76 protein-coding genes are annotated in these 84,210 nt (G+C 64.8%); 25 read left to right on the top strand and 51 right to left on the bottom strand.

Annotated features, from left to right (window positions below):
* The 3 genes from HCU76_RS30765 to HCU76_RS37340 all read right to left on the bottom strand — a co-directional run.
* Positions 1 to 924, bottom strand: a 924-nt coding sequence (locus HCU76_RS30765; protein ID WP_218511377.1) for a molybdopterin-dependent oxidoreductase, incomplete at its 3' end; no start/stop codon positions are given.
* Positions 925 to 1,094: 170 nt separating this feature from the next.
* Positions 1,095 to 1,322, bottom strand: a complete 228-nt coding sequence (locus HCU76_RS30760; protein WP_218511376.1) for a hypothetical protein — start codon at positions 1,320 to 1,322, stop codon at positions 1,095 to 1,097.
* Positions 1,323 to 1,586, bottom strand: coding sequence for a hypothetical protein (locus tag HCU76_RS37340; RefSeq protein WP_371319932.1), 264 nt, complete (start codon positions 1,584 to 1,586; stop codon positions 1,323 to 1,325).
* 271 nt (positions 1,587 to 1,857) lie between these two features.
* Here HCU76_RS37340 and HCU76_RS30750 point away from each other — a divergent pair, with 271 nt between their 5' ends.
* The 8 genes from HCU76_RS30750 to HCU76_RS30715 all read left to right on the top strand — a co-directional run bounded on the left by HCU76_RS30750 (position 1,858) and on the right by HCU76_RS30715 (position 8,637).
* Positions 1,858 to 3,480, top strand: coding sequence for an AAA family ATPase (locus HCU76_RS30750; RefSeq protein WP_218511374.1), 1,623 nt, complete (start codon positions 1,858 to 1,860; stop codon positions 3,478 to 3,480).
* 107 nt (positions 3,481 to 3,587) lie between these two features.
* Positions 3,588 to 4,472 (top strand): formate dehydrogenase accessory sulfurtransferase FdhD, encoded by an 885-nt coding sequence (gene fdhD / locus HCU76_RS30745; protein WP_218511373.1) that lies wholly within the window; start codon positions 3,588 to 3,590, stop codon positions 4,470 to 4,472.
* A 104-nt stretch (positions 4,473 to 4,576) separates the two neighbouring features.
* The gene (locus HCU76_RS30740) at positions 4,577 to 4,912 is read left to right on the top strand and encodes a DUF2282 domain-containing protein (protein ID WP_218511372.1); all 336 of its coding nucleotides are present in this window, start codon (positions 4,577 to 4,579) and stop codon (positions 4,910 to 4,912) included.
* Between the two features lie 77 nt (positions 4,913 to 4,989).
* Entirely contained in the window at positions 4,990 to 5,949 is a 960-nt protein-coding gene (locus HCU76_RS30735) for a DUF692 domain-containing protein (protein ID WP_218511371.1), read from the top strand.
* A 52-nt stretch (positions 5,950 to 6,001) separates the two neighbouring features.
* The gene (locus tag HCU76_RS30730) at positions 6,002 to 6,838 is read left to right on the top strand and encodes a DNA-binding domain-containing protein (RefSeq protein ID WP_218511370.1); all 837 of its coding nucleotides are present in this window, start codon (positions 6,002 to 6,004) and stop codon (positions 6,836 to 6,838) included.
* On the top strand, positions 6,835 to 7,356 hold the full coding sequence (locus HCU76_RS30725) for a DoxX family protein (RefSeq protein ID WP_218511369.1): 522 nt from the start codon (positions 6,835 to 6,837) through the stop codon (positions 7,354 to 7,356). Before HCU76_RS30730 ends, HCU76_RS30725 begins: the two co-directional genes overlap by 4 nt.
* A gap of 1 nt (position 7,357) precedes the next feature.
* Positions 7,358 to 7,966 carry a sigma-70 family RNA polymerase sigma factor gene (locus tag HCU76_RS30720; protein ID WP_256354591.1) on the top strand — a complete coding sequence of 203 codons (609 nt, stop codon included), beginning with the start codon at positions 7,358 to 7,360 and terminating at the stop codon, positions 7,964 to 7,966.
* Entirely contained in the window at positions 7,963 to 8,637 is a 675-nt protein-coding gene (locus HCU76_RS30715) for an NrsF family protein (RefSeq protein ID WP_218511368.1), read from the top strand. The genes HCU76_RS30720 and HCU76_RS30715 overlap by 4 nt, the downstream gene beginning before the upstream one ends.
* 167 nt (positions 8,638 to 8,804) lie before the next feature.
* On the opposite strand, the gene HCU76_RS30710 is transcribed toward HCU76_RS30715, so the two are convergent.
* A complete protein-coding gene (locus HCU76_RS30710; RefSeq protein WP_218511367.1) occupies positions 8,805 to 9,725 on the bottom strand; it encodes a Kiwa anti-phage protein KwaB-like domain-containing protein in 921 nt (306 codons plus the stop codon).
* A gap of 1 nt (position 9,726) precedes the next feature.
* Positions 9,727 to 10,248, bottom strand: coding sequence for a hypothetical protein (locus HCU76_RS30705; protein ID WP_218511366.1), 522 nt, complete (start codon positions 10,246 to 10,248; stop codon positions 9,727 to 9,729).
* A gap of 262 nt (positions 10,249 to 10,510) precedes the next feature.
* On the opposite strand from HCU76_RS30705, the gene HCU76_RS30700 reads away from it, so the two are divergent.
* Positions 10,511 to 11,347, top strand: a complete 837-nt coding sequence (locus HCU76_RS30700) for a hypothetical protein (RefSeq protein ID WP_218511365.1) — start codon at positions 10,511 to 10,513, stop codon at positions 11,345 to 11,347.
* Here the strand turns inward: HCU76_RS30700 and HCU76_RS30695 are convergent.
* Positions 11,304 to 11,789, bottom strand: a complete 486-nt coding sequence (locus HCU76_RS30695; protein ID WP_218511364.1) for a DUF488 family protein — start codon at positions 11,787 to 11,789, stop codon at positions 11,304 to 11,306. The two genes, HCU76_RS30700 and HCU76_RS30695, sit on opposite strands and share 44 nt — an antisense overlap.
* Between HCU76_RS30695 and HCU76_RS30690 the strand changes: the two genes are divergently transcribed.
* Positions 11,788 to 12,153 (top strand): hypothetical protein, encoded by a 366-nt coding sequence (locus HCU76_RS30690; protein ID WP_218511363.1) that lies wholly within the window; start codon positions 11,788 to 11,790, stop codon positions 12,151 to 12,153. The two genes, HCU76_RS30695 and HCU76_RS30690, sit on opposite strands and share 2 nt — an antisense overlap.
* Here HCU76_RS30690 and HCU76_RS30685 read toward each other — a convergent pair.
* On the bottom strand, positions 12,150 to 14,228 hold the full coding sequence (locus tag HCU76_RS30685; RefSeq protein WP_256354590.1) for a sodium:proton antiporter: 2,079 nt from the start codon (positions 14,226 to 14,228) through the stop codon (positions 12,150 to 12,152). The two genes, HCU76_RS30690 and HCU76_RS30685, sit on opposite strands and share 4 nt — an antisense overlap.
* Positions 14,229 to 14,280: 52 nt before the next feature.
* The gene (locus tag HCU76_RS30680; RefSeq protein ID WP_218511362.1) at positions 14,281 to 15,351 is read right to left on the bottom strand and encodes a TRAP transporter substrate-binding protein; all 1,071 of its coding nucleotides are present in this window, start codon (positions 15,349 to 15,351) and stop codon (positions 14,281 to 14,283) included.
* Between HCU76_RS30680 and HCU76_RS30675 the strand changes: the two genes are divergently transcribed.
* On the top strand, positions 15,350 to 16,534 hold the full coding sequence (locus HCU76_RS30675) for a LysR substrate-binding domain-containing protein (protein ID WP_218511361.1): 1,185 nt from the start codon (positions 15,350 to 15,352) through the stop codon (positions 16,532 to 16,534). The two genes, HCU76_RS30680 and HCU76_RS30675, sit on opposite strands and share 2 nt — an antisense overlap.
* 2 nt (positions 16,535 to 16,536) lie before the next feature.
* On the opposite strand, the gene HCU76_RS30670 is transcribed toward HCU76_RS30675, so the two are convergent.
* From HCU76_RS30670 to HCU76_RS30660, 3 genes are all read right to left on the bottom strand, one after another.
* The gene (locus HCU76_RS30670) at positions 16,537 to 17,856 is read right to left on the bottom strand and encodes a LuxR C-terminal-related transcriptional regulator (RefSeq protein WP_218511360.1); all 1,320 of its coding nucleotides are present in this window, start codon (positions 17,854 to 17,856) and stop codon (positions 16,537 to 16,539) included.
* Positions 17,857 to 18,019: 163 nt separating this feature from the next.
* Positions 18,020 to 18,733 (bottom strand): MgtC/SapB family protein, encoded by a 714-nt coding sequence (locus tag HCU76_RS30665; protein ID WP_218511359.1) that lies wholly within the window; start codon positions 18,731 to 18,733, stop codon positions 18,020 to 18,022.
* 153 nt (positions 18,734 to 18,886) lie between these two features.
* On the bottom strand, positions 18,887 to 21,391 hold the full coding sequence (locus HCU76_RS30660) for an alpha/beta hydrolase fold domain-containing protein (RefSeq protein WP_218511358.1): 2,505 nt from the start codon (positions 21,389 to 21,391) through the stop codon (positions 18,887 to 18,889).
* A gap of 161 nt (positions 21,392 to 21,552) precedes the next feature.
* On the opposite strand from HCU76_RS30660, the gene HCU76_RS30655 reads away from it, so the two are divergent.
* Positions 21,553 to 22,581 (top strand): AraC family transcriptional regulator, encoded by a 1,029-nt coding sequence (locus tag HCU76_RS30655; protein WP_218511357.1) that lies wholly within the window; start codon positions 21,553 to 21,555, stop codon positions 22,579 to 22,581.
* A gap of 68 nt (positions 22,582 to 22,649) precedes the next feature.
* Here HCU76_RS30655 and HCU76_RS30650 read toward each other — a convergent pair whose 3' ends face one another.
* Both HCU76_RS30650 and HCU76_RS30645 read right to left on the bottom strand, forming a co-directional pair.
* Positions 22,650 to 23,480: a hypothetical protein gene (locus tag HCU76_RS30650; protein WP_218511356.1), complete on the bottom strand. Its 831-nt coding sequence runs from the start codon at positions 23,478 to 23,480 to the stop codon at positions 22,650 to 22,652.
* A gap of 314 nt (positions 23,481 to 23,794) precedes the next feature.
* Positions 23,795 to 24,406, bottom strand: a complete 612-nt coding sequence (locus HCU76_RS30645; protein ID WP_213959131.1) for a LysE family translocator — start codon at positions 24,404 to 24,406, stop codon at positions 23,795 to 23,797.
* A gap of 173 nt (positions 24,407 to 24,579) precedes the next feature.
* On the opposite strand from HCU76_RS30645, the gene HCU76_RS30640 reads away from it, so the two are divergent.
* The 3 genes from HCU76_RS30640 (at position 24,580) to HCU76_RS30630 (ending at position 26,691) form a co-directional block, all read left to right on the top strand.
* Positions 24,580 to 25,254 (top strand): glutathione S-transferase family protein, encoded by a 675-nt coding sequence (locus HCU76_RS30640; RefSeq protein WP_218511355.1) that lies wholly within the window; start codon positions 24,580 to 24,582, stop codon positions 25,252 to 25,254.
* A 28-nt stretch (positions 25,255 to 25,282) separates the two neighbouring features.
* Complete coding sequence (locus HCU76_RS30635; RefSeq protein ID WP_218511354.1) at positions 25,283 to 25,774, top strand: VOC family protein; 492 nt, start codon at positions 25,283 to 25,285, stop codon at positions 25,772 to 25,774.
* 125 nt (positions 25,775 to 25,899) lie between these two features.
* Positions 25,900 to 26,691: a hydroxyacylglutathione hydrolase gene (locus tag HCU76_RS30630; RefSeq protein ID WP_213959134.1), complete on the top strand. Its 792-nt coding sequence runs from the start codon at positions 25,900 to 25,902 to the stop codon at positions 26,689 to 26,691.
* 148 nt (positions 26,692 to 26,839) lie between these two features.
* Here HCU76_RS30630 and HCU76_RS30625 read toward each other — a convergent pair whose 3' ends face one another.
* From HCU76_RS30625 to HCU76_RS30555, 15 genes are all read right to left on the bottom strand, one after another.
* Positions 26,840 to 27,052 (bottom strand): hypothetical protein, encoded by a 213-nt coding sequence (locus HCU76_RS30625; RefSeq protein WP_256354589.1) that lies wholly within the window; start codon positions 27,050 to 27,052, stop codon positions 26,840 to 26,842.
* A 76-nt stretch (positions 27,053 to 27,128) separates the two neighbouring features.
* The gene (locus HCU76_RS30620) at positions 27,129 to 27,371 is read right to left on the bottom strand and encodes a phage tail protein (RefSeq protein ID WP_218511353.1); all 243 of its coding nucleotides are present in this window, start codon (positions 27,369 to 27,371) and stop codon (positions 27,129 to 27,131) included.
* A gap of 141 nt (positions 27,372 to 27,512) precedes the next feature.
* Entirely contained in the window at positions 27,513 to 27,971 is a 459-nt protein-coding gene (locus tag HCU76_RS30615; protein ID WP_218511352.1) for a hypothetical protein, read from the bottom strand.
* Positions 27,972 to 28,684: 713 nt separating this feature from the next.
* Positions 28,685 to 31,162: a response regulator gene (locus HCU76_RS30610; RefSeq protein ID WP_218511351.1), complete on the bottom strand. Its 2,478-nt coding sequence runs from the start codon at positions 31,160 to 31,162 to the stop codon at positions 28,685 to 28,687.
* Positions 31,159 to 32,874, bottom strand: a complete 1,716-nt coding sequence (locus HCU76_RS30605) for a SpoIIE family protein phosphatase (protein WP_218511350.1) — start codon at positions 32,872 to 32,874, stop codon at positions 31,159 to 31,161. Before HCU76_RS30605 ends, HCU76_RS30610 begins: the two co-directional genes overlap by 4 nt.
* A gap of 596 nt (positions 32,875 to 33,470) precedes the next feature.
* Complete coding sequence (locus HCU76_RS30600) at positions 33,471 to 33,962, bottom strand: GNAT family N-acetyltransferase (RefSeq protein WP_213959139.1); 492 nt, start codon at positions 33,960 to 33,962, stop codon at positions 33,471 to 33,473.
* Positions 33,963 to 34,197: 235 nt separating this feature from the next.
* Entirely contained in the window at positions 34,198 to 34,827 is a 630-nt protein-coding gene (locus HCU76_RS30595) for a 3'-5' exonuclease (RefSeq protein ID WP_213959140.1), read from the bottom strand.
* On the bottom strand, positions 34,824 to 36,641 hold the full coding sequence (locus HCU76_RS30590; protein ID WP_218511349.1) for a DUF294 nucleotidyltransferase-like domain-containing protein: 1,818 nt from the start codon (positions 36,639 to 36,641) through the stop codon (positions 34,824 to 34,826). Before HCU76_RS30590 ends, HCU76_RS30595 begins: the two co-directional genes overlap by 4 nt.
* 209 nt (positions 36,642 to 36,850) lie before the next feature.
* Positions 36,851 to 37,831, bottom strand: a complete 981-nt coding sequence (locus HCU76_RS30585; RefSeq protein ID WP_218511348.1) for an amidohydrolase family protein — start codon at positions 37,829 to 37,831, stop codon at positions 36,851 to 36,853.
* Between the two features lie 48 nt (positions 37,832 to 37,879).
* Positions 37,880 to 38,653, bottom strand: coding sequence for an amino acid ABC transporter ATP-binding protein (locus tag HCU76_RS30580; protein ID WP_305729960.1), 774 nt, complete (start codon positions 38,651 to 38,653; stop codon positions 37,880 to 37,882).
* Between the two features lie 16 nt (positions 38,654 to 38,669).
* Positions 38,670 to 39,824, bottom strand: coding sequence for an amino acid ABC transporter permease (locus HCU76_RS30575; RefSeq protein WP_218511347.1), 1,155 nt, complete (start codon positions 39,822 to 39,824; stop codon positions 38,670 to 38,672).
* Position 39,825: 1 nt separating this feature from the next.
* Complete coding sequence (locus HCU76_RS30570) at positions 39,826 to 40,992, bottom strand: ABC transporter permease subunit (RefSeq protein ID WP_218511346.1); 1,167 nt, start codon at positions 40,990 to 40,992, stop codon at positions 39,826 to 39,828.
* A 27-nt stretch (positions 40,993 to 41,019) separates the two neighbouring features.
* Positions 41,020 to 42,054, bottom strand: a complete 1,035-nt coding sequence (locus tag HCU76_RS30565) for an amino acid ABC transporter substrate-binding protein (RefSeq protein ID WP_213959145.1) — start codon at positions 42,052 to 42,054, stop codon at positions 41,020 to 41,022.
* A 142-nt stretch (positions 42,055 to 42,196) separates the two neighbouring features.
* Complete coding sequence (locus HCU76_RS30560) at positions 42,197 to 43,162, bottom strand: tripartite tricarboxylate transporter substrate binding protein (protein ID WP_218511345.1); 966 nt, start codon at positions 43,160 to 43,162, stop codon at positions 42,197 to 42,199.
* Positions 43,163 to 43,181: 19 nt separating this feature from the next.
* Complete coding sequence (locus tag HCU76_RS30555) at positions 43,182 to 44,441, bottom strand: flavin-dependent oxidoreductase (RefSeq protein ID WP_218511344.1); 1,260 nt, start codon at positions 44,439 to 44,441, stop codon at positions 43,182 to 43,184.
* Positions 44,442 to 44,545: 104 nt separating this feature from the next.
* Between HCU76_RS30555 and HCU76_RS30550 the strand changes: the two genes are divergently transcribed.
* Positions 44,546 to 45,451, top strand: a complete 906-nt coding sequence (locus HCU76_RS30550; protein ID WP_213959148.1) for a LysR family transcriptional regulator — start codon at positions 44,546 to 44,548, stop codon at positions 45,449 to 45,451.
* 220 nt (positions 45,452 to 45,671) lie between these two features.
* Here HCU76_RS30550 and HCU76_RS30545 read toward each other — a convergent pair whose 3' ends face one another.
* The 8 genes from HCU76_RS30545 to HCU76_RS30510 form a co-directional block, all read right to left on the bottom strand.
* Positions 45,672 to 47,291: a SulP family inorganic anion transporter gene (locus HCU76_RS30545; RefSeq protein ID WP_218511343.1), complete on the bottom strand. Its 1,620-nt coding sequence runs from the start codon at positions 47,289 to 47,291 to the stop codon at positions 45,672 to 45,674.
* The gene (locus HCU76_RS30540) at positions 47,288 to 47,950 is read right to left on the bottom strand and encodes a ParB-like protein (protein WP_218511342.1); all 663 of its coding nucleotides are present in this window, start codon (positions 47,948 to 47,950) and stop codon (positions 47,288 to 47,290) included. The genes HCU76_RS30545 and HCU76_RS30540 overlap by 4 nt, the downstream gene beginning before the upstream one ends.
* Positions 47,950 to 48,144 carry a hypothetical protein gene (locus HCU76_RS30535; protein ID WP_218511341.1) on the bottom strand — a complete coding sequence of 65 codons (195 nt, stop codon included), beginning with the start codon at positions 48,142 to 48,144 and terminating at the stop codon, positions 47,950 to 47,952. The genes HCU76_RS30540 and HCU76_RS30535 overlap by 1 nt, the downstream gene beginning before the upstream one ends.
* Before the next feature lie 356 nt (positions 48,145 to 48,500).
* A complete protein-coding gene (locus tag HCU76_RS30530) occupies positions 48,501 to 49,565 on the bottom strand; it encodes a hypothetical protein (RefSeq protein ID WP_218511340.1) in 1,065 nt (354 codons plus the stop codon).
* A gap of 264 nt (positions 49,566 to 49,829) precedes the next feature.
* Positions 49,830 to 50,831 carry an ABC transporter substrate-binding protein gene (locus tag HCU76_RS30525; protein ID WP_218511339.1) on the bottom strand — a complete coding sequence of 334 codons (1,002 nt, stop codon included), beginning with the start codon at positions 50,829 to 50,831 and terminating at the stop codon, positions 49,830 to 49,832.
* An 855-nt stretch (positions 50,832 to 51,686) separates the two neighbouring features.
* Positions 51,687 to 52,718: an IS110 family transposase gene (locus HCU76_RS30520; RefSeq protein WP_371319931.1), complete on the bottom strand. Its 1,032-nt coding sequence runs from the start codon at positions 52,716 to 52,718 to the stop codon at positions 51,687 to 51,689.
* A 476-nt stretch (positions 52,719 to 53,194) separates the two neighbouring features.
* The gene (locus HCU76_RS30515; RefSeq protein WP_218511338.1) at positions 53,195 to 53,377 is read right to left on the bottom strand and encodes a hypothetical protein; all 183 of its coding nucleotides are present in this window, start codon (positions 53,375 to 53,377) and stop codon (positions 53,195 to 53,197) included.
* Positions 53,374 to 54,279 (bottom strand): LysR family transcriptional regulator, encoded by a 906-nt coding sequence (locus HCU76_RS30510; protein WP_218511337.1) that lies wholly within the window; start codon positions 54,277 to 54,279, stop codon positions 53,374 to 53,376. The genes HCU76_RS30515 and HCU76_RS30510 overlap by 4 nt, the downstream gene beginning before the upstream one ends.
* Positions 54,280 to 54,395: 116 nt before the next feature.
* Here HCU76_RS30510 and HCU76_RS30505 point away from each other — a divergent pair, with 116 nt between their 5' ends.
* Positions 54,396 to 55,142: an SDR family NAD(P)-dependent oxidoreductase gene (locus tag HCU76_RS30505; protein WP_213959152.1), complete on the top strand. Its 747-nt coding sequence runs from the start codon at positions 54,396 to 54,398 to the stop codon at positions 55,140 to 55,142.
* 360 nt (positions 55,143 to 55,502) lie between these two features.
* Positions 55,503 to 56,324 carry an amino acid ABC transporter substrate-binding protein gene (locus HCU76_RS30500; RefSeq protein ID WP_218511336.1) on the top strand — a complete coding sequence of 274 codons (822 nt, stop codon included), beginning with the start codon at positions 55,503 to 55,505 and terminating at the stop codon, positions 56,322 to 56,324.
* Positions 56,325 to 56,550: 226 nt separating this feature from the next.
* Here HCU76_RS30500 and HCU76_RS30495 read toward each other — a convergent pair whose 3' ends face one another.
* Positions 56,551 to 58,797 carry an AsmA family protein gene (locus HCU76_RS30495; RefSeq protein WP_218511335.1) on the bottom strand — a complete coding sequence of 749 codons (2,247 nt, stop codon included), beginning with the start codon at positions 58,795 to 58,797 and terminating at the stop codon, positions 56,551 to 56,553.
* Between the two features lie 118 nt (positions 58,798 to 58,915).
* On the opposite strand from HCU76_RS30495, the gene HCU76_RS30490 reads away from it, so the two are divergent.
* From HCU76_RS30490 to HCU76_RS30480, 3 genes are all read left to right on the top strand, one after another.
* A complete protein-coding gene (locus HCU76_RS30490; RefSeq protein WP_218511334.1) occupies positions 58,916 to 59,506 on the top strand; it encodes an SCO family protein in 591 nt (196 codons plus the stop codon).
* Positions 59,493 to 61,055, top strand: a complete 1,563-nt coding sequence (locus tag HCU76_RS30485; RefSeq protein ID WP_218511333.1) for a hypothetical protein — start codon at positions 59,493 to 59,495, stop codon at positions 61,053 to 61,055. The genes HCU76_RS30490 and HCU76_RS30485 overlap by 14 nt, the downstream gene beginning before the upstream one ends.
* A 117-nt stretch (positions 61,056 to 61,172) precedes the next feature.
* Positions 61,173 to 62,153 carry a LysR family transcriptional regulator gene (locus HCU76_RS30480; protein WP_218511332.1) on the top strand — a complete coding sequence of 327 codons (981 nt, stop codon included), beginning with the start codon at positions 61,173 to 61,175 and terminating at the stop codon, positions 62,151 to 62,153.
* Here HCU76_RS30480 and HCU76_RS30475 read toward each other — a convergent pair.
* The 6 genes from HCU76_RS30475 to HCU76_RS30450 are packed head-to-tail and all read right to left on the bottom strand — an operon-like array spanning position 62,141 to position 68,096.
* On the bottom strand, positions 62,141 to 63,022 hold the full coding sequence (locus HCU76_RS30475) for an intradiol ring-cleavage dioxygenase (protein WP_218511331.1): 882 nt from the start codon (positions 63,020 to 63,022) through the stop codon (positions 62,141 to 62,143). The genes HCU76_RS30480 and HCU76_RS30475 overlap by 13 nt on opposite strands.
* A 29-nt stretch (positions 63,023 to 63,051) precedes the next feature.
* A complete protein-coding gene (locus tag HCU76_RS30470; RefSeq protein ID WP_218511330.1) occupies positions 63,052 to 63,993 on the bottom strand; it encodes a transporter in 942 nt (313 codons plus the stop codon).
* Positions 63,990 to 65,057, bottom strand: coding sequence for a maleylacetate reductase (locus tag HCU76_RS30465; protein WP_218511329.1), 1,068 nt, complete (start codon positions 65,055 to 65,057; stop codon positions 63,990 to 63,992). Before HCU76_RS30465 ends, HCU76_RS30470 begins: the two co-directional genes overlap by 4 nt.
* The gene (locus HCU76_RS30460; protein ID WP_218511328.1) at positions 65,054 to 65,938 is read right to left on the bottom strand and encodes an FAD synthetase family protein; all 885 of its coding nucleotides are present in this window, start codon (positions 65,936 to 65,938) and stop codon (positions 65,054 to 65,056) included. Before HCU76_RS30460 ends, HCU76_RS30465 begins: the two co-directional genes overlap by 4 nt.
* Before the next feature lie 9 nt (positions 65,939 to 65,947).
* Positions 65,948 to 67,501, bottom strand: coding sequence for a 4-hydroxyphenylacetate 3-hydroxylase N-terminal domain-containing protein (locus HCU76_RS30455; RefSeq protein WP_213959478.1), 1,554 nt, complete (start codon positions 67,499 to 67,501; stop codon positions 65,948 to 65,950).
* Positions 67,502 to 67,544: 43 nt separating this feature from the next.
* Positions 67,545 to 68,096 (bottom strand): flavin reductase, encoded by a 552-nt coding sequence (locus HCU76_RS30450; protein WP_218511327.1) that lies wholly within the window; start codon positions 68,094 to 68,096, stop codon positions 67,545 to 67,547.
* Between the two features lie 387 nt (positions 68,097 to 68,483).
* On the opposite strand from HCU76_RS30450, the gene HCU76_RS30445 reads away from it, so the two are divergent.
* Positions 68,484 to 69,098 carry a carbonic anhydrase gene (locus HCU76_RS30445; protein WP_218511326.1) on the top strand — a complete coding sequence of 205 codons (615 nt, stop codon included), beginning with the start codon at positions 68,484 to 68,486 and terminating at the stop codon, positions 69,096 to 69,098.
* A gap of 19 nt (positions 69,099 to 69,117) precedes the next feature.
* Here HCU76_RS30445 and HCU76_RS30440 read toward each other — a convergent pair whose 3' ends face one another.
* Entirely contained in the window at positions 69,118 to 70,914 is a 1,797-nt protein-coding gene (locus HCU76_RS30440) for a PQQ-binding-like beta-propeller repeat protein (protein ID WP_218511378.1), read from the bottom strand.
* Between the two features lie 178 nt (positions 70,915 to 71,092).
* A complete protein-coding gene (locus HCU76_RS30435; RefSeq protein WP_218511325.1) occupies positions 71,093 to 71,539 on the bottom strand; it encodes a cytochrome c in 447 nt (148 codons plus the stop codon).
* Between the two features lie 538 nt (positions 71,540 to 72,077).
* Here HCU76_RS30435 and HCU76_RS30430 point away from each other — a divergent pair.
* Positions 72,078 to 73,103 carry a TIGR03118 family protein gene (locus HCU76_RS30430; protein ID WP_218511324.1) on the top strand — a complete coding sequence of 342 codons (1,026 nt, stop codon included), beginning with the start codon at positions 72,078 to 72,080 and terminating at the stop codon, positions 73,101 to 73,103.
* 40 nt (positions 73,104 to 73,143) lie between these two features.
* Here the strand turns inward: HCU76_RS30430 and HCU76_RS30425 are convergent, their stop codons facing one another.
* From HCU76_RS30425 to HCU76_RS30415, 3 genes are read right to left on the bottom strand one after another with little or no spacing between them, the layout of a single operon-like run.
* Positions 73,144 to 74,538, bottom strand: a complete 1,395-nt coding sequence (locus tag HCU76_RS30425) for a dipeptidase (protein WP_218511323.1) — start codon at positions 74,536 to 74,538, stop codon at positions 73,144 to 73,146.
* A gap of 17 nt (positions 74,539 to 74,555) precedes the next feature.
* Positions 74,556 to 76,250 (bottom strand): carboxylesterase/lipase family protein, encoded by a 1,695-nt coding sequence (locus HCU76_RS30420; protein ID WP_218511322.1) that lies wholly within the window; start codon positions 76,248 to 76,250, stop codon positions 74,556 to 74,558.
* Between the two features lie 27 nt (positions 76,251 to 76,277).
* On the bottom strand, positions 76,278 to 77,267 hold the full coding sequence (locus HCU76_RS30415; protein WP_218511321.1) for a tripartite tricarboxylate transporter substrate binding protein: 990 nt from the start codon (positions 77,265 to 77,267) through the stop codon (positions 76,278 to 76,280).
* Between the two features lie 111 nt (positions 77,268 to 77,378).
* Here HCU76_RS30415 and HCU76_RS30410 point away from each other — a divergent pair, with 111 nt between their 5' ends.
* Positions 77,379 to 78,296, top strand: coding sequence for a LysR family transcriptional regulator (locus HCU76_RS30410; RefSeq protein WP_218511320.1), 918 nt, complete (start codon positions 77,379 to 77,381; stop codon positions 78,294 to 78,296).
* A 141-nt stretch (positions 78,297 to 78,437) separates the two neighbouring features.
* Here HCU76_RS30410 and HCU76_RS30405 read toward each other — a convergent pair whose 3' ends face one another.
* Entirely contained in the window at positions 78,438 to 78,899 is a 462-nt protein-coding gene (locus HCU76_RS30405; protein ID WP_213959487.1) for a hypothetical protein, read from the bottom strand.
* A 42-nt stretch (positions 78,900 to 78,941) separates the two neighbouring features.
* Entirely contained in the window at positions 78,942 to 79,490 is a 549-nt protein-coding gene (locus tag HCU76_RS30400) for a hypothetical protein (protein ID WP_213959488.1), read from the bottom strand.
* On the opposite strand from HCU76_RS30400, the gene HCU76_RS30395 reads away from it, so the two are divergent.
* Positions 79,489 to 80,346 carry a TetR/AcrR family transcriptional regulator gene (locus tag HCU76_RS30395; protein WP_218511319.1) on the top strand — a complete coding sequence of 286 codons (858 nt, stop codon included), beginning with the start codon at positions 79,489 to 79,491 and terminating at the stop codon, positions 80,344 to 80,346. The genes HCU76_RS30400 and HCU76_RS30395 overlap by 2 nt on opposite strands.
* A 201-nt stretch (positions 80,347 to 80,547) precedes the next feature.
* Here HCU76_RS30395 and HCU76_RS30390 read toward each other — a convergent pair.
* On the bottom strand, positions 80,548 to 84,210 hold a 3,663-nt coding region (locus HCU76_RS30390), incomplete at its 5' end, for an autotransporter outer membrane beta-barrel domain-containing protein (protein WP_218511318.1).

Genomic DNA, 84,210 nt, shown 5'->3' with positions numbered 1-84,210 from the left:
TCCTGCCGACCTTGCTTGCGCGTCCAGCTCGAGCAATGCCTTGCAGACGCCTTTCAGCGCGGCTACGTCACCGCCGATGCGCACCTGGAGGTACTGCGTCGCGATATTCGTCGACGTGAGCGTGACCATCTCGATGGGCGACTGCGGTGCTTCGAAGCGCTCGAGCGCGCGCTCCTTGATCGGATTGAAGACGATGATGGCTGCCCCACGGCGCGAAGCCTCTCGCAAGGAGGTCAGCATTCGCGGGTGGTTGGTTCCCGGGTTGTGGCCCAGCGAGAGGATGAGATCCGCGTGATCGAAGTCTTCTAGCGTGACCGTTCCCTTGCCCACGCCGATCGAACGCGGCAGCCCGACCGAGGTCGGCTCGTGGCACATGTTCGAGCAGTCGGGGAAGTTGTTCGTCCCAAAGCTCCTCGCGAAGAGCTGGAAGAGAAACGCTGCTTCATTCGAGGCCCGGCCCGAGGTGTAGAACTCGACGCTGTCCGGTTCGAGCGTGTTCAGGACGCCGGCAATGTCGTCGAAGGCCTCTTGCCAATCGACAGGCTCGAAGTGGTCTGTGTTGCGGTTGTAACGAAGGGGATGCGTGATGCGCCCCTGGCCTTCGAGCCAGTGATCGGACTTCGTCCAAAGCGACGCGACGCTGTGAGCGGCAAAGAACTCTGGGCCGACCCGCTTGGCGGTCGACTCCCAGGTCACGGCCTTGGCGCCGTTCTCGCAGAACTCGAAGGATGACGTGTGCCGGGGATCCGGCCACGCGCAGCCCGGGCAGTCGAAGCCATCGGGTTGGTTGGCGCGCAGGAGCGTCCTCACGCCCTGCACGACAACGCGCTGTCGGGCCAGCGTTTGCGCAAGCGCCTTCGTGGCGCCCCAGCCGGCCGCGGGCCCGTCGTACTTCTCGATGCCTTCGGGGCGCTCTGTGTCCATGGGGGCCTCGCTGAAAGTGGTGTTCAGTGGTGGACGCTAGTTGAATTGCGCGTCACGAGCCATGGCGCCGCAGGGGTACCCCGTCGATCTGCCATGGGTGCGATTCGAGGCACGGAACGTCGCTCGGAGATATCGTGAACGACGATACGAATAGATGGAAACAGTATTGTTCATGCGATAGCCTGATTTGTATGATTGCAGCGAACAGGAAGGGCCTTGACGTTGACGGCAAGTTCTTTCGGGAAGCGCGACAGGCGCTTCTCCATCTGAGGGCTTGCTGGTGCGCGCACCGACGACAGCTCTCTGGAACTGTTCGCCGGGCGCGCTGAAAAGGTTACGCCCTGCCAAAGAAATAAAGGACTGGCCTGCACCCGTGAACGGCCGGTAATCTTTGCCAATCATCGATCTGTTGAAACGCACAAGGTGTCTGCGATTTGTCTTCTCCAACTGAATCCAGGAATCCCGACTCCGAGAGCTGGAATGGAAGAGATCCCGGCGGCGAAGGGCCGCGCCGCAGCCGCGAATGGGCAGCGTTGATGAGCCGTGCGCAGGCCGGTGACGGTGCGGCATATCGAGACTTGCTCGAAGAGATTGCGCCCTACCTTCGAGGCCTTGCAGCCGAAGAACGCAGCAGCGCCGATCAGCTCGAGGAGTTCGTCCACGATGTCCTGCGCACCGTTCACGCCATCCGGAAAACGTATGACCCGATGCGACCGTTCGAGCCTTGGTTGGTCACGATCGCGCGTCGGCGACTCGTGGCATTGGATGCGGGTGACTCGCGGCTCGGCGCGCCAATCAGGGCGACCGGGAAGACATGGAAGGTGAGCGCTGACCCATGGCTCGCCATGAACAGTCGACTCGACGGACCGCGCAAGCTTCTTGAATCGTTGAAGCCAAGGTGGCTCCTGCGCAGGTCCGACTCGTCGTCCTGACATGAGACATTTCCCGCCCTTCAAGCTGGACTTCGTCAACCACTGCCTGTGGAAGGTGGACGCCGGCGGCCAGTCGCATCCTGTCGGCCTGACGCCCCGGGCTTTCGACGTCCTGCGGCATCTCGTCGAGAACGCCGGGCGGCTGGTGACGCATGAGGAGTTGCTCAACGCGATCTGGCCCGACACGGATGTTCAGCCCGAAGTCCTCAAGGGATACGTCCTCGCCATCCGGACTGCGCTCGGGGACGATGCGCAGAAGCCGAGATTCATAGACACGCACCGGGGAAGAGGGTATCGCTTCGTCGCGCGGCCCGGGAGCGATTCGGGTGGCACGGCCATGCGCCCGCCACGCGGCTCCGCGGGTCTGTTCCTTGGGCGAGGGGCGGAACTTGAGGCACTGGAAGATGCCCTGCGACTGGCGCGACTCGGCATGCCGCAACTTGTCTTCGTCACGGGCGCAGAAGGGATGGGCAAGTCCGCGCTGGTCAGCTTCTTCCTGGACAGGCATGCCTCGGACGAGGGCTTGCTGCGGTCGTGGGGCGCATGCGAGGAAGGTTGTTCGGACACGCGACCATGTCAAGCGGTGCTGGACGCGATGGCGCGGCTTTCCATCGGCATGGACGCAGAGTCGATGCGGGATGCGCTGTCTGCATGGGAGGCGTCGCTCTTTGGTTCCGGGGTTGGACGTGCAGCGGGCGACGCCGGCACGCGGACGGCCTCCGCGAAATTGATCGAGGGCGCGTCGGCGATGGCGCTGTGTCAGCTGCTGGATACCTTGTCGGCCAGCCAGTGTCTTGTGCTGGTCCTGGAGGACGTGCATCGGGCCGACAGGGCGACGGTTGATTTCCTGAGTTCGATTGCCAGGCGCACTTCTGCCGCCAAGCTCCTGATCCTTGCCACCTATCGACCCGAGGAAGCGTCAGGCAGTGTCCCGTTGCTGGTCCGTGTCCACCAGCAGTTGCGTGTGCGCAGGCTGTGTTCCGACGTCTCCTTGGGCGCACTGCGTGTAGAAGCCGTGGGGGAGTTCGTTTCATCGGAAGATCAGGTGGACTTCGAACGCTTTGCCAAGCAAGCCATCGAGTGGTCCGGCGGCAATCCGTTGCTGTTGCTGTCGCTCCTGGATCACCTCGTCGACCAAGGCGTTGCGCAACGGACGCCGCTTGGCTGGTCGATCGCCCAGGGCGCATTTGAACTCCTGAAGGAACCGCCGCCCACACTTGCCCATCACCTGGAGAGCCGGCTGCGGTGCCTGAGCGCCGAGCAGCAACACGTGCTGGAGGCCGGGAGCGTGATCGGGCTCGAATTCGATGCCGTTCTTGCAGCGCGTGTTGCAGGGATCGATGCCATGTCGTGCGAAGACATCTGCGAAGAACTGGCCCGGTATGGCATGTTCATTCGCCGCGCGGAGCGCGAAGCGACAGGCGACGAGAAGGTCGTTCGGCCGTATGCATTCCTCGCGAGCGTGTATCGCGAGGTGCTGCTGTCCCGACAAGGCCCGCTCAGGCTGTCGGAGCGCAGGCGTGTGGCGGCAGGAGACGTTCCGCGCGAGAGCACGTTGCCGACGATCGCCGGCGCGAAGTGGAGTCGCGTGTCGGCGAGCCCCCCGGGCCTCCGTCGGGCATGACCTGTGTGCGCCAGCAGGTCGGTAACCTTTTGCTGCCGCGAACGAACCTCAAGACGTGGGCTTGTCCGGCTGTCCTTTGATGCCGCTGCACTTCGGAGAAAGTCATCATGTATCTCGACCTCGCAGCGACGTGCATTGATCAGGCCAGAGGCTCGGCCCAGGTCACCGTCTGGCCGCATGGGCGGCGCGAGGTCCAGGGGTGCACGGATTCCGTCGTCGAGGAAGTGCCCGTCGCACTGGTATTCAATGGGATTTCGCATGCAGTGATGCTTGCGACCCCTGCGGACCTGGATGACTTTGCCCTTGGCTTCGGCATCTCCGAGGGGCTGCTCCTGGACGCAGGCGAGTTGTACGGCGTCGAGGCAGTGGCCAGCCACGGCGGCATCGAACTCCGTCTGGAAGTATCCAGTGCCTGTGAGTTCAGGTTGCGGGGACGGCGCCGAACGATGATGGGGCGCACAGGATGCGGGCTCTGCGGCAGCGAGAGCCTTCAACATCTGTATCGCCAGACTCCGAAGCCCTTGGGCCTGTTGCGTCTCGCGCCCGAGGCAGTTGGTCGCTCCCTCGAATCGCTTCGCAGCCAGCAGGACATCCAGCAGTTGACTGGCGCGTCGCATGCCGCGGCGTGGTGCGACGCCACAGGCATGGCGCATCTGGTCCGCGAAGACGTGGGCCGGCACAACGCATTGGACAAGCTGATCGGCGCGCTGCTGTCCGCCGGCACGCCAGTGGCCGATGGCTTCATCGCGATCACAAGCCGTGCGAGTTTCGAGATGGTGCAGAAGGCACTCGTCGCCGGCGTCGACGCACTCGTCGCGGTTTCGGCGCCAACGTCCCTGGCTGTCTCACACGCGCTGGAGGGCGGATTGGGGTTGGCGGGATTCGCGCGTTCCGACCGCTTCGTCTGCTATTCCTTTCCCGAGCGATTCGGCGTGAATCAGTCGGTCGCACCTTCGGAGCAGTTTTGTGAGGAGAGGGCGGTCGGGGCGTAACCTTTTTTCGGATTCACGGAACTTCTCAGTAGGCGTGCCGTGCCGGCCTGCCAGCCTTGTGACCTGTTCCGGTCTCAAGTCCATTCATTTTCGGAGAACCCGTTATGTCTGACCGTCAGCTTTCCACCGTGGTCGCGAGTGCGTTTGTTGCAGCACTGGGTGTGCTTTCCGCGGGTCACGCAAGTGCCCAGGAGTTCACGGCTGCGCAGAAGAAGATCCAGGCGGAACACACCACCCTGGTGAAGTCCGGCAAGGTCGAGCCCTGCTTCGGGACGGCCCTCAAGGGCAAGAACGACTGCTATGCGGGCGCCGGTACCACCTGCGCCGGCACGAGTTCCACCGACTACCAGGGCAACGCCTTCAGGCTGGTTCCAAAGGGCACCTGCACGTCGGTGTCCACGCCGAACGGCCCCGGCAGCCTGTCGCCGAAGACGACGTAACGCGCAGAGGCCGGGCTGCTTGCGGCCCGGCGCTTCTCAGCCTGGAGACTCGAATGCCAGATCTCAGCATTGCCTCCATGCGGCCCGGTGCCGAGGCGCGGGCGGGCGCCGGTCTGAAGCCGGCGCATTACAGGTCGATTCTTGAAGAATGGCCTGACGTAGGCTTCTTCGAAGTCCACGCGGAGAACTACATGGGCGCGGGCGGTCCGCCGCACCGCTACCTGTCCGCCATCAGGGAGCGCTACCCACTCTCCGTGCATGGCGTGGGCCTGTCCATCGGTGGCGGACGTGCACTCGACAAGGCGCACCTCGCGCGACTGAGGCTTCTCATCGATCGATACGCGCCGGCCCTGTTCTCGGAGCACCTCGCCTGGTCGACGCATGAAGCGGGGTTCCTGAATGACCTGCTGCCGTTGCCTTACACCGCGGCGAGTCTCGCCTGTGTCGTGGACCATCTCGACCAGGTGCAGGAAGCCTTGAGACGCAGCATCCTGCTCGAGAATCCTTCGACTTACCTGTCGTTCGCAGAGAGCACGTACTCCGAGCCGCAGTTCCTCTGCGAGGTCGTGCGACGCGCCGGCTGCGGCCTGCTTCTGGATGTCAACAACGTGTACGTGTCCTCCGTGAACCAGGGATGGAACCCGTATGCGTACATCGAGGAATGCCCGCTGGATCGCGTCGGGCAGGTTCACCTGGCGGGTCACTCGAGCAACTTGGAAGAGGAGTCTGGACGACGACTTCTCATCGACTCGCACGATCGCTTCGTTGCCGACGACGTATGGCAGCTGTATGTCCACGTTCTGCGGCAGATCGGCCGCGTGCCGACGTTGATCGAATGGGACGCCAAGCTCCCCGACTGGCAAACCCTGCGCTCGCAGGCAGCGCTGGCGGAAAGCCTGATGAAGTTGTACGCCTCGCCGCGCGACGCTGGCGTGGTCGCCAGCGCCATGACCGGCGCCGCGGTCTTCCCCAGCCGCACGAACGCGTCCATCGAAGCGATGGCGCAACCGGCGGGTCGGAGGCAAGCGTATGGATAGCGCGCACGCGCCGAACCCTGTTGAAGTGAACTGGGCACGTCCCCGCGGCCCTTTGACGAGCATCGGCAACTGGCATGACCTGGAGCAGCGCCAACGCAATTTCGGCAAGGCGCTCCTGCACACCAGCGAGCCGATGCCCCGCGGCCTGATGGCACATGGACAGCCGGCGGCGACCGCCAGGTTCAATGTCTACCGGAACAACGTGTTCGTCGGACTGGTGGAAGCGCTCAAGGATGCCTACCCGGTCGTTGCCCGGTTGGTTGGCGGCGATTTCTTCGCGGCCATGGCAAGGGTCCATGCGGTGCTCGAGCCGCCGAAGACACCCGTGATGTCCGAATACGGCGCAGGCTTTCCCGATTTCATCGGCGGGTTCGAATCGGTTGCGACGCTGCCTTACCTGCGCGATGTGGCGAGCATCGAGCGCGCCTGGGTCGAGGCCTACCATGCCGTCGAAGCAGCGCCGATGGACTTGCAGCGCCTGGCGGGCATCGGTCCGGAGCAGTTGTCTCAGTTGCGCTTCACCTTGCACCCTTCGCTGCGCGTCGTCAGGTCGCGGTTTCCAGCCTTCTCGATCTGGCGCATGAACACGGAGGGCGACACGCCTTCCGCGGTAGACATCGAATCCGGCGCAGAAGACACCTTGATCCTGAGGCCGCAAGCCGAAGTCGAAGCCCGGCTGCTGCCGCGAGGTGCCGCGATCTTCATCGAAGGACTCGCCTCGGGCGGGACGGTCGCGGAGGCTGTGGAACTGGCCATCGGCGTCGAGGGGCGATTCGATTTGACGACCGCTTTGGTGGGGCTGATGGAGACGCAGGCATTGGTGGACTTCTCCATCGCCCGCGACGATCCGCTTCCCGATGATGCAGATCGATTGGAGACGACGCGATGAGTGAAGCCACTGGCAATTTCGGTCTTGCGGGAGCGCCTTCCCTGGCGCAAAGGGTTGTTGATTTCCTGAGGATGCTCGGATGCGCCGTGGCGCCGCCGGTCGTGCGAGTCGCGCTGGCGCTCCCGTTCCTCAGATCGGGGCTGACGCGTTGGGATGCGCCGTTCTCGCTGTCGGCCGGCACGACCTTCCTGTTCGAAGAGCAGTTCCGGCTGCATGTGCTGGGCAATGCCTGGCCCTTTCCTTTTCCCGATCAGGTTGCCTATCTGGTGGCTTCGGCGGAGATCGTTTTTCCGTGCCTGCTGTTGCTGGGCCTGGCAACGCGTCTTTCAGGCTTCGCACTCCTATGCATGACGGCGGTGATCCAGTTGGTGTTCCCGGATGGATGGGTGAAATTCCACCTCTACTGGGCAGCGCTGGCGCTCTCCGTCATGGCCCTGGGTCCAGGCAGGCTTTCGGTCGATGCTCTCCTGTGGGATGGTCTGATGCGCGCCCGAAGCACGGCGCACAAGGGCGTCTAGTTTGCTCAACCTGAAGGTTGAATTTCCGGATGATGACCCGAGGCTTGGTGCCAAGGGCGTCCTGGAAGACGTCGCCTGGACGGAACTCATGGCGCGGTCGCAGAACGGCGACGCCGCCGCGTATCTCCGGCTGCTCCAGGAGATCACACCGTACCTTCGCCGGCGCGTGGCCGCCTATCACCAGGATGCGAGGGACATCGAGGACACGGTTCAGGACGTCTTGCTGACCGTGCATTCGGTACGCAACACCTACGACCCTTCACGTCCATTCGGTCCGTGGCTGCTGGCCATTGCGAAGCGGCGCGTGTTCGACAGCTTGCGCAGGAAGATCCAACGGCAAGGCCACGAGGTAGAGTTATCGGATGAACACGACGCTGTACCGGATGCGGACGACCCCCTGGATGCGATCCCGGCCAGAGTTCGACTGCGCGGTGCCATCGAAGGCTTGCCGCCCGGCCAGCGGCAGGCGATCAGGCTGCTCAAGATCGAGGAGAAGTCGCTGAAGGAAGCGTCGGAGGAAACGGGGATGTCCATCGCATCACTGAAGGTCGCCACCCATCGAGCGATCAAGAGCCTTCGGCGCATGCTGAGCGATCGGGGTGACCTGTGATCCATACGTCCGATCTCATCCAGTCGCTCGCAGCGGATATCCGGCCGGTGCGGCGACTCAGGCCACCGGCCATCCGTGCAAGCGGGTGGCTGCTGATTGCGGGCGCGATCATGGTCGGGTTGTATTTCGGCAAGGGCCTGCGTCCTGCCTTTGCCGAGCGGATGAGCGACACCACCTTCCTCATCGGAATGCTGGCGTCGCTCGCGACCGGGGTGCTCGCGGCGTTTGCAGCTTTCCTTGTCAGTCTTCCCGACAGGTCGCAACGTTGGCTTCTTTTGCCTCTGCCGCCGCTCGTCGTCTGGCTGTCGAGCATCGGCTACCAGTGCCTGGCCGGCTGGGTGGGCTTGCCACCGGGTGCGGTCACGCCTGAGGCCGCCGCCGGTTGCGCATCCACGCTGCTCGTCACGAGTCTTCCGCTGGCGGTCGCCATGCTGTTCATGCTGCGATACGCAGCCGCATTTCGACCCGTGCCGGTGATCATCATGGGCAGCCTGGCCGTGTCGGCCTTGACGTGCACGGCCTTGGCGATGTTCCATCCGCTCGACGCAACGGTGATGGTCCTTGGATGGAATCTCGCGACGGCGGCGATCGTCACCGGGGTGGCCCTGCTCATCAATCGGCGCGCGTCGCGGCAGCGGCGGCGGCATCTCCGAACGACTGACAGATCGTGACGGAACAGTTGGGAATTGCTCGCGAAATGGGCCGGGCAATCTGGCTAGATCGCCTGAGTTCGTCAAGATGATGGCCGCTCGCACCAGATAGGATCGAATAACGCCAGCGGCAGACCGCCTTGTTCTCTGAATGGCAGCAGTCGTTCAGTTGGTCAACCGAACTTGCATTACGCTACTTGTGCGGCCGATGGAACATCAAACGTGCCGAGCGAAAGTTCCGAGTAGAGCCGATGATTGAGCAGTACTTGCATGATCGTTTTTAAGCTCGCATCTGTCGCGATTATCCGACCTTGAGCGTCGAATTCGATTCCCCAATTTTTTTGAGCGTTGACCGCGCGAAGACGGCCTATGTATGCGGCGTCAGCGTAATGTCTTCGCTGTTCAATGACCGCCATACGCCGCAGATGCATCGCATTGGTCCCCACGTGTGCGACTAGCGGTGCAACATCTACGAATAGGCCGGAGAATTGTGCATTTTTCTGCAAAGCATCGAACGAATTCTGATATGTATGCTTGAAACTAAGCAGGGTTTCAAAAGAGGCTTTGTTTGCGATCAAAATACCGCCTCCGGTCACGAAGAAATCGAAGTTCTTCGCAATTGTTAGTGCTCGATCATCAACAAGATCAAGCTCATTCGCACCCGTAACGACCACATTGAAGAAACTGCTAGCTTTTTTTGCTCTCCATACATCAGAGACCTTTTTCACACAGTAGATGACCTGTCCATCCATCCGCAAGCGAACGATGTAACCGATGCTGTTGTCAATGTGGCGAATATTTCTAATCAAATTCTCTTCTGGAGGCAGGTCGACTAACGCCTGAAGATCGCCGAACACTGTTTCGTCTTCTTGTAGATGCAGACAGCTTATTTCATTGACTTGCGCCAACAATTCGTACTCATCAACCTCTTCGAATCTCGCGACGGAAGCCGTGACGATTTGCCTTAACTGCGCTGTCAGTTGAGGCGTGGTGTTGACTGATCGGGCGCTGAAGCCACCTATCGTCCTACGCTTGAACACCCAAAGTGATAAAGACGCTTGGGCGACAGGGAAATTTTTGACAAGCGCAAGGGTATCTTCTTTTGACATTTTATTTTGGCTTCGATAGAACGTAAATACCCTGAATGAAACAGGATCTAAGGCGTTGCTTGGGATGAACTGGCTCTCTAGACAAAGCCCGCAATTGACGTTTATGCCCTTCCATATCCGCCTTTATCTCATAAAGTTGCCATCCAGCAACAAGCAAAAGGGGGTTCATCAAAATTTGCCCAGATCGATAGCTGATCAGGAACATCCAAGCCAAGAACAGCGCAAATCCTAGTGTTTTTCCGGTGCTTCCAAGGTCTAATCCCATGAACGACACGACATATGGAAAAACGTAGTTAATCAGGTCATTCGGGATGGTCTTGCTCTCTTCGATTTCCATCTCGTGCTGACCGCCAAAGTGTCGTAGGGTATAGAGAAAGAACACCAAACTGAGCGCTGTAGCGATCAAGAAAGACCAGGCCAACCCAGGGTTATCAAGCGCAGGTAAAGAACAGTCTTTCCAAAAGGACAAAGATTTACAGAAGGGCTGGGTCCAGGAATTGGCCTTTACATCTTGGACGGCCAAGATCAACGACAAGGGAAAATAGGAGCCAAGAAAAAGTAGAATTGCTGCAAAAAAATTTATTTGCATATTGCCTCACAATAAGGGGCAGAGGCACTTACACATGGTAACTTGCTATGGTGCGTAGTGGTAGTGGAGAAATCGCTCTCTCAAGCGGGGCCAATGATGGGGCATCCTCGACGCTCGTCCGAGAGCATTTAGGTGGACTAACAACGTCGGAAGCCGGTCGGCGGCCGGACCTCCCAACGAACAGCGAGTGCATTCGATGCCGGTCATCCTCCAACGCATTCTTATCCTGTGCAAGACCTACCCGTCGCCCAGTTCGAAGTACGCAGAGACATCGTGTGTTGCAGGGATGACGGAGGACGGCAAGTTCGTCCGGCTTTATCCGGTGCCGTTCCGACTGGTTTCGGACAATCAGCAGTTCCGCAAGTGGCAGTGGATTGAAGCGCGCGTTGAGAAGGCGAACAATGACCATCGCCCCGAGAGCCATCGTTTGTTCGTCGACACGATCCGGTGCGACGCCGAGCCTCTCAAAGCGGGGAAGGAAGGCTGGCCGCGACGCATGCAACTGCTGTCCCAACTTCCTGTATTCGACGACTTCGCCGCCATCCAGGGTGCCAGAGTGGCTGACGGCACGTCACTCGCCTTGCTTCGGCCATCACGCATCATCGGCCTCGACATCACGCCGACGAAGAATGCCGACTGGACCGATGCCGAGAAGCAGAAGCTTCTTCAACTGCAGCAGCAAGGCGGCCTCTTCGACGATGACGATGAGAGCAAGCAAATTCGGCTGTTGGAGAAACTGCCCTTCGACTTCCACTACCGATACGAATGCATGGTCGATGGGCAGGCCGTCCCTTATCGACACAAGATCGTCGACTGGGAAGCCGGCGCGCTCTTCCGGAACCTGCGACGTACGTTCGGCGCCGCCGGTTGGGAGGCGCCTTTTCGCGAAAAATATGAACGCGAACTACCGACGCGGGACCTACTGCTGCTGCTCGGCACGATTCACCGATTCCCCGATCAGTGGCTCGCCGTCAGTGTGATCTGTCCACCTAAGCCGCAACCTGACGGCCAACATCAGGAAAAGCTGTTCTAGAGGTCAGGTGCATGACAGATGGGCCACCGTGCTCGCGAGCGGCCCGCGCCACGTACGTGCGGTGACACGTGGTGAAGTCCGCTTCGAAGCAGACCAAGCAAGCCGTGGTCGCATTGGCGATCTTCACCAGTTCGCCTATCGTGGTCTGTTGTGTCGCCATGTAGGCAAGAAAACCCCGCGTGTACGCGGCCCAAGAGCCGTCCGCCTTGTACCGTGCGCGGACCGCCTTGGGGCAACCCAGTGCCGGGATATGAGCGTACGCAATGCCTGCCTCTGCAAGCGCCTCACGAAAGCTCGACTTTGAGAAGCCCTTTTTCCGAGACAGGGGCAACTCTCGTACGTCGACAACCGTTTTAATGCCCGCGGCCTGAGCCCGCGCAATGAAAGCGGAAATGTCTAAACCTTCGTATCCGAAGGTGAAAAGATGATGCGCCGAACCCATGCACACGAGTTTACCGGGCCGGCTCGCAACGCAGAAGCCGCCACACCGGGCGAGCTGCGCAAAGCATGCCCTCACCCGCCAGATCGAAGATGTGGGAATCTCAGATGCGCAAGCACGCGCGGACGGGCACATTGCGGCGGAAAGCCAGGCGACCTACGAAGAGGTGCGTGACTTCTTTGAGCGCGACGAGTACACGCTCAAAGTCGCCAACGCCAGGCCGGCCAAGCCGTCCCAAATCGATCGATCGCCCCATCGGTACCACTTTGGCATCGGCAGTCCTCGGTTGAAATTGGCGTCAGGTACCAATGTCCACGCGCTCCGGGACGAGGCTGCCGACCCTCTACTGATGAAATTTCCGGGCTAGAGCCGCGGTCTTTGCAGCCCGGCATCCCAGGCATGGTCGAGATGCAGGCACACCCAGCCGTACAGCTCCTTCGAGATCATCCGTTCCGCGACCATCGTTTCCATCGACGCCCGGCCCTGTCGAAACGCAAACAGGATGAGTAGCCGTCGCTCCAGCTTCGATGCGAATTCCGGGAATTCCAGCCGAAGCGACTGGATCGCCTCTTCCACGGATTTGCTGCGTGCCGCCAGGGTCGAGCCAAGGACTTGTGCGACCGGCTCTCCCAGGAGCGGCAGCAACCTGCGTTGGCTGTAGTGCTTGAGCCGCTCCAACACCGCGCGTCGACAGATCAGGAGCTCGAATCGATCGGCCAGCGCCGCTGCCAAGGGCCGCCGGACATGCAGGTGACGGGCCAGCCAGGAGGCCACACGGAGGCTGCGCTGCGGCTCGAGGATGCGCCGGGCCTCGCGGCTGTAGCCCACGCGCCCCTCGATGCGCGCGGCATCGATCATGTGGCCGGTATTGCGCATCATGGCGTCCAGGTTGCTCACGCTGATGACGCCATCGCCGTACTCGGGAATGAGGTCGCGCTCCCTGGTGGCCAGCGTGACGAAACCGGCGGCGATCCGCTGGTCTTCCGAAGGCTCGGCGCCGGGTTGCAAGTCCACATCGGAGATCGCGTGGCGATACTCCGCCGTCACGTCGTCCACGTTGCCGCTTGCCAGGCCGAAGCCTGCCGCAAAGTGCTTCACGGCGTCCGCCACCTCTGCCGACGAAAGCATGGTCGCTTGCCGCTGCAGGGCCTGGTCTTGCGGAGACAGGCGGTCGAGCCCGAGGCGGCGCACCAGCCAGCGCAATGAACTGCCATTCACCAGAAGGCTCCAGAGCACGAAGCCGGTCGCCATCATCGAAATGAACTGGCGTTCTTCGGCTCCCAGCGCCGGATTCTCGGAAACGCCCAGTGCCAGCACCAGCGTCACGGCACCGCGCAAGCCACCCCAGGCGATCGCAAGCCGATAGCTTCGCGAGATGGGCTCGCCAAGCCGGAAGCGACCCAGTGCAGGCAGCAGCACGAACAGGACCGCAAGCCGTGCAAGAAGCGCGGCGACGACGGCCACCAGCAGGTAGACGAAGAACATGTAGTTGATCGCGCCCAGAAGTCGAGGGACCCTGGCCGCGGACAGCAGGAAGACCGATGCGCCGGCGACGGCCGCGATCTGCTCCCACACGATCGTCACATGGCTCCAGCTCCTGGGCGAAATTCGCGTGCGGCCCAGCGCGTTGACGACCAGCGCGGCGCAGACGACAGCCACGACGCCCGAGACATCGAGGATGCGGTCGGCGAACAGGTACAGGGCGTGCGGCAGCGCCATGGTCAGGGCGGTTTCCGCGGGTGCGATGTTGTTCATCAGGAACAACGCCGCAGCCAGGACGCGACCTGCGAGGAGGCCGACGATGGCACCGCCCAGGAACGAATGGGCGAACGTGCCGAGGCCGCCGAGCCAATCGACGGGCGCGCCGGCCGCACTCGTCAGCGCGGCGGTCAGTACGCCCGCCAGCGCGATGGCCGCGGCGTCGTTCAGCAAGCTCTCACCCTCGACGAGGCCTATCAGCCGGCCGGGTGCGCCGATGTCGCGAAATATCCCGACGACTGCGGATGGATCGGTCGTCGCCACGATCGCGCCGAGCAGCAGGCACACCACGAGTCCTTGTGGCGCAACGGCGGCGACCGCCAATCCGATGGCGCCCGTTGCAACGACGACCGCCACCACCGCCAGCAGCAGGATGGGCGTGATGTCGCGCAGGAGGCCCCGGACATCGACCGAGAGCGCCACCTGGAACAACAGGGGCGGCAGGAAGAACCAGAGATAGGCATCCGCAGGGACGTTCGGGTCGATGAGCGGCGCGAAGAAACGGCCCCCCGAGGACGGAGCCACCGCGTCCATCACGACGTAGCTGGCGCCGACCGAGATGCCGACGATGCAAAGCAAGGTCGCCTCGGGGACGCCCGTGCGCGATGAGAGCATCTGGATGAACGCCACGCATGCCAGGACGCAGCACGCAAGCGGAAGACCTTCGCTCAACATCATCATCATTGGCGATCACCTCCAGGCGTCAGGGGGGCGAGGGCAATGAATCCCTTCATGGCTAGCGCGTTGCGAGGACGGCCCCGATCGTGTCGACGCTGTACCTGGCGACGCGGGCCTTGTAGGCCAGCAGGCTGGCTGCGACGCGTCGGGCGTCAGGGTCGGAGACCGAGGCGATCTCGTCGGCTGTGGCCTGGTGCAACGCGGCGAGAACACTGGGAGGCCATGGCCTCGCGATGGCACCGCGGGCCTCCATGGCGCGCAGGGCCGGCGCATTCTGGTGCAGCCCGCGTGCGATGCTGCGAAGTGCGGCTGCCTGGGCGACCTGTCTCACAAGTTGTTGCAGGTCCGCAGGCAACGCCGCGAACTTCGCGCTGTCGACGAACAGGTGCAGGGCGGCGTCCGGCTCATGCCACGGGCCGTACTGCAACGGTGCGTGTTTCTCGAAGGGGATGAGCGCGTCAAGGGCAGGAACCACAGCCTCCGCCGCGTCGATCTGCTTGTCTTCGAACGCCTGCGCGATCTTGCCGATCGGCAGTTCCACGGGCACGGCGCCCAGGCGGCCAATGACCTGGCCTGGAAAGCCCGAGATTCGCATTCGCACGCCTTTCAGGTCCGCCGGGGAACGAATCTCCTTCTGGAACCAACCTCCGAACTGGACGGAGGTGTTGCCCGCCGTGAGCGGCAAGATCCCGTGCGGCGCAAGGACGGACTCGAAGAGTTGCTGCCCGCCGCCAAAGTTGAGCCAGGCGTGGTTCTCATCCGCCGTGAGGCCGAAGGGAATCGTCGTGAAGAAGTCGATCGCGGGCACTTCCTTGGCGTAGTAGTGCGCCGTCGTGTGGGCGAGATCGAACTTGCCTTCCTTGACTGCCTGGAGCAGTCCGCCGGGGATTCCGTGCTGCGATGGATCGACAACCTGGATCTGCAATCGGCCGCCGGACGCTTTGCCGACGGAGTCTGCAAAGTCGCTTGCCGCTTCGCTCAGGATCGGCAGGTTGGTGGGCCAGGACGACCCCATGCGCCAAGTGACGTCGCGAGGCTGCGCCGAGACACGTGGCGCGCCGAGTACGGCTGCCAGCCCTGTGATGGAGGCAAGGGCACGTCGACGGGAAGCGGGCAAAGAAATACGCATGCGTGTGGCTCCTTGGCTGCCGTTGTGCATTGTGGCCTTTCGTTGGCTCGGCGATCAACGGCATTCGAGGTTGCTCCTGCTTGGGAATCCCGAACTCGGCGGCGGCGTGGACGCCAGAGTCGGGCGCAACTGCGCGCCGTTGTTTCGCCGAACGCTACGAAGCAGACTATCTCTGGAACAATCGCATATTCCGTTCGCGCTATCGATATGGGCGATAGCCGTCAAAGAAGGTGACGAGATGGATATTCGACGCATCCGAAACTTCATCGCCGTGGTCGAGGCTGGAAGCATCGCGCGCGCAGCGTCCGCGCTGCACATCGCCCAGCCGGCGTTGAGCGCGCAGATGAAGCAGCTTGAGGAGTCCATGGACAGCGAATTGCTCAGCCGTAGCTCCAAAGGGGTTGCGCCTACAGCCGTGGGAATCGAACTGGTGCGAAAGGGACGCCTGCTGCTGCAGATGTTCCAGTCGGTCCAGTCGATCGGGCACGACATGGCCGCCGCCCCGGAGGGGCTGGTGACGGTTGGACTGCCAGCCAGCGCGGGCGCCATCCTGTCGGTTCCGCTGATGCGCGCGTTGATGGAGCGTTACCCGAAGATCGAGCTGGGCCTGCTGGAAATCACGAGCGCCGATCTCGGAACGCAGTTGAAGTCGGGGCGGCTCGACATCGCGGTCCTGTTCGACGATGTGCTCACGACCGGCATGCGCCACGAAGCCGTGATGGACGAAGACCTCTTTGTCGTCAGCACGGACAAGGACACGGACGAAACGCCGATCGCGAAACTGCGGGACCTCTCCCTGGTCCTGCCCGCGCGGCCGAACAGCATGCGCCTCCTGCTCGACAAGGCCTGCGGACAGCGCGGCTTCGTTCCAAAGGTCGTCGCGGAGATTTCGTCACCCTACAGCATGCTTCAACTCGCGCAGGCGGGCCTGAGCGCAACGATTCTTCCCGGAACGATCGTCGGGCGAGGCTTGCCTTCGAACCTGCATGCGTCGCGCATCGTCGCGCCGCGCCTGACCCGCACGGTGTGCCTGGCGACCAACACGGAGGTACCGATTTCGGCGCGCGCCGCGGTCGTGCTGGATCTCGTGCGCGAGACGCTGAAGGACTTCGTCGAGAACGCCCGGTTCGACGCTGTCCGGTGGAAGCCATCGAGGGCGGCACGGTCCAAGGCGAGACGCTGACCTCACAACAGGCGCAGGCTGATCGCCCGCGACACCGCCTCCGCGCGGGTCTGGGCCGCCAGTTTCTGCATGAAGTGCTTGGCATGCGTCTTGACCGTCTCGGGGGCGATTCCGAGTTCCCGTGCGACATGCTTGTTCGAAAGACCGCGACTCATCAGGCGCAGTACGCGGATCTCTTGAGGAGACAGCGTTTCCGTGCGCGGCAACGAGCGAACCGCACACCCCGTGCTGTTGTCGGCCCCGGATATCCCCAGGCTGCGCAGGAATGGCCGAAGACGATGCAGGCGGTTGGCGTCGGCGCAGTGTTCGGTGGCAGGCAGCTCATGGACGAAATTCCTGACGCTCTGCTCGGCGTCGAGGAAGACCCTGACCAGTCCTGCGTTCGCTCCAAGTTCCAGCGATGTGAGGAGGGTGTCCGTGGCACGCCCCACGTCGCCGATGCGCAGAAGCCCGCCGACATAGACCAGGCTGAGCTCGACATGAGCGAAGGGGGCGTCGTCCACGCTCGTGATCGCCAGCAAGGCCTCGAGCCGATGGATGGCATCCGGGACGCGCTCAGTCGCCAGGTCGATGCGGCTGCGAGCGACCTGCCGGAGCCTGTCCATGGCGTGGTCGACGTTGGCTGGCGTGGCTGGGTCCGGAGCAAGTCGCTCCAGCCGGCAGGCCCACTCGACCGCTTCATCCAGATGGTTGGTGCTCAACAGGACACGGACCATTTCGCCCAGGCACGTTGCGACCAGGCGATGCCAATCGCGTTGCGCGCCGGCTTCGATGGCTTCGCGCAGGAGGAGCGTGCAGAGCGAGATCTGGTGCCTGGCGACTGCGATCCTCGATGCAGTCAGGTAGGTGGCAATGGCGGTGTCTGTGGTGCCGTGACCGACGAGGTGATCGATCCGGTTGCGTAGCAGGCTGTCTGCCTGGCTGACGTCTCCGAGTTCGTAGTACATCCGGGCTGTGAGTGCGGTGGCGCAGGCGGACGGCGCGGCATCCGTGCCAAAGCGCTCATCGGAGATTCGAATGGCCTCCAGAAGCAGGCGTTCTGCAACCCTGAACCGAAGGTGCTCGATTTCCGATGCCGCGTCGAGCGTCAGGGCGTCGATGGCGACGACTGTGTCTCTGTCACTGGTGGTCTCATCGGCGCGATGCACCGGGCCGCGTCTGCGCCCCCCGAGGACGAGCCGCGTCCCGGATTCGCGCCATCCCGGTTGCGGCCCCGTGCGCCGCGAATCGGCCAGCAGAGCGACGCCGTCGGCCGGGGCCTCGGGCGAGACCGGTGCTTCGCGGGTCACGGCGGACATGATTGCAGAGCCGGCTTCAAGCACGGAGAAGTCCTCGATGGATGGTGGGCGCGCAGATCGTTGCGCTCGCGTTGATTGCGCTTCGACTCGCCCAGCGTATGCACCTCCCCGGCGTCCGTCGTGAGGATTCGGTGTGGGTTGCGTGGAGATTGGGTGAACTGGCGTTCGTCGGCGTCTGTTGCCCGGTTCAGGCGCGCCTTGACTGCGACAGCGTGAACGCTTCGAGACCCGTCAGTGTCGAGAGTTCTTCCACGATCGTGTTCATCGCGCCACTCTGCACCACCGCGTTGGCGAAGATGATGCACTGGAGTTCGTAGCGCTTGCCGTCGAAGTCGATGGAGAGGCTGTCGGCTGGAATACGCAGGCCGCGCGCTTCCAGGAATTGATGGATCTCGTCTGCCCGTGGCCGGTAGCCTTCGTGAAAGCGAAGACTGCCCGCGAGTGCGCCATGTGCGGGCAGCAATCGCTCGAACCTTGGCAGGATCGAGACACAGAACACGAAGAGCGCCGTCAATCCCGCGGCAGGCACGTAGAAGCCGACGCCGACCAGGATGCCGATCGCCGATGAACCCCAGATGGACGCCGCGGTGGTCAATCCGCGGACGTTGAGCCCGCTCTTCACGATCAGGCCGGCGCCCAGGAAGCCGATGCCGGTCAGGATGGCGCCGATCACGCGGGTGGGATCCCCTTCGGTGACATGCACGGTGCCCCAATACCAGAGTGATGGGAAGCCCGCCAGCAAGGTCACCGCACAGGACGTCGTGCACACCAGGCAATAGACCTGGCTGCCGGCGGCACGCCCGCTGAAGTAGCGTTCGTACCCGACGATCCAGCCGAACACCATTGCCAGGGCCATGTTCGCCACCATCCAGAGGCCGGCGCCGTGCCAAGCGGTGCTCAAGTTGAATGGAGGCATACGAAGCCCTCGATTGAATCTTCGTGCGGGTGGCGCGCAACGAGGCGCATCCGGGGCGAGGCCGCGCAGGGGCGAAGCCGAATGTCATTCTAGGCACCATCGGCACGATCCGCCCCCTCTGCATACGCGCTTCGACACTCAGGACGTGGCGCCGACAGGCACCGCGACACCGCCGGCCGCCACGCGTTCTCGCGCGAACCCTGCGAGGGTGCGCAAGGCCATCACGGCCGAGCGGAGGTAGAAGGCCTGGAGGTGGAACACGTGCCATCTCGCCGTGTGGACTTCGAGCCGGCATGGCACGCCGTGGCTTGCCGCGCGGTCCGCCAGCCGGGTGGCATCGGACAGCAGCAACTCCTGGTCGCCGACCTGCATCAGCATGGGCGGCAGGCCGCGCAGGTCCGCCTCCAGCGGGCCGCCGCTGGCACCGGCCCGACCGTGGTACCAGTCGATGCCTTGCTGCAGCCAGCCCTCGCGGATCATCGGGTCGTCGTTGCGGCGGGACTTCAGCGTGGCGCCTTGCAGCCTGGCATCGGCAACGGGCGAGATCAGCAGCAAGCCGGCCGGGACGGGGTCGCCACGATCGCGCAGCGCGAGGGCCAGCGCCAACGCGAGCGCACCACCGGCGGAGTCGCCCGCGACGACGATCCGGTCCGCCGGGAAGCCCTGGGCGCGCAGGGCGGCATGGCATGCCAGCGCATCGTCGAGCGCCGCGGGATACGGATGCTCTGGGGCCAGCCGATAGTCCGGCACCCAGACAGCCATTCCCGATTCATTCGCCAGCCGCGTCGTGATGCTGCGGTGCGTGCCCGGACTGCCCAGGCAGAACGCGCCGCCGTGCAGGTACAGGATGGCGGCGTCTGCTTCGGCCCCCTTCGGCGTGACGACTTCCAGCGGCACGCCGTGGGCCTCGCCGCGCTTGCGGTCCACGCCGCCAACGCCGGGCATCAGCGGCGAGAGCAGGCTCACGACAAGCCTTTGCGTGCGGGCGCCGAAGGGCGGTCCGATCAGCGAGCGAAAACTCGTGCGAAGGAATGCGCGCAGGAAGGCCGCGTTGAGCGTTTCAAGAAGGCCCGTGGGCGCGGCAACCCGGATCCCCGCGGCGGCGCCCGCCGGACGGTCCAGGGCCTGCGTGAACCGGTAGGCGTGCAAGCTCGAGAAGCGCGTGAGCATGCGATAGGACACGGTGAAGCCCGGCCAGTTGGTGCTGTTGTGGCCGGTCGCATCCACGTACCAGCTCTTGCACCCGTTCCAGACCGTGTCGCGCAGGCGCTGCTGGATATGCACGTTGAAGCGCCGATGACGCTGCTCGTCCACCTCGATCGTTCCCGCATTCGCTGCCTGCATCGCCTTGCGGCATCGCATGACGTGGGCGATCTGGCTCTCCAGCATGTAGACGATGGAGTTGTGGCCCAGGTTGGTGTTGGGCCCGTAGAGCATGAAGAAGTTCGGGAAGCCGGGCACGGTGAGCCCGAGGTAGGCGTGCGCGCCGCGCTTCCAGGCCTCGTTGAGCTCCAGCCCTGCGCGACCGGTGATGCGCATCGGCGACAGGAACTCGGTGGCAGCGAAGCCCGTGCCGTACACGATGGCGTCGGCCGGGTGATGCACGCCGTCGGTGGTCTCGATGCCGTCCGCGGTCACGCGCCGGATGCCTTCGCTCACCAGTTCGACGTTGGGTTTGCTCATCGCCGCCAGGTACTCGCCGGACAGCAGGACGCGCTTGCATCCGATGGGATAGTCCGGCGTCAACCGGGCGCGCAATGCGGCATCCGGCACCTGCTTCGAGAGCAGCCGGCGGAACGGAAGGCCGACGGCCACTTTCATCAGGCTCTTGAAGCGCGTGAACGCGATGGCCCGCGATTCGTAGCGCAGGTAGATGCTCGCGCGGTGGAGTTTCATGGCGCCCGGAATCCACTGGAACAAGGCCTTCTCCCAGCCCGCATAGGCGCGGTCCGGCCGCGGCATGATGTAGGCGGCCGAGCGCTGGAAGACCGTCAGCTGGCGCACCGTGTCCGCGATCGCAGGCACGAACTGAATGGCGGAAGCGCCAGTGCCGACCACGGCCACCCGCTTGCCGGACAGCGCATAGCCGTGGTCCCAGTGCGCCGAGTGGAAGGTGCGCCCCTTGAAGTCCTCCATGCCGGGAATCTTCGGGATCGCGGGGCGGCTCAGTTGGCCGGTGGCGCTGATGAGCATTGACGCGCTGAGCATTGTGCCGTCGACCAGCGTGACGTGCCAGAGTGCTTGCGCTTCGTCATAGCGCGCCTGTGCGACCTCGGCGCCGAAACGGATGTGGTCGGCCAGGTCGTACTTGCGGGTGCAGTGCCGGAGGTAGGCGTGGATCTCCTGCTGGCGCGCGAACACCCGGGTCCAGTTCGGGTTGGGCTCGAAGGAAAAGGAATAGAGGTGCGAGGGCACGTCGCAGGCCGCGCCCGGATAGCTGTTGTCGCGCCAGACGCCGCCGACATCGTGCGACTTCTCGACGATGAGGAAGTCGCGCACGCCCGCTTTCCGCAACGCGATGGCCATGCCGATGCCGCCGAAGCCGGTGCCGACGATGAGGGCCGCCAGCGGCGTTGCTTCGCGATGGGGGTTCGCGTCTGGGGTGCCACGGCTGTCCAGGTTGTCCTCGAAACTCTTGCGCATGATCTCGTCTCCGGAAGGGGGTTGGTGATGTGCTTGAGCCGTTTGCGTGGATGGATCAAGTGATGCCGATGGTGCGGCCCGCGGGGGAATGCACCAATGGCGGAAGAGGACATCGACTTTATTATTTGGGCCAAACTCGACGCCCCCTGGGGTAAGCCCGCATGAGCTTCTGGGACTTCAACCGCAGCCCCGCCAGCGCACGCTTGCTGGTGGACTTCGGGCGCGCGCGCGGCGTCGAGGCGGGCAAGTTGCTCGCGCGCACCGGCCTGTCGATGGCGCAACTGGCCGACCCCAAGGTGTCACTCTCGGCCACGCAGGAACTGTGTGTGGCGCGCAACCTGCTGCGCCAGCTCAAAGGACCGGCGGGACTGGGCATCGAGGTCGGAGCGCGCTATCACTTCTCCACCTACGGGATGTGGGGCTACGGGCTGATCAGCAGCGCCACGATGGGCGAGGCCATCGCGCTGGCCCTGCGCTTCATCTCGCTCACGTTTTCATTCACGTTCATCACCTTCCATCTGGAAGACGACGACCTTTGCATGCTCAACTTCGGCGAGCCTGATCTCGAGGACAGCGTCAGGACCTTCCTCGTGGAAAGGGACATGGCCGCGGCCGCCGTGCTGATGCAGGAGCTTGCGGGGCAGGACTTCCGCATGTCGAGGTTCACGCTGCGGCACAGCGGCAAGCAACCGGCGAGCGCTGCGGCGGATGCGCAGCGCATCCTTGGCATCGCCCCTGACTACGGCGCCAGGTTGAACAGCCTGGTTTTCAGGCGCTGCTTCCTGGAGCGGCGCTTGCCCCAGGCGAATCCCATCACGGTCTCGATGTGCGAACAGATGTGCGCCCAACTCATCGAGCAAAGGCGATCGCGTCTGGGAACCGCGGGAATGATCAAGCAGTATCTCGACGCGACGACCGGCGGTGCCCTTCCTCAACTGGCAGCATTGGCGAGCCACACGAACACCAGTCAACGGACCTTGAAGCGCCGCCTGAAGGACGAAGGAACTTCCTTCAGGGAACTGCTGGCGGCATCCCGCGGTGCGATGGCGAAAGAGCTGCTGGCGGATGAGGCGCTGCCACTCAACGAGATTGCCGAGCGGCTTGGGTTTGCGGATCTTTCGAGCTTCTCGCAGGCGTTCAAGCGCTGGTTCGGTGTTGCGCCCGGTGCGTTTCGTCGGGGTACGAAGTGACGAGCGGCCCTTGATCTGTCAAGCGAAGTCGCGGCGCAGAAATCAGCCAGCCCGCCTTGTCATCGGCTTCAGTTGATCCGGGTGGCGACGAGCGGCGAATAGCGGTTCGAGGTCGCGTTCATCCTGGTCGCGCGGGCATATGCGTTGTAGAAGGTTTCGCGCGTCGAGCCGCCGTCCATGGGGTTCCAGTCGATGACCAGCGTGGCGGGCGCCGCATAGGTGCAAGTGCCGGTGTTCAGCGGATGCGCCGGCGGCGGCGAACCCGAAGTGGGCTGCGTCCTGGTGTATTGCACGCTGCCGTTCGGGAAGAAGTAGTAGTAATAGTCGCTGCCGTCCCAGACCTTCCACCAGCCGTACAGCCATGACATCGCGGCGTCGCCGGCGGAGGGCGATGTAGCGGCATCGAAGTAGGTGTCGATATCGATCCAGCCCACCAGCTTCTTGAAGTCATAGGGGCCGGTGCCGCGCACGCGCTTGATCACGTCGCAGCCCATGCTCTTGCCACCCTGGCCGCCGGCCGCGCGCAGCAGCACATCCCCATCGAAACCGAGGCACACGTCCACGTGGAAGGAGGCATGGCGCAGGATGTCGCCGTACGCGGGCCGGTTGTTCTGCCTCGACAGCACCCATGAACCCGGCTTGCCGGCCTTCTTCACGATCCCTTCCAGGTCGAAGCCGCCGAGGTAGGTCTTGGAGCCCATCTTTGCGCCGTACCAGCCGGTGAAGCCGTTGCAGCCGGTCATGATGCCGCCCTTGGCCCAGTTGTCGGACATGACCTTCTGCGAGAGCCCGGTCATCTCCGTGTACTTGGAAGCCGTCGCGCCGTTCGATGTGATGACCGTGTTGCCGGGCAGGACGGAATCGAGCAGCTTGCGTGCGTTGTCGCGAACAGTGGACATGGTGTTTCACCTCCTTGAAATGGCGACTTGATCGGTGCCTGGAGAGCGTTCCCTCAAGGCAGCAATTCAGTCTAGGCAAGGCGGGTGAACTGTGAAAGAGCGGCGGGGCCGGTGGCTCACCCATCCGTGGGAGGAAAGTGGCGCATCGCGCCACTCAACTTGCATCGCTCTGCTTTTTGTTCGAAGAGTTCCAGTTTTGGCGGAAGCAAACGTAATAGTTGTGCGGTCGCGTTGATTGCGCGCAGGTCAGATCACTTCCAACGCTGCGCCTGCGACCGGTTGCCGAATGGACCCCGCGCGACGCACCAAGCCGACTACCGGGTCATCGGCAACGCCACGCCCATTGCCGCGAACATGCCGCCGCAGACGCGGTTGAAGTTGCGCCCCGCGCGCTCCAACCAAGGCCGGATGCGGTGCGCCAGCAGCGCGAGAAGGTATTCCACGATCACCTCGATCGTCACGAACACCACCGCCATGATCACGAGCTGCGGGGCCAGTTCGCGGGCCGGATCGATGAACTGCGGCAGGAAGGCGCCGTAGAAGAGCAGGGCCTTCGGGTTGGAGACGGCCGTCAGCAGGCCCTGGCGAAACATCGTGGCGCCGCGGGTGTCGGCGGTCGAGGCATCGGCGCGCAGCTGGATGGCCGGTGCGCGCCAGAGCTGGATACCGAGCCAGATCAGGTAGGCGCCGCCAATGAACTTGAGCACGATCAGTGCATGCGCCGATGCCTGGAGCAGCGCGCCGATGCCGAGCATCGACAACGCAATCAGGACCACGAATCCGATGGCGCCGCCCGCTACGGTGAAGAGTGTCTTGCGATGGCCGTGCAGCGCACCGTGGGTGAGCACGAGCAGGCTGTTGGGGCCGGGCGTGAGCGACAGGCCGGTGGCGGCGACGAGGTAGAGCAACCAGGTGTGAAGGGTCATGGCTGGATTGTCGGTAATTTGTCGTGCGGCGCGTTCGTTCGCGGCATGGGGCGGTTCTTCGTTTTTCGCGCGGCTCGACGATTTGCGGCAGTGCGCATGGACAGCCGCTGCGGCAGCGCCTATTGTCTGGCCGGGCGCGGACGACACAGGCAACTATTGCGAGGCAAACACCCATGAAGCTCCACTACCACCCGATCTCCACCACCAGCCGCCCGGTCATGCTGTTCGCCGCGGAGAGCGGCATTCCGCTGGAAATGCAGGTGGTCGACATCTTCACCGGCGAGCACGTGAAGCCGCCATACACCGGCCTCAACCCGAACAAGCTGATCCCTACGCTGGAGGACGGCGACTTCGTGCTGACCGAGAACTCGGCCATCCTCAAGTACCTGGCCGACAAGATCGATTCGCCGGCCTACCCGAAGGACCTGCAGAAGCGCGCTCGCGTCAACGAGCGCATGGACTGGGTCAACACGCAGCTGTGCATCGACCTGGTCTACGGCCTGGTCTACCCGCAGATTTTCGACACCCACAAGCGCCGCAGCGACGAGGCCCAGGCCGCGACGCTGGAGCGCGGTCGCGAACGCGCGCAAGGCTGGCTGAAGGTGCTGGACGAAAACGTGCTGGGCAAAGGCAACAAGTATTTGTGCGGCGACGACATCACCATCGCCGACTACCACGCCGTGTCTTACGTGGCGCTGGCCGAGGTGATCGGCAGCGACCTCGCCGCGTTCCCGAACGTGAAGGCCTGGCTCGGCCGCATGAAAGCGCTCAAGAGCTGGGCCAAGGTCTATGAAGTGATCGACGGCTATGCGGCTTCGCTCAAGAGCAAGCCGATGCTGGCCGTCTGAGCGCGCCGTTCAATCCAAGGAGTGCCCCATGATCCGCAAGCTGCATCACAACGCCTACCGCTGCCGCGACTCGGAAGAGACGCGCGCCTTCTATGAAGACTTCCTGGGCCTTCCGCTGGTGACCACCCTGGAACTGGGCCAGACCAAGACCGGCCGCGAGACGCACGCGCTGCACACCTTCTACCGGCTGGACGACGGCTCACACCTGGCCTTTTTCGAGGTCGACGACATGCCCTTCGAGTTCAAGGCGCAGCACGACTTCGACCTGCACATCGCGCTGGAGGTCGGCACCGAGGTGCTGCAGCCGATGATGGCCAAGGCGCGCGAAAAGGGCATGGAATGCCGCGGCCCGTCGGACCACGGCATCATCGACTCGATCTACTTCCGCGACCCCAATGGCTACGTGATCGAGCTGTGCGCCAAGCGGGCCAACCACGACGAGATGATGGACCCGGCGAAGAATGGCGCGCGCGAGAAGCTGGAGCATTGGACGGCCGCGAAGACTGGCACGCCTGCCTGAGTGGCGAGGGGCGCGTCTGACTCCCTCTCCCCTCCGGGGAGAGGGTTGGGGTGAGGGTCGGGCCCCACACGTGCACCGCACCCCACCCGATGGCATGATCGCCGTCAAATTCGGAGCACAACCCCATGATCGTCGAGCGCATCTGGACCGGCAACGCCTACCGCAACTACAACTACCTGATCGCCTGCCCCGAGACCGGCGAGGCGCTGGCCATCGACCCGCTGGACCACCAGAAGTGCCTGGCCGCAGCCAGGGACAAGGGCTGGGACATCACGCAGATCCTCAACACCCACGAGCACCACGACCATACCGGCGGCAACGAGGCCGTGGTCGCGGCAACGGGCGCCAAGGTCATCGCGCATCACCAGTCGGGCTCGCGCATCGCAGGCGTGGACCGCGGCGTGAAGGCGGGCGACATCATCAAGGTCGGCAAGACGGTCGAGCTGGAGTGCATGGACACGCCCGGCCACACGATGTGCCACATCTGCCTGCGCTCCCACACCGAGCAGCCGGCGCTGTTCTCCGGTGACACGCTGTTCAACGCTGGCGCCGGCAACGTCCACAACGGCGGCAGCGCGGACAGCCTGTACAGCACCTTCGTCGACCAGCTCGCGAAGCTGCCGGCCAACACCCGCGTGTATCCGGGCCACGACTACATCGAGAACAACCTGCGCTTCACGCTGGCGCGCGAGCCCGACAACGCGGCTGCGAAGGCGCTGTTGCCCGAGGTGGCGGCACAGGACCCGGCCAAGGCCCGCGTGACGACGATGCAGGAGGAGAAGCAGTTCAACACCTTCCTGCGCCTGGCCAGCCCGAGCGTGATCGCGGTGCTGCGGGCGGAGTTTCCGGATCTGCCGGAGCATCCGGATGCGAAGACGGTGTTCGTCAAGCTGCGCGAGCTGCGCAACAAGTGGTGAGAAGGTATGAATCTTCCTACTGCGGACGCCGATCTCGGGTCTGCGGTGCTCACCGTACGTGAGTACGGTTCCGCTCCTCAACCCGACCTCGGCGCCCTCGCTACGGAATCTTCACACCTTCTGCGCTGCATCGGATCTGAGCCTGTTATCACTCGCAACGGAAATCGACGCCGGTGTCCCCCGGCGCCTTGCCCAGCATGCGAGCATTCAACTGCTTTTGCTCGCAATAGGTGGAGGCCCCGTTGTAGGTCGACGCGCGCAGGTTGCCGTCGCGCAGGTGGATAACGTCGTTCGGCACCACGCCGCAGCCGGCGAGGGCGATTCCGAACACGAGGGCAGGGTACTTGAGGAGGCAGTTCATGAGGCCGGTGAGGGTCAGGCGGATACGGAGGGAGGGCTGCCCGCATCGTACCGGAGCAGGCCGGCGTTGCGGGCAACTACGGGCGCTGCGGGAAGATGCCCTGCATGCAGATGCAAAAGACGGAACCGGGAACGGGCTCCTTGCCCTTCAGGTTGGGCAAGCCGAAGTTCGTCATGCCATCGCCGCCATACGTCGTGCCCACCAGCGAGAAGACAGCCGCGTGCTGGCTGATCGGAACCAGGGACCCGTCGCACACCATCCAGTTCAGTGGGGCGAAATTGAAGGCGAACAACTGAATCGACGCGAGGATCGGGTCCATGGTGAGTCCTTTGTGGAGTGGCGGGGGATGCTACTGCTGCGAGGTGATCAGCAAGGGAATTTTGCGAGGGCATACCTCGTTCGCACAGGCCCGGGCAAGAGGCAGAATTGCCGCCACCCGAAGGCGGCATGAGGCGTGCGGTCAGGGGTCTTTCACACGCAAACTGGAAAGCAGCGCGTTCACGAATGTCCGCGGCAAGGCGCCAGCCAGCACGTAGAGCGAGTCATCCCCGCGGATCGCAAAATACAGCCGCCGGTCCCCAGGTTCCGCGGCATCCACGAAATAGACGGCCAAGCCGCCTTTCGTTGTCTTGGTGAAGCTCTTTGCACGATGGATGCGCTCCGCCTTGCGTGCAAGTTGCAGGGGCGCGTCATCCGAGGCGGGTGAAGTGCCCAGCGCGTCCAGATAGCCTTCGGGGCTCGTGATGGGGTGCTTCTCCAGCAGGCCCAGCTTCGCGTGCCTGTCGCGCAAGCGGGCATGGTCCAGTGTCAGCCAGCTATAGGAAGCGCGTTCATCCCCGCCCGCGGGCACAAAGCCGACCGAGGGAGATTCATTGCCCGTGATGAATATCTTGCTGACTTGCGACCGCGGCAACTGCATTTCAAGGCGTCCGAACTGGAAGCCTACGCAGTCGCCGCAGTGACGCGGCGCGGGCCACTCCTGCGTGCGCAGGGTTGCGGCATGGGATGCCCCCGCAGCGAGCGAGCGCCCACAGAGCGCCAACGCAAGCAGACTTCAGGACCACCGCGCAAACCTCAGCGATGAAACACCCATGCGTGCCATATCGAAATCGGTTCGGTAATCATGAACGACCTTCCGCGCGCATTTGATGTCCAACTTGCTTCGCGCTGTGCTGAAGATTGCGCCACCCAACTGTGTCGCCAGCCATTTGATGTTGGTCGGTCCCATGGCTGGCGTTGGAACCAAAGCCATTGCGTTGGAGCATTTCACCGTCTCCCTGTACATGTTGGCGAAGACGTTTGCCACTCCATCGTCGACGACGCCATCCCATGGCACTGGAACTGCGGCGAACTTGAAGAAATCGTTGTGAGGTCTCGGACTGCTGCGTTGTCTGCGTCTGTAGCTTCTGCCATTTTTTTACTCCCTTTGAGTCAAACAGCCGGGCAGATGCCTGGCCGCAAGAACGCTATCCCAAGACCTATGGGATCAGACCTGTTGGCAGCGGGATGCGGAGCGCAGATCAGAGACAGTTCGGAAATCGAGAAACCGCGCCGATCACACCGTCACGGCCGGATTGCCCGTCACAACCCCGGACTTCTCGCTATGAATGGCACGACAGGAGGGGCAGGCGCTCAAGCTGTCTGCTCCCGCCCCTCGAAGTACTCCGCCAACCGCATCCGCTCGCGCTCGAACGCCGGCATCGCGGCCAGAACCGCCTCCCAATCGCCGACGCGGCTGGCCCTGTCAATGTTCCCGCAAGCGGTTGCGAATGCGAGTGCGCCCACCATCTTGCTGGCGCCCGCCATGCGGTGCGCGAACTGCGTGACTTGGGGGACGTCGTCGGTGGCCAGCGCCTGCCGGAGTCCGGCCGAGTCGTCCTCGCATGTGCGCCGGAAGGCTGCGACAACCTCGCTCACCATCGACGCATCGCCACCGCATTTCGCGGTGAGGAGCGCGTGGTCTATCGGGCTGTCGAGAAGGGCGGCCTCCGGGCTCGCGCCGCCGGCTGAAGAGGCGCCGGGCGGCGAGGGCGCGCGAGGCAGCGGCAGCCACCGATCGAGCTTCTCGGTCAGCTGGGCCAGTTCCAGTGGCTTGACCAGGAAATCATCCATGCCCGCGGCGAGGCAGGTCTCGGCCTCGCCCTGCAGCGCGTTGGCGGTGCAGGCAATGATCGGCACGCGCGCTTGTCCCGTGCCGGCTTCGAGCGCACGGATGGCGCGCGCGAGTTCGTAGCCGTCCATGTGGGGCATGTGGCAGTCGGTGATGACCAGTCCGAAGCGACCGGTCTTCCACAACGCGAGGGCCTGGACCCCGTCGTCGGCGGTCTGGGCGGCATAGCCCAGCGTTCGCACCTGGCGTGCGATCAGCATGCGGTTGACCGGGTGGTCGTCCACCAGCAGCACCAGGGTGCCTTCCGCCTCGGCCTGCGCGGTGCCGGGTGCCACGCGGCGCGCGGCCGTCGCGACCGTGGGCGCGCCCGCGCCGTCGGCGCTGCTGCCCGAGGGAGGCTCGGCGACGGGCAAGGTCAATTCCAGCGTGATCGTCGAGCCCTTGCCGGGCTCGCTGTCCAGCCTGATCGAGCCGCCCATGATGTGCGCGAGTTGGCGGGAGATCACCAGTCCCAGCCCGGTGCCGGCCGGCCGTCGCCGCGCCTCGTCGCCCTCGGCTTGGGTAAACGGCTGGAACAGGCGCTGCTGGTTCTCGGGCGAGATGCCGATGCCGGTGTCCTTCACCTCGAAGCGCAGGCTTTCCTGTCCGTCCTTGCGCCCCAGGAATTGCACGTTGATGTCGATCCAGCCCTCGGCCGTGAACTTGATCGCGTTGCTGACGAAGTTGTTGAGGATCTGGCGCAGGCGCACCGGATCGACCCGCAGCGCCGGGCTGATGCGCGGGTCGACCATGCGCCGCACGATCAGCCCCTTGCTGCTTGCATTGCCCAGGTAGATGCTCTGCACCTCCTCGATCAGGCGCTTGATCGAGACCACCTCGGGGCGGACCTCCAGCTTGCCGGCCTCGATCTTCGAGAAGTCGAGGATGTCGTCGATGATGCGCAGCAGCGAGCGGCTCGATTCGCGCACCAGCCCCAGCGTCTCGCGCTGCTCGGCATCCAGCTCGGTCAGGCTCAGCAGTTCCAGCATGCCCAGGATGCCGTTCATGGGCGTCCGGATCTCGTGGCTCATGGTGGCCAGGAAGGTGCTCTTGGCGCGGTTGGCGGCTTCCACCTCGGCGCTGCGCTGCGACAGGGCCGCGTTCAGCTGCTCGATCTCGCGCTCCTTCTTCTTCCGCTCGGTCACGTCTTCCGACATGGTCAGCAGGAAGCGCGGCTTGCCGGTCTCGTCGAGGATCGGGATCTTCTTCGCATGCAGGACGCGCACGCTGCCGTCGTTGGCATGCAGGGTCTCCTCGGGGATGTCCACTTCCCGGCCCAGCGCCAGCGCCTCCTTGTCCTTGGCCGTGAAGAAGTCGGCTTCCTCCCTGGTGCCGACGTACTCGTGCACCGTCTTGCCGATCAGCTCCTTCTCGCTGAGCCCGGTCAGTTCCTCGAGGGCGCGATTGACGCGCACCAGCTTCAGGTCGACCGCGTCCTTGACCATGAACTGATAGGGGATGTGATGGATGACCGAGTTGAGGAACGCGTTGGCAGTTTCCAGCTCGGCGGTGCGTGTGTGCACGCGGGCCTCCAGCTCGGTGTTCAGGGCACGCAGGTCGTGTTCCGCCTGGCGCAGCGCCGCCTTCTGCCCTTGTTCGGCGAGCGATCGTCGCACCGAGAAACCCAGCCGCCGCACGCGTAGCTTGAGGACGTAGTCGGTGGCGCCGGCCTTCATGCATTCGACCGCTTCTTCCTCGGTCATCAGGCCGGACGAAATCACGATGAGCGGAAGATCCGGCCACCGCTGCCGCACCTGGCGCGGCATCTCCAGTCCGCCGACTTCATAGTCGGACAGCACCAGGTCGAAGGCTTGCCGCTGCAGGGCGGCGACGAAGTCTTCCGTGGTCCGCACCCAGGCGATGTCGCAGGCAAGATCTTCCTCCTGGAGCGTCGCCCGGATGCGCTGCGCATCGTCCGGGTCGTCCTCCAGGTGCAGCACGCGGATGGCGGCGGTGCTCATCGCGATCCTTCCTGTTCGCTGCGCAGCGACTCGACCACCTCCCTGAACTCCTCGCGGTTGCGTTCGCTGAGCGCGGAGAGGGCTTCGTGCGCCTGCAGGATGCGCTTCTGCACAGACGCCAGGTCGCCGCCCGCGCCCAGCGCGTAGAGCGTGGGGCCGGCGGGGATGTCGTCGCGGATCGCGGCCTGCACCTGCTGCATGCTCAGCTCCTCGAACAGGCCGTGCACGATCGGCGTCACGCCCGCGAGCACCACGCCGCCCCGGGCGACCAGCTCGTGCACGGTGCCGAGCCAGGTGCTGTCCATGTATTCGCAGCCGGACAGGTCCAGCACCAGCGGCCGTCCTTCGTCCAGCACGGTCAGGGCGGTTTCATGGAAGGCGTCGCAGTGCATCCAGGTGGCGCGCCCGCGCAGCGCGAGCCAGGCGGCATGGTCCGTCTCGCCATAGAACACCACCTCGTCGCCCTCGGGCCGCGGCGTGCAGGTTGTTGCAGCCGCCGCTGCTGTTGGAAGTTCCGCGCCGTTATCGAACCAGGAGGCGCCGGCGTGGGCGTCGATGAGCAGGATGGTCACGTCGTCGCGGTCCGCGCCCGCCGGTGCGCTGGCATGGAGTTGCGCCATCATTTCCTGCGCGCTCGACAGCGGGTTGACGAGCACCTCCTGCAGCAGCTCCAGCTCGCGTTGCGACCCGGACGGCAGCAGCCCGTCGGTATAGAGGAGGATGCGGTCGCCCGCCAGCAGTTGCAGGCGCTCCTGCCCGAACTGCGAGTCCGGCGCCAGCCCGAGCGCCGGACCGGTGCGGCGGACCATCCGCGTTTCCTGGCCCTCGCGCGCGTGCAGCACGGGCGGATGGCCCGCCGATGCCAGCGTGAGGCTGGAATCCGACGTATCCAGCAGGCCGAAGACGGCCGTCAGGAACAGGCCGGGCGCAGCGTGCGCCTCGCAGATCGAGCGGTTCACCGCGGCCAGCACTTCAGCCGGCGGCAGCGCCAGGCCCGTCGCCGGGTCCGCCAGCACCAGCCGTTGCTTGAACAGCACCGAGAGCATCGCCGAGGTCACGCCGTGGCCGGTGGCGTCGGCCAGGTAGAAGGCGAGGTGCCGCTCGCCCAGCCGGACCACGTCGTAGAGGTCGCCGCCCACATGCTGCCCCGGGCGGTACACCGCGTGGATGCAATAGCCTTCCATGGGCGGCGGGCTGCGCGGCAGCAGGGCGCGCTGGATCACCTCGGCCCGCTCGAGGTCGCGGCGCAGCACTTCGGAAGTCTCCTCGAGTTCGCGCACCTTGCGCTGCAACGCGAGGTGCAGGCGCTCGCGCTCGGCCAGCAGTTGGCGTCGCTCGAGCGCGTTGCGCACCGCGACTCCCATCTCCTCGGTCTGCGGCGACTTCGGCAGGAAGTCGAATGCGCCGAGCCGGATCGCGGCCAGCGCCGAGTCGAAGGTCTCCAGCCCCGACAGGACGATCCACGTGGCATCCGGCACGGCCTGTCGTCCCCAGCGCAGCAGTTCCAGGCCGTCCATGCGCGGCATCATGATGTCGGTCAGCACCAGGGCGACGTCCGGATGCGCGCGCAGGACTTGCTGCGCCGCGATGCCGTCGGCGGCCTCCAGCACGGGGGAGCAGCCAAGGTTTTCCAGTGCCCGCCTGACCATGAGGCGAGTCACCGGCTCATCGTCCACCACGAGGGCGACGGGAGGGGCAGGGTCGAGGTTCATCACATCCGCTCGTGCAGGTTGCAGTTTCCCAAGAGGTCGCCCACCCGCGCAGGCGTCGGCGAGGCGAGTGCGGATTGGGCTCCTTTTCGGAGATGGATGCAATTCGTGTGCGGGGGTGGGTTTGGCCAGAGCGGGTCTTGCCCGCGGACGTTCTCACCGGCCGTCGACCCCCATGGCATGCGGTACAGTGGCCGACGTGAAACACCTCAAGCAATTAGTTCTCGTGGGCCTCGTCGCAGCCTTCGGGCTGGCCGTGTTGGCGCCTGCGAGCGCCTCCGCCGCTGCCAAGAAGTGTCATTGGGACAAGAAGACCGGCCGCATGGTCTGCCAGCGCCCAGCCCGTTAACACCTGGAAGACCCCGCGGAAGGAGTGGGCTCGTCGGTCTGCTGAGGGCCGGCTTTGGAGCGCGGCGGCTGCGAAGGACCGAGCCGGGTTCGCTGCCTGTAGGTCCGGCTGCTGCACTGTAGAAGATGCGTGAGAGCGACCGCGCTAACGTTCGAAGCCTCTTCGGCACCGGGTGGCCGCGTAGTCCACGATGTACGAAAAGCCGCCTGCGCTCGGGATTTCGCGAGCATGGCTGGAGCCTCACCTGTCCTCAAAGGTCCATGATCATCTCGTGCCACGACATTCCGCCGTGATCCGAGGGGGAGGGCTTCATGTAACGATAGCCCAGGTGGGTATACAGATCGACGTGTCGTTGCTTGCACATGAGGTGGATGGTCTTCTTCCCCGCCTGGCGCATCTGCTCGACGAAGGTCCGCATCATGATGGTCGCGAAACCGCGGCTTTGATAGGCCGAATCGATGACAACCGACATGACCACGACGTTCGGAGCAGCGGCGTCGTGTCCCACGAGTTCCTTGAACGACTCGTCGGACATCACGACGCTATCGGCGCAGCCGCTATTGATGAAGCCGATAACTCGTCCGTCCAGTTCCATGATCAGGAAGCCTTCCGGGTACTCGGCGATCCGCAGGCCGATCCTGGCCAGCGTGGCGGCTTCGCCGCCCTCGTACGCCGTGCTTTCGATCTCGTAGCAGCGTGCGCCGTCCAGTGAAACAGCCTGGCGAAAAGTGGGGGTGGACATGCGATCTCGATGGCCGCGGACGCGGCAGAACAATGCATCGCGCAATAGTACGGATCGACAGAGAGGCGCGCACTGCATTCTGTTGGCGTGAACTTCGCATTTCCGGACGATTGGCTTGAGTGCTCGCCGCCTTCCATTGGGTGCAGGCACACCGCATCAAGCCGCGATATGCCCCGGAGACCGGGCCTTCGCAGACCGGCGGGTCTTCGATGAATTGCTGTGACCAGGGCCGTGACTACCTCATGTTGCGCAATTTCACGAAAGCCAGCCCCGCCATCACGGCGTCGTTCAGCGCATCGTGCGCATCGCGCAGTGGCAACCCGAGCTCGTTCATGATGGTCGAGAAGCGCAGGTCGATCGTGCCGCCGCGCTCGTGCGCGGGCAACTGCCGGCTCTTGTAGTCGTAGTACATCGCCGAGACCTCGATCTTCGGCTGTGGCAAACGCACGCCGAGCATGGGCCAGATCTCGCGATTGAGCATGGCGACATCGAACGCGAGGTAGTAGCCCACCAGCGGCCGGCTGCCGATGAACTCCAGCACGCGGCGCATCGCAGCCGCCGGGTCCATGCCCATGGCGACGTCCTGCTCGCGCAACCGGTGCACCAGCACGCTCTCGCTCTTCAATGCCCGCTCGGGCCGCACCAGCAGTTCGAGGCGCTGGCTGGTCAGCAGGCGGTTTCCGACGATGCGTACCGCGCCGATCGAAATGATCCTATCGCGCCGCGGGTCGAGGCCGGTGGTCTCGCAGTCCAGCGTGACCCACTCGTTCTCCGGGGGCGCGTCGTACATGAAGGAGAAGCGCGCATCCGCCAGGTGCTGCAGCATCCAGCGGCGGCGCAGTCCGCCGAGCCAGCGCGGCGTCATGCCATTTCCAGGTGGAACTGGTGCCGCAGCAGCACCTTGAAGCGCTTGACGACGGCCAGCGCATCCTTCAGCAGGTCGCGCTCGAGGCTGCTCATCTGGCCGGTCGAGATGGAGCCGCTGACCGCATGGCCGGCATCCAGTTCGGCCAGGCCGGCCGCCAGCTTGAGGCCCATCAGGAAATGCAGGCTGTCGGCCAGGTCGTTCGCGAACGCCTGCGACAGGCGGCCGAGCGCGACCAGGGCGTCGAGTCGGGCCGTGGTGCCGGTGGGCTGGACATGCTCGCGCAGGGCCAGGCTGCGCACGCCGTGCACGATCGGGAAGATGCCCGCCTTCTTCAGGTCGAGTGCGTGCGTGTCGTGTTCGCCGAGCAGCAGGCGATTCCACCAGCTCCCACCCGCGTCGGGGAAGGCATCGATCGCGGCGGCAAAGCGCGCGAGCCATGCGTCGTCGGACGCGACCAGGCGGTCGACCTGGTTGCGCACGCCGGCCAGCAGCGCCGCGTCACCGGCCACGGCATGCGCGTCGATGAAGATCGCGAGCGCCATCAGGCCGTCGGCGTCGGGCTGCTGCAGCCAGTGGCGCACGACAGCCGCGAAATCGCTCGCGCTGTGCCGCCAGGCCGGACGGCTGACCATGATGCCGCCCGGGCAGTCGGGGTAGCCGAAGTCGCGCAGCGCCGCGGAGAAGCGGCTGCAGGCCTCCTCGACGACGGCTGCATCCACGCCGCAGCCATCGCGCAGGATCAGTCCGTTGTCCTGGTCGGTCTTGAGCAGTTGCTCGCCGCGGCCTTCGCTGCCCATGACGAACAGGCAGCTGTCGGCCAGCAGTTCCGGCGGCGCGATCAACTGCCAGGCGCGCTCGAACAGCTTGGCGTTGAGCGCCTGCACCAGCCTGCCGATCTGGCCGACGCGCGTGCCGCCGCGGTACAGCAGCGCGATGAAGCGCGTGATCTTCCCGGCCTCGATGCGCAGGGCATCCAGGTCTTGCGCCCGCGCGATCTGCACGGTGATCAGGTAGGAGTGGTTCGACAGGAAGCTCAACAGGTCGAGCTGTTCCAGCAGCCCGACGATCCTGCTGCCCTCGGCCACGACGAGGCGGTGCACCTGGTGCTGGATCATGAGTGCCAGGGCATCGAACAGCGGCGCATCGGGCGCGATGCACACCAGCGAGAACGTCGCCGTCTCGCGCACCGGCCAGTCGGCGAGCGGCCGGCCGTCGACCACCGCGCGCTGGAGCCCGGTGTTGGTGAAGATGCCCAGCCGCTCGCCATCGCGAACCAGCACGCTGCTCGAATGCTTCGCCTGCATCACGCGGGCGACTTCGACGATGCTGGTGCCGCCCTCGACGATGTGCGCGGGGCGCAGGAACGCTTCCTCGACGCGCGACATCGCCAGCGCCTGCATTTCGCGCTGGCTGTGGCGTTGCGACAGGGCGCCGAGCTTGCTCGACAGCTCGGAGAACAGCAGCGCGCCGAATCCCGCGTTGCGCGCGATCAGGTCGTTGACGGTGGCCTTGGCCAGCTGGTAGGCCAGCACCTCCTCGGCGGCGACGAAGCGGCTGCTGGCGCGGCCGGCGACCAGCGCACGGCCGTCGAAGCAGTCCCTGGGGCCGAAGCTGGCGATGAATTCATGGACATCGAACTGCGACACGTGCCCCTTGATGACGACGAACAGATGCAGCGGCTCGATGCCGGGCGCCAGCAGCGTCTCGCCTTCGCGGAAGTAGGCGATGTCGACGCTGTCGCGAACCAGGCGTTGTTCGGTGGCATCCAGGCAGTCGAAGGGCGAGGCCGTGAAGTCGAACGCATTGGGCATGGCGCCGATGATCGCGCCGTTCGACCTGCTTGTCAGTGGCCGGAAGCGCCTTCCGCGCCGATGCCTGTTTCGGAGTGCACCTGCTGCTTGGGAAGCCGCCGTGGTCCTGCCTGGCGCGGGCGCCGGGGTCGAGGATGGAGAAAAGCCAGATGCCGGCAGGGCCGGTGGTCATCGAGAACCGCCACCGCGGCCTCACTTCAGCCGCGTGCCTACAGTCCGAACACCCGCTGCGCGTTGCCCGAGCGCACCGCATCGCACTGCGCCTGCGGCAAGGCCCCGGTGTTGGCGAAGGAGCCCTTGGTGTCGTGCACCCAGTGCGGCCAATCCGTGCCGAACATGACGTGGTCGGCGCCGACCACCGAGATCAGGTATCGCAGCGCGCCCGGGTCGTAGGTGATGCAGTCGTAGTAGATGTGGCGCAGGTAGTCGGTCGGCTTGCGCTTCATCTGGCGACGAACCGCGAGTTCGACCTCGTCGCCCTTCTCGAAGCGGCCGACGAGGTAGGGCAGGGTGCCGCCGCCGTGCGAAGCGATCATCTTGAGGTTGGGGTACTGGTCGAAGAAGCCTTCGAAGATCATCCGCGTGAAAGCCAGCGTGGTGTCGAACATGAAGCCGACCGACCAGCTCAGGTCGAACTTGGTCATGTCCATCATGTCGACGCCGGGCGGATCGGTCGGATGCACGAGCACTGGCAAGCCGCGCTTGTCGATCTCGGCCCAGATCGGCGCGAACATCGGGTCGGTGAGGCTGCGCCCGGCGACGTTGGCGAGCACCATGACGCCCGAGGCGCCGTTGCGGCAGGTGCGGTCGAGTTCCTCGATCGCGCGTTGCGGGTACTCCCAGGGCAGGGAGGTGAACCAGCGGATGCGATCCGGGTAGGTGGTCTGCGCCTGGGCCATGTTGTCGTTCGACTCGCGGGCGGCGCGGCAACTGACGTCCTCGTTGCCCCAGTACACGTTGGGGCAGGTCAGCGAGACGATCGAGATGTCGATGCCCGCGGCATCCATGTGCTTGATGCGCAGGTCGTAGTCGAAGTGTCCCGGTTGCGGCAGCACCACCGGCGTGTTGCCGCGGAAGATCTCCTTCTGGCCATCGGGGCGGGTCTGGATGTTGTAGATGCCGCCTTCGCTCTTGAGAAGTTCAAGCCATCGGGTCGTGAACATGTGGGTGTGGACGTCGATCACTGGCATAAGCCGGGTCTCCTGTGTGTTGTCGGAATAGAAAAAAGAAAGCGCTGTTCAGTGCGGCAGGACCTGACCGAGGAAAGCCTTGAGCCGGGGGCTCTGCGGCCTGTCGAAGAAGTCGTCCGGCGCCGCGGTCTCGATGATCTGTCCCTGGTCCATGAAGACAATGCGGTCCGCCACGCGCCGCGCGAAGCCCATCTCGTGCGTGACGATCATCATGGTCATGCCTTCGCCGGCCAGGCCTTCCATGGTCTGCAGCACCTCGTTGACCATCTCGGGGTCGAGCGATGCGGTGGGCTCGTCGAACAGCACGACCTGCGGCTGCGTGCAGAGGGTGCGCGCGATCGCGACGCGTTGCTGCTGGCCGCCCGAGAGTTGCGCGGGATGCTTGTGCGCGTGGGCCAGCAGGCCGACCCGCTCCAGGTAGTGCATCGCGCGCTCGTGGGCTTCGCGGCGGCTCACGCCGTGGCCCCACACGGGCCCGACGGTCAGGTTCTGCAGCGCGGTCATGTGGGGAAACAGGTTGAACTGCTGGAACACCATGCCGACGCGCCGGTTCAGCGCCAGCCGGGCCGCGCGCGTGATCGCATCGGCCCCGACGTCAACGCCGCAGACATGCAGCCTTCCTTGCTGGAAAGGCTCGAGCAGGTTCACGGTGCGCACCAGCGTCGACTTGCCTGAGCCGGAAGGGCCGCAGACCACGATGCGCTCGCCCGGAGCCACCAGCAGGTCGATGTCGCGCAACGCGTGATAGTCGCCGTACCACTTGTTGATGCCGTCCATGCGCACCATTGGCGGACTCGTCGCACCGAAATCTGTCGTTGTCATTGCGGGTGTCATGCGATCAGCGCTTGCCCTCGAGGCGGCGGCTGTAATGCGAGAGTCCATAACAGACCAGGAAGTAGGCCAGGGCCAGGAAGACGTGGCCCGATGTGAGGATGTTGGAGTCGCCGGTCCAGTCGGGCGATTTGGCGCCGTTCTCCACCGCGCCGAGGAAATCGTTGACACCGATCACCGAAAGCAGCGTGGTCTCCTTGATCACCGCGATCATGATGTTCACCAGCGCTGGCACCACGGCGCGCACGGCCTGCGGCAGCACGACCAGGGCCAGTGTCGCGGTGCGGCCCAGCCCGACGGTGGTGGCGGCCTCGATCTGGCCGCGGCCGACGAGTTGAAGTCCACCGCGAAACACCTCGGCGGCCATGGCGGCATTGAAGAGGGTGAAGGCCGCCAGCGCGCGCATGAACAGGTCCGGCTTCCATCCCGTGGGCAGGAACATCGGCAGCAGCGTGGCCGCGATGAACAGGACGACCAGCAGCGGCACCGAGCGCATGCCCTCGACGAAGGCCGTGCACAGCCAGCGCACCACCGGCAGCGATGAGCGGCGGCCCAGCGCAAGCGCGAGGCCGAGCGGCAGCGCCGTCGCGAAGGTGGCGAGCGTGGCCACGAGCGTCAGCAGCAGCCCGCCCCAGCGCGTCGGGGGCACGAAAGGCAGCGAGCCACCGCCGAGCAGCAGCAGGAAGAAGGCTGCCGGCAGCAGCAGGAAGCCGAACAGCACGCCGCGCAGGTCGGCGCTGTGCGGGCGCCGCATCACCCAGGTCCAGAACACCGCGAAGGCGGCGAAGCAGGCCCACGGACGCCAGAGCTGGTCAGAAGGATAGTCGCCCACCAGCCAGGGCTTCCAGCGCGCAATGACGAAGGCCCAGCAGGCGCCCTGTTTGTCGGGGCAGGCCTGGCTCGAACTGCCGAGCCAGTGGGCGTTGAGCACGGCCCATTCGATGAAGCGCCATGCGAGCGGGATGAAGAGCACAGCCAGCAGCAGGAGCAACAGCGTCATCTGCGGGCTGGAGAACCATGCGCGGCGCCAGCGCGTGACCGCGGGGACGGTCACGACCGGCGCTGGGCGCGCATCGACCAGGGATGGACGCACGTAACGGTTGGCGGGCAAGCCTGCGCGCGTCAGCGCAGCATGGGTCGTCGGCGCGGCAGTCGGGCTCATCTCAACGGCGCTCGGCTTTCAGCAGTCGCCGGTTGGCGACGTTCACCAGGAGCGCGATCACGAGATTGATGGCCGCATACAGGACGACGACGAGCGCCATCGCCTCCAGCGCCTGGCCGGTCTGGCTCAGCACCGTGCCGCCCACGATCTGCATGATGTCCGGGTAGCCGATCGCGGCGGCCAGCGAAGAGGCCTTGGCCAGTGTCTGGTACTGCCCCGCCGCCGGGGGCAGCGCCAGGCGCAGGGCCTGCGGCAACGTCACCAGAAGGGCGGCGCGCGCGCCGGTCAGGCCGACGGTGGCGGCCGCCTCGGCTTGGCCGCGCGGCACCGACAGGATGCCCGCGCGAAAGATCTCGGCCAGGAAGGCACCGTTGTAGATCGACAGGCCCAGGGTCAGCGCGATCAGCTCCGGCAGCAGCACGAAACCGCCGCCCACGTTGAAGCCTTCCGCAGCCGGACGGTCGAGCCCGAATTGCCCGTGCATGAGTGCCAGCGGCGCGAGGCACAGCGCCGCCAGCGCGACGGCACAGCCGGCGAGGACACGCGGCCCGGCGCGCTCGCGAAGCCCGGCGCGCACTGCGTGGAACAACGCAATGAATACGAGCAACGCCGCGCCCGAGGCCCATGCGGCGGTTGGCGTCATCAGCAGCCGAGGCAGGAAGAGGCCCCGGTTGTTCAGCAGGATCGCGCCGAACGCCAGGCTCTCCGCCACGCCCGGCAACAGCGCCAACGCGGAGAAGTACCAGAAGAAGATTTGCAGCAGCATCGGGATGTTGCGAAACACCTCGACATAGAGCGTCGAGGCGCCGCGGATCAATGGATGCGCACTCAGCCGCCCGAAGGCAACACACAGTGCGATCAGGGTGGCGAGCAGGCTGCCCACCGCGATCACCAGCAGCGAGTTGAGCGTGGCAACGACGATCGCATCCCGGTAGCTGGAAGCAGGACCGAAGGGAATCATCGCCTGCGCAATCTCGAAGCCGGCCTCGCTCCTGAGGAAGCCGAAGCCCATCGACACGCCGAGCGAACGCGCGTTGCCGATGAAGTTCGAGATGCCGTGCCGCAGAAGCCAGGCCACCACGGCCAGCAGCAGCAATTGGCCAACGTAGCCCGGCAGGCGATCGGTCGAGAAGGCGCGAGCCAGGCTCGCGCGCGGGCGTACCGTCATGCGGTCAAGCGCTCTGGCTCCAGGGGGTCAGCGGACCGGGATCGCCATCATGAGACCGCCGTTCGCGACCAGCGCATTGCGTCCCCGATCAAGCCGCAGCGGCGTCTTCGGTCCGACGTTGCGGTCCCAGATCTCGCCATAGTTGCCTACGGCCTTGATAGCCTGGTAGGCCCAGTCGGCGGACAGGCCCATCTTCGCGCCGAAGTCGCCCGTCACGCCCAGCAGTCGCTGCGCATCGGGACTCTGCGAGCTGCGCTGCGCATCGACGTTGGCCTGCGTGATGCCTTGCTCCTCGGCGGCCACCAGCGCGTTGAGCGTGAAGCGCACGACCGCCTCCCAGCGCGGCTGGCCCTGCGCGACGATGGGGCCGATCGGCTCGTTGGAAACGGTCTCGGCCAGCACCTTGAATTCATCCCGGTTGGGCAGGGCCGCCAGCCGCGCCGCCAGCCCGGAACGGTCGTTGATGGCGGCGTCGCAGCGCTTGCCCACGAAGGCATCCCAAGCCTGTTCCTGCGAGGCGAAGGTCACGATCTTGTACTTGAGGTTGTGCGACCGGAAGTAGTCCGCCACGATCAGTTCCGAGGTGCTGCCCTGGGCGGTGCAGATGGTGGCGTTGTTCAGGTCGGCGAGCTTGCTGGCCTTCGACTTGACGGTGACGGCGAAGCCCTGGCCGTCGAAGAACATCACCTTGGCGAACTTCATGCCGCTCACGTCGCGGCTCTGGGTCCAGGTGAAGCGGTGCGTCAGCACGTCGACGGCGCCGGTGGGCAAGCCGGCAAAAGCGGTCTTCAGGTCCATCGGCACGAGCTGGATCTTGCTCGCGTCGCCGAGCGCTGCGGCGGCGATTGCCTTGCAGGTGTCGATGTCGAAACCCTGGCGCTTGCCCGCGTTGTCCTCGGCCGAAAAGCCGGGCGCGGCCAGCGTCACGCCGCACTTGACCACGCCATGAGCCTTGACCTCGTCGAGCACGTCGGCCCGCGCCGCACCGGCCAGCGCCGCGCACGCGGCGAACCCCACGACGAGGGGACGGATCGAGATTGAGTTGACGCCTTGGATCTTCATTGCTTGTCTCTTGCTGGTCTTGTTGTGATGGGACCGCCCGTCGGCGGTCCCGAGGTGATCTGGCGAGTTGCCCGGGGGCTGCCGCTCGCCAGCGGCGGCAGTGTAGCGGCAGTGCCCCACCGCGTTGTCGGGGTGCGATTCATCATTCCGCAGAGATGCCACCGCGCTTCACCACGTCGGCCCAGCGCTTGGCATCCTTGTCGATCAGCTCACCGAATGCCGCGGGCGTCGAGGTGGCCGGCACCATGCCCTGCGCCTCGAAAGCGGTCGCCACCTGCGGTAGTGCGAGCACTTTGCCGATCTCCGCGTTGAGCCGCTCGATGACAGCCGGCGCCGTTCCCTTGGGCGCCAGCACGCCGTACCACATGTCGAGGTTGCCGATCTTCACGCCGGCCTCGGCCAACGTCGGCACGTTGGGCAACTGCGGCACGCGCTTGTCGCTGCCCGTCGCGATCGCCACCAGCCTGCCGGCCTGGATCTGCTGAAGCGCGACGTGAACCGGCAGGAACATGTAGTCGATGCGCCCGCCCAACAGATCCGTTACCGCGCCCGCCGTGCCTTTGTACGGAACATGCAGCATGTCGGCGCCGGTGCTCTGCAGCAACAGTGCCATCGACAGGTGGTGTGGCGTGCCGACCCCCGGCGTGGCATAGCTGAGCTTGCCTGGCGCTGCCTTGGCGGCCGCGACCATCTGGCCCACCGTGGTCGTCTTCTGCACGTTCGGGTTGGTAACCAGCAGCAGCGTGCCCCAGGAGGTCTGCGAAACCGGTGCGAAGTCCGTCACCGGATCGTAGGCCAGCGACTTGTAGAGGCTGCGGTTCATGACAAGCGTATTGACCTGCACCAGCAGTGTGTAGCCATCGGGCTTGGCACGCGCGACCTTCTCGCTGCCGATGTTGCCGCTGGCGCCGGCAACGTTCTCGACGATCACCGGCTGCCCGAGCGCGGCCGGCAGGCGCGCCGACAACTCGCGCGCGACGAGGTCGATGCCGGTGCCGGGGGTATAGGGGACGACCAAAGTGATCGATTGCTCGGGCCAGGCTTGCGCAGTCGCTGCGCCAGCCCACAGGAGCAGGGCCGCGAGGAATCGGAAGAGATGTCGTTGCATGTCGGTTCCTTCCGGTGCTTCAGATGAAGGACGGGCGGGCTTTCAAACGGGTCGGGTCGTAGCCGGCGACGCGCTTGTAGTTGTCCGAGATGGCCTGCAGTTCCGCCTGGCTGACGATCTCCTCGAGCCGCTCGAAGCGCTTGCCGCCGGAGCGTTCGTAGACCTCGCGCAGGATGGCGTCCGGCGGATTGCTGCGATTGGTCAGCACGACCGCGGTGGTCGCCTTGACGCGGGCTGCGTCATAGGCCTCCATCGCGTTCGCGCCCACGCCTTCCCTGCGCAAAGCGCCGGCCAGCACTCGCGCATCGATGATGGCCTGCCCGGCACCATTGGAGCCGCGCGGCACCATGGGGTGCGCCGCGTCGCCGAGCAAGGTGAGCCGCCCGTGCGTCCACCGGGGCAATGGATCCTGGTCCACCATCGGGTATTCGAGGATGGCATCGGACGAGCGGATCAGCGCGGGCACGTCGAGCCAGTCGAAATGCCAGTTCTCGAAGGCGGGCAGGAAGTCATCGAGACGACCAGGACGGCTCCAGTCCTGCTGCGCCGGCCGCGGCGCGCGGATTTCGGCGACCCAATTGACGAGTTGATTTCCCGCGTCATCGATATCCTTGCGGATCGGATAGATGACCATCTTGCCGAGGTCGAGCCAGCCCGCGCGCACCATGCTCGCCCCCGACAGGAAAGGCTTGTGCCTGGCCGTGCCGCGCCACATGTTGACGCCGGAATATCGCGGCGCGCCTTCAGCCGGATAGAGTTGCCGGCGCAGCGCCGAATGGATGCCGTCGCAACCCACTGCGACGGCGCCGCGCACGGTGGAAATTCGGGAACCGTCCGGCGCGCTGAAATGCGCTGTGATGCCGTCGGCATCCTGGTCGACGCCGATGCAGCGATGGCCGCAGGCGACGCTGCGAGGACCCAGGCGTTCGAGCGTGGCCGCCAGCAGCAGGGCATGCAGGTCGCCCCGATGGATCGAGTACTGGGGCCAGTCGTAGCCAGCGTCGATGCCGGCCGCTTCACGGAACACCAGTTGTCCGTGGGCGTTGAAAAACACGGATTCGCGGGTGCGCACGCCGACCGCGTCGAGTTCGGCCTGCAGCCCCAGTTCCCACAATTCCCGCGCGGCGTGGGGAAGCAGGTTGATGCCGACGCCGAGCGGCTTGAGCTCTGGCACCGCCTCGTAGACGCGGCAGCCGATACCGGCCTGGTGCAGGCTCAGCGCAAGCGTCAGGCCGCCGATGCCGGCGCCCAGCACGATGACGTCAGTGGATGGGCTCATGTCTGCGGGTGTGTCTTCAGCTTGTCTGCGGGTGATCCGGCATTAGAGTGAATTCGTAACCATTTGAGAAATTTAGATGTCTGATGAATTCATAATGAAAGGGTATGAATCTGTCCGTCCGCCAGATGCGTGCCTTCCTGCATGTCGCGCGCATCGGAAACTTCACACGCGCCGCCGAGCAGGCCCACATGACCCAGGCCGGCCTGAGCACGCTGGTCCGTGAAATGGAACGCATGCTGGGCTGCCGCCTGTTCGACAGGACCACCCGCATGGTCGGCCTCACCGCCGCGGGCCAGCGCCTGCTGCCTGTGGTCGAGCGCGTGCTGACCGATCTGGACGATGTCACCTCCCGGCTCGGCGTCGAGGGCAAGGAGGCACGCCAGACCCTGCGCATCGCCGCGACACCGTTGGTGTCGTCCCATCTGCTGCCCCAGGTGTTCCGCGATTTCCGGCTGAGCCATCCGACCGTGAGCCTGCGGCTCTTCGATGCCGACCTGCGCGATGTCGAGGCGATGGTTGCGAGCGGCGAGGCCGATCTCGGGCTCGGCTTCTTCTTCAAGGCCGCTTCGGGCCTGGAGCGCAGGCCGATAGGGCGCTTTCACCTGATGCGGGTTGCGCCTTCGGCTTCGCAAGAGGTGCAGGCGGCGACGGGCACGGCGCCATGGACCGCGCTGCGGTCGGTCGAACTCCTGGGCTTGCCGCCGGGCAATCCGATCCAGAAGGTGATCGACGTGCACCTCGGCACGATTGGCCGCGCGGACGCGCAGCGCCAGTCCTTCAACTTCCTCGGCACGCTGATCTCGATGGTCGAGGCCGGCTTCGGCACGGCGATCATGCCGACCTTCGCGACCGCCGCATGCCGGCGCCACCGCGTGCAGACCGATGTGCTGTTGAAGCCGAAGGTCAGCATGGATTTCTTTCGCATCAGCAAGCGCGGTGCGCGCGACAGCGACGCCATGGCCGACTTCGTGGCAACGCTGGAAGAGGCGTTGCCGGCGCTGTCTCGCTGAGCGCGACAGCTGCCCGCAAAACGTTGCATTTCGGGCGCGCTGCACTTGGCCAGCTTCGAGAAATGACCCGCCATGCGCCAAGACGACCGCGGACGATGGACAGAGCACCCGGGCTGCGCTAGCTTGGGCACACGCTGCAGAACATGGTCGCACTCCAACGATCCGTCAGCACATCTTCCCAGCGCAGCACTGATCGGCGATCGATGCACCGAGTCAGACTCTACGACTGCATCGCGTCATCCACGCTCCACGCCGCATACGTATCCGCTGCGAGGTCCGGTGAGTGCACGCGGTCGAGAACATCGCGCACGGCGTCCTTGACGCGCGCGAGCTTGAGTTGCATGCCGCGCGCGCGAACCCAGATCGCGAATTCGCAAAGCGCCTCGATGCTCGTGCCGTCGAGGTCGGGTGACTCTTCCAGGCTCAGCACGATCCGCCTTGTACCGACTTGCCCGGCGGCACGTTGGCGGATGGCGGCAAACACCGCGTCAGCGTTGCCGAAGAACAGCGGCACCTCGGGGCGTGCGATCAAGCCATCGGTCGGCGCGATGGCGTCAGGGTGGCGTGCCATGTCAACATAGTCGTGACCGTCGCCAAGGCGCCCGAGCCAGCTCACGCTGGTGCGCGCGAAGCCGTGCAGCAACATTGCCAGGCTGACGCCAATCGCCACCAGCAGCCCGTCCAGCACGCCGAACAGCAGCACCGCCGCAACCGCCACGAGGGCAGTGAGGCGGTCACGCTTCCAGTGGAAGTAGGGACGCAGCGCGGCAGGACTCAGGGTGTGAGCGACAGCATGGATGACGATGGCCGCCAGGATCGGCTCCGGCGTATGTGCAATCCAGGGCAACAATGTCAGTACCGCCACCAATACCGTTGCGCCAGCCGCCAGCCCGGCGGCGCGACTCTGCGCGCCCGCGGCTTCGTTGGCAGATGTGGCCGAGTAGCCAGCACCCACCGGCATTCCCCGGAACAGGCCCGAGGCAAGGTTCGCCGCGCCAAGGGCCAACAGGTCGCGGTTGGCGGAAACTTCATCCCCGTGGCGCAGCGCAAAGGTGCGAATCGATCCATAGGACTCCGCATAGAGGATGAGCGCCACGGCAAACGCAAGTTCACCAAGCTTGACCCATTGCTCTGCAGCGAGCGACGGCAGGCCCGGGTGGCTGAAGTCGATGCTGAAGGGACCGACCGCGGCGATGCCCCAGGTGTGGCTCTGGCCGCTGACATCGAAGGCGATGCCCGCCGCGATCACCAGGAGCGCGGCCGGCACGGCCCGCCATCGCCCGAGTGCGCGAAGCAGCGTCAAGGCCAGCAGCGCCATGACCGCCCCCGCCCAGTTCCACTGCCGCCAGCTCGCAGCCAGGTCCCCGGCCAGCCGAAAGAAGTCGCCGTGGGCAGTTGGAACGGCGAGCACCTTGGGCAACTGCTTGAGCACGATGGTCATCGCCAACCCCAGTGCGAAGCCGCGCAGCACCGGCTTGGCGATCAGGCTCGAAACGGCGCCCAGTCGCAGCAGCCCGGCTGCGATGAAGAACACGCCCGCCAGCAGCACGATGCCCGCACCAAGCGCCAGCCGCGTCGCCGGATCTGCCCCGGTGAGCGAGGCCGTCGCGGCGGCGAGCACGGCAGCCGACGACGATGTGGCGGAAACGATGGCGAAGCGGCTGCTGCCCAGCAGTCCGTACACGAGCAGGCCCGCGAAAAGCGCCATCACGCCCGCTTGTGGCGGCAGTCCCGCAATGCTTGAGTAGGCCACCGCCTCCGGCAACAGCAGGCCTGCGATCGACAGGCCGGCGACCAGGTCGGCGGCTCCGGGCTTCCCAGCGTTGGCGAGCGCGCTCAAGTGGCGTTGCCGATGCTGGCAGACAAGTTTGCCGCAGTCGTCACGCCCGTCCACCCGGGCAGGCAGCGTGCGGCCGGCCCGCGCGCCAGTGCGACCGCTTGTTGTACCGCCTCGGGCAGCAACGTGCCGTCGCTGCCCCTCTCGAGGATCTTGACGGGAATCTGGGGCCGGAAGAAATCGGCCCAGAGAAACTCGGCGAACGGTGCCGCGTCCTTGGCATAGCCACCCGCGTTTCGGACGAAGCCGGCCAAGCTGCGATAGGGGTCGTTGCGCAGCTTGGCGATCTTCGAAGGAATTGCGTCATATCCGCGGCGCTTGCCTGTCTCGTCGTACGGATGCGCCCACCGATGAAACTCCATCAAGCGCCAGAAGTTCTCTCCGGCGACTTCGGAGAGATCGTCCAGCGGCATGACCCAAACCGATTCGACGCGCTCTTCGTGCAGCGCCACGCCCAGATGATGATGGTCGACGATGTAGAAGCGCCCGTTCGGTCCCTTGACGGCCGGGAACCAATGGGCGGCCAGCGTTCGATCGCGCTCCTTGCGCTTGAGTTGCGCCCATTGCGCGCGCTTGGCGACCACCTCCGCTCGGCCCACGGTAATCTGCGTCGGATGCAGGTCCGCAAGGGCGGCTTGAATCAAGTGTTGGTGCGAGGACATCAGGCCTGCGCAGGGACCGACGGCATCGGCCCAAGGCGCTTCATCGTATGCGTCATCCCTGCGCGGTCCGGCGGGTCGGCCGCGCCAACGATCGTCGCGATCTTGCGGTCGTACTGCGCGAACGTGTACGACGTGCTGATCACTGGTGAGCGCGCGTCCACGCCATCGAGGGCACTGAAGACAAAGTGCATCATCACCTCACTCTTGAAAACCGCGTGGCTCGCGAATCGTTCGCAGGTGCGTCGTCGAAGATTTGCAGCGACGCCACGTTCGAGGACTGCCTCGCGCCCGGCACGGCAAGCGACGGGGCATTCCTGCTTTCTTTTCGTACAGTTGCCGGCGCCGATTATGTTGCTGGCGCGCCTGCACTACAAGGACGATATGCTTGCCCGACCGCGACGTCCCGCGCGAGTGCGCGCGCTCTGTTGCAGGGGCTTGCGACGAGAAACCTGCCGACTTTGCCTGTGGCTTGCGATGTTCGGGTTGGTGCGGGCCTTGGCGGTGGCCGGTTGGTCCAATGTCTGCTGTTGGCCGCTCCTGCCATGCGTCGCTATAGCAACAGTTCGCGGCAGTCCAAGTCGTCGACGGCCATGCAGACGCGCTCGAAATTGTTCCACCAAATGACTGGAGGAATGCCGATTGCGTGCTGCCAGATCGGTGTCGCGATCAGCCAGAGTGCCGACAGCCTGTAGTCATCCTGCAATGCGCGCCGGTCATAGCCCTGCACGCCCCGAGCCACAAGCTCTTCATGAAAGCAGTCGAGGAGGCGCAGCTCGAAACGCTGACGCAACTCGGGATACCACTGCTGGGCCATCATGCAAGCGAGGTCGTCCGAACCGGTATTCACTTGCCAGGCATCCCAATCGAACAACCTGCCACCGTCTTTCGCGCCATCCTTCGGCAAGAAGCAGTTCCAGACATGCGCGTCGCCTTGAATGATCGTCATGTTGCGCCGCGACAGGTATCTTTGCGCCAGGTGCGGCGCAGAATCGAACAATCTTTCGCAAAGGGACCGCCGCTCGAGCGACAACCGATCGCCCATCTCATCCGCGAATCGGGAGAAATGAGCAACCATCGCCTTCGTTGCCTCTTCATGGGCACGAGCATCCTGCCAAGTACCTATGGCCACGCCGAGACGAGGATCGTCCCAGAATGCGGCTTGACAACGGGCGCGCGTTCGAATGACCGACTCGCTTTGCGCGAAGTCAGGCGGCAGAGGCCAGCGTGTCGCGATGAAGTGCGAATCCGTCAAGTCTTCCAGCAGCAAGTGCCACGTCCCGGTGTCGCCATTCCAATGGGCGGCGAAGCAACGAGGGACGATGCCGCGAGGCATCAAGGGAGCAACGTCTCGGTAGAAGGCTACCTCGTGCTTGCCGCCGGCCCACGGGCCGCCAGGTCGATCCGCAAGGCCAGCTTTCAATATCAAGGTGGCGGGCGCTTTGGACATGGCGCCCGCGTATGCGAGGCGCAACCTGAAAATGTGTGACAACACCGTCGCATACGATGCTTCGGTCGACACCCCGGTGACGCTCCTTCCGTCAAGCACGCCGGCTTTGCACAGCGCTTCTTCGAGGCTGGCTCGCTCGGCGAAATCGGGCAGGGAAGAGGGCGTCATCTCACGGGGTTGATCTATGGTGCAGTCTAATGTCGGCTCATCATTCCGACCGATTGTTGACGCCGCCGGGTCAATGCGCACGCGCTCACGACGGCTTTGTTGTGAGCCTGCGACGAACGTCGAGCCCTGGCCGGGACTGTGCCTGCGAAGCTGTGCCGGGAGCAGTCTCCCCCGCGGAAGGGTTGCCCTCTCAGGCCGAGAGGCAACTTACGGGAAGTGTTCGAAGCCGCAGGATCGGCCTTGAGCGGGCGTTCAAGGTGAACATCAATGAATCACTGCGTCAGCCCGCAGCAAAAATTGCCGTGAGATGGGTGTGCCAATTGCATCTGCCGTCTTCAGATTGACGATCAATTCGACCTTCGTCGGCTGCTGCATGGGTAGTTCGGCCGGTTTGGCACCGTTGAGAATCTTCGCCACGTAGCCACCTGCCAGCCGAAAGAGTTCGGGAAGATCGGGTCCGTAGGCGAGCAAGACGCCGTCGTCCGCTGCGAATCGGACCGGAGCGAGCATGGGCAATCTATGCCGCAGTGCGAGCTCGGACAACTCTTTGTGAATCAGTGAAATGGCAGGAATCTCCCCAACGACTATGCCGTCGACCTGCTCGTGCCCGAACAGGGAATTCAGTTGTTCCATATCTTGCCTCGTCGCGACTGCGACCTCCAGCAGGCGAACACCCAGAGATCGCGCAGCCTCATTCAGATTTCGATTGATCGTGGAGGCTGTCCTGGCATCGAATATGTAGCGGTTGTCCTGGATGAGGAGGAGCCGCGCAGCTCCTGGTACTGCGGATTTCAGTAACTCGAGTCGCTTCGGATTCAGGTCTATGTCGAAATTTGTCACGCCTGTGAGGTTTCCGCCAGGTCGGCCGAGACTGGAGATAAGACCACTGGCAACTGGATTGGACAAACTCGCGGTCACTATCGGAATAGTGTTGGTCGCTTCCTTGGCTGCTCGAGTGGTCGCCGTGCCGGAGACAACAAGGACGTTGACACCCCGTCCAATCAGGTCTGCGACAACTTGCGGGGACCGGTCGGGGTCGCCATTGATGGATCGTCGCTCGACAGCGATGTTCTTGCCCTCGACAAATCCATCCTGACTGAGGCCAATCAAAAAGGAATCAAAGACCCGCTCTCCCTCGGGTGATCCAATCGGCGATATGCCTATGTACCCAATTTTCCAGAACGAATCGTCGGGATACGCAGGGAAGCCCAACGATGCGAGGACAACGATGCCACCGGCGAGGGAAATGCTTCGTCGCGTGATCATTCAGCCGATCTCTTGATAAGTGAAGGTTCCATGAGATTGTCCGCCTTCAATCGGTTGCCGAGTCGAGTTTCCGAGGTCGTCTGCGCCTCCTCGATTGGCGCGCTCGGACTCGCTTCGGCGAGCCGGTGCGAGGGCAGTGCCCGGGCTGACCGTCCGCTCTGCGGCGTTTCAATAGCGGCCCTGCACTTCCGCTTGGGGCCCCGAACACCGTTTCGCGACATGCCGAACCTGCCGTTCAACGCGATCTCGTTTGGCCGCTGCAGCGGACTTGCCATTGGAGGTCACCCATTAGCCGTCTCCGTCACCCATTAGCCGTCTCCGTCAATAGGGAAGACCGCACCCCTGCGACTCTCCCGCATATTTCTGCTCGCACCGTCTGCGAATCACGCGAACCGCCGCACACTTGGTTCTCAGATCACGGTTGCGCCGCAGCGCACCAGTCACCCATCAGGATCAAGGCGGTGGCACCTTGCGGTGCGTGGCCCCTGGCTGCATCCGCAGCCCCAGAAAACCCTCTGTTCCCTAGCGTGTCCATTCACAGCGAGCGCATAGGCTCGCACAAGTCTATGGTTTGACCGCCTGCGCGGTGATCCAACCCCTTGTGGCTCGCGCTGCGGGCGCAACGAAACTTGCATGATCCCTGGCGGGATCGGCAACGGCGCGCAATCAAGTTTGATGGTTGTACCAACCTCCGAAGTGGCGCTGCCGTTGCCGTTCCCAAATCTTCAGCGCTGCGCTGCGCCGGCATCGCGCCACCACGACGTTCGTTGCGTCCGATGCGGCGCGATGCCGCATTGGCCATGACGAACGATGGGGATATGTTCGCGTGCATGCCGGCGTCTTGCATGGCCGCACTTATCCGAAGGCCCTTGCCGCGTCGAAGGGCTGGCCGTTTTTGATCACGTAGTAGCAGGCGCGTGCCAGCTTGTGCGCCACCGCCTTGATTGCTACCACCGACAGGCTGTGCGCGGACTTCTTCTGATACCACCGCTTGATCGTGGCGTCATAGCGTATGGCGAAGTGCGCTGCCTCGATGAAGGCCCAGGCCAAGTCCTTGTTTCCACACTTGGCATTGCCTTCGCCCTTCTTCTTGCCATTGGATTCGCGCCGGCTGTCCACGGTGCGCGCGTAGGAGGCGAAGTTGCCGGGGCTGGGGAAGCGACCAATGTCCCCCGTCTCCAGTGCAATCGTCAGAGCCAGCACTTCGCCGATGCCGCTGACCGTCTTGAGTGCACGGTAGTCCTCACGCAGCTTCACGCGTGCCAAAATGCTCTTTTCCAGCGCCTTGACCTGCGTGTCCAGGCACTCCATCACAGCCAAGTTGGCATGCAGCGCCAGCTTCTGCTCGTCCAGCAGCGCCATCACCTCGATGGACTCCCTGGTCCAGCGCTTGATCTCATTGCCGCTGGCATTGGCTCCCAGGTTGCGTGCCACCAGGTTGTGCATGCTCAGGATCTGCGTGCTGCGCTGGCGAACGAGCTGGCCGCGCTTGCGCAGCAGGTCGCGCACTGCGCGCTCCTCGCGCGGATAAATGTGCCCTGTGGGCAGAATGCCCAAGCGCAGCAGATGCGCCAAGTGGCGGGCGTCGCTGAAGTCGCCAGCATGTTTGAGCCCGTCGTACTGCTTGACGGCAGCGGTGTTGACCAAGTGCACGGTCATTCCCGCATCCTGCAATCCATCGACCAGCCAGTACCAGTTGTAGGTGGACTCCACGGCCACGCCAATCAACGCTCCTACACATGCCCGCAGCGCGGCAATGATCGCCGTCAGATCATTGGGCAGGCGCTTGGAGAACACTACCCTGTCATGCTCGTCGAGCACACACACCACGCTGTTGTTGGAATGCAAGTCAATCCCCGCGTACAGTTTCATCTTGGCCTCCTTCAATGTGGACCATCGGTTGAACTGGAATCCAAACGATAGCCCCGTGAACGGAGGCCGACCTCGTCGTGGGCTAGATGTTTATCAAGTTTCGAGGGACAGCAGTCGCGCATCGAGCAAAGCGCGTAATTCAGCTTTCGGCCGCTGCCGCCGTTCAGCTTGAAAACTCGAACAGCCGCAACCAGTTCTCGACGAGACACCGCCGTGTCATGCGAGGGGCGCCCGCGGACAGGAGGGCCTTGGGCACGTGGACCTCATCCTGGGCTTGATCGCTCCGAAGGTGTGTTCCGCGGTCGCTCCGACTCGACCTTGAACCAACTGGCGTACGCATCGACTCGGCCGAGATCTATCGCGTGGTGGAGGAGATTGGAGGAGGTCGCCGAGCGCCTGGTCGTCTGCTGCACGCTTCAAACGGCAGTCTTCAAGAGGCGTGGACAACCGCAGAGCAAATTCGAGTCGGTCTGGACCGGTCCGCGCCGCGATCACTTGCGCGCGGCCGGCGCGATGGCGCCACCCGCGCGCGCAAGCAGCGGCCCCTTCTCGAAGCGGTAGCCAGGTCGCGTGATGCTGCCATGGAGGCGCACCGGCTTGCGCAGAGAGAGCATGCCGGCTTGCTTGGGCTTGGGTGCGACGATGATGTCGAAGCGTTCTTCACGGCGATTCAACGATGCTTTCGTGAAACGCGGGCGATCAATTCATCGAGCCTGGACAAGAAGAGCTTCAAGGTCGGGGATGCATTTGCCTTGTGGTGCGCCACCATCAAAGGGATCTTTGGAGCGTCCCCGCCCTTGATCGGGCGCGCGACAACCGACCAGGGCAGAAAGTTCTCGGCATAGATCGGTAGCAGGGCAAACCCACGCGTCGATGCGACCAGCGAAATCGCCATCGCCAGGTTGTCGGCTTCATGGTGAAGCTTGACGTCCAGCCCCGCGCGATCAACGTAGTCGTCAATGACGATTCGCAAGGCCGGCGCGGTACTGGAGACGTTGATGAACGGCTCGCCGGCAAGCGCTACCGGGTCGATCGCCTTGCGCGCGGCCAGAGGGTGATCGCTGGGAAGCACGACGACCAACGGTTCGTCGACCACGACGCGAAAGACCAGATCGCCGGCGCCTTGCTCAGGCCGCATGAACGCGGCATCGAGCGTTCCATTCAGCAGTCCTTTCGCCAGATCAGGCGAGAACTGGCTCGACACGGTGACGTCGAGTCTTGGCAATTCGTCGCGCAGCACATGCATCGCCTCGGGCAGCCAGTCCATCTCCTGGCCGGTGAGGAAACCCAGCGCGAAGGTGGCCTTCGGGGGCTGCGCGGCGCGGCGTGCCGCGAGGCCTGCCGCTTCGACCTGAGACAACGCCAGCCGCGCGTGGTCGAGAAAGGCACGGCCGGCCGCGGTGAGCTCGATGCCGCGGGCACCGCGCGTCATCAACGGCGTGCCGACCTCATATTCCAGGTCGCGCAACTGCCGGCTCAACGAGGGCTGCGCGGTATGCAGCCTTTGCGTTGCTGCGACAGTCATGCTGCCCGCTTCGGCAACGGCGACGAAGTAGCGAAGGTGGCGAAGTTCCAATGGCGCTCCCATGCTTTCAAGGTATGGCAGCCAGCTTACAAAGTCTTTGTGCAACCCGCAAGGTGGCCATAAATTCCTCTCATCCGCAGCGATGCTGCAACAACCAGGAATGAATCATGACCTACCTCACAGGCAAGACCGCTCTCGTCACCGGTGCCTCCCGCGGCATGGGCAAGTCCGCCGCGCTGGCGCTCGCCAAAGCCGGCGCCCAGGTGCTTGTCCACTACGGCCGCGGCGCCGAAGAAGCAAACGCAGTCGTCGCTGAAATCCGCAAGGCTGGCGGCAAGGCCGACGCGGTTGCCGCCGACATGAGCGCGGCTGACGGTGCGCACCAGCTCGCGCGCCACGTACGCGAGGTGATCGGTGGCCGGCTCGACATACTGGTCGCGAACGCCGGCATCTCCGTCGGTGCGGCGATCGAGGACACGACCGTCGAGGACTTCGATCGCATGTTCGCCGTCAACGTGCGCGCGCCTTACTTCCTTGTCCAGCAGTTGCTGCCCATTCTCGGCAAGGGCAGCAGCGTGGTGCTGCTGTCATCGTTGGCCGCGCATGCGTCTGTCGGCGCGTTGTCGGCCTATGCCGCGACCAAGGGCGCGATCGACACGCTGGTCAAGCACTTCGCGTCGGCACTCGGTGAGCGCGGCATCCGCGTCAACGCGGTCGCCCCGGGAGTGGTCGACACCGACATGTCGAAGTTCGCGCGCACCGACGCGGGCCGCGATTTCACGTTGGGAATGCAGGCGCTGAAGCGCATCGCGCAGCCCGACGACATCGGCGATGTCGTCGCCTTCCTGGCCTCCGACGCGTCACGCTGGATCACCGGCGACACCCTGCGCGTCGATGGCGGCTCGAAGCTTTGAGCCGGGAACCTCGCATCAGAAGGATCAAATCATGCAGAGGCGCTCACGCGCGTTCTGCGCATGGTTGCTGGCACTCCAAATGCATGGCGACATCGCGGCGGACGACGTACGCAAGTTGGTCCATGGCTCGGTCAGTCTTGCAGACCTGGACCGATGATCTCAATGGCATTTTTGTCGTGCTCAAGGATCCGGTTGCCAATGCCGGTAGCGGGCCTCACAATCCGCCCGCTCTGCAACGCGGGTTGTTGAGTCCAGCGAATGCGTCCGCCTGGGCTCGTCGGCACGCATCTGTTGATTGCCTGAGGACGACGCACGAATTCACGACTTTTGACGCAGCTGGCGCCACTCCTGATGTCTGCCTTGCTGGCGGCCTGCGCCAGTGGGCCGGGCGCTGGACCTCAAGACTCACTTGCCCGTATCGGCCAGTCCCAGACCCTCAAGCTGGGCTATCGGGAGGATGCAAAGCCGTTCTCGTTCAAGGGCGCTGACGGTGCACCGACAGGTTATTCGGTGGAACTGTGCAAGCGCGTGGCCAGTTCCCTGCAATCCCAGCTCAAGCTGGCCAAACTGGACGTGCAGTGGGTGCCCGTGACGGCAACGACACGGATGCAGGCCGTGAATGACGGCAGCGTCGACCTTGAATGCGGCAGCACTTCGCGCACGCTGGGTCGCGAGCGGCAAGTCGACTTCAGCAATCCCATCTGGGGCGAGGGAAGCTCCTTCGTGTCGCTGGCCTCCTCGTCGATTGGCCGCGCGGTGGACCTGAATGCAAAGCGGGTGGCTGTCATTCCTGGCACCACCACGGAACAGGTGCTCAAGGGGCTGTCTTCGCGTGACATCGTGCCGGCCCTGGTGCCGGTGAAGACCAGCTCCGACGGAATCGCCGCGGTGCGTGACGGACGGGCTGATGCCTTTGCCACTGACAGCCTGATCCTCGTGGGTGAAGTCACTGGCGGCGCGCCGGGTGCGACCCTCAGGCTCAGCAACGACTACCTGTCGATGGAAAGCTATTCGCTGATGATGCGACGCGACCCGGACATGCGGCTGGCGGTCAACCGCGCATTGGCCGAGACCTACCGCAGTGGCGAGATCGTCAGGGTGTTCCGCCAGAGCTTTCCGGCTGGCACCGCTCCGTCGCCGCTGGTCGAAGCCCTCTATTTGCTGAACGCGCTGCCGGAGTAGGGGAGGGCCTCGCGGACCCGTGGCCCGGGCTTCGTAGTCACTCAGCCTGGTGCTCTGGCGACGAGCCGGACGGTTATCTGCATGCCTCTGTTCCTCCAGACTGTCTCCTCCGGCTTGCATAGGACCTGCAATCCTGAGGTCCGAGCGGTGCGGTCCATCGGGCAGCAAAGCGTGAGCTTCGCGACTTGCGCAGCATCCGACGGCCTCGCATCTGGCGCCACGGCGATCACTTGCGCGCGGCCGGCGCAGTCGCCTGCCGAACAGCCGATCCGACCTGCTGCTGGACGGCAGCGCAGTCGGTGGTCTTGCCCGGGCCGGTCTCGATCAGCGGCAGCAGCCCTGCCAGCGGGGCCGCCGCGGCCAGCGCGATGGCGCCACCCGCGCGCGCAAGCAGAGGCCCCTTCTCGAACCGGTAGCCGGGCTGCATGAAGCTGCCGTGGAGGTGCAGAGGCGTGCGCAGGGAGAGCATGCCGGCCTTCTTGGGCTTGGGTGCGACGATGATGTCGAAGCGTTCATTCGCAAGGTCGAAGCTGCCGCCTCCGAGGATCTGCGTCTGCTCGGTGTCGATGACGAACAGCGTCGATGTCCCGCGTCCGTCCTTGACGTCGAACGCGATGCCGCCGCAATTGACCCGGATGTCGCGATCGCCGCTGGCCAGCAACCGCAACACCTTGCCGCCGTTGAGCGAACTGGCGGCATCGCGCAGGTTGGAGACGCGGCCGTCCGCGATCGTGGCAGCCACGCGGCCATCGGCGCCGGCCGCCGCCTCACCGATCGAATTGCCGCTGCCCTTGAGTTCCAGCACCGCACCCACACGGCCGGCGCCCTTGGCGATGGTCTCGCTGCGAGGAATCAGGCGGCCGACCTCCACGCCCCGCAGGTCGATGCGAACCTCGGATCGGATCGTGGGTTCGCGCGCATCGAGCGTCACCTGCGACGCGATGGTGCCACCGGCGAAGCCGAAGTCGAGCGGGGCGACCTGCAGGATCGAATCGTGCAGATGCAGCGTGGCAGTGAGGCTTTCCAGGGGCAGCGCCAGGGGCACCCGCAGCTCGCTCGCGACCAGCGTCACGTCGGCATCGATCTGCTGCAGGCGGCTGGCATCGAACGAACCGGCCGGCAGCAGGCGCTCGGGCTCGGTGGCCTGTGCCGTGGCCTTGGCACCCGGCCGGTCGCGCGTCTGCGCCTGGGAGGCAGCGGGCTTGCCACCGGAGCCCTCGGCCTGCATGCCAATCAGCGGGCCCAGATCCGCGATGTCGAGCTGACGGCTTTGCAGGTCCGCGGTCAGCAGCGGGCGCGGTTCCTTCTCGACGTAGGTGGCGTGGCCGGTGATGTCGGTCGAGCCGATCCGCCCGCGCAGGTCGTTCATCGTGTAGCGATCGCCTTCGAGGATCAGGTGCCCTTGCAGTCGGTAGGGGGGCGATGTCGGCAGCGGCAGCAGCAGGAAGGGGTACAGGCTGGCCAGCGTCTGGCCTTCGATCTGCAGTTGCGCGTCGATGGCCGAGACGTTGGCTGCGTCGGCGATCCTTCCTTCGACCGCCACCCTGGTCGATCCGGCGACAAATTCGCCCTTGAGCTGAAACGGTGCGCCGGATTCAGCGAAGCTGAGCACCTCGCCAGTCAGCGCATGGCCCGAGAAGGCCCTGCCGTGGTAGTCGCCCTTGAACTCGTATCGCGTCATGTAGCGGTTGCCCTCGGGGGTGCTTGTGGCGCTCTGGACCTTGTCGAGGCTGGCTGGTTCGAAGGTGCCGGCAACCACGTCGACCTCGATGGGCAGACCGTGATCGACATAGCGAATGCGCCCGTCCTGGAACGACAGCGTGCTGATGCGCAGCTTGCTCGGCCGTGTATCCGAGGGGTCGGAAAGGATCCAGTTCTTGCGGTTGTCGGCCAACCGTTCGAAGACCAGGTCCGGGCGCGTCAGCGCCACCCGCGGCACCAGGATCTTGTCGGGCAGGTCGCGCAGCGAGATCGAGAATTCGAGCTCGTCGATGCGGGCCATCGGTGCTGCTTCCTGCGACCAGGGCGCATTGGCGAAGTACACGTCGCGCATGCGGATCGTCGGCACGAGGCCGAGGCTGACGTGCAGGTCCGACATCCGGAATTCGCGCTCGGTCTTGCGCGAGATGTAGCGCTCCAGCGGAGGACGGACCCAGTTCCAGTCGAACGTGAGCACGAACGCGAGCACCGCCAGCGCCAGGCACGCGAATGCCATCCTCCAGGGGTGGTGACGCAACGGTTTCGGACGCAATGGGGTCGGGTCAGGATTCATGTTGCAGGACCGTGGCCGGAAGTGTGCGCCAGCCAGCCGGGTCATTGGCGACGGCAAGTGGGCGTTCGCACGGCCTTCGTCATCATCGACGTCACGACCGGACGTCTCGCACGAATCGCAGATCTGGCAGAGGGAGGCACGGTCTTCGGGTGGTCCCTTACATCGGCGGCTGGTGCGCCGGCGGGCGGTCTGCCTCTTCACCGCTGCGCCTGCGTGACGATGTTTGGCTGAAACGGCACCGCACAGTCAACCTCTTCGATAGTGGATGGATGCCGAGACAAATCTCCGTATGCGCGAAGTGTTCATTTAAAGTGGTCTGATGCCTTTCACCACTGCCAATGCCGCTCCCGGGTGCTGCTGCGCAGCAAGGGCCACCCATCAACCTGCCATTCCGCCACCCGTAAGCGGCCGGTTCGACCTCGTCGATCATTTCGGTCGACGCGTGAACGAACGCAGCTTTGGCTCGAAGCACCTTCTCGTGTTCTTCGGCTTCTCGCACTGCGCCGTTGTGTGTCCGCGGGAACTGTCGAAGCTCGGCGAGGCATTGGCGATGCTCGGACCGCTCGCCGACCAGGTGCAGGCTCTCTACGTATCCGTTGACCCCATCCGGGACACGCCCGGTGTGTTGCGGACGTACCTTGCGCAATACCGTCGCTTCGGTGATGGCTTCCTCGGGCTCACCGGCACGCAGGAGCAGGCGGAGGAGGCCAGGAAGTCGTTTCGCGTGTTCGCAGCGCGGCAAGACGAGCCCGACGCGCCCGATGGCTACGTGCTCTCACACACGGCCCTCTGCTATTTCATGGCGCCGGGCGGGACCTATCAAACCCACTTTGCCGACTCGCTCGATGCCGCGACGGTGTCGACCCGAATGCGGCGGTTTCTGGAGCGCCCCTTCCATGACTTCGCATGAAACGCAGCAACTCGATGACCTGCAGGTCGGCCATCTGCGGCACTTCGCCAATCTCTCGCGCCAGCCCATCAACGACTGGTCCTTCATGCAGGGTCGCGGCACTGGCCAGGATGATTTCGGTGGCTACCGCTTCCAGATGGCCTATATGGCTTACGCCCTGGCGCTCGCTCACCGCCATCGTCTACCCGCCGCGCCAGGCGTCTTCAAGCCGGTCTTCGAACGCTTCATGGAGAAGATGCTGCTGCCCGAGGTCTGGATGTATTGGGCGCGTGTGAGTCGCGGAGGCAGCGTCTTCAACGCGCATCTGTCCGACGCTTACACCGAAGACTGGAATCCGGTCGGTCGTGACAACATCATGTACAGCGCTTACGTGCAGTCGATGGCGCTGCTGTACAACTATCTGTTCGACGACAACCGCTACGCTGCACCGGGGGCGCTGAGCTTTCAGTACTGGTCCTTCTTTTGGGGCGGGAAGGAACGGCGTTTCGAATACGATCAGACGAGCCTCAACCAGCACATCTACTGGCAGATGGTCGAGAGCGGATACCTGGGCGTGGCTTGCGAGCCGAATTGCGTGTTCCAGATCTGCAACCAGCCCGCGATCCTGGGGTTTCGCATGCACGATCTCGTCACAGGCGAGTCGATGGCCCGGGAAGTGACCGAGGGCTACCAGAAGGCATGGGACCAATTCGGTCGGCTGGGGGCCAACGGGCACTACAACGCGATGCTCTCGCAGGACACGCGGGCGGTCCGCGACAACGCCGGACTCTCGCCGTGGGTCGATGCGTGGTGCGGCACGCTCATGAACATGTGGAACCGGGACTTCGTGCGTGAGCATTACCCGGCCCAGATCGCGGACTGGCTGGTCCGTGGGGCTGAAGGCGCCATGTCGGTCCGCTCGGTCGAGCGTCCCACGGTGATGGGCCAAACGATCATCAACGATGACTCGGACTTCGGATGGGCGGCCACCTGGGCTTCCGAGATGGGCGACACGGCGGTGCTCAAGGGCCTGCTGACGCACGCCGACCGCTACATGAGCCCGCTCTGGCGTGACGGCGGTTACTGCTACCCACGCAACGACGTCATGTCAGACAAGGACGGCTTCCGATCGCTGGTGGAGCCCATGACAGGAAACGTGCTGCTTGGCTATGCCCGACTCAATGTGCCCGATGGCCTCTGGGGCTTGTACAACACGCCCTGGTCGAAAGCACAACACCACGACCCGGCGCTGACGGAGGTGGGCGTGGGGGTGGACGTGCTGCAGGCCTACGTGGACCACGATGCGAGAGTGCTGAACTTTGCAGTACGACGGCAGCGAGCGCGAGATGAGGGCTTTGAGGTCGGCATCGGGCGATTGGCCGCCGCGGGTCATTGGACCCTGTTGCAACGTGGTGAGGTCGTCGCACGGGGCCACGGTGTGCAAATCTTGGCATCGGAGGCCTTCAATGTTCGCGCCATGTCCGGCGGCATCGAATTTACGTGTCCAAGCGGGGACGCAATTGCGTTCCGATTGCTGTTCGGCCTGGCCGAACGCGCAGCGGCCGCTTAGTCATGAAGCAGACATCGATCCATCGCTGGATCGCGTGCGGGACGTGCTGTCGCAGATGCGGTGAAGTTGTTGCGCACGTCCGACCGGAGCGGTACGCTCCTGCCTCGGTTGCACCACATGGAAGTCATTCCCAAGATCAAAGACGGCGAGATCGACCTGCTGCATCTCCAGATCTTCGAGATCCTCCTGGTGGAGCGAAACCTGACGCGCTGTGCGCGGGTGCTCAACATGACCCAGCCGGCGCTGAGCAAGATGCTGGCGCGGCTGCGCCTCTTCTTCGGCGATCCGCTGTTCGTGCGCGTGGCGCTGCGGATGGAGCCGACGCCCAAGGCGCTTGAGCTCGCGCAACCGGTGCGTGCGGTGCTCGATGGCATGCGTGCACTGCGCTCCGGCTACGTTGCCTTCGACCCGCTCACTTCGGAGCGTCGCTTCAGCGTCTTCATGGTGGATGCGGCCGTGGTGCAGATGCTGCCGCCGCTGCTGGCGGCCTTGCGCGTCGAAGCGCCCAAGGTGCACGTCCAGGCGGTTCCCTGCGATGTCCACCACCTGGACCAATGGCTGGAGTCGGGGCTTGTCGACTTCGCGATCGGCTCCTTTGCCTCGCTCACGCAGGGCATCCGGCGCCACCCGCTGTGGACGGAGCGCTACGTGTCGTTGTTTCGCAAGGGGCATCCGCGACTGTCGGCCGAGAACATGGCGGCGGGAGGCGACGACGCCCGCGCGCAACACGCGCTCGAGCGCTTCATCAACGAGCAGCATGCGCTGGTCTCCGCCACCGGCACGGGCCATGAGTACGCCCATGCCGAACGTCAACTCGAGGCGATCCTGCCCAGCGACCACATCGTGTGCCGGGTCCCGACCTTCGCCTCCGCCGCACTCATCGCGAGGAACTCCGATGTCGTGGCGACCGTCCCGCGGACCTTGGGCACGGCGCTGGCCCGCGACCTGGACCTCGTGGCGGTCGAGCCGCCGCTGCCGTTGCCACCCATGGAGATCGCGCAGTACTGGCACGATCGCTTTCATCGCGATCCAGGCAGCCAGTGGTTCCGTTCGATCGTGCGGCGCCTGTTCGTGCGCGATGGCGCTCAAGCCGCTTGAGCCACTTCTCGCGGCGAGGCAGCAGGCGTTGCCGGTGACGCTGCCACGGGATTGAGGACCAGGTCGAACTCCAGCAGGTACGTGCCGTCGGCCTGTAGTTGCCAGTCGCCGAGCAGGGATTCGCGCACGCCGAAGACGGCGTCGGAGTCGAGATACGCATCGCCCTTGCGGAAGACATGCGTCACGAGTGTCTCGAAGCCCGGTGCGGTCACCATGAAGTGCAGATGGGCGGGGCGCCAGGGATGGCGACGGGTCGCGCGCAGCATGTCGCCGACGGTGCCGTCGTCGGGGATCGGATAGGCCACCGGAAGGACGCTGCGGAAGTGGAAGCGCCCCAGTGCGTCAGCCTCCAGCACGCCGCGCCCCTGCGCCTCTTCGAGCGGTTCTCTCTGCACGTCGTAGAAGCCCTCGCTGTCGGCTTGCCAGACCTCCAGCCGGGCACGCGGGATGGGTGTGCCGTCCAGGCTGCGCACGGTGCCTCGCACAACGCTCGGCTCGCCGCTCGCACCGTTGCCGACGTCGCCGCCGTTCTCGTAGTGCGGCGCGCCTGCGACATGGAACGGTCCGAAGACGGTTGCTTCAGTCGCTCCGACGGGCTTGTCGTGGTTCAGCGCGACCGTCAGCATGGACAGTCCGAGCGTGTCGCTGAGAAGGATGAATTCCTGGCGCGTCGCGTCGCACTTCTGGCCTGTGGCGGTCAGGAACTCGATGCCCTTCATCCACTCGGCCTCGGTCAGTTCGACCTCGCGCGCGAAGTCGTGCAGGTGTCGCACCAGGCTCGTGAGTATTCGCTTGAGTCGCGGGTCTGGCGTATCGGCGAAACGGTCGATCACCGCGTCGGTGATCGTGAACTGGTCGAGGTTGCGCATGGTGGTCTCCTTGGGTTTGACGTGGGGGGTTAGAAGGGGCAAAGCAACATGGCCCAGAGCCGCGTGCCCTGTGGTCGGTTGCGAGCGCCGAATTCCGACTGCATGCGCAGCGTGAGGGCGAACTTCGGTGTGATGCGATAGCTGCCGAACAGCCCGAGCGCGTTGACGCGGCCCTTGTTGTTGGGAACGGTGGCGCCGTTGACGTCGTCGTCGGTGGTTTGCCGGTACACGTAACCGTTCAGGCCCAGGAGCAGTTGCGGCATCACCCGGTAGCCGGCGCTGAACTCGATGCTTGCTTCGTCGCCAGAGTGGTAGCCCGTGGCGCCATTGCGGTCGTTGATGCCGTAGCGGAACTTGGCGCTCACGTCGGAACGCGAGTCGGGAAACCAGGTGAAGGCATAGACGGGCGCCACCTGGTTGTAGTTGCGCCCTGTGTTCACGTTGTCGCGCACGTCGTAGCTGCCGGTGCGCAGGTGGGTCTCGATGCCCAGCGTCTGGTGAAAGCTCGTGCCGTGCCACCCGAGGATGATCGGCGAGAAGGACATGTCTGCGAGGCCGGTCTTCTCCCCGCCCTTGTCGAGCGGCGGCAGTGGCGCGCGGCGCGCGATGCCGAGGGTGAGATCCACCCCGCTGACGGGCTGGACGATGCGCGTCTCCACGTTCGCGCCCAGGAACAGCACGCCGGGCCATACGTACGACAGGCGTGGTGCGATCACGTCTGCCCGAAGATGGAAGTCCGAGAACTTCGCGCTGTCGTTGCCCGCGTTGTCCTTGTAGTGCGACGCCGCGTAGTGCTGGTAGAAGAGCAGCCAGTTCGCGCCCTCCGGCAGCATGTAGCCGGCGAAAGTGTTGTCGACGCCGATCGGATAGGAGTTGCCGCCGCCTTCCGTCGCGCGGGCCGTGTCGATCTGTGTCGACCAGGCACCCAGCGCGGCCAGCGCTGCGACCAGGGGCCGGCTTCGGCTGCTCATGGCGCGGGGCGGACGCCATCGAATGCGTCCTGCAACAGTCGACGGATGGCGTGCGCTTCGAGCGGGCGCGGGTTCGGATAGCGGTTCTGCATCGCAATCTCGCAGGCCCGGTCGAGATCGGCGCTGCGCATGCCGATGTCCTTCAGGGCCATGCGCGCACCGGCGCCCTGTGCGAGGTCGTAGACGCCTTGCGGCGCATCGTCGCGCCTCAGCGCTTTCGCGGTGCGCGCCATCGCGGCGGGCGCCGCCTTGGCGTTGTAGGCCAGTGCGTGCGGCAGCACGATCGTGTGCGTCTCGGCGTGCGGCAGGTTGAAGCTCCCGCCGAGCGTGTGGCACAGCTTGTGGTGCAGGCCCATGCCGACCGCGCCCAGGGCGGTGCCGCACAGCCATGCGCCGTAGAGTGCTTCGCCGCGCGCCGCCTCGACGCGCACGGGATCGGCGCTCGCCAGGGCAGGCAAGGCGCGGCCGAACGCCGCGATGCCTTCCTGCGCCATCAGGTCGATGACCGGGTTCGTGTCTGCCGCATAGAGGCTCTCTGCGGCATGCGCGAGTGCGTTCATGCCGCTGGTGATGCTCATGGCCACGGGCAGCGACAGCGTCAGGTCGACGTCGTAGAGAACGGTGCGCGGACGCACGCGTGCGTCGAGCCCGGTCTTCTTCACGCCGGCCTCGGTGATGCCGTAGATGCTGGTCATCTCCGATCCGGCGTAGGTGGTCGGGATGGCGATGATGGGCAGCGAGGACTCGAGCGCGATCGCCTTGCCGAGGCCGATGGTCGAGCCGCCGCCGATGGCCACGGCGCAATCGGCACCGAGCCTTGCGGCGAGATCGCGCGCCTCGCGAGCCACCTCGATCGGCACATGCATTTCGGCGCGGTCGAAGATGCAGACGCAGCGGGCGCCGAGCAACCCGGCCACGCGCTCGGCCTCGGCGCGCTGGCCCGGCGTGCTCAAGACGATGGCGCGTGAAGCGCCCAAGGCGGCGACCTCCTTGCCGAGGCGCTCCAGCGTGCCGCTGCCGAACACCACGCGTTGCGCGTGGCCGGTGTAGATGAAGTCCTTCATGCCGAGGCACTCTTTTCCGGGTGGGACAGCGGTCGACGGGCCTGCGCGCGGTCCACGAAGCGGATGCGCAGTTCGTCGCCGCGCGCCGCTCCGAGCGTCCCGTCGGTCACGAGGCGCACCATCCGACGGCCGGTCTCGCGGTCGTCGCGAATGCGCAGCCAGGCGGGAAGCCAAGGTGATGCGTCATCGCGTTGTCGCACCGAACCTACGTAGTCGGCCGCTGCCGGCGCGCACATTCCGCGGCCCAACGCGGCCTCGACGACCAGCCGCGATGCGGCCAGCGCCCGCGTGATCGTCCCGGTCATCTCGTGCGGACGTTGCAGCACGGCGGAAGCGCCCGCGAGATCGCCACGCTCGATCAGGCGGCGCGCCTCGGTGGAAGAACTGCGCACGGCATCCTGCGTGCCGGGTACGCGATCGAGCTGCACGCCGGTGACCGCGAAGCCGAGCCGCAGCCCCAGCGTCGACAGGTATGCCACCGTGCCCTGCCGGCCGCGCCCGCAGGCGAAGTTCTCGCCCACGATCAGCTCGTGCATGCCGAGCGGGTTCAGCAGCGTCGTCAGCACGAACTCGTCGGCCGGTTGCTGGCAGCGGGCATGGTCGAAGCGCAGCACGAGGCAGTGGTCGACCGCGCCGGTCGCGGCCAGCAGTTGCATCCGGTCGTCCAGGCTCGACAGCAGCATCGGGCAGGCGTCGGGGCGGACGACCGCACGCGGGTGCGGATCGAAGGTCACCACCGCGGTCGGCACGCCGAGCTGCCGGCCGCGTTCGCGAAGTTGCCGCAGCACTTTCGCGTGGCCACGGTGGACCCCGTCGAACATGCCGATGGAGACGACCGCGGCAGGCAGCCGCAGTTCGCTGGTGTCGGTGAGGACCTTCATGGCGCGGCCTCAGATGGCGAGCGTGGAACTCAGCGACAGGTGCTCCTGGTGCCGGGCCGAGTCCATGGCCTTGGCATAGTCTGCCGTCGCCTTGTACTCGGTGTTGTCTTCGGCCACCGAGTCGATGCCGCAGACCTGCCGAGCGAGCTTGCCGTAGGTGCCCGAGCCGGAGAACTCGGCGCGCTGCATGGTCAGCATCCGGATGCTCTGCAGCGGCGTGCCGTTGAAGTTCTCGAAGACGAACAGGCGGCTGCCCCAGTCGGTGAGGAACAGGTCGCGGATCACGCGGCCGATGCGCAGGCGGTCCTTCGGCCGGCCGACCGGACCGCTGTTCATCCGTTCGAACAGCGTGTTGAGCTTCGAGTCTTCCCACTGGTCCTCGGTCGCGAAGAGCAGGGCGCTGCGGCCCGACAGGTCGACCAGCTCGTAGATCATCTGCGAGAAGTTCTCCAGGTAGAGCGCGCGGCCGAAGTCGTAGATCAGGATGTTCGGCTTGTAGAGTCCGCCCGGCGTGTGGAAGCCGAGCTCCTCGCTCGCCACCACGTGCGCGAGCATCGCCTGGTGGAAGCCGATGAGCTTCGCCACGCGCGTCTGCACCGCGGGAATCTTGCTGGTCCCGATGTGCTCGGTGATCAGCACGGCAAGGCCGGCCATGAGTTCGGCACGCACCATCTGGCGCACCAGTGCGTGGTAGTGCAGCCAGTCGAACACGCGCTGCGGATAGAGCTTGGCATGCTCGGCGTTGCCGAGGTGGAAGACATGCGACCACGGAATGAAGACCTTGTCGAACACCGTCATGCCGTCGAGTTCGTCGCCCTTGGAGGCGAGCGGATGCTCGACCGCGTCTTCCTTGACGAGGCTCTCGCGGCAGACCACGCTGACGCCCCTGGTCGCCACCGGCACGGCGGCGAAGATGATCTGGTCGCCCGGAATGCCCGGACGGAAGAACACGCCGATGTGCACCCAGTCGGCGAAGGCGGTGCCGGTCGACACGGCTTTCACGCCGTCGACGACGATGCCCTGCTCGTTGCGCTCGATCACGCGCAGGCCTGGAGACTTCGCTTGCGCCTCGGGTGTCGAGCGGTCCATCTGCGGGTCGACGAAATTCGGCGCGCAGTTGTGGTCGCGGTTGCGCACGAACTCGGCGAAGTCGAGGATGTTCTGCGCGAGCGGCCGGCCCTCGGTGCCGACGGAGGTCTTCTGCCAGGGCATCGGATCGTCGGTGTACGTGGTCAGCACGTAGTTGTTGACGTCCGGCGTGCGCGGGAAGGAGGCGCCCATCATTTCGCGCATCACGGTCTCGTGGTAGCGGCGCTTCTTCTTCAGCTCCTCCTTCGTGTGATGGCCGAACCACATCATCGAACGGCGCTCGCCCTTGTCGTCGACATAGGTCATCACGTCCTGCAGGTCGGGGCGATGGTGCAGGTCGTAGAAGTCGGCATGGCGCTGCGCGTAGTCGCGCGTCTTCGGATGCGTCGCGACGTTGTCGATCTTCTCGTTGCCGACCCACACGACGCGGCCGTCGTTGAGGGACTCGAGGTATTGCTTTCCGGTTCTGAGCATGGCTGTTCCTTGGTGGAGGGGGAGAACGAAAGAAACCGTTGGCTCAGGCGTGAGCTGTCGGCTGGGTGGTTGCATAGGAGCGCTTGCAATAGACAAGCGGATCGCGGTGCTCTGCGGTGTGCGTCGTCGTCGCCAGCACGCGGGCGAGGAATACGCTGTGGGTGCCGACTTCCATTGCGCTGACGACGCGGCAATCGAGTGCGACGAGTGCGTCTTCGCTGTAGGGCGCGCCGGTCGACAGCGTGTGCCAGTTGCCTTGCTCGAAGCGCTCCTTCATCGGCACGCCACCGACGCCGGCGAACAGGTCGGACGTGCTGCGCTGGTGCGCGCTGAGCCAGTTCACGCACAACACGTCGTTGGCCTTGACCACGCTGTTCACATAGCTGCGGCGGTTCATGCACACCAGCAGCGTCGGCGGGTCCGCGCAGACGGAGGCGACCGCCGAGCAGGTCACGCCGGCCATGCCGCCGGGACCATCGGTGGTGACGATGGTCACCGCTGTCACGGCATGGGCGAGGGCTTCGCGGAACTCGGCATCGGAGATGCTTGATTCGAAAGTCTGGGTGACTGCTTCGATCACTGCGTCGTGGGTCATGGCTGCACTCCTCAGGTTCGCTGGGACAGAGGCCGGAATGGCGCTCTGTGGCTGAGGGAAATGGTAGGAGGACGGGCCGGCGGGCACCATCCGCTGCAGCGGAATACACACTATTCCCGGATCGCTGCGCAGGGGGCAGAAGCGCCTCAATCCACGTCGGTTTACACCCAGCTGAAACAGTGATGCGCATGCACGGATGCGCGCCGCGTTTCGAGTGAAGCAACGCTTCGCGAGTTGCTTATGCACCACCCATCTCGGCGAGTCTCTGCGTCGATTCCGTCATCTGCATCGGTGATTTGACGAGATGCAAGAAGCGTCGGCCGCCCGGACTTGGCCTTGGCCACATCGTTGGGTAGCATTCCCGAGCAACTTCGGAGAGCTCGAATCTTGGCAGCCAGCAATCCACACTCGTTCACCGCGGAAGAATCGCTTGCGTGCCTCAAGGAGGGTAACGAGCGTTTCGTCAACGGCCTTGCGCGCTTCCCGACCGTGCAGAAGGAGGTCCTCGCGGACCTCGCGAAAGGCCAGCATCCCCACACCACGATACTGGGATGCAGCGACAGCCGCGTGCCGCCCGAGCTCGTGTTTGACGCCTCATTCGGAGAGCTCTTCGTCATTCGCGTGGCGGGCAATGTGCTCGGGCCCGCGATCCTGGGCACGCTGCAGTACGCGGGTTTGCATCTGCGCACGCCGCTTTTCGTCGTCATGGGCCACGAAGGGTGCGGAGCCGTGGATGCCGCGATCGGCTCAAGGTTTCATGGCCTCGCCCAACAGAGCCGGATCGAGGCCCTGCTCGAAAACATCGGGCCGGCTCTTGACGATCTCGATGCGTCGCTGCCGCATGAGGCTTTGCTGCACGCTGCGGTCGAGGCCAACGTGCGTCACACGGTCCATGCGCTTCTCGGCACGGGGGAAGTGCAGGCGCGACTCGCGGAGGGGGAAATGAAGCTGATCGGTGCGGTCTACGACCTCGAGTCGGGCCGGGTCCGCTTCCTGGACTGACGCGGGCTACGGGACTTCATCAACCCTTCGGTAGAAGACCAAAAACAGCGACTCCATTCGTGGTCCCGACATAAACCTTCCCATTGGCAACCATCGGCGTGATGTACTTGTTCCCCGCACCGAACTGGTCACGCGTACCCATCTGATTGCTGTTGTAGAACTCGGTAGCGAGATTGCCGGGGTCGAACGCATGCAGCGCCGCAACGTTGCCATTCTCGGCCGCCCACACGATGCCTTGGGCAGACCCATTGGCCGACACACTCGGTGTCGTGCCGGGAAAAACAAAAGTCATGCCTGTCTGACTGGACGGCGTCGCCGACAACCTCGCATCGGCAATCTTGAACGCCTTCAAGTGATCGCTGACGGAGCCAAAATAAATCGTGTTGTTGAAATACGCCGGCATGCCGAATTCGCCGCCGCCCAGCTGTGCAGGAATCTCCTGGTAGATGTTGTCGCCAGCAGCGTTGAACTTCCCCATCGAGTCACGATCGAGCACATAGATGATGTTGTCCTTGCCCGCTCCCAGGGTGAGATGACGAACAACACCACTCGCATCCGCGAGATCCGGCAGCACAAGCGCGCCACCCGAGCCGAGGTCTTCATCCGCGTTGGACTCCTGAACAGTCTTCGACATCGCGAAGTAGTCCGCGACCGACAGCCCGCCGCTCGTGCCGAGTTTCAGATAGGTATTTCCGAAGTCGCCTTGCGCAGGAAAGCCGCTGGCGTTCAAGGTGGTATCGAACGTGCCGTTCGCGTCGAGCAGGTAGATCGATGAGCCATCCGATGCGGGGCCGGCGCCGCTCATCCAGACCGATCCGCGCGCACCATTCGGCGTGACGTTGAGTACGGACGCCTGCTGCAACGTGTCCGCGCTGAAGCCGATGATCCAGCCGTTGTACGCGCCCCCGTCGCAATGCGAGGTCCACGTCGTGTAGACGACGCCGTTGAGCAGCAGCAACCCCGCGCGCTCGGCATAGGACGACGGCGCAAACACGACGCGGCCGTTCGAACTGTTCGGACCGCTACCCGGATACGACGCGGCGACCTCGGTCGGTCCGTTCAATTGTTCGGCGCCAGTCGCGAGGTCGAGCGCATGTACGCGCTGGTGGTAGCCGCCGCCGGAATCCTTCGTCATCGCGACGAAAAAGATGGTGCCATGCGTCCCGCGTGAGCGGTCGATGACCGGCGTCGACGTGATGCCGATCTCGGGCGTGATCTGGCCGCAGCCGTGATCGTCGCTGGTTGTCTCGCCAGCGCCAAGTGCCGATGCTTTCCACAGTTGCGCGCCGGTGTCGGCATCGAGCGCGAACACGCTGTCGTGTTCGGTGACGACGTACAGCACGTTGTGCGTGCCGCCGGCCATCGCCAGCGCGCCGACGAAAAGCGGCTGCCCATCCACCTTGCCGTCGACCGTAAAGAAGCCGACCTTGCCGAAGGTCGTTGCGTTGACGTTCGCGGGCGTGAGGATGGTTTCGTGGAGGTTCTGGCCAGTGCGCGCAATGTCGTTGTGGTAGGTCACGACATCGGCGGCCGCGGACACCGCGGCGCCGACCGGCGAGGTGGCGGTACCGCTCGTGCTTCCAGTCCCGCCGGTGGTGCTGCCGCCGCCCGCTGCGGTCGTCGGGCTGACGCTGCCCGCGGCGGGCGTTGGGCCGCCGCCGACCGCTGCGGGCGTCGGGCCGCCCGAACCGCTGGCAACGGTGCTGGCGATGCCTGGAGTTCCGCCGCCGCCTCCACTGCAACTCAGGAAGATCGTGGCGCAAAGAAACAGCGCGCCCAGCAGCACGAAAAGGCGGGAGAGTGGCGGCGTTCGCATGGCATCCAGTTTGACGTTCGGTTTCAAGGTGGTGCAGACATAGCCCTTTCGCCGCCGCTCAAGCGACGGGCGCCAGTTCGACATTGGACTCCTCAATCGGTCCAGTTGGGTCGGCGGCCTCGCGAGAACGCCACGCAGCTATTGCCAAGGGTCGCGCGCGCTGCGGGCAGCCTGGGGGCTACTTGTTCCTGAAGGTGTCGTGGCAGGACTTGCAGGACTCGCCCAACGTGCCCATGGCGGCTTTCAGTGCGTCGAGGTTGCCGGCTTTCGCGGCGACCTGGAGCTTCTGGGTGTCGGACATCAACCTCTCGCTGAGCTCCTTGAATTTCGCCTGCTCCTGCCAGATCTCCGGCTTGGCCTTGCCGCCTTCGGTACCGGGCCCGAATCCGGCCCAGGGAAGCTTCGATATTTCGGCCACAACCTCGGCGTTGGCCACCGCGGCCGTCGCATCGTAGGGCACCCTGCCGGCGGCCATGGCACCCAGACGGCCGACATGCTGGCCCTGGATGAACATCACGCTCTGACGGTACTTGATGGCATCTTCGGTCTTGGCGAACTGCGCGCCGGCCGACATGGAAAAGCCGCCGCAAGTGGCGACCAGGATGAGGGGAGCAAGGGTCTTCATTCGTTGGTCCTTCTTGTTCGCGCACCGCGGAGTACGGCGCCCACCGGTTTCGATTCGCTGCGGTTCGGGACTGGAGACAGCCCACGGCGCGGTTCATTCCGCGCTGGAGGCGGAACGTTCATTCCCGGAAACGCGCGATCGGTTCAATACCCATGAAGCCTGGGCACGGGTTCCGCGTGTCGCCTGCCACGGCCTTTGGCGAGCGCAACTGCAACACTCCCGGTCGCGGCCAGCCGCGGTGGGCCCCTGTCCAGAGGGGTTCATGAGCCCGGCGCAGCAGGGGGCGCACCGTTCTCGCGTCGATGCTGGCGCTTGCTTTTTCTTACTTCCACGCAGTGAACCCCGGCGGCCTCCGCGGGAATTCACGGTCCGGTGCTGTTCGGCGCGGCACCGCAACGACCAACCGTGGAGAGCAACGATGAACACTTCATTACCGCGCAGGCCACTTCTCATCGGCTCGCTCATCGCCTTGGCCCTCCCAGGCTGCGGCGGCGGCGGCAACAACGGGGCTTTCATCCCTGCGGCTACGCCGGCGCCCATGGTCACGCCCACACCCGCGGCCGCGCCCGCCATGGTTGGCGGCTTCAGCGCCACCGCCCTGGTGTCCGACGTTGCCCTCAGCGCGTACAGCGCCACCAATCGCGACACCCATCTGGTCAATGCCTGGGGGATCGCCTTCAACCCGAAAGGCTTCGTCTGGGTGGCCGACAACGGCACGGACAGCTCCACCCTGTATGACGGCAATGGCGTGCCGCAATCGCTCGTCGTGAGCACCCCGCCGAGCCCGACCGGTATCGTCTTCAACGGCAGCAGCACCGACTTCACGCTGACGAGCGGCGGCAAGAGCGGCGCCAGCCCCTTCGTGTTTGCGACAGAAAGCGGCATGTTGGCCGCATGGTCGCCAGCCGTCGATTCCACCGCAGCCCTCGCGGTCTACGACGGCAGCGGCGCGGGCAAGGTCTACAAAGGTCTGGCCATCGGCAGTTCGGGGGGCGCCAACTTGCTGTATGCCACCGATTTCCACAACGGTGCAGTTGACGTGTTCAACGGCAGCTTCCAGCTCAACCCCGCCAGCGGAGCCTTTCACGACCCGGCGCTGCCTGCCGGTTTTGCCCCCTTCGGCATCCAGGCCCTGGGCAATCTGATCTACGTGAGTTACGCGATGCAGGATGCCGACGCCCATGACGAGGTGGACGGTGCCGGCCTTGGCTTCATCGACGTCTACGATACTGCCGGCACCTTCATCAGGGAGTTGGTGGGGGCGGGCGGCGCACTCAACGCGCCTTGGGGCATGGCGATGGCGCCTGGCAGCGGCTTCGGCGCCTTCAACGGCGCGCTGCTGGTGGGTAATTTTGGTGACGGCAAGATCAATGCCTACGACCCCAACACCGGCGCCATGCTGGGCACCCTGTCGGATGGCACCGGCGCGCCGCTGGTGATCGACGGCCTGTGGGGCATCGCATTCGGCAACGGTCTCGACAGCCAGCCCAAGACGACCCTGTTCTTCGCCGCCGGGCCCAACGGCGAGTCTCACGGGGTTTATGGCCGCATTGATGCGAACTGAATCGATCAGCCGAGCACACTTCACTCGAACGCGTGGCGGATCAGCGTACGAATGCCGCAGGCGAATAGTTCGCGAGTTCGGCGAAGAGCTTTGTCCACGCGCGCGTGCCATCCTGAATCGAGCTCAACCTGAAGAACTCGTTGGGTGCGTGAACATCCTCGTCGGGCAGGTTGTAGCCGAACATCAAGGTGTCGATACCCAATGTCTGCTTGAAGATCGCCGTGATCGGCACGGTCGCGCCGAGCCGAACGTGTATGGCCCGATGGCCGGTCTCCCGCTCGAGAACCGCCTCCGCGGCGCGCACGAGTGGATGATCAGGGGCAAGGCTCGAGGCGGGCGATCCGTCGTTCATTGCCACGATGTCCAGCGCGCATTCCTTCGGGCAATGCTGTCGCAGATGGTCCAGGATCGATTGAAGGACGGCCGGAGGATCCTGTCCCTCGACGACCCGTACGGTCAGCTTGACACCGGCCTCGCAGGGAACGATCGTCTTTCCACCGTCTCCCGTGTAGCCGCCCCAAAGACCGTTGACGTCCAATGCCGGGCGCAGAGTCACGCGTTCACGCGGCGTAAAGCCCACCTCACCATGAGAGCTGCCGCCCACGTCCGAAAAGAAAGCAGCTTCGTCGTATGGGAAGGCGGCCGTGTCGGCACGCTGCTTCGGCGTCGGTGGTGCCGAGCCAAGATAGAAACCTTCGACAGCCACGCTGCCATCGGTGTTGTGGAGCGACGTGACAAGCCGCGCCATCTCGTGCAACGCATTTCTCACACTGCCGCCGTATCGCCCGGAGTGCAGGTCCTTGTCCGCGGTCCGCAAGCGCACTTCGAGTTGTGCATTTCCACGAGCGCCGGTATTGATTGTCGGCACCATCGCGCTGGCGCGGCCCCCGTCGGCTGACAACACGGCATCGGCCATCAGCAGCGAGCGATGGCGCTCGACGATCGAGCGCAACGTGGGGCTGCCTGTTTCCTCTTCACCCTCCAGGAACACCTTGATGTTGACGGGGCACCCGCCCTGCACTGCAAGATATGCGGCAACGACTTCGAGCGCGATGGTGGTCGAGCCCTTGACGTCGGATGTTCCGCGCGCATACAGCCGGTCGCCGATTTCGGTCGGCTCGAATGGCGGGGTGCGCCAGAGCTCGACGGGGTCGGCGGGCTGTACGTCGTAGTGGCCGTAGACCATCAAGGTCGGTTTGCCTGGCGCGCCATTCCATTCCCCGTAGACCGCTGGCTCACCGCCTCCATCCAGCAGGCGAACCCCGCTCAGTCCGATCTCGCGCAGTCGTTCGAGCAAGAGCAGGCGCGCAGCCGCCATGTCGGAGGAATATGCGGGATCGGCGCTCACGCTGGGGATGCGCAAGAAGGTCTTCAGCCAGTCCACGATGGCTGGTTGCCGCGCGACGAGATGGGCAATGACAAGTTGTTCGGTCATGAGGTTTTCAGCCAGTTTCAGTAAAGGGGAGGGAACACGGCGGGACCCCACACGGTGTCGCACTGGTGCGCCTGCTCGAACGCATTGGTTGTCGCCACGACCGAGGGGTATGTGAAGCTGACGATCGTGCGGTCACTCGGCCCGGTGAAGCGCGGCCAGTGCGTCGTGATATTTCGACCGTCCCCGTTGGGGTCGCTGTTCTTCGCAAAGTTGAGCAGATAGGTCATCACCTGGACCGACAGCGCCTTGCGCTGAGCCATCGTGGCGACATCGGGCGCGGCGTTGCGCTGGTCGAAATAGGGATAGCTGGCCAGTGCATCGACCGTGCCGGTGAGGTAGTAGCTGTCCATGCCATGCGAAGAGCCGTAGTAGAAAGCCGTGGGGGCGACAGCCGGGAACGAGAGCTGCGGATCGACAAATTCGTAGCCGTACACAGGCACCCAGGCGGACAGGGCCGTGCGACGAGAACTGTTTGCGCACGAATACAACGAGTCACCCAAGGCACGTGCATAGCCTTGCGCGGGCACTGCGAAACTGGCGCCCGGATACGCCGCATCGAGCTTCGTCGCGTCGTATCCCGTCGGGGCCAGGGAGTGCAGATACAACCCATAGTTGGCCGCCGTCTCCGTGGTGTCCGCGAAGATCGTTCCTTCGTCGTAGACACCACCGATCATGACCGGCACCTGGTTGAAATTGCCAGTCTCGAAGGCCCGCGCGGGCACCTGCGTCACGATCTGGTTGTCGACGGTCGGACGCCATTTGAGTCCCCCTTGCGCCAGCAAGGCAGACACCGGCACGGCGCGCAGACAGGCGACAACATCCGCCGCATTGGTGCAGCCCAGGTTCGCGACGGCGGTATCACCGACTGCAAGTGAACTGTCCATGGTCGGATTGGAGTACTCGCCAGATCCGCCGCTCTCCATGACCGCGCGTTGGAAGAGTCCCTTTGCTTTCGGCGACTGCACCAGGGTGAAGGTCTGGGTGCCCCCGGCAGAGAGTCCCCAGAGCGTCACGTTGCCGGGGTCGCCGCCGAACGCCGCAATGTTTTTCTTCGTCCAGTCAAGCGCGGCAAGTTCGTCCATCAACGCAAAATTTCCGAGGCTGCCGTCCTTGTTTGCCGCGCGCAGCGCCTTGTTCGCCAGGAACCCGAGCGCGCCCAGACGGTAGTTCATGCTCACCACGACGACTCCGCTGCTCGCCAGGGTGCCAGGGCCTTGCGCGCCCGAGCCCAGGGTGAAAGCACCGCCGTGGATGTAGAAAATCGTCGGCAATTTGTCGCCGGGTTTTGCCCCTGCGGGCTTCCACACGTTGAGGTAAAGGCAGTCTTCGGACGAGGTCGGCTCGATGCCCGGACCTTGGGCGCAAGCGCTGCCGAACTTTATTGCTTGAAGGACGGCACTGTGCGCGGACGGCGGCTGGGGCGGTGCCCACCTCAAGTTGCCTGTTGGCGGTTGCGCGTAGGGGATGCCCAGAAAGGTGACGGAGTCCGTTCCTGCTACGCCCGCGACCGTCCCTTCGGTCGTCACGGCGATGTTGGGCGCCTGCTCAGCGGGTGGCGTCGAAGTCGGTGCGGTCGGGGTTGCCACCGCCGGAGCGGCGGCAACGGGCGGGACGAGCCCAAATCCGGCGGAACCACTGCTTCCACCGCCGCCGCATGCTGTCAGTGCGAGCGTTGCGGCGATCGCAGGGAGCGCGAAATTGATCTGCTTCATTGATTGTCTCTTTCGTTTCAGGTGGAATTACGGCAATTCGTAGCCAGTCGTCTTGACCAACTGCCTGTATCGCTCGACTTCACTTGCATAGAACTTCTCGCCGGCCTCGACGGTCATCGGCTCGAATACAGTCTTGGCCTGCAATTCAAGAGACGAACGGGCCTGTGGATCCTTGAGCGAGGCCGAAATGGCCGCGTTGAGGCGTTCCACAATCGGGCGGGGAGTTCCTTTCTTTACGACATAGGAAGTCCAGATCGTGAAATCAAAGCCCTTGAGTGCCTTGCTTTCTGCGCTTGATTGAACGGAGTTGAATGGAGCCGGTAGGCTCTTTCCAGACGAAAGCGCGCCAATGACACGCAAGCGTCCTTGTTTCGCGTAGTCAGCATAAATTGCCTGATATGGCATGAACGCAAAATCGAGTTGCCCGCCAATCAAATCCTGGATGAGCGGGGCGCCTCCCTTGTATGGCACATGGGTAATCTGGGCACCGGTTTTCTTGATGAACAGCTCGCCAAGCAGGTTGTACAGCGTTCCTGCTCCTGGCGTTCCATAAGAAAGTGGTGCGTCTTTTCTTGCCTTCGCCAAATCCACCAACTCATCGAGCGAGTGAGCCGGTAAATCCGATCTGACTACCACGATCAGTGGTGACACGGCCACAGGTGCGACCCATTGGAAATCTTCCGGTTTGTAGCGCGTGCTCTTATTGACAAGCGTCGGCAGGATGAGCTCGCTCGGCGAGCCTTGGAAAAGGTAATAGCCGTCCGCGGCTGCGGCAAGCACCTTGTTGGCAGCAATCGCGCCGCTGGCGCCGCCAAGATTTTCAACAATGACCTGACCGTCCAGGTCCTTGGCGATCGGCCCGCTCAAGGCGCGCGCCGTGAAATCGCTGGCGGCTCCAGCCGCATAGGGAACCATCATCGAAACGACTCTGGACGGATAGCGGCTCTCCGCCATCGATACCGAGCCGAAAAATGTCATTAGCGCTGCTGCGCAGAGCCATCGAGTGAGCCTGTTCATCGGGGATCCTCAGTCACAAAAAGTAGTGCGACGGATGCTACGAACCCCGTGAATTGGCGTCCAATGTATTATTTTTCTCATTATCATGAGTTGTGCTTATGATCCTGCCGCATGAACCTTCAACAGCTCAACCATCTGCTGGCGCTGGCCGACACCGGGTCATTCAGTCGTGCATCCGAGAAAGTGCACGTGACGCAGCCCGCTCTCAGTCGAAGCATTCAGATGCTGGAGCAGGAACTTGGCCTTCCGCTGGTCGACCGCATCGGCAAGCGAAACGAACTGACTCCGTTTGGCGCAATGGTGGTCGCGCGTGCCAAGCGCATTTCGATGGAAGCTCACGAGCTGAAGCGCACTGCCGCGCTTCTCGTTGAAGGGTATGCGGGCTTGGTACGACTTGGGCTGGGGGGCGCCTCCAGTGCGCTTTTTTCAGCGCCCCTTCTCACGAAGATGCTGACCGACTATCCCAAGGTCAGCTTGCAGATTCGCAGTGGCGCTGCAGATATGCAGCTGGCTGCGCTTCGTGCCCGTGCAATTGACGCAGTTGTATTGACTTATCGTGCGGTTGTGCCGCGCGATGATCTACACATTGAACTCCTGCCCACGATGCGCTCTGGATTTGTCTGTCGAAGTGGTCATCCGCTGGTCAGGCCAGATGGTCTTGCAATTTCGTTCGATGAAATCACGCGCTACCCGATAATTTCGACAAATGTCAGTGACGACGTAGCTCGAATTCTCGTCGAGCGCTACGGTCCGAGCGCAAACCCGCAAAAATGGCTTCACATTTCATCGGACGAAATCGGCGCATTGATCGAGGCCGTGCAAAATAGCGATGCGATATTTCTGGGCGTCATAGGAGCTGCACGCGCGCTCCTGGAAAAGAAAGAAGTCGTGGAGATCAAACTAAATCCAGACGCCGGCTTGGGCGTTCAACTGGCTTTCATTACGCTGGAAGGGCGCACAGAGGCGCCTGCACTCAAGGTGGTTCGCGATATTTGCCTTGAACTCGCGAAGATTGATCCGGCGACCTGAGTCATTTGTCAGTATCCAGGCTCTGAGAACGGCGCGCTCACAATTAGTCGCGGAGATCAGCCCCTTTTGCCCAGGAATCTCTTGGACTTCCGCGACACAGATTGCGAGCGCCCCCAGCAAAGATTGCCGCAAGCCCCGTCGCTAATTCGCTGCGACCGGCTTGACGCAGGCCTGTGCGCTGGCAGCCACGCAAGTGCCCGTGCAGACCGCCTTGCCATCGCGACCGACCGACGCCGCGCCTTGCGGTGAGCCCGAGCAATACAGGACACCTTCGGCATCCGCAACGCAAACGCCCGGACCGCACGCGGCCACTCCATAGCGATCCACTGCGATACCCCCACCGGGCCTTGAGCAGACCACATCGCCGAGGCGATCCGACAGGCAGCTGGCGTTGGGCTGCGGGCATACCATGCGCCCGTCGCGGTCGGGCGTGCAGTTCGCGGTCTGGGCTGCCACAGCCGTGCTGAACAGGAACAAGATGGCAGCAATATATGACTCCACGCCCGCCTGCATCAGCAGGCCGATGACCTGCCCGAGATGGAGGCGTCCTTCACTCGAGCCGTTGGCGGCCTCGAGGATGGCTTCTTGTGTCGCAAGGTCCATGGGTTCTTCGGTTGATGAATGGAACAGGTGGGTTGTCTCCGCTCAAGCGTCGGCCCGCGATGCGCGATTCGGATACCAGGTGGTGAACTTGATGGCGCCGTAGAGCGCCAGAATGGTCGCGACGATGCTGGCGCGCATGGGCACGTCCGGCCGATAGAGCATCACGAGGTCTGCGGCTACGAGGACGACGAAGGCCAGGGCCCACACTGTCGAGATCACATCGTTGGTCTTCAGGAACGCAGGCGTGTTCCAGTACTCCAGTGGCACCTGCTCCCGGGCGTACTGAAGCGTGAAAGGCCGCCTCACCACCAGGGACGCCACGACGATCAGCAGCAGGCCGCAGTCCACCCTGAGCCGCACGCCGACGACCGACCAGTCAGGCGACGCCAGCGCGGCGTAGACGGCCAACCCGCCGAACAGGACCAGCGAGCCCAGTTCCAGCATCCGGGGAGATCGACGCTTGCCGACCAGATCTCGCGCGATCAATGCCGCCGACACCAACGCGCCGGCCAGCAAGCCAGCCGTGGATCCGATCAGCCGGTCCACCAGTGCGAAGGCGATGAACGGCGCGAACGACAGAACGATGCCCATGATCGATTTCTCCCAGGAACTGGAAAGGTTTCAGACCTGCGAAGCGCGGACGGCCAAACGCCTGCACGCTTATTTATCCACTGGAAAGATTGTGGTAGTCTGGTCTTCCGGTGTCAATATTCCTTTCGATAGCGATGCGGTGCGCGTGGTTTTCGCGTGCTGCAGCCAGAACTTCAAATCCTTCTGCATCTTGACCAAGCCCAGTACGCCACGGCGCAACAACTACCACCATGGATCGCTGGTTCCCGCGCTGATGGAAGCATCGGAGGCCGTGTTGCGGCGCGACGGGCTGGCCTACTTCACGGTGCGCGGCGTTGCCCGGGAAGCAGGCGTGTCGCACACGGCGTTCAAGCATCACTTCGGGGACATGGTCGGGCTGTGCAGCGAGCTGGGCGCGCGCGGTCATTTGAGGCTCGCGGCGTGCATGGAAGCAAGTGCCCAGGGGCACGAATCCGGAAGGCCGCGCCGCCAGGCCATCGCGCGTGGCTACATCTCGTTCAGCGTGGACAACCCCGACCTTTTTCGATTGATGTCGCGCCAGGACATGCTCGACTTCAATCGGCCTGCCCTGGCAGAGGCGGTGGGCATTTCGGCACGCGCACTGGCAGGCGTCTTTGGCAAGCCCTCATCGGTGCCCGGCGCACCGTTGCGTCCGTTCGGGCAGCTCGAAGCGCAACAAGTCATCGCCATGGCGAGCGGATGGAGCCTGGTCCATGGCCTGTCGATGTTGTTGATCGACGGAAGGCTCACCAGTCTGGCGCTTGCGGCCGATTCGATCCGGGAGCCCATGGCGCTGGTGGAGGCCGTCATCACCAGCATGGAGATGATTTTTCACAAGCCACCGAGTGGGGCGTGATTCCCGAGTGCATGCGTGTACGCGCTCGTTGTGCAAGGGCACGCCTGATCACTGTTTCGACGCGAGCGAGCTGGTGACGGGTTCAACAGGGGCGCTTGCGGAATTCGGGGTGCGCCGCGAGTTGCGCGTCGCGGGCACTGGGATGGATGTCGGTATGGCGAGAAGGGCGCGAACGCGTCGCCGCGTCCGCGCCCCCTCAGTTCAGAACACGTAGCGGTACTTCACCGTGCCCGAGTTCGACCGGAAGCCGCCGGCGAACTCGCCGCCGTAGGACAGCGTCAGCTCCTGGCCGTGGCCCAGCAGCAGGGTGGCGCCCAGCTCCACGCGGCCGCGCCGCTCGGGGATGCTGGAATTCACCTGGAAGGGCTGCACGCCGGGCGCAGCAGCCCAGCCTTCGAGGCGCGCCTGGCCGCTGGCCTGGCTCTCCTTCGACAGCGTGGCGCCGATGGCGGCGTAGCCGCGCACCTCCATCCCGCCGAGCTTCATGTCGGGCGTGCCGATCTCCAGCATGGGCGAGGCCGCGAAGAAGTTCTGCCCGCCGCCGGAGGCCTGCAGGTCCAGCGCGCCAGCGCCGGTTTCGCGGTTATCGCTGGTCTGCACGCGCACCGCATGCAGGTCCAGGTAGGGCCGCAGGTAGAAGCCGTCCATCGGCATGGCGTAGGCGATGCGCCCATGCACCCCGGCGTGCCACATGTGGAAATCGCCCTTGGCTTGCGCCACGGTCTGCGCGAAGGCGATGTGGCGCGTGCTGTCGTAGCTGCCGTAGCCCAGGTCGGCCGAGCCCGAGAAGGTCCACGGCCCGGTCTGGTACTTGAGCACCCCGGCGACCGAGCCGCTGGAGCCGTCGACGCTCTGGTCGACTCCGTTGGCATGCAGCCGGGTGTTGTCGTAAGACACCGCGCCGCCGGCGAACCATCCTTCGGCGATGCGGCGCTGCGCGCCGGCCTGCAGCGCGGAGTTCGACATCCCGAAGCCCGCTTCGTCGGCGGTGCCGTCGCGGCTGGTCCTGCTCTCGGTGACGCGCGCCCAGTTGCAGTCGGCCTCGGGCGCGAGTTCGCCCATGTCCCCGCGGCCCGCGCAATGCGCCGTGTTCATGCGCTCGGCCAGCGTCACGCTGCTGGCCACGCGCGTGATGTTGGCGCTTTGCAGGAGCTCGCCCGAGAGGTTGTCGAGGGCGTTGGAGTAGGCCGGCAGCGAGCCCAGCGTGGCGAGCTGGGCGTACACGGCCCCCTGCGCCGGGGTGGTGCCGCCGCCGAAGCCAGCGTCGAGGTGCATCGCCAGCGCGTTGCGGTTGGCGCCCAGGCCGCCCTGCACAGCCGCCGTGCCGAGCTTGGAGTAGGGCGTCACGCTCAGCGTGGCGCCGCCGGCATCGGGCTTGGACAAGCCGCCAGCCGCCGCGGCGCCGCCATTGCCGCTGACGGTCGTGCCGTAGCCGAACAGCAGGTTGCCGCCGCCGTCCTGCACGCGCAGTGCAGGGTCGGTCGTCAGGCTACCGCTGGCGCTGAGCACGTTGAAGCTCGTGGGCGAAAGGGTGGTCGGATGCAGCAGCACCGTGCCGGCCAGGCTGGCACTGCCGTCGACCACGAGGCTGTCGTTGCGCCGCCCGACCGTGTCCACGTCGATCACGGTCCGGCCGCTGGCGGTCTGCTGCAACTGGCCGTGCACGTTGGTCTGGGCCATGTGGGCACCGCCCACCGTCAGCGTGCCGGCGTTGCTCAGCAGGCCGCCCGCGCCCAGGTCGACGGTGTCGCCTGCGTTGAAGGTCGCGCCCGGCATGTTGGAAAAGGCGCTGTTCCCCTTGGGCAGCTTGATCGAGCCGCTGAAGGTGCTGTTCGTGTCGTTGATGAGGTTGGCTGGCTGGTTGCCGGCCAGCGCCACGCCGTTGCCTTCGTTGGCGACGATCACCCCCGAGTTCTTGATCGTGTTGGTTCCTGCGCCGTCCACGAAGATCGCGATGCCCGTCGGATCCGAGGTCTCGATCGCGCTTGTGCTGTCCAGGCTGATCGTGGTGTCGTTGACGCCGTTGCCGCGGCTTTGCACGTACACCCCGTACGACTGCGGTCCGTTGACATTGATCGACGCGCCGTTGGTCAATGCGACGTTGATGGCGCCGGTGCAGGCACTGCCGCTGCACCCCGCATAAGGGGACGCTCCTGCGAATGTCACGCCCGTGCCATCGCTGGAGCCCATCACGCCGCCACCGCCGCCGAAGGCCTGCGCCCACACGCCGTGCGCTCGCGCGGCGTAGGTCGTGATGTCCGCTCCGTTGAGGTTCACGTTCACGTTGCCACCCTGTCCCGAGGTGCTCACCGGCGTCGACTGGATCGTGCTGCCCGGCGTGAACTGCGACAGTGCGCCGAACAGGCCGCCACCGCCGCCGATGCTCTGCGCGAACAGGGCCGTGGCACCGTCTCCGCTGGTGTTGACATTGGCCGACTGGAGGTTGAGCGCCACGGCGCCGCCGTTGCCCTGGTGCGCGCCCGCGCCGAACAGCGTCGCCAGCGCCCCCGGTGTGTTGGAGGCGCCGGCCACCAGGCCGCCGCCGCCGCCGATGCTCTGCACGACGACACCGTGCGCGTCCTGGCCCCCGGTGCTGATGAGGGCCGATTTGCTGGCGCTGCCCAGATTCACGGTAACGGCGCCGCCGTTGCCGCTGGCGCCGTCTCCACCGCCCAGCGTCAGGGGCAGGGTCAGCGTGCCCGGCAGCGTGCCCGTGGTGCCGTCGCTGACTTGCAGCGAGCCGCCGCCACCGCCGATGCTCTGCGCCAGCACACCCACGCTGCCCTGGCCCTGGGTTTCCAGCAGGGCCAGGCCGCTGCCAGTCTGCGCACTGTTGACCGTGACCGCGCCGCCATCGCTGGCTTTGCCTCCGCGCCCGCCCAGGCTCAGCTGCATCGAGCCGATGCTGGCGGTGACGGCATTGCTGCTCAGAACTGTGGCGGTGCCGCCGCCGCCGCCGACGCTCTGCGCGACCATGCCACTCGCATAGCTGCCCTGCGTTTGCACGGCGCCTTCGTTGTCCAGCGTCACCGCACCGCCGGCGCCGCTGGCGCCGCCGCTGCCGCCCACCACGACCGACAGGTTGGCGAGCGCGCCGCCGGTATTGCCCTGGATGCCGGCGTCGCCACCGCCGCCGCCGATGCTCTGGCCGACCATGCCGTGGGCCATGATGCCGGAGGTGATGATCGACGCGCCGGCCGCGTTGGCCGCCGTGACCGTGCCGGCGGCACCGCCATTGGCGCCGTTCGCGCCCAGTGCCAGCGAAGCGTTCCCGGTGGAGTTCTGGCCGAGCGTCCCCGAGAAGGTGGTGGCGCCGCCGACCCCGCCGCCGCCGCCGATGCTCTGCACCATGATGCCGTCGGCGCGCGATCCCGCGGTGAGGATGTTGCCGGCGTTGCTCGCGCCGGCTGTGCCGCCGCTGCCCCCACCGCCGCCCTTGCCGCCGACCGTCAGCCCCAGCTGGATGCCCTTGGCGATGCCGCTGTCGTTGTCATCGCCGGTCGCGGCCACCGAAAGCGTGCCATCGCTGCTGTCGCCGCCGACCCCGAGCGCCTTCTGCACCTCCTTGACGTTGTTGACGTCGGCCAGGATGCCGTCGCCGACCTTGAACACCTTGTCCGCGATCGGGGTCACGCCCTTGCCGACGCCCAGGCCGTTGGTGACGCTGCTCAACAGCGCCGCGGCCGTCTGTCCCGGCGTTGCCGCGGTGCCGGCGGTCGACGAGCCCTTGCCTGCCAGCCCGCCGCCACCGCCCACGCTCTGCACCAGGATGCCGTCCGAGTCGGCGCCGTTGGTGACGATCGTGCCCTTGTTGGTCACCGTGGCGCTGCCGCCGTTGCCGCCGGCACCCGCGCTGCCGCCCAC

The sequence above is a fragment of the Variovorax sp. dw_308 genome (assembly GCF_019207085.1).
GTDB lineage: Bacteria > Pseudomonadota > Gammaproteobacteria > Burkholderiales > Burkholderiaceae_C > Variovorax.
Note: the sequence above shows the minus strand (reverse complement) of the source record. Positions and strands in the feature narration are given on the sequence as shown.

Excerpts from the sequence above, each read along its gene's own strand:
- HCU76_RS30750 (WP_218511374.1), top strand. The coding sequence starts at position 1,858 with ATGAGACATTTCCCGCCCTTCAAGCTGGACTTCGTCAACCACTGCCTG.
- fdhD (WP_218511373.1), top strand. The coding sequence starts at position 3,588 with ATGTATCTCGACCTCGCAGCGACGTGCATTGATCAGGCCAGAGGCTCG.
- HCU76_RS30740 (WP_218511372.1), top strand. The coding sequence starts at position 4,577 with ATGTCTGACCGTCAGCTTTCCACCGTGGTCGCGAGTGCGTTTGTTGCA.
- HCU76_RS30735 (WP_218511371.1), top strand. The coding sequence starts at position 4,990 with ATGCGGCCCGGTGCCGAGGCGCGGGCGGGCGCCGGTCTGAAGCCGGCG.
- HCU76_RS30725 (WP_218511369.1), top strand. The coding sequence starts at position 6,835 with ATGAGTGAAGCCACTGGCAATTTCGGTCTTGCGGGAGCGCCTTCCCTG.
- HCU76_RS30710 (WP_218511367.1), bottom strand. The coding sequence starts at position 9,725 with ATGTCAAAAGAAGATACCCTTGCGCTTGTCAAAAATTTCCCTGTCGCC.
- HCU76_RS30700 (WP_218511365.1), top strand. The coding sequence starts at position 10,511 with ATGCCGGTCATCCTCCAACGCATTCTTATCCTGTGCAAGACCTACCCG.
- HCU76_RS30690 (WP_218511363.1), top strand. The coding sequence starts at position 11,788 with ATGCACACGAGTTTACCGGGCCGGCTCGCAACGCAGAAGCCGCCACAC.
- HCU76_RS30695 (WP_218511364.1), bottom strand. The coding sequence starts at position 11,789 with ATGGGTTCGGCGCATCATCTTTTCACCTTCGGATACGAAGGTTTAGAC.
- HCU76_RS30685 (WP_256354590.1), bottom strand. The coding sequence starts at position 14,228 with ATGATGATGATGTTGAGCGAAGGTCTTCCGCTTGCGTGCTGCGTCCTG.
- HCU76_RS30675 (WP_218511361.1), top strand. The coding sequence starts at position 15,350 with ATGCGTGTGGCTCCTTGGCTGCCGTTGTGCATTGTGGCCTTTCGTTGG.
- HCU76_RS30680 (WP_218511362.1), bottom strand. The coding sequence starts at position 15,351 with ATGCGTATTTCTTTGCCCGCTTCCCGTCGACGTGCCCTTGCCTCCATC.
- HCU76_RS30660 (WP_218511358.1), bottom strand. The coding sequence starts at position 21,391 with ATGCGCAAGAGTTTCGAGGACAACCTGGACAGCCGTGGCACCCCAGAC.
- HCU76_RS30655 (WP_218511357.1), top strand. The coding sequence starts at position 21,553 with ATGAGCTTCTGGGACTTCAACCGCAGCCCCGCCAGCGCACGCTTGCTG.
- HCU76_RS30650 (WP_218511356.1), bottom strand. The coding sequence starts at position 23,480 with ATGTCCACTGTTCGCGACAACGCACGCAAGCTGCTCGATTCCGTCCTG.
- HCU76_RS30645 (WP_213959131.1), bottom strand. The coding sequence starts at position 24,406 with ATGACCCTTCACACCTGGTTGCTCTACCTCGTCGCCGCCACCGGCCTG.
- HCU76_RS30640 (WP_218511355.1), top strand. The coding sequence starts at position 24,580 with ATGAAGCTCCACTACCACCCGATCTCCACCACCAGCCGCCCGGTCATG.
- HCU76_RS30635 (WP_218511354.1), top strand. The coding sequence starts at position 25,283 with ATGATCCGCAAGCTGCATCACAACGCCTACCGCTGCCGCGACTCGGAA.
- HCU76_RS30630 (WP_213959134.1), top strand. The coding sequence starts at position 25,900 with ATGATCGTCGAGCGCATCTGGACCGGCAACGCCTACCGCAACTACAAC.
- HCU76_RS30625 (WP_256354589.1), bottom strand. The coding sequence starts at position 27,052 with ATGAACTGCCTCCTCAAGTACCCTGCCCTCGTGTTCGGAATCGCCCTC.
- HCU76_RS30620 (WP_218511353.1), bottom strand. The coding sequence starts at position 27,371 with ATGGACCCGATCCTCGCGTCGATTCAGTTGTTCGCCTTCAATTTCGCC.
- HCU76_RS30615 (WP_218511352.1), bottom strand. The coding sequence starts at position 27,971 with ATGCAGTTGCCGCGGTCGCAAGTCAGCAAGATATTCATCACGGGCAAT.
- HCU76_RS30610 (WP_218511351.1), bottom strand. The coding sequence starts at position 31,162 with ATGAGCACCGCCGCCATCCGCGTGCTGCACCTGGAGGACGACCCGGAC.
- HCU76_RS30605 (WP_218511350.1), bottom strand. The coding sequence starts at position 32,874 with ATGAACCTCGACCCTGCCCCTCCCGTCGCCCTCGTGGTGGACGATGAG.
- HCU76_RS30600 (WP_213959139.1), bottom strand. The coding sequence starts at position 33,962 with ATGTCCACCCCCACTTTTCGCCAGGCTGTTTCACTGGACGGCGCACGC.
- HCU76_RS30595 (WP_213959140.1), bottom strand. The coding sequence starts at position 34,827 with ATGACGCCGCGCTGGCTCGGCGGACTGCGCCGCCGCTGGATGCTGCAG.
- HCU76_RS30590 (WP_218511349.1), bottom strand. The coding sequence starts at position 36,641 with ATGCCCAATGCGTTCGACTTCACGGCCTCGCCCTTCGACTGCCTGGAT.
- HCU76_RS30585 (WP_218511348.1), bottom strand. The coding sequence starts at position 37,831 with ATGCCAGTGATCGACGTCCACACCCACATGTTCACGACCCGATGGCTT.
- HCU76_RS30580 (WP_305729960.1), bottom strand. The coding sequence starts at position 38,653 with ATGACAACGACAGATTTCGGTGCGACGAGTCCGCCAATGGTGCGCATG.
- HCU76_RS30575 (WP_218511347.1), bottom strand. The coding sequence starts at position 39,824 with ATGAGCCCGACTGCCGCGCCGACGACCCATGCTGCGCTGACGCGCGCA.
- HCU76_RS30570 (WP_218511346.1), bottom strand. The coding sequence starts at position 40,992 with ATGACGGTACGCCCGCGCGCGAGCCTGGCTCGCGCCTTCTCGACCGAT.
- HCU76_RS30565 (WP_213959145.1), bottom strand. The coding sequence starts at position 42,054 with ATGAAGATCCAAGGCGTCAACTCAATCTCGATCCGTCCCCTCGTCGTG.
- HCU76_RS30560 (WP_218511345.1), bottom strand. The coding sequence starts at position 43,162 with ATGCAACGACATCTCTTCCGATTCCTCGCGGCCCTGCTCCTGTGGGCT.
- HCU76_RS30555 (WP_218511344.1), bottom strand. The coding sequence starts at position 44,441 with ATGAGCCCATCCACTGACGTCATCGTGCTGGGCGCCGGCATCGGCGGC.
- HCU76_RS30550 (WP_213959148.1), top strand. The coding sequence starts at position 44,546 with ATGAATCTGTCCGTCCGCCAGATGCGTGCCTTCCTGCATGTCGCGCGC.
- HCU76_RS30540 (WP_218511342.1), bottom strand. The coding sequence starts at position 47,950 with ATGTCCTCGCACCAACACTTGATTCAAGCCGCCCTTGCGGACCTGCAT.
- HCU76_RS30535 (WP_218511341.1), bottom strand. The coding sequence starts at position 48,144 with ATGATGCACTTTGTCTTCAGTGCCCTCGATGGCGTGGACGCGCGCTCA.
- HCU76_RS30530 (WP_218511340.1), bottom strand. The coding sequence starts at position 49,565 with ATGACGCCCTCTTCCCTGCCCGATTTCGCCGAGCGAGCCAGCCTCGAA.
- HCU76_RS30525 (WP_218511339.1), bottom strand. The coding sequence starts at position 50,831 with ATGATCACGCGACGAAGCATTTCCCTCGCCGGTGGCATCGTTGTCCTC.
- HCU76_RS30505 (WP_213959152.1), top strand. The coding sequence starts at position 54,396 with ATGACCTACCTCACAGGCAAGACCGCTCTCGTCACCGGTGCCTCCCGC.
- HCU76_RS30490 (WP_218511334.1), top strand. The coding sequence starts at position 58,916 with ATGCCTTTCACCACTGCCAATGCCGCTCCCGGGTGCTGCTGCGCAGCA.
- HCU76_RS30485 (WP_218511333.1), top strand. The coding sequence starts at position 59,493 with ATGACTTCGCATGAAACGCAGCAACTCGATGACCTGCAGGTCGGCCAT.
- HCU76_RS30480 (WP_218511332.1), top strand. The coding sequence starts at position 61,173 with ATGGAAGTCATTCCCAAGATCAAAGACGGCGAGATCGACCTGCTGCAT.
- HCU76_RS30475 (WP_218511331.1), bottom strand. The coding sequence starts at position 63,022 with ATGCGCAACCTCGACCAGTTCACGATCACCGACGCGGTGATCGACCGT.
- HCU76_RS30470 (WP_218511330.1), bottom strand. The coding sequence starts at position 63,993 with ATGAGCAGCCGAAGCCGGCCCCTGGTCGCAGCGCTGGCCGCGCTGGGT.
- HCU76_RS30465 (WP_218511329.1), bottom strand. The coding sequence starts at position 65,057 with ATGAAGGACTTCATCTACACCGGCCACGCGCAACGCGTGGTGTTCGGC.
- HCU76_RS30460 (WP_218511328.1), bottom strand. The coding sequence starts at position 65,938 with ATGAAGGTCCTCACCGACACCAGCGAACTGCGGCTGCCTGCCGCGGTC.
- HCU76_RS30455 (WP_213959478.1), bottom strand. The coding sequence starts at position 67,501 with ATGCTCAGAACCGGAAAGCAATACCTCGAGTCCCTCAACGACGGCCGC.
- HCU76_RS30450 (WP_218511327.1), bottom strand. The coding sequence starts at position 68,096 with ATGACCCACGACGCAGTGATCGAAGCAGTCACCCAGACTTTCGAATCA.
- HCU76_RS30440 (WP_218511378.1), bottom strand. The coding sequence starts at position 70,914 with ATGCGAACGCCGCCACTCTCCCGCCTTTTCGTGCTGCTGGGCGCGCTG.
- HCU76_RS30435 (WP_218511325.1), bottom strand. The coding sequence starts at position 71,539 with ATGAAGACCCTTGCTCCCCTCATCCTGGTCGCCACTTGCGGCGGCTTT.
- HCU76_RS30430 (WP_218511324.1), top strand. The coding sequence starts at position 72,078 with ATGGTCACGCCCACACCCGCGGCCGCGCCCGCCATGGTTGGCGGCTTC.
- HCU76_RS30425 (WP_218511323.1), bottom strand. The coding sequence starts at position 74,538 with ATGACCGAACAACTTGTCATTGCCCATCTCGTCGCGCGGCAACCAGCC.
- HCU76_RS30420 (WP_218511322.1), bottom strand. The coding sequence starts at position 76,250 with ATGAAGCAGATCAATTTCGCGCTCCCTGCGATCGCCGCAACGCTCGCA.
- HCU76_RS30415 (WP_218511321.1), bottom strand. The coding sequence starts at position 77,267 with ATGAACAGGCTCACTCGATGGCTCTGCGCAGCAGCGCTAATGACATTT.
- HCU76_RS30410 (WP_218511320.1), top strand. The coding sequence starts at position 77,379 with ATGAACCTTCAACAGCTCAACCATCTGCTGGCGCTGGCCGACACCGGG.
- HCU76_RS30405 (WP_213959487.1), bottom strand. The coding sequence starts at position 78,899 with ATGGACCTTGCGACACAAGAAGCCATCCTCGAGGCCGCCAACGGCTCG.
- HCU76_RS30395 (WP_218511319.1), top strand. The coding sequence starts at position 79,489 with ATGATCGATTTCTCCCAGGAACTGGAAAGGTTTCAGACCTGCGAAGCG.
- HCU76_RS30400 (WP_213959488.1), bottom strand. The coding sequence starts at position 79,490 with ATGGGCATCGTTCTGTCGTTCGCGCCGTTCATCGCCTTCGCACTGGTG.